Consider the following 112833-nt stretch of genomic DNA (forward strand, 5'->3'; position numbering starts at 1 on the left):
GCCGAAGAGGCCCTCTCATGACCGCCCTGCCCGACCTGTTGCCCTTCTGGCTGCCTCTGCCCGATGCGCCGGACTTTCCGGCGACGGGCTTCGCGCCGCTTGCCGATGCCATCGGACGGCTGATGGGCACCCGCAACGACGTGCTGCTGCTGCAGGGCGAGGCGATGGTGGCACTTGAGGCGGTGGCAAGTTCGATCGGGGCGCCGGGCCTCAAGGTCCTGAATATCGCCACCTCGCCTTACGGGCAGTGGTTCGGCGACTGGCTGCGGCGCGCAGGCGCCGAGGTGACCGAAATCGGCGGCATGACGCCGGGACGTCCGGTCGCCGCCGGGGCCGTGGCCGAGGCGCTGGACGCGGCCCGCTTCGATCTGGTTGCGCTCGTCCATGCCGAAAGCGCGACCGGTATCCTCAACCCGCTGGCCGAAATCGCGGCCCTGACCAGGGACTATGGCGCGCTGCTGGCGGTCGATGCCGTGGCCTCGCTCGGCGGCCACCCGCTCGCGCTCGACGATCTGGAGGTCGATATCGCCGTGATGGGGCCGCAGAAGGCACTGGGCGGACCGGCCGGGACCTCGGCCATCGCCGTCTCGCCCGCCGCCTGGGAGCGGATCGCCCCGCCCGGTGCGGCGCCCTCGATCCTGTCGCTCGGCGATCTGCGCACGCAATGGCTCGCGACCGGCCGGGGCGCGCTGCCGGGCACGCCCTCGGCGCTGGAATTCCATGCCCTCGCCCAGACGCTGGCCCGGGTCGAGGCCGAGGGGCTGGAGGCGATCCGCGCCCGCCATGCCCGGGTCGCCGCCGCCGCCCGCGCCGGAGCGCGCGCACTGACCGGCACCGAATGGGTGCCGCCCGAGCAGGCCTCGGCGCTGGTCACCGCTCTGGCCCTGCCCGACGGGCTGTCCGCTGCCGGGGTTCTGGCCCATGTCGCGGATGCGGCGCTGAGCGCGGGCACCGGCCCGGCGGGCGCGCGGGTGATCCGGCTGAACCATACCGGCCCGCGCGCCCGGCTGGACAACGTGCTGGGCGATCTTGCCAGGCTTGGCGCGGCACTCGCCGCCGCGGGCTGGCCCGCGCCCACCGGCCAGGCACTCGCCGCGGCCGAAACAGCGTTCGGCGAGGCCGCGAGAGCCTGAGCCATGCGCCCGCCCCGGACCCTCCTTCTCGATCTCGACGACACGCTGCTGACCGCCTACCGCCAGCCCGAGCGGACCTGGGCCGCGATCATCGCCGAGCATGCCGATGCGCTGGGCGAGCATTCGACCCGCTGGGTCACCGCCGAGGTGCTGGACCGGGTGCTGAGCTTCCTGTCGGACGAGGAGGGCCGCAAGCTCTGGCGGCTCGAGGGCGACGCGACCCGGCGGCGGGTGGTGCGCTCTGCCTTCCACCGGCTGAACCTCGCCCGGCCGCGCGGCTCGGACCCGCTGCACGGGATCGATGCCGACCGCATCGCCGACCGGTTCGAGACCTATCTCGAAGAGGCGATCACGCTGAAACCGGGGGCGCGCGAGATGCTGGCCGCGCTTCTTGCGCGGGGGCTGCGGCTGGGACTTCTGACCAATGGTTCGGGGGCCCGGCAGCGCGCCAAGATCGCGCGCTTCGGGCTTGCGCCCTTCTTCGGGGCGATCCAGATCGAGGAGGAGGCAGGCTTCGGCAAACCCGATCCACGCGCCTATCTGCGCCTGCTGGCCCGGCTCGACACCGCGCCGGGCGATGCCTGGATGCTGGGCGACGATCCGGTCTGGGACGTCACCGCCCCCGCCGCGCTGGGCCTGACCGCGATCTTCTATGACGAGACCGGCCGGGCGCCCTGGCCCCCGGGCGCCGCCGCCCGGATCGCGCGGCTCGACGCCCTTCCGGGTCTGCTCGGGCAGGGTCCGGCAAGGGCCGGTAAGCCCCGCCGGATCAGGCCTTAGCGGGATGCTGCGGGGCGTCTGCCCCGACGCAACCCGGCGTCGCGCGCCATTCGGGGCCGAACAGCACCGGTCCGGCGAAGAAGCAGATCGAGGGCAGTTCGGCCGGCGCGGGGCCGAACGCCACCCGCGGCACGAAGGGCGGCAGGTCCCAGACCGCGCCCGCATCGCGCAACGCCTGCCAGCGCGCCTCGAGCTCGGGCGCCCCGAAGACCAGATCGACCCCGCCCGCCGCGCCACGCTCGAAGCGCGGCCTTTGCGGGGTGATCGCGATCCGGTGGGGATCGGGCGCGAAGACCTTCAGGCCCCAGTCGACCGGCGCGAGACTGTGGGCCAGCGTCACGTGGGGATCGTCGGGCATTGTCCCGAGCCCGAGCTGGCGCAGGACCGGACGCAGAATCTCGCGATTGAGGATCGAGCGGCGCAGGTGCAGGGGGTGGACGCCGCTATGCGTCTCGCGCTGGGCAGCAAAGGGACAGCGGCCGGCGGTATGGTCCATGGGGCGCTCCTTTTCCGACTCGCATCATGCGCCTCGGACAGGGGGATCATGGATGCGATAAATCGCCCCGTTTCAAGCGAAAGATCCGGTCCCGGGCGGGCGCCGGCGCATCCGCCGTGCAAAGGCCGCGGCCTCGGCCAGACGCTCGGGATCGAGCCCGGTCGAGAGCCCGAGGGCCGCGAGCCGCGCCGCCACCCGCTCGGTCGCGACATTGCCGGGCGCCCCCGGGGCGAAGGGACAGCCGCCAAGCCCGCCCGCAGCGGCATCGAAGACCCGCAGCCCGGCCTCGAGCGCGACCTCGATATTGGCGATGGCCCGGCCGCCGGTATCATGGAAATGCCCCGCGAAACAGTCGGGCGGGGCGAGCGCCAGAACCGCGCGCAGCAGAGCCCCCACCGTTTCGGGCGTCGCACTGCCGAGGGTATCGCCAAGGCTGATCTCGTAGCAGCCAAGCGCCAGCAGACGCTCTGCCAGCGCCGCGACCGCCCCGGGCGGGGTCGGGCCGTCATAGGGGCAGTCGGTCACGCAGGAGATATACCCCCGCATCGGCAGCCCGTCGGCCCGCGCGGCGTCGGCCACAGGGGCAAAACGGCAAAGGCTCTCATCGACCGAGGCGTTGATATTGGCGCGGCTGAACCCCTCGGAGGCCGAGGCGAAGATCGCGATCTCGTCGGCCCCGGCGGCACGGGCCCGCTCATAGCCGCGGATATTGGGGGTGAGCGCGGCATAGCGCAGGCCCGGCGCCCGGCGGATGCCCGCCAGAACCTCGGCGCCATCGGCCATCTGCGGCACCCGTTCGGGCCGCACGAAGCTTGCCGCCTCGATCCGGCGAAACCCCGCTTGGCTCAGCAGGTCGATCAGCGCGATCTTCTCGGCGACCGCGATCGCGCGGGGCTCGTTCTGCAGCCCGTCGCGCGGGCCGACCTCGAAGATCTCGACCCGCTCAGCCATCGCCCTCCTCCGGCATCAGCCGGACCAGCGCCGCCCCGGCCTCGACCTGGGCGCCGGGTGCGACCAGCACCTCGGCCACCAGCCCCGCGCGGGGCGCCGCAAGCATGTGTTCCATCTTCATCGCCTCGAGCACGGCCAGCGGCTGGCCGGCGGCGACGTGGTCGCCTTCGGCCACGGACAGAGTCTTGAGAAGCCCCGGCATCGGCGCCTCGATCACATCGGTCCCCGCCCCCGCCGCCGCCGCGCGATCGAGCGGATCGACCGGGATGAAGGAGAAGGTCCCGCCGGCTCCGGCAAAGACATGGATTTGGCCGCCCGCCTGCCGCACCGCCCCGGCCGAGGCGCCGTCGATCCGCCAGCCATCGGGGCTGCGACGGGCCTCGAGCAGGGTCTCGCCGATCTCGACCGTCGCGAACTGTGCCCCCTCGAACAGCAGCGTGCCGGTGACGTCCTCGCCGTCGCGGCCGAGGGTCACGGCCCGCCGGAGCGGCGCCCAGAGGGTGAAGCCCGCAAGCGGGTCCCGGGAAGGCTCTGCCGCGGCAAGAAGGGCTGCGGCGACGATCCGGGGACCGGGCCCGGGCCCGGCGGCAAGGCTGTCGAGATCGCGCTCGATGAGCCCGGTATCGACCTCGCCCCGGCCAAAGCCCGGATGCCGGGCAAGGCGCCCGAGAAAGGCCAGGTTGGTCGTCGTCCCCGCGATCTGCATGTCATCGAGCGCTCGGGCCAGCCGGTTCAGCGCGACCGCGCGGGTCGGGCCATGGGCAATGATCTTGGCGATCATCGGGTCATACCACGGGCTGACCGTGTCGCCCCTTCGCACGCCGGTATCGGCCCGGATGCCTTGCGGGAATTCCAGATGCGCCAGCGTGCCGGTGGCGGGCAGGAAACCGGCTGCCACGTCCTCGGCATAAAGCCGGGCCTCGAAGGCATGGCCCCTGAGCGGGATCCGGTCCTGCGTCAGCGGCAGGCCCTCGCCGGCCGCGATCCGGAACTGCCATTCCACCAGATCGAGCCCGGTCACGGCCTCGGTCACCGGATGTTCGACCTGCAACCGCGTGTTCATCTCCATGAACCAGAACCGGTCGGGGCGGAGCCCGTCCGAGGCATCGACGATGAACTCGACCGTGCCCGCACCGCGATAGCCGATGGCGCGGGCCGCGCGCACTGCGGCCGCGCCCATGGCCGCGCGCATCTCGGGCGTCATGCCGGGCGCCGGGGCCTCCTCGATGACCTTCTGGTGGCGGCGCTGGAGCGAGCAGTCGCGTTCGTAGAGGTGAACCGCCTCCCGGCCATCGCCGAAGACCTGGACCTCGATATGGCGGGGGCGCTCGATCAGCTTCTCGATCAGGACGGCCCGGTTGCCGAAGGCGGTCTGCGCCTCGGATCGGGCCGACGCGAGCGCGGCGGCGAAATCGGCCGGATGCGTGACCTTGCGCATGCCCTTGCCGCCGCCGCCCGCCACGGCCTTGATCAGCACCGGCCAGCCGATGGCCTCGGCCGCGCCTTCGAGATGGGCATCGTCCTGATCGGCACCGTGATAGCCCGGCACGACGGGCACGCCCGCCTGCTCCATCAAGGCCTTGGCCGCGTCCTTCAGGCCCATTGCCCGGATCGCCCTGGCCGAGGGGCCGATGAAGGTGAGCCCGGCAGCCTCTACCGCCTCGACGAAATCGGGGTTTTCCGAGAGGAACCCGTAGCCCGGATGGATCGCCTCGGCCCCGGTTTTCAGCGCGGCCTCGATGATCCGGTCGGCGCGGAGGTAGCTGTCGGCAGGCGCGGGCGCGCCGATCGCGACGGCCTCGTCGGCCATGGCCACATGGGCGGCACCGGCATCCGCCGTCGAGTGGACAGCGACGGTCGTCATGCCGAGGCGGCGGGCGGTGGCGGCGATCCGGCAGGCGATCTCGCCGCGATTGGCGATCAGGATCTTGCGGAACATGGCGTGCCTTTCGTGGCTGTCGTCGCGGCGGGGGGCCAGCCCCCCGCACCCCCCGGGGTATTTCGGCCAGGAAGAAGGAGCATGGCGCTACATCCTGAAGAGGCCGAAGCGGGTGTCGGGGATCGGCGCATTGAGGGCGGCCGAAAGCGAGAGGGCAAGGACCTGCCGGGATTTGCGCGGATCGATGATGCCGTCATCCCAAAGCCGGGCCGAGGCATAGAGCGGGTGGCTCTGCGTCTCGAACATCTCGACCGTGGGGCGCCTGAAAGCGGCTTCGTCCTCTGCCGACCAGCTGCCGCCCGCCCGTTCGATGGCATCGCGTTTCACGGTCGCGAGAACGCCCGCGGCCTGTTCGCCGCCCATGACCGAGATGCGGGAATTGGGCCAGGTCCAGAGAAAGCGGGGCGAATAGGCCCGACCCGCCATGCCGTAATTGCCCGCTCCAAAGCTGCCGCCGACCAGCATGGTGATCTTGGGGACCGCAGCCGTCGCGACCGCCGTCACCATCTTGGCGCCATGCCGCGCGATGCCCTCGTTCTCGTATTTGCGTCCGACCATGAAGCCGGTGACATTCTGCAGGAAGACAAGAGGCGTGCCGCGCTGGGCGCAGAGTTCGATGAAATGCGTCCCCTTCTGCGCGGCCTCGGAGAAGATCACGCCGTTATTGGCCACGATCCCGACGGGGCAGCCCATGACATGGGCGAAGCCGGTGACGAGGGTTTCGCCGAAGCGGGGCTTGAACTCGTCGAAGCGCGAGCCGTCGGTGAGCCGCGCGATCACCTCGCGGATATCATAGGGCGTGCGCGGATCGGCGGGGACGACGCCGAGGATCTCTTCGGGATCGCAGGCCGGGTCTTCGGGCGTTTCCCAGCGGACGGTATGCGGCCTCTCGCGGTTCAGATGCCGGACGGCCCGGCGGGCCAGCGCCAGCGCATGGGCGTCGTCTTCGGCCAGATAGTCGGCCACGCCCGACAGCCTTGTATGAACATCGCCGCCGCCCAGATCCTCCGCCGAGACAATCTCGCCGGTGGCCGCCTTCACCAACGGCGGACCGGCGAGAAAGATCGTACCCTGATCGCGGACGATGATGGTGACATCGGACATCGCGGGCACATAGGCGCCGCCCGCCGTGCAGGAGCCCATGACGACGGCGATCTGCGGGATGCCCGCGGCCGACATCCGGGCCTGGTTGTAGAAGATGCGGCCGAAATGGTCGCGGTCGGGAAAGACCTCGTCCTGGTTGGGCAGGTTGGCCCCGCCGGAATCGACGAGATAGAGGCAGGGCAGATGGCACTCGGCCGCGATCTCCTGGGCACGGAGGTGCTTTTTCACCGTCATCGGGTAATAGGTGCCGCCCTTCACCGTGGCGTCATTGGCCAGAACCATGACCTCCTGGCCCTCGACCCGGCCGATCCCGGCGATGACCCCGGCGCAGGGCGCCGCGCCCTCATAAAGCCCATTGGCGGCGGTCGCCCCGATTTCAAGGAACGGGCTGCCCGGATCGAGCAGATTGGCGACCCGCTCGCGCGGAAGCATCTTGCCACGGGCGACATGGCGGGCGCGCGCCGCCTCGCCCCCGCCCGCAGCGGCGCTCGCCGCGGCCTCGGCCACCTCGCGCAGCGCCGCCAAATGGGCCGCGCGATTGGCCCGGAACCCATCGGATGCCGGCAAAGCGGCGGATCTCAGACGCATCGCGTGTCCTCCGCGCACCATTGTATGCCACGCCATACTGCGACTTGATACAAGTCAAAGAAATCCATGCCATTCCGCCCCAAGGACCGAGAGTGATTCAAATTCTAAGGAACGATGCAATGAAGACCTCCCTGCTTGCCATTGCCCTGACCGCAACCGCTCTGGCCGGATCCGCCGCCGATGCGCAGTCGAAAGGCGACTGGACCTTCGGGCTCGGGCTTGGCTATGTGTCTCCGAAGTCGGACAATGGCACCCTCGCGGGCGCCGAGTCGCATGTCGGCGACAATGCCCGCCCGACCCTGACCTTCGAGTATTTCTTCGCCGATAACTGGGGCATCGAGGTGCTGGGCGCCCTGCCCTTCAAGCACAACATCAATATCGACGGTGTCGGCAAGGCCGATACGCTGCAACTGCCGCCGGTGGTGTCGCTGCAATATCACTTCGTCAACAGCAGCTCGGTCACGCCCTTCCTCGGCGCCGGTCTGAACTACACCACCTTCTGGGACACGGACAGCGCGCTTGGCAAAGTCGATATCGAGGATTCCTGGGGCCTCGCGCTGCATGCCGGTCTCGACTACGCCATCGACGAGCGCCACTCGATCCGGACCGATGTGCGCTGGATCGACATCGACAGCGACGTCAAGCTGAATGGCGGCAAGATCGGCACCGCCCATATCGACCCCTGGGTCTTCGGCGTTTCCTATATCTGGAAGTTCTGATCCTGCCAGAACATCCCCGCCCATGCCCGGTTCAGGCCGGGCACGGGCCCCGAAGGCCCGGCCCCGGACCGGGACGCCGCGCGAGGCAGGCCCCGCGACACCCGAAGACCGGTTTACTTGTTTTCCATGTAGCTGACCGCGCTTTCCATGAACAGCGCACGGGCGGCGATCTGCTTCATCGTGCAGCCTGCGGCCGCGGTCGTGCGGTAGGGCGTGCCCCGGCGCATCATCGCCTCGACCCAGCAACGGGTTTTCTGCCAACTGTTCCATTGCTCCTGTTCGTCCCTGAGGTCCTGCACCATGGTCGCATGCAGGGGTTCGCCCTCGGCCCTGGCAAAGTCCGCATCGGCAGCCTCGGCCAGCCCGAGCAGATGCTCATAGGCGCTGTCCATCCGCGCCTTCCAGTATTCGCCCTCGGCCTGCTGGCAGGCGGCGATATCGCTCACGGAGGGCGACTTCATCTTCTGGAAACAGGCGCGGGCGGAGTCGCCCACACAGGCGATGTCGGCGCCATGCATCTTCTGCTTTTTCATGCAGGCCAGCGTGGCATCGGGCGTGAAATCGTATTGCTGGGCCAGCGCGGGAGTGGCCGCGGCCAGCACGGCGGCGAGGATCAGGGGCAGTCGCATCTGGATCACCTTCTAAAGTTGAGTCTGTGACTCTCATTTAGACCATCGCCTTCATCAATTCACGTCCCACCAGCATCCGCCGGATCTCGGACGTGCCCGCGCCGATCTCCATCAGCTTGGCATCGCGAAACAGGCGCGCGACCGCGCTGTCGGCCAAAAATCCAGCACCCCCCATGGCTTGCACCGCCTGATGCGCCTGTTTCATTGCCTCTTCCGAGGCATAGAGCACGCAGGCCGCCGCATCCTGCCGCGTCACCTGGCCGCGATCACAAGACCGTGCAACGGCATAGACATAGGCCCGGGCCGAATTCATCGCCGTGTACATGTCGGCGATCTTGCCCTGCATCAGCTGAAAGCTTCCGACCGGCTGGCCGAACTGCTTGCGGTCGCGCATGTAGGGCATGATCTCGTCGAGACAGGCAGCCATGATGCCGGTGCCGATGCCCGCCAGCACCACGCGCTCGTAATCGAGGCCCGACATCAGCACCCGCACGCCCTTGCCCTCCTCGCCCAGCACATTCTCGAAGGGGACCTCGACATCCTCGAAGATCAGCTCGGCCGTGTTCGATCCGCGCATGCCGAGCTTGTCGAAATGGGGCGAGGTCGAGAACCCCGCCATGGTCTTCTCGACGATGAAGGCAGTGATGCCGCTAGGGCCGGCCTCGGGGTCGGTCTTGGCATAGACGACCAGCGTGTCGGCATCCGGGCCGTTGGTGATCCAGTATTTCGTGCCGTTGAGACGGTAATGGCCGTTCCGCCTCTCGGCGCGGAGCTGCATCGAGACCACGTCCGAGCCCGCCCCCGCCTCGGACATCGCCAGCGCACCGACCTGAGCGCCCGAGATCAGCCCGGGCAGGTACCTGCGCTTCTGGTCTTCGGTGCCGTTCAGCTTGATCTGGTTCACGCAGAGGTTCGAATGCGCGCCATAGCTCAGCGAGACGCTGGCCGAGGCGCGGGCGATTTCCTCGATCGCTATGACATGGGCCAGATAGCTCATGCCGGCGCCGCCATACTCCTCGGGCACGGTGATGCCCAGCAGGCCCAGCTCGCCCATTTCGCGCCAGAGCGCGGCCGGAAAGACATTGTCGCGGTCGATTTCGGCAGCCATCGGCCGGATCCGCTCCTGCGCCCAGCGATGCACCATGTCGCGCAGCGCGCGGGTGTCGTCGTCGAGATCGAATTCCATCGTCGCGGTGAACATCGCCCGGGCTCCTCCCTCCCCAGCTTATTGAACGCTTGTTCATTAAATAGCACTGGCCGGGGTGCGGCGTCAATCGCTGTGGCAATGCGCGACGGGATGCCTACCTTTGGCAGGACATCAGAAGATGAGGATCGCCCCATGCCCCGCCCCGCCCTGCTTGCCGCGCTTGTCGCCGTTCTGCCCCTCACCGCCCAGGCCGACGAGGTCGGGCGGGTCGGGGTCGACTGGACCGGCAATGACATCGTGATCGAGGCGATCCAGGATCCCGAGGTTGCCGGGGTGACCTGCCATGTCGCCTATTTCTCGCGCTCGGTGCTGGACCGGCTGAGCCAGGGCAACTGGTTCGAGGACCCGTCGAATGCCTCGATCGCCTGCCGCCAGACCGGCCCGATCGAGATCGGCGATATCGACCGCAACCCGGATGGCGAGGAGGTATTCCGCCAGAGCCGGTCGCTGGTGCTGAAATCGATAAGGATCAAGCGGATCTTCGACGAGACAAACCAGACGCTGATCTATCTGGCCCATGCGCGTGAGCTGAGCGAGGGCTCGGCCAAGATGTCGATCTCGACCGTGCCGCTGTTCAATTCCGTCCCGCGCTGACGCCGCGCGTCCCGCTCTGGCCGAAAGGTGCCGCCCCGCCCGCAAGGGGGCGTGGCCGGACGCTGCCCGCGCTACCGGTAGAGCGAGGCCATCAGCCGTTCCGGCGCCGCGATCGGCCCCTCGCCCGTCAGCAGCCCCGCATAGGACGGGTTGGCCAGCAGGCTCGCCAGAGAGACCGGACGGCCGTTGACGAAGGCGGTCTGGCTGACCAGCCGCACGCCATGGCTGTAATCGGAATAATAGGCACCATGGACCGTGCTGAGCGGCTGGATGGGGTGACCGTCGGGCTTGTGCCAGCCATAGATCGCGACCCGGCCGGGATGGCTGCGCAGCCGGTTGGTCAGCACCAGATCCTTCTTCTGGCCCGCGGTCAGCTGACCCTCGCGGCCGCCGGTCTGGCTTTCGACGGTGCGGTTGTGCTGCAGGAAATAACGGGTCGAGCTCATCTGCGCCCCGGGATCCATCGGCCGCGGCGCCAGCCGCATCCGCGCCTGACCATAGATCGCGTCGACCATCCGCGTGGTCGGCAGCAGAAAGCCGAACCGGTCGGCGATCCGCGCCGCCGCAGGCAGGCCCATCGGCACCCGCACGAAATCGGCATCGCTGCCCAGCGCCAGATAATCAGGCGTGACGCAGATGGTCACATCGGCACGGCTGCCATCGGCCAGCCGGCCCGAGACCCGGACCGGGGTCAGTTCGCGCAGGAAATGCGGGATATTGCCCGCAAGCGCCTGCTGCACGATCTGCGCATCGCGATCTCCGCCATGCAGGCTGTCCATCCGCGCGCCGATCGCGCTTCCGGAAAGAGCGCCCCGCGGCCGGCCCGGAATGCCGCGGGCCAGCCGCACCGAGCAGCCATTGGCGCCGCGCGCGATATCGGTATGGGCGAAGGGTTCGGCCCTGGGCGTAGCCAGGTCGCGGCTGTCCGGCACCAGCGCACCGCGGGCCAGCCGGGCCAGGGCCGCGGGACGGGTCTGCGGCCGCAGCGAGGCCTCGAGGCCTTGCGCGTCGACGGCGGCCTCGGCCTCGACCTCGGCGCCTGCAGGCGGAACGGGGCTGGCCGCCAAAGCCAGCTCGATCCCGGCAGCGGGCACGAGACTTGCACCGGAAAGATCCTCGGCCAGCTCGAGCGGACGGGACTGAGGACGGACCTGAGCACGGGCCAAGGCGACCGCTGTCGCCGGACCGGACATGGGCGCAGGCAGGCCATCGGGGTGCGGCTGCGGCCGGTCGGAGGCCTGGGCGATGACGGTCTCGGGCGCGGCGCTTTCTGCGGTGGCTGGGCGTGGACGCGGGCGGCGCAAATCGCTGCCCGCCAGCGGACGCTGCTGCGGCCGGAGCCCGGCAAGGTCATCGCCGCCGGCCGCGGCCCCCGAGCGGGCGGGCGGCACGATCCGGGGCGCGCCCGCGAAGACCTGTCCCCCTGCCGCCAGCAAGGCGCGGGCCGCCTGCCGGCCCTGCTCGGCGCGGGCCTCGGTCACGACACCGATCCCGTCAGCGGGAAGCGGCGCGGCGGCCGGACGCGCGATGGCCGCCGGACGCGGCGCCGGATCGCCCGGAATGGCGGCCTCGTCCCCGGTCCCGGCCAGCAGAACGGCGCCATCGACCGGCGTCGCATCGCGATCGAGCGCAAAGGCGGCAACCGGCGCGCGGCTTGTCCCATCCGGCGCCGGCTGTACCGCCAGCACCGTGACCAGCCCCGTGACGGCGGCGATGGCGACAGCCAGGGCGGGGACGACCAGGACCGGCGCGCGGCGCGCGAGCTCCGGAACTGACAATGGCAGCTTCGAGGCGCGACGGTGCGTCGACGTCTCGGCCTTGCCCTTCTGGGTGTGATCGGGGGTCATGGCGATTCCCTAGCCGCAGTCTGATTGACCGACAAGCTGGCCGATTGACCTTGAAACAGGGTAAACGGGTTTTACGGCGAGAAACCGCCCAGAATGCAAGGACCCTTCGCAACAAACCGGCAGAAACACGCCTGTTTTGCCGAACCGGACCCGCGGCTGTCCCATCTGGCCCCGCGCCCTCCCCCGCCGCGGCGTTTACCTTGCCACAACAGAACCCTGCCTTTGTCGGGATGACGCCCTCGAATGGCCTTTGCCCTGCGGGCTCAGAATTCGAAATCCGGCAGACTGTCGAGCGCGGATTTCAGGGCCTCGCCCCAGCCGGTCGAGATCCGCTCGAAATAGGCGTCCTGCGGATCGATCCGGATGCGACGGCCAAGCTGCAGGCTGTCGGTCTCGTAGATCTGCAGATCGAAGGGCATGCCCACCGAGAGATTGGCCTTGAGCGTGGAATCGAAGCTGACCAGCATCAGCTTGACCATCTTCTCGAAGCTCATGCCCGGATCATAGGCCCGCACCAGGATGGGTCGGCCATATTTGGTTTCGCCGATCTGGAAGAAGGGCGTGTCGCCGCCGGCCTCGATGAAATTGCCCTCGGGATAGATCAAGAACAGCCGCGGCGCACCGCCCTTGATCTGGCCGCCGAGGATCAGCGTCGCATTGAAAGAGGCATCGGCCCGCTGGCCGACATCGGCATGGGCGGCGATCACGTCCTTCAGCGTGGCGGCCACCAGCCGCGCCGCCTGGAACATCGAGGGCACCTCGAACAGCGAGGGATCGCGCTCGACATGGGCCTTGGTGCGCTCGTCGAGGATCGAGACCACGGATTGGGTGGTGGCCAGGTTGCCCGCGGTCATCAGCACCAGCGCCCGGTCGCCGGGCTTTTCCCAGGTGAACATCTTGCGGAAGGTCGAGATGTTGTCGACGCCGGCATTGGTGCGGGTATCCGACATCATCACCAGCCCGCGCTCGAGCATCACCCCCACACAATAGGTCATTTCCGTCCCAGTCCCCGCATCCGCGCGCCAGCGCTATTGCTGGGCCACCTCGATCTCGACCGACAGCGCCTCGCCGCTGCCGCCCAGACGCGAGCCGGTCACCGGCGCGGCCTCGGCATAATCGAGGCCGGTCGCGACCCGGACATAGCGCCCGTCCGGCGACATCTCGTTCGACACATCGAACCCGACCCAGCCCAGGCCCTCGACATGCGCCTCGGCCCAGGCGTGACTCGCCTCGTGCTGGACGTCGTCGGTCATCAGATAGCCCGAGACATAGCGGGCTGGAAAGCCCATCTCGCGGGCGCAGGCGACAAAGACATGGGCATGATCCTGACACACCCCCCGGCCCGCCGAGACCGCCTCCTCGGCGGACCAGTCGGGACGCGAGGCCCCGATCTCGTAGCGGACCGCGCCATGAACCACCCGCAGGAGCGCATGCAGCCGGTCGAGATCGTTCTCGCCCCTCACCTCGCGCATCAGCGCCCGGCAGCCCGGCCCGGCCCGGGTCCGGGCGGTGGGATGGCGGAACAGCCAGAGCGGCGAGGGACCGCGATGCGGACCGATCACGCCCGAGGTGTCCAGCACCTCGACCTCGCCCTCGCTGCGCACCACGAGCTCGGTCACGTCCTTCTCGAAGCTGATCAGCTCGACCGTGTTGCGGTGATGGTCCTCGAAGCTCAGCTCCTTGCGACCGCCCTCGACCGTGGTCTTCCAGGCGATCACCCGCTGTTCAGGCCCATTCTTGGGGATCTTGCGCAATTGCTGGAGCCCGTAGATCACCGGGTCGTCGAAGGCGTAGCGCGTGGAATGGCGTATCTTCAGTCGCATCGGATCACTCGTAGAATCTGTAATCTATCTCGATCTGCCGACCGAGCTCGCTGAGCGCGCCCAGCACGTCCTGCAGGAATTCATGCAGGCCGTAATCGAAGATCGCATCGATATCATGTGCGCTGAAGCGCTGCTTGAGCACCTCGGCCAGTTCATGAGAGCGGTGGCGCGCGCCGTAGTCGAGGGCGAGATATTCGAGATTGTCGCGGATCTTGGTGACCGAGAATTCGAGGCTGCGCGGCATCTTGCGGTCGAGCACGAGGAACTGGGCGATGTCGCGCGGGCTGGCCTGACTGCCATGCACCATCCGGAACCCGCCCCGCGCAGAAACCGCGCGCAGGATCGTCTCCCATTGCACATTGTCGATCGACGAGCCCACCGAATAGGTCGAGGGCAGCAGCACGTAATACTTGACGTCGAGAATGCGGGCGATGTTGTCGGCGCGTTCGAGGAATGTGCCGATCCGGACGAAATTGAAGATGTCGTTTCGCAGCAGCGTGCCCTGCGTGGTGCCGCGCACCAGCGCGGTGCGATCCTTGATCAGGTCGATCACCGCAGGCAGGTCGCGCTCGTTCACCCGGCGCGACAGCGCCTCCCGCACCGCCATGTAACAGCCGTTCATCGCCTCCCAGACATCATGGGTCAGCGCGGTGCGGACCACGCGGGCATTCTGCCGCGCCGAGGAAATGGCCGAGAGTACCGAGGAAGGGTTCTCCTTGGCGCGCAGCATCCAGTCGATGGCACCTTCCTTGGTGACCGCCTCGTGATGGCGCTTGTAGGCCTTGGCCACGCCCCCGGTCTGCATCACCGAGCCCCATTCGTCATCGGGGCTGTCGAGCCGGGTCAGCGCGATGCGCTGGCCGGTCTCGACCAGGCGCGAGGTGTTTTCGGCCCGCTCGATATAGCGGTACATCCAGAAGAGCCCGTTTGCGGTCTTGCCCAGCATCGCGTCAGTCCTCGAGCACCCAGGTGTCCTTGGTGCCTCCGCCCTGCGACGAGTTCACCACAAGCGATCCCTTCTTCAGCGCCACCCGGGTCAGCCCGCCGGGGGTGATCTTGATGCCCGCGGGGCTGACCAGCACGAAGGGACGCAGATCGACATGCCGCGGCGCCAGCCCGTTCCGGGTGAAGATGGGAACGGTCGAGAGCGACAGCGTCGGCTGGGCGATGTAATTGCCGGGCCTGGCCTTCAGCTTGTCGCGAAAGGCCGCGATCTCCTTTCGGGTCGAGGTCGGGCCGATCAGCATGCCGTAGCCGCCAGAGCCATGCACCTCCTTGACGACCAGATCCTGCAGGTTGTCGAGCACATAGGCCAGCGCCTCGGGTTCGGAACAGCGCCAGGTCGGCACGTTCTCGAGGATCGCCTTCTCGCCGGTATAGAATTCGACGATGTCGGGCATGTAACTGTAGATCGCCTTGTCATCGGCGATGCCGGTGCCGGGCGCATTGGCGATGGTGATCCGCCCCGCCCGGTAGACATCCATGATGCCCGGGACCCCCAGCGCGCTGTCGGGATTGAAGTTCAGCGGGTCGAGATAGTCGTCGTCGACCCGGCGATAGAGCACGTCTATCGGCCGGTAGCCCTCGGTCGTGCGCATCGCGACCTTGCCTCCGACGATGCGAAGATCCTGCCCCTCGACCAGTTCCACCCCCATCTGGTCGGCCAGGAAGGCATGCTCGAAATAGGCCGAGTTGTAGATCCCTGGCGTCAGCACCGCGATGGTGGGCTTCTCGTCCACATCCGGGGGCGCACAGGCCGCCAGCGAACGGCGCAGATCGAGCGGATAGGTCTGCACCGGCTGCACCCGGTTGCGCGAGAACAGCTCGGGGAACATCTGCAGCATGGTCTCGCGGTTTTCCAGCATGTAGCTGACACCCGAGGGCGTGCGGGCATTGTCCTCCAGCACATAGAACTGGTTGTCGCCCGTACGCACCAGATCGATGCCGACGATATGGGTATAGACGCCCCCCGGCGGCTTGACCCCGATCATCTGCGGCAGGAAGGCCTCGTTGCGCGAGATCATCTCTTCGGGGATGCGGCCCGCCTTCACGATCTCCTGGCGGTGATAGATGTCATAGAGAAAGGCGTTGATCGCCTTCACCCGCTGTTCGATCCCGCGCGAAAGCTTCTGCCATTCGCGCCCCGAGATGATCCGCGGGATGATGTCGAAGGGGATCAGCCGCTCCTCGGCCTCGGCCCGTCCATAGACATTGAAAGTGATGCCGGTCAGGCGAAACACCTCTTCGGCCTCGCGCTGCTTGGCGCGCAACCGGGCGATGTCCTCACCCTCGAACCACTCGTGAAAACGCTCATAGGGCGACCGCAGAACCTGTGCGCGGCCCCACATCTCGTCGAAGGTCTGGCTCTCGTTCATGGCTTAACGCTATGTCCACCCTGTGGCACCGGCAATGATTTCCCCTCACCGAACGCGCAACAAAAATGCGGATGCCTAAAATATATACAACAACTTTAGCGAGTGTTTCCAAGCCAAGGACATAGCGGAAAAACTGCAGTTGTAAAATACGGAACAGGGCCACCCGAGGCGGCCCTGTCTGTCAGGTCGCGGCAGGCTCAGTCCCGCCCGAGATGTCCGAGCCCATGCCCCGAAAGGCCGCCCGAGACCTCTTCGGTCGCCTCCGAAGCCAGTTCTCCGGGCAGCACCAGGTTCAGGACGATGGCGATCAGCGCTGCGGGCAAGAGCCCGCTGGTCATCAGGATCTGCAAGGTATCGGGCAGGTATTGCACCGCTTTCGGTTCAAGCTGCAGGCCGAGCCCGACCGACAGCGCGATCGCGAAGATCACCATGTTGCGCCGGTTCCAGTTGACATCCGACAGCATCGAGATGCCCGCGGCGACCACCATGCCGAACATGACGATCACGCCGCCGCCCAGGACCTCGATCGGGACCGTCGCGATCAGCGCGCCGACCTTGGGCACCACGCCGCAGAGGATCAGGAACAGCGCCCCGATGGTCACCACATGCCGGCTCATCACCCCGGTCATCGCGATCAGGCCCACATTCTGGCTGAAGGAGGTGTTGGGCAGCGCCCCGAAGGCACCGGCGATCGCCGTGCCCACACCATCGGCATAGGTCGCCCCCGCAATCTCGCGGTCGGCGGCCTCGCGCCCGGCGCCGCCCTTGGTGATGCCCGAGACATCGCCCACGGTCTCGACCGCCGAGACCACGGCCATCAGGCAGAACCCGATGATGGCGGCGAGGCTGAAATCGACCCCGTATTTGAACGGCAGCGGCACCTCCAGCACGGCCGCGCGCTGCCAGCCGGCGCCGATACTGTCAAAGGTCACCATGCCCGTCGCGAGCGCGAAGAGATAGCCTGCCAGAATGCCCACCGCGACCGCCGAGACCGACAACAGCCCGCGCGCGAAGAATTTCAGCCCCAGCGTGACGAAGACCACGACCAGCGCCGCCGACCAGTTCAGCAGGCTGCCATATTCGGGGCTGTCGATCGCCGCGACGCCGCCCGCGGCATACTGGATGCCGACCTTGACCAGGGCGAGCCCGATCATGGTCACCACGAGCCCGGTGACAAGCGGCGGCAACGCGAAGCGGATCTTGCCGATTACCGTGCCCAGCATGGCGTGGAACAGCCCGCCGACGAAGACGCCGGTGAACAGCATCGGCAACGCCTCGACGCCTCTGCCCGCGACCAGCGGGATCATGATCGGGATGAAGGCAAAGCTCGTGCCCTGCACGATCGGCAGCCGCGCGCCCACCGGGCCCAGACCGATGGTCTGGAACAGCGTGGCGATCCCCGCAAACAGCATCGACATCTGGATCATGTAGGTCATGTCGGGGAAGCCCTCGGCCCCCGCCTCGGACCCGAAGCCGAAGCCCGCAGCCCCCGCGACGATGATCGCCGGCGTCACGTTCGAAACGAACATCGCCAGCACATGCTGGATCCCCAGCGGTACCGCCTTGTGAAGCGCAGGCGTATAGTTCGGGTCGCGCAGCTGTTCCGGCGTCCCGATGGAGCTGTCTGCAGCCATCGTCGAAATCTCCCCGTCGTCGTTACTTGCCTAGCCCGGCCGCGCGCGCCTTATCGTCAGCGTCGTCTTCAGACGGACCTCTTCCAGATTGGCCCCCGCGCCGATGCGGTCGATAACGGCGAAGAGCCCCGAGCCCGAAATCGGACACAACACGCCGTGCCAGACATTCCGGCCGATATTCACCCCCTGCCCCGGACCGGCAATGAAGGCCGAGGGCCGGCCCGGCCGCCCCCCTTCATCCGGCGCCACAATGACCAGAAATTCGGCATTCTGCATGGGAATGAAGCATTGCGAGCCCAGCGGGTGCCGCTCCATCAGCGTGCACTCACAGGGCAGCGCCCGGATCTCGGCCTGAAACAGGCTGATCCCGGGCTGCCCGTCGACGATGTCGAGCCTGGCAAGATCGGAATAGCGGCGACAGAAGCCCTCGTTGATGAGCTTGAAATCGCCGCCGGTTTCGATGACCTCGCCGAAGGGCGCGAAACCGGCCGCGGTCAGCGGCTGGGCCTCGATCATCACAGCGCCCCGAGCGCAAGCGCCGGATGGCGGTTCACGTCCTTGTAGAGCAGATAGCGGAACCGTCCCGGCCCGCCGGCATAGCAGGCCTGCGGGCAATAGGCGCGCAACCACATGAAATCGCCCGCCTCGACCTCGACCCAGTCGCGGTTGAGCTTGTAGACCGCCTTGCCCTCGAGCACGTAAAGCCCGTGCTCCATGATATGCGTCTCCTCGAAGGGGATCACGCCGCCCGGCTCGAAGGTGACGATATTGACATGCATGTCATGGCGCAGATCGTCCGGATCGACGAAGCGCGTGGTGGCCCAGCGCCCCTGGGTGTCGGGCATGGCATTGGGTGCGACCGCGGCCTCGTTGGTGACAAAGGCCTCGGGCGGCGCGATGCCCTCGACCGCCTGATAGCGCTTGCGCAGCCAGTGGAACCGCGCGGGCACCGTGCCCGAATTCGCGACCGTCCACCCGGAGCCCGGCGGCAGATAGGCATAGCCCCCCGCCGTCATGTGATGCGCGTGCCCGCCGAGCCTGAGATCGAGCCCGCCCTCGGTGACGAAGATCACCCCTTCGGCGCCCGGATCGGGCTCGGGCCGGTCCGACCCGCCGCCGGGGCCCACCTCCATCACATATTGCGCGAAGGTCTCGGCAAAGCCCGTCATAGGCCGCGCGATGATCCAGGCCCGCGTGCCCGTCCAATGCGGCAGATTGCTGGTGACGATGTCGCTCATCACGCCTTTGGGAATGACCGCATAGGCCTCGGTGAAGACGGCGCGGCCGGTATGCAGGACCTCCTGCCCCGGAAGCCCGCCGGTCGGGGCGTAATACTGGCTCATGGCAGGATCTCCTTCAGGCGCAGCAGCGCGATCCGTTCGACCTGACGACAGGCCTCGGCGAATTCGGCTTCGGGGGTATTTTCAAGCCGGCGCTCGAAGGCCGCGAGGATGCCCGCCTTGTCGTGATCCTTCACCGCGATGATGAAGGGAAAGCCGAAGCGCTCGGTATAGCGGCGGTTCAGATCCTCGAAACGCGCGCGGTCCGCGTCGCTCAGCGCGTCGAGCCCGGCCGAGGCCTGCTCGGCGGTCGAGGCCTCGCTCAGCCGTTTCGCGGCCGCGAGCCTGCCCGCCAGATCCGGATGCGCCTTCAGCACCTCCAGCCGCTTCCCGGGCCCGGCCGCGCGGAACACCCGCGCCAGGGCGTTATGCAGCCCCGGCGCGCTGTCATGCGCAGGGCCAAGCTCGAGCCCGAAGGCGCCCTCGGCGATCCAGGGCGACTGTTCGAAGATGCCCCCGAACCGCGCGACGAAGCTGTCGCGGTCCATCGCCGTGGGCCGTTCCCGGACGACCGGCGGATTGACCTCCGCCCAATGCTCGGCGATGTCGATCCGCCGCGCGACCCAGACCCCGTCGAAGCCCCGGATGTAGTCGAGAAACCGCTTCAGCGCCGCCGCCCGTCCGGGCCGTCCCACCAGGCGGCAATGCAGCCCGACGGTCATCATCTTAGGCGCGCCGGCAATCCCCTCGGCATAAAGCGTATCGAAACTGTCGCGGAGATAGGCATAGAACTCGTCGCCCGAGCCATAGCCCGCCGCCACCGAAAAGCGCATGTCATTGGCATCGAGCGTATAGGGGATCACCAGCTGATGCCGGTCGCCCACGGCCATCCAGTAGGGCAGATCGTCGTCATAGGTGTCCGAGACATAGGCAAAACCGCCATCCTCGGCCGCAAGCCGCACGGTCTGCGCCGAACAGCGCCCCGTGTACCAGCCGCGCGGCGCCTCGCCCGTGACCTCGGCATGCAGCCGCCTGGCCTCGGCCATATGGGCGCGCTCTTCCTCTTCCGAGAAGTCCTTGTATTCGACCCATTTGAACCCGTGGCTGGCGATCTCCCAGCCGGCCTCCTGCATCGCGGCCACCTGTTCGGGCCCGCGCGCCAGCGCCGTCGCCACGCCATAGACCGTGACCGGCATGTCGCGCTCGGTGAACATGCGGTGAAGCCGCCAGAACCCGGCCCGGGCGCCATATTCGTACATCGACTCGATGTTCCAGTGGCGCTGGCCCGGCCAGGGCACCGCGCCCACGACCTCGGACAGGAAGGCTTCGGAGGCCGCATCGCCATGCAGGATGCAGTTCTCGCCGCCCTCCTCGTAGTTGATGACGAATTGCACGGCGATCTTGGCGCCGTTCGGCCATTGCGGGTGGGGCGGCGTCGCGCCATAGCCCCGAAGATCACGCGGATAGCGGGTCAAAAGAGGTCCTCCTTCGGATTACTTTCGCATAAACCATGAATAACGCGCCGTCTTTCAAGTATTTCCTGAAAGTCTTTCGGGGTCTTCCTTGCGGGCCGGGTTCTGCGCCATAAGGAAGCCAGCCCCTTTCAGCGCGAGGACAAGATGCCCGGCTATCTGACCACCCATGTTCTGGACACCGCGACCGGGCGGCCCGCCGCCGGGCTGAAGATCGCGCTTTACCGCGTCTCTGGCAATTCCCACCGCAAGATCGCCGAGACCGAGACCAATGCCGACGGCCGTACCGATACGCCGATCCTGCCGCCCGGAACCTTCAGGACCGGAACCTACGAGCTGGTCTTCTTCGCGGGCGACTATCTGGAACGAGCGGGCCTTGCGACCGGCGAGGTGAAATTCCTCGACCAGATCCCGATCCGCTTCGGCATGGAGGATGCAGAGGCGCATTACCACGTGCCGCTGCTGCTCTCGCCCTATGGCTATTCGACCTATCGCGGCAGCTGATAGATCTGCGCCCGCCGGCGCAGCGCGGCCTTGATCCGCTCGGCCATGAACTCGATGAAGAGCCGGCTTTTCGGGTCCTGGTTCTTCTTGTGGGGAAACAGGCAGGCCAGCCGGGCATCGGGGGGCGGGGTGTCTTCGCAGACCGGGATCAGCGCGCCAGAGGCCAGATGCTCGGCCACATCGAAGACGGGCTTGAGCACCACGCCACGCCCGTCCAGCGCCCAGGCGGTCAGAACATCGCCATCGTCGCAGGCATAGGGACCCTTGACGTTGAAGCTCTGCGGCCCCTCGGGGGTCTGCAGCGTCCAGCGGAACTCGCGTGAGCCGGGAAACCGCAACAGAAGGCAATCATGTCCCTGCCCGATCAGGTCGGCCCCGCAGCAGGGCATTCCCCGCCGCGCGACATAGCCGGGGGACGCGCAAAGCACCCGCGCGCAATCGCCGAGCGCCCGCACCTTCAGCCCCGAATCCGGCAGATCGCCCAGCAGGAACCCCGCATCGAGCCCCTCGCCCGCCAGATCGACCCGCCGGTCCGACAGGCGCAGCCGCACATGGATGTCGGGGTAGCGGTCCTGGAACAGCACCACATTGGGCGCGATCAGCCGCCGCCCCACCCCCAGCGGCGCCGAGACATAAAGCGAGCCGCGCGGGTGATGGGTGATCTCCTGCACCGCGGCCTCGGCCTCTTCCAGCGCCTCGAGCACCTTGACGGCCTTGGGATAATAGATCCGCCCCTGCTCGGTCGGCTGGATCGAGCGGGTGGTGCGGGTGAACAGCCGGATGCCCAGATGCCGTTCCAGATCGGCGATCCGCGACGAGGCCACCGCGGCCGATACCTGCAGATCGCGCGCGGCGGCCGACATGTTGCCCAGTTCGTAGACACGCACGAACATTCGGATCGTATTGATGCTGGCCACGGGAGATTATTCGGGATTTCTTGAAGCTGATCGGGATAATCCGGAATTATCAGAAAGCCCGCCCGGCGTATAGCCTGCACCCATCTCAAGGAGTTTGCCCATGTTCGACCTCTCGCTGGTCTGGGACTGGCTGGAATTCGCGGTGCGCTGGCTGCATGTCATCGCCGGGATCGCCTGGATCGGATCGTCCTTCTACTTCATCGCCCTCGATCTGGGGCTGACCCGATCGGGTCCGTTGCCCGCAGGCGTGCTGGGTGAGGAATGGCAGGTTCATGGCGGCGGCTTCTACCATATCCGGAAATACATGGTCGCCCCCGACCACATGCCCGAGCACCTGACCTGGTTCAAATGGGAAGCCTACTGGACGTTCCTGTCGGGGCTGGCCCTGCTGGCGCTGGTCTACTGGATGGGGGCGGATCTGTTCCTGATCGATTACGACAAGATCCAGTGGGCGCCCTGGCAGGCCATCGCGATCTCGGCCGGATCGCTGACCACCGGCTGGATCTGCTACGACCTGCTGTGCCGCAGTCCGCTGGGGCGCCGCCCGACCGCGCTGATGCTGATCCTCTTCGCGATCATCGTCGCGATGGCCTGGGGCTACACGCAGGTCTTCACCGGCCGCGCAGCACTTCTGCATCTGGGCGCCTTCACCGGCACGATCATGGTGGCCAATGTGTTTCTGGTGATCATGCCGAACCAGCGGATTGTCGTGGCCGATCTGAAGGCAGGACATACGCCCGACCCGAAATACGGGGCCATCGCCAAGCTGCGCTCGACCCATAACAACTACCTGACCCTGCCGGTCATCTTCCTGATGCTCTCGAACCACTATCCGCTGGCCTTCGCGAGCCCCTATAACTGGCTGATCGCAAGCCTCGTCTTCCTGATGGGCGTGACGATCCGGCATTTCTTCAACAGCATGCATGCCCGCAAGGGCCGCCCCTGGTGGACCTGGGGCGCGACCGCGGCGCTGTTTGCCGCCATCGTGGCACTGTCGCTCTGGCCGAGCCCGGACATTGCCGCGCCCGAGACCGAGGCCGCCCTGCCCCCGCATCTGAACCGCGTGATCGCCTCGGCGGGCTTCGACGAGGTGCAGGAGATCGTCGAGAGCCGCTGCGCGATGTGCCACACCGCCCGGCCGCTCTGGCCCGGGCTCGGTCAGGCGCCGAAGGGGGTCCGGCTCGACAGCGCGACGACCCTCGCGCGCCATGCCCGGCAAATCTACCGCCAGGCCGGACTGAGCCATGCCATGCCGCCCGGCAACGTCATGATGATGCCTCCCGAGGAACGGGCGCGCATCGTCGACTGGTATCGCGCGCTGCGCTCCGGCGCATCCTGAGCCCCCGCTCGGGCCAAGGGCGGCGGCCCGGAAACAGACCGCAGAGCCGTTTTCCGAAAGACGCCCGAGGCCGGCCGCCGCCGGGGCGTCTGCGCGTCCACGTTTTCGCTCCCGCCTTTTTCGCCCTCGTCGCCTTCGCCCCCGTCGCCTTCGCCACCGTCGCCTTCACTCTTGCCTCCTCCGCCCCGGCCCCGGCTTACATCGGCATGGAACACCCGCCTCGATGCCACGACTGCGCCCCACCCGCCGCTGTAAGCCGTGGCCCGGTCTGTCAGACACCCGCCACGGCCTCGCCTGCCGTTCTCGCCCTGTCATGCCCGGTCGGGCCACGCCGACGAGAGGCGCCACCGCGTTCAAACTGACGGCGGCGCGGCGCCTGGCCCGAAGCGCCGCCTGCTCCCCGGCAGGCTGCATGCGGGTCCGTCACGTCCTCCCGGAGCCCCCTCAGCAGATGTCCCAAGATGGCCAACGCCCGTCCTCCCGGTCATTGTCGCAGCCGAAGCCGATTTTTGGGCTCGCCTCGCTTCGGGGCCTTTGCTAAACATGCGCCTGCCCCCGGCTCTCTCCCTTCCGAGAGGACCTGACCGGGCAAGCGATGCGGGTGTGGCGGAACTGGTAGACGCACCAGATTTAGGTTCTGGCGCCTTTGGCGTGGGGGTTCGAGTCCCTTCACCCGCACCATTTTGATTTTAAAGGAAAAATTGCTGAACTGGAAACGCTGACCCAGATCGGGCGGCCGAGTTTGGCACTTTGTTAGTACTTTTTGTTAGTACTTTCCTGTTTCGTTTCCGCTCTGTTCGCGTGCCGTCTGCGCCCTTCTGGAAGCTGCTTTCTGGTTCGCCTGGGCGGTATATTTCTGAACCATCGAGAGCGTCTTGTGGCCGGTCACGGCCTGGATGTCGCGCATATCGACGCCCGCGTCGGCCAGCTGTGGCGCAGCAGTGTACCGCCAAGCGTCCGGGCCGTTTACGGCGCTGCCGCAGCACATCGGGATGAGGATATCGAGCCCGTCGTCGGTGCGGATCCAGTGGCAGCGGGTGGTGGTGAAAGCGTCAGCCATGGGCGAAATTCTCTCCGCCGAAATCGCTGCCGTCATCTGGCATTGTGGACCACGCGAGAAATGGCGTGGCCCACAATCTCGAATTTTCTTTTAAAATCCGATCTTTACTTTTGCATTGGTAGGCCCGGAGGGACTCGAACCCCCAACCAAGGCGTTATGAGCGCCCTGCTCTGACCATTGAGCTACAGGCCCGACCTGCGTCTTCACTAGCATTCCCGAGACAGGGGTCAAGTCGGAACCCGGCAGCGGCCTGGCCGGGCCGTATCGTCAGATCGAGAAACCCTAATCCGGCGCACGCGACCTCTGTGAGGGTCAAGGATGTTACAAGCGCCCCTGTCGCGACTTGAGGACGGCCGCGAGGGCCCGCCATTGCAGCCCGCTGCGCGCCATACGGACCAATCCCTGGCAGGCGGCGCGAAAACGATCCGGACCGCTTCCTCTGGACCAGAAAATCGATGCACGGCGGAAAGATCCGTCATCATCCTGATGATCTGCAAAGAAAAATCGTGATATCCCAGAACAATCCGGCAGGGCCGGAATCTTGCGGCGGCCGGCTGGGGGACTGCCTTGACGGTGCACGTGGCCGGAGTGAAGCGCCGAAAAAACTGCCCTTTCCGATCCCGCATCCGGCCCGGAGGCAACCTCCCTCGATCGCGGATGCCGGCCTGGCTCAGCCCCGGGAAATGGCCCGAAATCCGTCGGGGAAACGGCCCCCGAGACGGGAGACCTGCGTCTTGGCCGCCAACCTGCCGGCGGCCGGTCCGCTTCACCGACCTGCGGGCAACGTGCTGGCCGTACCGCCAGTCCGGGATGCGCGTGCCCGCCCTAAACCCGGGAACCGATGCCCTTCCGGCGGCCGCGTCCGGGCCCCGACCTTTACGCACTGATTGCCGCCTCCTGCGATCATCGGCGCCCGGACGGCCTCTGCCGCATCGTCCGGGCCAAGTTTCCTCGCGAGGGGAACGGGCTCAGGACCGGCCTGCGTGACAGGTCGGGCCGGTTGCGATTTTCTCCGCTTCGGGCGCATCCGGGGACCCATCGCCCAGTGCCCCCGGGGACAGCGCCCCTGCCCCATTGGCGACGGCCTCGCCCCCACTCCCGGCCAATTCGGCCAGACCTCCCGGGACGCCGCCGGGCAGAACCATCCCGAGGGGAGGACGCGAGAGGGCCGGGCCGAGGGCTGGGCCGGTCGCGTCGCGCTCATGGCCGCACGCCTCGGCGAATGGCGGATAAGCGGCGCCCAGGAACGGCCGGACCGCCAGCGCGCGCCGCAACTGTCGCCGCAGCGGCGCGGCCAGCGCATCGCGTGCGCCGGTGTCGATCCGCCCCAGACTCTCGGCGACCCGGAGCGCCGCGAGCCGCCCCTGCAATCCGGCCGCCCGGGCGCCGACGATGCCGGCGCCATCGCCCGCGACGAAGACCCCCGCGAGCCCGGCTTCGGTCGCCGCCGCCTCGCCCCAGATATCGCAGACCGGGGTGAAACAATGCTCACGCGGCATCCAGCGATGGGCAAGCCCCAGCGCACAGGAGACCTGCAGGTTCGGCTCTACCCCGTGATGCAGAAAAACCGCATCGCAAGGCAGCCGGTGCTGCGCGCCGCGACGCTGGAACCGCACCGCCTCGGCCCGCTCTTCGCCCTCGATGACGACATCATGCGCCGCGGTGATGCGCGGCACCCCCGCCCGGCGCAGCATCCGCAGCATGCGCCAGCCTTCGGAAAGATGGGGCCAGCCGCCGAAGACACCGCCCAGATGACACATCGCCCGGGCCAGATCGCCCCGTGTCTGGGTGTCGATCAGCGCCGTCGGCGTCACCCCGGCGTGCAGCATCTGCACCGCAAACAGATAGAGCAGCGGCCCGGTGCCCAGCAGCACCGCACGCCGCGGCAGCAACCCGGCCTCTTTCAGCAGGATCTGCCCGGCCCCGACGGTCAATACCCCCGACAGGGTCCAGCCCGGCACCGGCATCGGACGCTCGTGCCCGCCTGTCGCCAGCAGCACCCGACGGGCCCGCAGCGTCCGCGCCACCGCGTCCTGCCGGTAGGTCAGCCGAAAGCCCGGCTCGACGGACAAGACCTCGGCGCCGCCGACAAGCTTGATCCCGGGCTGATCGAGCCCGGCAATCAGACTGCGCCCCTCGAGCGCGGCAGCATCCAGCGCGGCCTCCCACTCCTGCTCTTCATGGTATATATCGCGATAGACCAGCCCGCCCGGCCTCGTCTGCGCATCGAACAGCGCGACCCGCAGCCCGGCCTGCGCCGCCTCACCCGCAGCGGCCATCCCGGCCGGCCCCGCCCCGACCACCGCCAGATCCACCTCATGCATCTGCGGACACTCCCGGCCGGAACGGGCGTGGGGCCCGGGCGCGCAGGCCTCTGCCACGGTCGAACCCGGGCGCGGCCGGGCAATCGTTCGGGCCTGACAGAGACGGCCAGGCCGCGGTCAGGCCGGCGGGCCCGTGATCCGTCCCGCGCCGACGGCGCGATGCCGCCGACCCGGCCCAGCGCCGGACCCGTCTTGCATGGGCTGCCCGCGCAACCGCCCTGTCGCGTCCACGCGTCGGATCGAAATCGCAACGGCCAAAGGCACCGCCGCCCTCGATGGCGTCCCTTCTTTCCATTTTTCCCCCTTCACGTCCGTTTCCGGCCGATCGACGCCGGATTTTCCAGCGCCGCAGATAAATGAATTGAACGTCACCCCTGGCGCCCCCAGCGCGCAACGGGTCGTTCCTTAAAATCAAGCGAAAATACGACTTAGCCCGGTTAAAATCGAAGAAAATTACAATTTGTGCAAGAAGTTCCGGACCGGGCTGCCGGAAACGGCATCTCAGTCGCGCGCGCCGATCCGCCCGCCCGGATCGGGATAGCGGTAGATCCGGCCCTCGAAGTTGCGCAGCAGCAGATCGTCGCCCTCGCGCCCCTCGATATGGTCGGGCACCAGCGCCACCTTGCCGCCGCCCCCCGGCGCGTCGATGATGTACTGTGGCACCGCATAGCCGGTCAGATGGCCGCGCAGCCCGTCGATGAGGTCCAGCCCGGTCTCGATCGGCGTGCGGAACTGGCCCGACCCGGTGATCGGGTCGCATTGCAGCAGGTAATAGGGCCGGACCCGCCGCTTCAGAAGCCCGCGGCAAAGCGTGCGCATGGTCTCGACCGTGTCGTTGATGCCCCTGAGCAGCACGGTCTGCGCCCCGAGCGGAATGCCCGCATCGGCAAGCCGCGTCAGCGCCTCGGTCGCCTCGGGTGCCAGCTCGGCCGGGTGGGTGCAATGCAGCGACATCCACAGCGGGTGGTGCTTCCGCAGCATCCGCGTCAGCGCCCCGGTGATCCGCATCGGCAGCACCAAGGGCACCTTGGTCCCGATCCGGATGAACTCGACATGCGGAATGGCGCGCAGGCGGCCGAGAAGATAATCGAGCTTGTCATCGGACAGGGTCAGCGGATCGCCGCCTGAGACCAGGACGTCGCGGATCCGGGGATGGGCCGCGATATAGGCGAAGGCGCGCTCCCAGTTGCGGGCCGAGATCCCCTCCTCGCCGCCGGGCTGGCCGACCATCCGCGAGCGCGTGCAATAGCGGCAATAGGTCGAGCAGGTGCCGGTGGCCAGAAACAGCACCCGGTCCGGATAGCGGTGCACCAGCCCCGGCACCTTGCTGTCGGGGGTCTCGCCCAGCGGGTCGTCGGATTCGCCCGGCAGGCGCAGATATTCCTGCCCGACCGGAATATGGGTCCGGCGCAAGGGCTCGGCCGGATCGTCGTGCCCCATCAGCGAGGCGTAATAGGGGGTGATGCCGACCGGCAGCCCGCTCTGGCGCCGGGCGACCGCCGCGCGCTCGTCCTCTGACAGACGGAACACCTGCGCGAGCCCGTCAAGCGAGCGGATCCGCGCGCGCAGCTGCCAGCGCCAGTCGGACCAGTCCGCGGCACTGGCCTCGGGAAAGAACCGGCGCCGGAACGCCCGCGCCTCGGGGCTGGAAGGAAAGGCCGGGCGCCGTCTTGCCGCCCCGGCCGGCCGGGCAGAAGGCAAGGCAGTCGGTTGCGCCGTGCCGTTGCGCGAGGGGGTCGCATCGGGGGCGTGGGTCTCATCCATCGGGCTATCCGTTTTGCTGTCGTTCCGGCCATCGCGCGGGCCTTGCCGCTGGGGCCGCCCTGCCGGAGCGGCACCATGCCGCGCTTCGGGCCCGAGTGCAATCGCAGGCCGGGCCCTTTCCAGAGGCCTTTCCGGGTGCCTGACCAGTGGCCTTTCCGGAACCCGGCCTGGCGATGGGCCGGCAGGACCGGACATGCGCGATGCCACCCTGTGGCCGGGCCCCTCGCCCGGCTCTGCACGCGCACGGGCGGCGTCCCGAAACCGCGTCGCGACCATGCTGACGGAGCGCCTTCGGCCCCGTCGCGGGAAGGCTTCCTGCCCCCCCCCGGATCGCCGGACAAGCGCCGCGACCGGCAGGCCCCGCCCGCTCTGACGTTCCGTTTACGATTGACGCGGCGCCGGGGCAGCGGCAATTGTTGCGGGAAACGGAACCGTATTTCCGTGTTTTGGAACGCTGTGATGACCATTCTCGAGAATGCAGCCCATGTGCTGCGCTGTTTCGGTAACGACTGTACGGATCTGACGGTGTCCGAAGTGTCCGAGCGTCTGGGGCTGCCGAAAGCCTCGGCCTCGCGGCTGCTGAAGACCATGCGCGAAACCGGCATGCTGGAAGAGATCGGCGGCACCCGCCGCCACCGGCCCGGGCGGATGATGCTGAACATCGCCGCCGCCTACCGCTATTCCTCAAGCGTCTTCGGCCGCGCCCGCGCGGTGGTCCACGAGGCCAGCCAGCAATTCGGCCATACCGGCTATGTCTCGATCCGCGATGGCCGCAACGTGATGGCGGTGGCCGATTTCGAGGGCACCAACGCGCTGCGCGTCGGCTCTGCGACCGGCCGCAGCCTGCCTGCCGAACGCTCTGCCACCGGTCGCAGCCTGCTGGCGCGGCTCTCCGACGAGGAACTCGCGCGGCTTTACGGCGACCGGCTCGCCGCCGACCGGCTGTCGCGCGATCTCGACCCTGTCCGCAAGCAGGGCTATGCCTTCGTGTCGCAGCAGACGATGCCCGGGGTCGACGGGCTCGCGGTGGCGGTGGGCGACCCGGTCACCGGAGAGGCGGTCAGCCTCTGTCTGGTCTATCCGCACAACCTCGTCTCGGACAGCGAACGCGACGACATGATCGGCACGCTGGTCGAGGGGGCCGGCGGCATTGCCGAGGCGCTGGGGGATTCGCTGATCTGCCACGCCGAAAGGGACCGGGCCCCGGCATGAGCGCGCCGGTGGCAAAATGGCGTCTCGGCTTCGATATCGGCGGCACCTTCACCGATTTCGTCCTGCATGACGGCACCACCGGCGCCCTGACCCTGCACAAGCGCCTGACGACGCCGCAGGACCCCTCCGAGGCCGCGCTGGCCGGTCTTGACGAGATCCTCGCGATGCAGGGGATCGGCCCCGGCGATCTGTCGGAAATCGTCCATGGCACGACCCTCGTCACCAATGCGGTGATCGAGCGGACCGGCGCCCGGACCGGCCTGATCGCGACCGAGGGGTTCCGCGACATCCTCGAGATGGGGACCGAGCAGCGCTACGACATCTACGACCTCTTCCTGCCCTTCCCCGAGCCGCTGGTCCCGCGCGACCTGAGGCTCGAGGTGCCCGAGCGCATCGACGCCACCGGCCGGGTCCTGCTGACCCTTGACGAGGCCGCGCTGAAGCGGGCGGGCGCCGAACTGGTCGGCGCGGGCTGCGAGGCGGTGGCCATCGCCTTCCTGCATTCCTATGCCAACCCCGCGCATGAGCGCCGCGCCGCCGGGATCCTGCGTAGCGCTTTCCCCGGTCTCGCGGTCTCGGTCTCCTCGGATGTCGTGGCGGGGATCGGCGAATACCGCCGCACCGCGACCGCCGCGGCCAATGCCTATGTGCAGCCCCTGATGCACCGCTATCTGGGCCGGATCGAAAGCGCCCTTGCCGCCCGGGGATTCGCCGGGGCACTGCGGCTGATGCATTCGGCCGGCGGGCTCATTCCGCTCGAGACCGCGCGCGACTTTCCGATCCGGCTGCTGGAAAGCGGCCCGGCGGGCGGCGCGCTGGCGACCGGGCTTTTCGGCCGCGCGGCCGGGCTGAGCGACATGATCTCCTTCGACATGGGCGGCACCACGGCCAAGGCCGCACTGATCGAGGACGGGCAGGCCGCCATCGCGCCCGAGATCGAGGCCGCGCGGGTGCGCCGCTTTACCCGCGGTTCGGGCCTGCCGATCCGGACCCCGGTGATCGAGATGATCGAGATCGGCGCGGGCGGCGGCTCGATCGCGGCAATCGACGAGGTCGGGCTGCTGAAGGTCGGGCCGCGCTCGGCCGGGTCCGATCCGGGGCCGGCCTGCTACGGGCTCGGCGGCACCGAGCCCACTGTCACCGACGCCTCGCTGGTGCTGGGCTATTACGATCCGGGCTTCTTCCTGGGCGGCCGAATGGCGCTCAGGCCCGAGGCCGCGCGACAGGCGGTGGCCCGTATCGCCGCGCCGCTCGGGCTGTCCGTCGATGAGGCCGCACTCGGCATCCACAAGGTGGTGGTCGAGAACATGGCCGCGGCCGCCCGCGTGCATATCGTCGAGCGCGGCCGCGATCCGCGCGACTTCGCCATGGTCGGATTCGGCGGCGCCGGTCCCGCGCATGCGGCCGATGTGGCCCGCGCGCTCGGGATCGCCCGGGTGGTGGTGCCGCCCGCCTCGGGCGCGGCCTCGGCGCTGGGATTTCTCGCAGCCCCCCTGTCCTTCGAGGCGGCGCGCACGCTTCGCGTCGCCGTCGGCGAGCGGATCGATGCGGCGGCAATCAACCGGACGCTCGACGCGATCGAGGCCGAGGGCCGCGCCCATCTGGCCCGGGCCGGGATCGGCGAAACGGAGACCTCTGTCGAGCACAGCGCCGAGATGCGGCTGCGCGGCCAGATGCACGAGATTTCGGTGCCGCTGCCCGACGGCAGGCTCTGCCCCGAAGACGGCCCGCGCCTTCGGGCGGCCTTCGAGGCGGCTTATGCCGCGCGCTATGCCCCGCCCTTCGAGGGGGCCGAGATCGAGGTGATCGCGCTGCGGGCCCGGGTCTCGGGGCCCGCTCCCGCGCTGACGCCTGGCATTGATGGCGAGGGCGCCGCGCCCGGGAGGACCAGCCACTCGCCCCGCCTCAAGGGCACCCGCAGCTGCCTGTTCGAGCAGGGCCGGTTCGAGACCGCGATCTACGACCGCTACGCGCTTGTCCCCGGAGACCGCATCGCGGGCCCGGCCATCGTCGAGGAGCGCGAGGCGACCACCCTGATCGGCCCCGGGGACACCGCCCGCGTCGATGCCGGGGGGGCGCTTCATATCGAGGTCGCACGCCCGGCCGCGGCGGCCGCGCTGGTGACGGCCTCGATGGACCGCGCCGAAGCGGTGGCGCGGATCGAGGCCGATCCGGTCGGGCTCGAGATCATGTGGGCGCGGCTTGAGAATGTCGTCGAGGAAATGTGGCTGACGGTCTGCCGCACCGCCTTTTCGCTGATCATCGCCGAGGCACAGGATTTCGCCTGCGAGCTGCTCGACCCCGAGGGCGAGACGCTGGCCCATTCGCCCCGCGCGATGCCGGTCTTCAACCTGACGCTGCCGCGCGCGGTCAAGGCGCTTCTGGCGCGCTATCCGGCCGACACGCTCAAACCCGGCGATGTGCTGATCACCAACGATCCCTGGCTCTGCGCCGGGCATCTCTTCGACATCGCCCTGGTCACGCCCGCCTTCCGCAACGGCAGGCTGGTCGGGCTGATGGGCACGGTCGGCCATGTCTCGGATATCGGCGGCACCCGGGATTCGCTTCGGGCCCGCGAGATCTACGAGGAAGGGCTGCAGATCCCGCCGATGAAGCTGTTCGATGGCGGCCGCCCGAACGAGACCCTGATCGAGCTGATCCGGCAGAACGTGCGCAACCCCGATCAAGTGCTGGGCGACATCTTCTCCTTCGTCGCCGCCAATGCGCTGGGCGCCGAGCGGCTGGATGCCTTCATGGCCGATTACGGCATGCATGACCTCCGGGCGCTGGCCGAGGTAGTGCAGGGCCTGTCGGAACGCGCCATGCGCGCGGCGATCCGGGCCCTGCCCGATGGCGACTATCGCAGCAGCATCATCTGCGCGCCGCAGGGCGAGGCGCTGGAATTTCCGGTGCGGATCGCGGTCGAGGGCGACGCCATGCTGGTCGATTTCGAGGGCGCGCCGCCGCAACTGCCGCAAGGCGGGCTGAATTCGACGCTGAACTACACCGCCGCCCATGCCACCTATCCGCTGAAATGCATGCTGACGCCGGGCGTGCGCGGCAATGCCGGATGCTACCGGCCGTTCCGGGTGACCGCGCCCGAGGGCTCGGTGCTGAACCCCGCCTTTCCGGCCTCGGTCAACATGCGCACCCGCACCGGCTGGTATCTCGCGCCCAACATCTTCCGGGCGATGGCCGATGCCGCCGCAAGCGGCGTGCAGGCCCATACCGGGCTGCCGAGCTCGGTCCATATCTATGGCAGGGATGCCCGCGGCGATCTCTATTCCGATCTTCTGCTTCTGGGCGGCGGCCAGGGCGCCTCGGCCCATGGCGACGGGCACTCGGCGCTGCTCTGGCCGACCTCGGCGGCCAATACCTCGGTCGAGATGATCGAGAGCCGCACGCCGATCCTGGTGCTCTGCAAGCGCTTCGCCCCCGATACCGGCGGCCCCGGCCGGCATCGCGGCGGGCTGGGCCAGATCCTGCGTTTCCGCAAGCGCGAGGCGGATGGCACGCCGATGCAGGTCCTGCTTCACCCCGAGGGCACCGCGACGCCGGTCCCGGGCCTGTTCGGCGGGCGCCCCGGCGGCAAGGCCTCGGGCCGGGTGCTCGACCCGGACGGAAAGCTGCTGCAGGATGTCGGCCACGGCGCGCTGCTGAGTCTGAGCGGAACCGACGAAATCGTCGAACTGACACTGGCGGGCGGCGCCGGCTACGGCCCGGCCGAGACGCGTGGACCGGCCGCGCTGGCCCGCGATCTGGCACTCGGTCTGGTCTCTCCCGAGGCTGCCGCGACGGAATACCGCACGGCGGATGCCGTACCGGACGAGGCGACAGCGGGCTGAAAGTTCCATATTCGGAAACTGTCAAGTCTGACCCATTGCCAACGAGACCCGGAACGGGCACATCCAACTCGGAGACTTCGAATGCCCCACTCGCCTGAAGCGCCGACCCGGCGCCAGGTCCTTGCGCTGGCCGGATCCGGCCTGGCCGCCGGGACGCTTGCCGCCGCCCTGCCCGCCCCCGTCCTGGCCAGGGACCCAAGGCTGATGATCATTGCCTCGGGCAGTGATTTCCCCAATCTCGACCCGCATACCACCTCGGGCTCGGCCCCGGCCTTCTTCATGCGCAATGTCTATGACCCGCTGCTGCGGACCGCGGGCACGCCCCCCGAACCGGTGCCCGGGCTGGCGCAAAGCTGGGAGACCTCCGAAGACGGCATGGTCTTCACCTTCCGGCTCGATCCGGCGGCGCGGTTCCATTCCGGGCAACCCGTCACCGCCGAGGACGTGGTCTATTCCTTCGCCCGCGCGCTGCGTCTCGCCAAGGGCAATTCCTGGATGCTGCGCAACATCGTCACGCCCGAGGGGCTGGAGGCGCTCGATCCGGCCACGGTCAGGATCTCGCTTGCAGCACCCTTCGCCGCGTTCCTCTCGGTGCTGCCCTGGTTCGCGGTGGTCGAGAAGGCCGTGGTCGAGGCCCATCTGGGCGAGGATGACGGCCAGAGCTGGCTGATGTCGAATACCGCCGCCTCGGGACCGTTCCAGCTTCAGCAAAGCCGCCCCGGCGCGCTGTACCGCTTCCTGCGCGCGCCGGCCGCCTGGCAGCCCGGCGGGGGCAATCTCGACGGCATCATCTGGCGCGTCTCGCGCGAGGCGGCCAGCGAGAGGCTGATGCTGCAGCGGGGCGAGGCCCATGCCGCGCTCGATCTGAGCTCCGAGGACATGGACGCGCTCGAGGGCGCGCCCGGCGTGGTCCGGGTGATCGAACCCGAATACCGCACCTTCTCGATCAAGATGAACACGCGGCACGGGCCGCTGGCCGATATCAACATGCGCCGCGCGATCTCTTATGCCGTGAACTACCGGGCGCTGCTCGATACGGCCGGATATGCCGAGCTGATGGTCGGGCCTCTGCCCAATGGCATTCTCGGCCACGATCCCGGGCTGGAGGTGCCGCGACACGATCCCGAGGCAGCCCGCGCGCATCTGGCCAGGACCGCCACGCCCGAGGGCGGGATCACGCTGAAGATGGTCTATGTCTCGCATCTCGAGCAGGAGCGGCGCTATGCGATGGTGCTGCTCGACAGCCTCAAGGCGCTTGGCATCGGGCTCGAGATCCAGCCGCTGTCCTGGCCCGACATGGTCGCCGCCTGCACCCGCCCCGAGACCTTCCCCGACTTCTTCCCGGTCTATCAGACCGCGAATTACGGCGATCCCGACAATATCGCCTATGCCGCCTATCATTCCGCCTCGAACGGCAACTGGCAGAACGCGGTCTATTCCAGTCCCGAGGTCGACCGGCTGATCGAGGCGGGCCGGGCCGAGATCGATCCCGACAGACGCCGGCAGATCTACGGCGATTTCCAGCGCGCGGTGGTGGCGGATGCGCCCGACATTTTCGGGGTGCTCGAAAAGCGCAAGCTCGGGCTGCGCGCATCGGTTCAGAACTACGTGTTCACCCCGGTCGCCTCGAACGCCATCGAATGCTGGCCGTTGTCGCTGAGCTGAGGCCGGGCATCCGTCCCGCCGCGCCACAGCCGGCGCGGCAGGCGCGGCGCGGTCGGGGAGCCGGCCCATGCTGAGCTTTCTCCTCCGTCGCCTCCTGATGCTCGTGCCCGTCCTGATCGGGCTCACGCTGATCATGTTCGCCATCGCCAGGCTCTTGCCGGGCGATCCGGTCGGACTGGCCGCCGGCCCCAATGCGACACTGGCCGAGCGCGCCGCGCTGGCGCGGGAGTTCGGGCTCGACCGGCCGGTCTGGGAGCAGTATCTCAGCTATGTCTCGGGGCTCGCCCGGGGCGATCTGGGGCGCTCGCTGATGACCCGGCGCCCGGTCGCCGAGGATATCGCCACCTATTTGCCCGCGACGCTGGAACTGGTGCTGTCCGCGATGATGATCGCGCTGGCCATCGGCCTGCCGCTGGGGCTTCTGACCGCGCTCTGGCGCAATCGCTGGCCCGACTATCTCAGCCAGGTGCTGGCGATCGGGGCGATCTCGATGCCGCGCTTCTTCCTCGGCCTGCTTCTGCAACTGGTCTTCGCGATGTGGCTGATGTGGCTGCCGCTGGGCGGACAGCTTCCGGTCGTGACCTTTCCGCCGCCCCGGGTGACGGGATTCGTCACCCTCGATGCGGCACTGGCGGGCGAGTGGCGGACCCTCGCAGCGGCCTGCCGCCATCTCGCCCTGCCCGCCCTCGCGCTCTCGCTCTCGCCGCTGGCCGCGATCATGCGCACCATGCGCGCCGCGGCGATCGAGGTGATGGCCGAGGATTACGTCACCACCGCCCGCGCCCTCGGCCTGCCGCGCCGCAAGATCCTGATCAAGACCGTCGGCCGCAACGCGATCTCGTCGACGCTGACGGTGACCGGGCTCTACATCGGCTGGCTTCTGGGCGGGACGGTGCTGGTCGAGACCGTGTTCGACTGGCCCGGGCTCGGGCTTTACGCCACGCGCGCGATCCTCAGCCAGGACATGATGCCGGTGATCGGGGTGGCGCTCGTCAGCGGGCTGATCTTCATCTTCGTCAATCTCGTCATCGACCTGGCCTACGGGCTGGTCGACCCGAAGGTCCGCTACGGATGAGCGCCCTGACCTCCCCCCCCCTGCGCCCACGCCGCGAGGGGCTGCACCGCGCCTTCTGCAGGTTCCGCCAGAGCCGGCTGTCGATGGTCGGCGCGGGGCTGGTCGCGCTGGTGCTGGCGACGGCCGCCCTCGGCCCGTTTCTCGCGCCCTATCCCGATCATGTCGCGGGCGGCATCGACACCGCCGCGCGCTTCCTGCCGCCCTCGGCCGCGCATCCCTTCGGCACCAACGAGCTCGGGCAGGACGTGCTGTCGCTGACCCTCGCGGGCGCCAGCATCTCGGTGCTGGCGGGCTTTGCCGTGGTGCTGATCGGCAGCGCCATCGGCACGCTTGTCGGCGCCATCGCGGGCTTTGCGGGCGGCTGGATCGACGAGATCCTGATGCGGCTGACCGATCTGGTGCTGACGGTTCCGAACCTGATCCTCGCCATGGCCATCGCCGCGGCGCTGGGGCCGGGCTTCCAGAACATGGTGCTGGCGATCTCGCTGGGCTGGTGGCCCGGCTATGCCCGGCTGCTGCGCGGCGAAGTGCTGTCGGCACGCGAGGCGGTCTATGTCACCGCCGCCCGGGCAATGGGCGCCTCTCAGGCGCGGGTGCTGTTTTGCCATGTGCTGCCCAACTGCCTCTCGCCGGTGATCGTCAAGATGTCGCTCGACATGGGCTTCGCGATCCTCGCCGTGGCCGGGCTCGGCTTCATCGGCATCGGGGTGCGGCCGCCGGTGCCGGAATGGGGCACAATGCTGGCGACCGCGCGCAACTACATGCCGGATGTCTGGTGGACGGCAATGGCGCCGGGGCTTGCGATCTTCGTGTCGGTGTTCGGCTTCAACCTGCTGGGCGACGGGCTGCGCGACCTGCTCGACCCGAAGGGGCGCCGCTGATGGCGCCGCCGCTGCTCGAGATCCGCGATTTGCATCTGAGGATGATGACCGGCGACGGCCCGGCACATGTGCTGAACGGGGTCGGGCTGAGCGTCGCGCGGGGCGAGATCTGGGGGCTGGTGGGCGAGTCGGGCTGCGGCAAGTCGCTGACCGGGCTGTCGGTCTCGCGGCTGGTGCCGCAGCCGCCCGCGCACTACCCGTCGGGCGAGATCCGCCTTGACGGAGAGAACCTGATGACGCTCTCCGAGCGCCGGATGCGGGCGCTGCGCGGCCGCCGCATCGGCATGATCTTCCAGGACCCGGGCACCAATCTCAACCCGACCATGCGGATCGGCGACCAGCTCGTCGACGCGGCACTGGCCGCCGGGCGCCACGCCCCCGACCTGCTTGGCCCCGGTCCCGCCCGGCCCGCGGCCCGGGCGCTGGCGGCCGAGATGCTCGAGCGCGTCGGCATCGCCTCGGCCCGGCAGCGGCTGAACGCCTGGCCGCATGAATTCTCGGGCGGGATGCGCCAGCGCGTACTGATCGCGATGGCGCTGATCGGGCGGCCCGACCTGCTGATCGCCGACGAGCCCACGACCGCGCTCGACGTCTCGGTCCAGGCCCAGATCCTGACGCTTCTGCGCGGCATGGTGGCCGATCGCGGGCTGGGCGTGATCCTGATCACCCATAACATGGGCGTGGTGGCGCAGACCTGCAGCCATGTCGCGGTGATGTATGCGGGCAATGTGGTCGAGACCGGGCCGGTGGCAGAGCTGCTGGACCGGCCCGCCCATCCCTATACCCGCGCGCTGATGGCCGCGATCCCGACCCGGAACACGCCGCGCGGAGCGCTGCGGGGGTTGCCCGGCACCGTGCCCGACCTGTTCGACCCGCCGCCCGGCTGCCGCTTTGCCCCGCGCTGCCCGCGCGCACAAGCCGCCTGCCGCACCGCACCGCCCCCGACATACGCGCTCGGAGCCGGCCATTCGGTCTCCTGCCTGCACCCCGTCGCAGGGGCCGCCGATGGCTGAGCCGCTTCTCGAGATCCGCGGCCTCACCCGCCGCTACCGCCCGCGCCGGAACCTGCTGTCGCGCAGCCCCGAGGTGATCGCGCTGGAGGATGTGAGCCTGAGCATCGGGCGCGGCGAAAGCCTCGGGCTGGTGGGCGAAAGCGGCTCGGGCAAGAGCACGCTGACACGCGTGATCCTGCGGCTCGAGGCGCCGGATGCCGGGCAGATCCTCTATCGCGGAGAGGACGTGGCCAGGTTCGGGCCGCGCGCGCTCCGTGCCTTCCGCGCCCGGGTCCAGATCGTGTTCCAGGACCCGCAGGCCGCGCTGAACCCGCGCATGACCATCGAGCAGATCGTGACCGAACCGATGCGGGTGCATCGAGAGATCGTCGGTCTCGACCGGCGCGGACGGCGCGAGCGTGCCGCCGAGCTGATGGCGATGGTGGGGCTGCGGGAAGAGCATCTGCGCCGGTTTCCGCATGAATTCTCGGGCGGACAGCGGCAGCGGGTCTGCATCGCCCGGGCGCTGGCCGCGCGCCCAGAGCTGCTGCTGCTCGACGAGCCGACCTCGGCGCTCGACGTCTCGGTGCAGGCGCAGGTGCTGAACCTGCTGATCGACCTGCAGGACCGGCTGGGGCTGACCTATCTCTTCATCAGCCACGATCTGGGCGTGGTGCGCTATCTCTGCGACCGGGTCGCGCTGATCCGGCAGGGGCGGCTGATCGAGACCGGACCCGCCGCGCAGATCTTCAACGCGCCGCAAAGCGCCTATGCCCGCATGCTGATCGCCGCCGCCCCGGAGCTGCGGCAGCCGGGCTGAAGCGTGCGGGCCCAGCGCGCGCGCACGGCCGATGAGGTCTCAGCCGATCTCGAGCACCGCGTCGATCTCGACCAACGCATTGGCCGGCAGCGACGAGACGCAGACCGCCGTGCGGGCATGTTTCCCGGCCTCGCCCCAGATATCGACGAAAAGCTGCGAGGCGCCGTCGACGATCATCGGCCCGCCCTCGAAGCCCGGCGGGGCCGAGACGAAACCGCCGACCCGCACGACCTCGCGCACCCGGGTCAGCGAACCCAGCAGGCTGCGGGCCGAGAACAGGAGGTTCAGCGCGCATATCCGCGCTGCCTCCTGCGCCTCGGCCAGATCGAAATCGTCCCTGGCCGGACCGAAATACCGCGGCTCCCCCTCCCATTCGCAGATCTGCCCGGACAGGAACAGCAGATTGCCGCTGATCTTGCCGGGCAGGAACAGGGCCCGCGAGGGCGCGCTGTCGGGCAGCCTTTGCCCGATGTCGTAAAGACGGCTCTCGACCGGACAGACGGTCACTGCTGCGGCTCCGGCACGAGCCTGCGCGCCAGCGCGATCAACGACAGATCCGAGCCCCGCGGCCCGATCAGCGACACACCGTAGGGCGCGCCCTCGACTACGCCCGCGGGCAGGACCACCTGCGGCAGCCCGGCCAGCCCGGCAACGCAGAGAAGCCGCATCGCGTCGTGGCGGAAGCCGTCGAAGACCTCGACCGGCGCGTCGAGCGCAAAGGGGGGCGCATGAACCGCCGGCGCCAGCAGGACGGCATCGACCAGCATTTCCTCGAGATGGGCGGTGAAGGCATGGCGGGTGGCGCGGGCCCTGTCGATCTCGGCGTCATCAAGCGCCTCGGCCGCCGCCGCGCGCCCGTCGATGCCGCGCACTAGCGGCATGCCCGAGCCGCGGATGAAGGGCAGCACCGCGTCGCGCGCATCTGCGCCGTTGGTCACCAGATAGGCGGCATAGGCCGCCGCCGCGCCCTCGGGATAGACCTCGACCTCACGCGAGGGCATGGTGCCGAAGGCCGCCTCCAGCACCGCGCGCGGCGCCTCGTCGAGCTGGGCCACCATGTCGGCGGGCCAGAGCAGATCGGGCATCTCGGACAGCGGCACCGGGTCGGGCTCCATCAAGGCCCCGGCCGCCTGCAGGAGCGTCGCACCGTCGCGGGCGAGAAGCCCGGCGGTGTCATAGCTTGGTGCCAGCGCCATCGCGCCCCCCAGCGGCACTCGGCCATGGGTGGGCCGAAGCCCCCAGATCCCGCAAAAGCTTGCGGGTGAGCGGATCGAACCGCCGGTATCGGTCCCGAGCGCGATATCGGCCAGTCCGGCAGCCACCGCGACCGCCGAGCCCGAGGAGGACCCGCCCGGAATGCGGTCGGGCGCCTTCGGGTTCACCGGGGTGCCAAAATGGGCATTGATCCCGTAAAGCGCCCAGGCCAGCTCGTCGGTATGGGTCTTGCCGACGAAGCGCGCGCCCGCATCGAGCAGCCGCTGCACCGCGGGGGCCGAGGTTTCGGCGTCCGTCGCCGCGGCCAGTTTCAGCGGGCAGCCGCAGCCGGTGCGGTAGCCCCGGACGTCGAACAGGTCCTTGACCGCAAGCGTCAGCCCGGCAAGCGGACCCTCGGTGGCATTTTCCACCTCAATGGCGGGATAGGGCATGAAGGCATGATAGGCATCTTTCTCGATCAGCATCCGGTCACTCGGTAGGAACGGCCTCGTCGGCGCGCAGACAGGCCACGCGGCGCCGTGGCGCAGGGGTCATAACAGGCGGCAGCCCGGCCCGGCAGTCGGGTCCGGCCAGCGCACAGCGCGGCGCGAAGGAACAGGAGGCGGGCCGGGTCTCCAGAGCGGGCGGCGCGCCCGGGATCGCGGCCAGCCGCTCTCCCCGTGCCACATCGTGCAGGTTGGCCGCCAAGAGCCCGCGCGTGTAGGGGTGGCGCGGATCCCGGATGATTTCACGGGTGGTGCCCTCTTCGACGATCCGGCCGGCATACATCACCGCGATCCGTTCCGAGACTTCCACCGCCACACCGATATCGTGGGTGACGAAGACCACCCCCATTCCGAATTCCTTCTGCAGTTCGCGCAGCAGAAGCAGAATCTGGATCTGGACGGTGGCGTCAAGAGCCGTTGTCGGTTCGTCGGCCAGCAAAAGCCGGGGCCGGCAGGCCAGCGCCAGCGCGATCATCACCCGCTGACGCATGCCGCCTGACAACTCATGCGGGAAATTCTGCAGCCGCCGCTCGGGCGATGGGATCCTGACGCGCCGGAGCATATCAAGCGCGACCTCCATCGCCTCGGCGCGCCGGACCCGCTTGTGCCGCATCACCGTCTCGGCGATCTGGGCGCCGACGGTGTAGACCGGGTCGAGCGCCAGCGCCGGCTCCTGGAACACCATCGACACCTCGCCGCCGCGATAGCGCCTCAGCGCCCGCCCCGACAGCCGCAGCACATCGGTGCCGCCGACCCGGATATCGCCCTCGATCTCGGTCCGTTTCGGCGGCAGGAGCCCCAGGAGCGCCTTCAGCGTGACGCTCTTGCCCGAACCGCTTTCGCCCAGAAGCGCCAGCGTCTCGCCCTGCCCCAGCGACAGCGAGAGATCGTTGATGGCATGGACCGTGCGCGCGCCCCTGAAGCGGACGGAGAGGTTGCGGATGTCGAGAAGCGTGTCGGTCATGCGATCTTCCCCGCCTTGGGATGACCCGAGGCCGGGTCGTGAAGGTGGCAGGCGGCCAGATGGCCGCCGTCGTCGAGCGGGCGCAGCGCGGGGGCCTTGCGTCCGCAAAGCGTTGCGGCAAAGGGACAGCGGGTGTGGAAGCGGCAGCCCCCGGGCGGGTCGATCGGGTTCGGCGGATCGCCCGTGAGGGGCGGCTCCAGGGTCCGGTTGTCCGGGTCCATCGAGGGCATCGCCGAGAACAGCGAGCGGGTATAGGGATGGGCCTGCCGCGCCCAGATCGCCGCGACCGGGGCGACCTCGACCACCTCGCCCAGATACATCACCAGCACCCGGTCCGAGATGTAGCGCACCACGTTCAGATCATGGCTGATGAAGATATAGGTCAGCCCGAATTCGGCGCGCAGATCGGCCAGCAGGTTCAGGACCTGCGCCTCGACCGACTTGTCGAGCGCCGAGACCGCCTCGTCCAGCACCACCAGCCGGGGCGACATCGCCAGCGCCCGGGCGATGTTCACGCGCTGGCGCTGGCCGCCCGACAGCTCATGCGGATAGCGCTGGGCAAAGCGCGCAGGATCGAGCCCCACCCGGCTCAGCAGGCCATGGGCCCGCCCCATCGGGTCCGAAAGGCCCTGCACCCTGGCGCCGAAGGCCACCGACTCCTCGATGGTCAGCCGCGGGTTCAGCGAGGCATAGCTGTCCTGGAACACCATCTGGATGCCGCGACGCAACTCGCGCAAGCTAAGCGTGTCGCCCAGCGCGTCGCCGTCGAAGATGATATCGCCCCGGTCGCGCTCGATCAGCCCCACCGCCAGTCGCGCCGTGGTCGATTTGCCGCAGCCGGATTCTCCGACGATGCCCAGCGTCTCGCCCTTGCGGACCTCGAAGGAGACCCCGTCGACGGCCTGCACCATGGCCTGGGTGCGGCCGAGGATGCCGCCCCGGACGGGGAAGTATTTCCGCAGCCCCCGCACCGTCAAAAGGGGCTGGGCCGGGCCGCCGCGGTCGGGAAGAAGGTCGTAAAGCTCAGTCGCGGACATTCATCGCACTCCTCACGCCGTCGCTCAGCAGGTTGAGGCACAGCGAGGTGACGAAGATCATCACCCCCGGCAGCGCCGAGAGCCACGGATCGACATAGATCGCCGAGCGCAGCGTGTTCAGCATCAGGCCCCATTCCGGCTCGGGCGGGCGGACGCCGATCCCGAGGAAGGAAAGCCCCGCCGCGAGGATCATGCAGACGCTGGTCAGCGAGGTGGCATAGACGAAGATCGGCGACAGCACGTTGCCGATCACATGGACCCGGATCACCGTCAGCGCGCTGGCGCCGGTGGCGCGGGCAGCGTCGATGTAATCGAGACTGCGCACGCCCGAGGTCACCGCCTCGGCGACGCGGGTGATGGGCGGCACGAAGACGATGGTCAGTGAGACCAGCGAATTGACGATGCCCGCCCCCAGCGCACCCGAGATGGCGATGGCCAGAAGCACCGAGGGGAAGGCGAAGAAGACATCGACCACCCGCATGATGAGGGTGTTGAGCCTGCCGCCGACATAGCCCGCGACGATGCCCAGGGCCGTGCCGATGAAGAAGGCGAAGACCACCGGCATCAGCCCGATGAACAGCGTCAGCCGCCCGCCATGGATCAGACGGGCCAGCATGTCGCGGCCCTGCTCGTCGGTGCCGAGGAGATGGCCGGGCGTGCCGATGGGTTTCAGCCGCGCGATCATCGAGCCCTTGTAGGGATCGGCAAGCCCGAGATACGGCGCGAAGATCGCGGCGAGGATCAGCATGACGACCACGGCGAGGCAGAGCATCGAGACCGGGTCGCGCGCCAGCCGCCCGGCCACGCCCGCCCAGTAGCCCTTGCGCGCCTCGGGGGTCTGAACCGGCTCGAGGGTTTCGGTCAGCGCCATCAGCTCAGCTCCTCTTGATCCGCGGGTCGATGGCGGCCTGGGCCACGTCGACGATGAGGTTCATGGCGACGAAAAACAGCGCCAGCACCAGGATCGTGCCCTGCAGAAGCGGCAGGTCGCGCTGGAAGATCGCGTTCGACAGCAGAAAGCCCGAGCCCGGCCAGTTGAACACGGTCTCGATCAGGATCGAGCCGCCAAGCAGATAGCCCAGTTGCAGCCCCATCACCGACAGCGCGGTCGCGGCGGCATTGCGGCCGACATGGATCAGCACGTCGAGCCGGCTCATGCCCTTGGCGTAAAGCGCCTGCACGAAATCCATGCCGAGAATGTCGCCCGAGAGCGCCCGCACGGTGCGGGCGACGATGCCGATGGGAACCACCGCCAGCGTCACCGCGGGCAGGACCAGATGGCGCATATGCTCCCAGTTCCAGGACCAGTCGCGCGAGCCCCCGGGGCCCGCGCCCATCGAGGGCAGCCAGCCCAGATTGACCGAGAAGATGATGACAAGCACGATGCCGAGCCAGTAATTCGGCACCGAAACGCCCGCGATCGAGACCGCCGTCACCGCCTTGTCGAGCGCGGTGTCGCGGAAATAGCCGGCCAGAAAGCCGAGGAAGATGCCGATGGGAAAGGCGATGACGGCGGCGCTGAGCGCGAGCAGCAGCGAATTCTGCACAGCGCCGAAGACCTCGGCCGCGACCGGGCGCCCGGTCGCGATCGAGCGGCCCATATCGCCCTGCGCGAGGTTGCCGACCCAGATCGCGTATTGCACCGGCAGGGGCTTGTCCAACCCGTAGGCCGCGCGCATCGCCGCCTGTTCCTCGGCCGTGGCATCGACCGGCATGATCGCGGTCAGCGGGTCGCCGGGCGCGATCTGGACCAGCAGGAAGCAGATCACCGAGACGCCGAAGGCCACCGGCAGCACGAGGATCAGGCGCCTGAGAAGATAGCTGAACATGGGGGTCACTTTTTCCTTGGGGAAACGCCCCGCCGCCGACGGGCGGCGGGGCATCGAGGCCCGGGCGGGCCGCTACTCCATCGTGATCGACGAGAAGTTCTGGTACCAGTTCTGCGCCTGCACGAAGCCCTTGACCCGCGGGCTCAGGGCGCGCGGCGCCACGTCATGGGTCACCATCAGGAACAGCGCGTCATCGACGAATTTCTCATGCGTCCTGCGCATCACCTCATCCTGTTCGGCCGGATCGAAGGTGGTGCGGATCTGGTTGAACAGCTCTTCCATCCCGGGATCGCAGTAATGGCCCCAATTGGTGCCGTTCGGCGCGATCAGATCGCAGGCGAGATGCCGGATCAGCCCGGTGAACGGGTCCTGGATGAAATAGGTGAAGTTGATCGACTGGCTGCCCTCGACCGCCGGATCGGCCGCGCCCGCGCGCCAGAGATTGATCATCTGGTTCCACTCGACCACCATGAACTCGACATCGATGCCGACCTCGGCCAGGTTCTGCTGGATGTATTCGTTCATCGGCAGCGGCAGCATCTGGCCCGAGCCCGAGGGCGAGATCAGCGCCTTGACCTTCAGCCGCTTGTCGGGGCCGTAGCCCGCCTCGGCCAGCAGCTTCTTCGCCTCTTCGGGATCGTAGCGCACATCGAAGCTCGGATTGCCGAACCATTGCGAGCCGGGCGGCAGGAAGCCCTTGGCGGGCACCATCAGACCGCCCAGAAGCGCGCCCATCCCCTCGCGGTCGATGGCCAGGTTCGCGGCCTTGCGCACGCGGATGTCGTTCCAGGGCGAGCCCTCCAGCCGCGACAGATGCCAGGTCCAGTTATGCGGATAGGTGTTCGACGAGATCACGAAGCCGTTCGCCCGCATCGCCGGGATGGTGTCGGGCGCGGGCGCCTCGATCCAGTCGACCTGTCCCGACAGAAGAGCGGCCGCGCGGGCATTGGGCTCGGGCAGCGGGATCAGCACCAGCTTGTCGAGCTTCGGCACACGGGTCTCGTCCCAGTATTCGGCGAAGGGCACCATCTCGGCGCGTTCGCGCGGCACGAATTCCTCGAGCTTCCAGGGACCGGTGCCCGAGGGCTCCATCGCGACCTTTTCCCAGTCCTTGTCATGGGCCTCCCAGTTGGCCTTCGAGGACATCAGGATCCAGGCCAGTTGATAGGGCAGCGTGGCATCGGGGGTATTGGTGGTGATCTCGAGCGTCAGCGGGTCGATGGCGCGATAGCTCGCGACGGCCGGGATCCGCGACTTGCCCTGCGCCGCCTGGCGCGGGTCGTATTGCTCGGAGCTGTCATCGAGCAGCTTGTCGAGGTTCCAGACCACGCTTTCGGCGGTGAACTCCGAGCCGTCATGGAAGGTGACGCCCTCGCGGATCCTGAAGATCCATTTCGTCTTGTCCTCGGCATCGACCGCCCATTCGGTGGCAAGCCCTGGGATCAGCGTCGAGGGCTTGTCGGCCGAGCTCAGGTCCCATTCGACAAGCGAGTCATAGACCGTGTAGCCCATGAAACGCATGCCCTCGCCGCCCTGATCGGCCTGGCCGGTGGTCAGCGGGATGTCGGCCGCGGTCATGCCGATCCGCAGCGTGCCCTGGGCCAGCGCCCCCTGCGCCGAGACCAGCCCCGCCGACAGCATGAGCATGGCGAAAGTCTTCTTTATTCCAAGCAAGTTGAACCTCCTTGTTCCGTCCCGCGGGCATCCTGTCGCCGCGTCCCGCGGTCACTTTGCCCCAGCGCTGCCGGATCAGGAGGGTCAGGCGCGGTCCGGCAGGATGCCGCAGCGCCCAAAAAACGGCGAATGCCTGAAATTTAATCTTCTTCGGAGGGCATGATGAAATGGCATGCCAGAATGGGGAAGGAGACCTGCCTCGAATCGCAGACCCGGCCACGGCCGGACCAAGGCGCGCTCAGGCCTCTTCGCCGCGATCCGCCTTGCGACGCACGGTCTGGCGGCGCTCGTTATAACGGCGTTCGTGGCGGCCGCCGATCAGCCGGGCCGCATCGGCCAGCGTCAGGAGCGGCGGCAGCGTCGTGGGCGCGGCCAGATAGCGCGGCCGCCAGTAGGGATCGAACTTGGCCTTGAAGGCGCGCAGCCCCTCGAAATTGTAGAAGCTGCGACCATGGCGGTAGATCAGCGCGCCGAAGCGGTCCCAGAGCCTGCGGCTGCGTTCGGGGCTCAGCCCCGAGAGCGGGGCCATTCCCAGCGAGAAGGCGGCATGGCCCTCTTCCTTCAGCCGCAGCATCAGCGCGGTGAACAGGAACTCCATGGTGCCGGAGGGGGCATCCTCGACATGGCGCATCAGATCGATGGCGGCCTGGGCCCGGCTGTCGGTGACCAGCACATTGGCGAATGCCACCACCCGGCCGTCCTGGCGCACCGTCGCCACCGGCCAGCGGTTCAGCCAGCCGGGATCGAAGCGGCCGACCGAAAACCCCTTCTCGCGCGCCCGCTTGGCCGAAAGCCAGGCCTCGGACACGACCCCGAGCTCGGCCAGGAAAGCGGGCGCATGGGGCGGCTCGGCCCAGTCCAGCGACAAGCCGTCCCGCAGCGCCCGGGCATGCGCCGCCCGAAGCTTCTTTCGCGCCGATCCCTCAAGCGAAAACGCGGTCAGATCGACTACCGCCTCCTCGCCCATCTTGTGCAGCGACAGTCCCAGATCGAGCATGATCGGCACATCGGCGGCCCGGACCTCGTAGAAGGCGGGCCGCGCACCCGCGCGCCGGGCCGCGTCGACAAAGGCGAAGGCCACGTCCTCGGCGGCATCGGCAGGCCCGACCGGGCCGCCATAGGCGATCCAGGACCGCCCCGACACCGCGAACATCACGAAGGCGCGGCCGTCATCCGACACCAGAATCGACTTGTCGCCGGTCAGCGCGAAGCCCGCATCGGGGTTGTCGCCGCCCGCCGCGATGCGCCCCGCCCGCTCCAGATCCTCCCCGGCCGGCGGCACCGCCGTGACCCGGGGCGTGCGCAACAGGATCAGAAGCGCCCCCAGCCCCAGAACGAGGCTGCCCAGCAACCCCGCCCGCAACGCCCGCGGCGCGCGCTCGTTCACCGCGAACTGCCACCAGAGCTCATGCGCATAGGGCGTGTCCTTATGCGCGAAGAACAGCACGAAGCCGAAGCCCGCGATCAGCGCCACGGTCAGCGCGCCCCAGGCCGGGGTCAGCGTGGCATGGCTCAGCATGGTGTGGCGGTGAAAGGCATGGCGGAAGGGCAGCAGCAGCAGCGCGCCGGTCGCCAGCAGCACCGCGCGGTCGAGATCGACCCCCTGTACCAGCGCCACCGCCGCCCCCGCCTCCATCACCGCGACGGCCAGCCAGAACGCCGCCAGCGCGCGGCGCATCACCCCGAAGGAGATCAGCACCAGCGCCGAGCCGATCACGCTGGAAGCCAGCGCCGAGCCCTCGATGAACGGGAGCGGGAACAGCTCTTCGGCGGCGCGCGCGGCTTCGGTGGCGGGCGGCAGGATCGAGGCGACGCTCATCCAGAGCCCGGCCCCGAGGATCATGGTACCCAGCACCATCGGCGCGATCCGTTCGACAGCGCGGAAGGCCGGATCGACGGCGGCCAGCGCGCGGCCCCACTGGCCCCGCGGCAGGCGCCCTCCGGCCGAGCGGAACAGCTCGTAGCCCGCCAGCGCGAGCAGCGCGAGGAAGAAGGGCACGAGGAAATAGATCAGCCGGTAAAGCAGGAGCGACGCCGCCACCGCGGATACCGGCGTCGAGGCGGGCATCGCCGCGATCACCACCGCCTCGAAGACCCCGATGCCGCCCGGCACATGGCTGAGCACCCCGGCCATGGTCGCCGCCGCGAACAGCGCGAGGAAGGTGGCAAAGCCGAGATCGTTCGCGGGCAGAAGCAGATAGAGCGTGGCGGCGGCGAAGCCGATATCGCCGAGACAGAAGACCAGCTGCGCCGCCAGATCGCGCGGCACGGGCGCGCGCAGGGTGAAGCGGCCGAGCCGGAGCTGGCGCTGCCGGACCGAGGCCCAGAGCAGCGGCAGCGCGATCACCGCCATCCCGCCCAGCGCCAGCGTCCGGACCGTGCCATGGGCGAAGGGCAGGATCGCCACCAGCGCTCCGGGATGCACGGCCAGCGCGCCGAGCCCGACCAGCGTTGCCGCGACCCCGAACGAGACCGCCGCGAAGGTCGATACCGCGGCCACGTCATAGCCGTCGAGCCCCAGCGCCGAATAGATCCGCCAGCGCACCGCCCCGCCCGAGACCGCCGACAGCCCGATGGTATTGCCGAAGGCATAGGCCATGAACCCGCCCGCCAGCACCACCGGGAAGTTCAGCGGCTTGCCGATGAAGCGCAGTGCCGACCAGTCATAGCCCACGAGCGAGACATAGCTTGCCGCCGTCGCCGCCAGGGCAAGACCGACCGTCGACCAGGGCGTGGCGCGCACCTGCGCCACCACATCGGTGAAATCGACCGGGGCCAGCAGCCGGTACAGCGCGAAAAGCCCCAGAACGAACAGCCCGGCGGCCAGTACATAGGGGAAGACCGCCCGCAGGCGCACCCACCGCCCGGCAGAGGCGGTCTCGGGCTTGGCATCCTCGGTCAAGGCTTCACTCGTTTCCCGTTCCGGTTGAATCCAGTTCTACCATCATCCGGGACGCGGTGACACCGCCAATTCCGGGCCGGCTCCCGACGGAGGGCACTGCGCACAGCGCACGGGCCTGGACTGGACCTGACTGGCCTGCGTCCCGCCCACGCGCGGCAGCAACCTCCCGGCCTCCAGCTACTGCGCGCGCCGGCGAATGACCAGAGATCAGTTGCGCCCCGCGCCCCGCCACGAGAAAAAACGGTGCGACGCGGGACGGGCACTGACCCGCTACCAGCTGGCGGTCGCCTCCATCGCCACCGGGCCGCCCGCCTGCGCGCTCCAGAGCCGCAGGCTGTCGCCCTCGGAACTGGCATGCAGCTCCATGTCGGCGGTGTCGAACACGGTCGAGACACTGCGGAAGGCAAAGCGCGACGGGCAGGCCCCCTTCAGCTCGGTCGCGAATTGCACAAGCAGCGTCGCCTGCAACGGCCCGTGCACGACAAGCCCCGGATAGCCCTCGACCTCGCAGGCATAGGACCGGTCGTAATGGATGCGGTGGCCGTTGAAGGTCAGCGCCGAATAGCGGAACAGCAGCACCGGCCCCGGGGTCAGACGCCTGACCGAGCTGCCTTCGGCCGCCGGGTCCGCCGTCGAGGGCCTGAACGGGGCGGCGGCGCGATAGACCAGATCCTGCCGCTCGGTCAGCGCGAGCCGGCCGCGGGCGAGGATCCTGTGCTCGACCGTCACGAACAGCAGGGGCCCCGAGCGGCCCTGTTTCAGCGCGACATCGGTGATGGTCGAGCGCCGGGTGACACTGTCGCCGATCCGGAGCGGCGTGTGGAAGCGGAACGCGCCGCCCGCCCACATCCGCCGGGGCAGCGGCACCGGCGGCAGGAAGCCGCCCCGCGCCGGATGGCCGTCCTCGCCCAGCCCCGCGCCCGCCACCGTGGGCTGGGCAAGACAGAGATGGATCAGCGGCGGCGCCTCGGCCCCCTGTTTCAGCGGCCAGCGCTGGTCGAAGGTGGCGGCGAAGCGGCGCACCAGATCGGCGCTCAGCCGCTCGGTCGCGCTGTCCTCGCGGCCGATCCAGCCGCGCAGATGCTCGATATCGAGATCCATTCAGTCCTCCCGGGGCCTGAGCGCGGGCACAGGGCCGTAATGGCGCGTCTCGCCCTCGACGCGGGCGGCGGGCGCGGGCATCGCGACCGGGCCGTTGGGGCTGTCGACCTCGATCCGGCGCAGATGCGGATGGGCCGAGAGCCCGGCCATGTCATTGACCGAGGCAAAGGCGATATCGGCGGCGACCAGCGCGGCCTCGGCCTCGGCGGCGCTGTGCCGGGCGAAGGCGGCAGCGACGATCCGGTCGGTCTCGGCGCGGTTCCGGACCCGCGCCACATTGGTCGCGAAGCGCGGATCCGTGCCAAGCCCGGGCGCGCCCAGAACCCCCTCGGCCAGCTGGCGCCATTCGCGGTCGCTCTGGACCGAGATCAGGATCGGGCGCCCGTCCTTCGGCTGGAACGCCCCATAGGGCGCAATAGAGGGATGCGCGAGCCCCACCCGCCCCGGCGGACGCCCGGCCTCGTGGTTCAGAAGCGGCACGGTCAGCCATTCGGCCATCACGTCGAACATCGAAATCGAGATCCGCGCCCCCTGCCCGGTCGCGCCGCGCCGGATCAGCGCCTCGAGGATCGCGGCATGCGCCGTGGCCCCGGTCGCGATGTCGACGACCGAGACGCCGACCCGCGCCGGTTCCCCGGGCCCGCCGGTGATCGAGGACAGTCCCGATTCCGCCTGGATCAGCAGATCATAGGCCTTGCGGTCGGCCAGCGGCCCCTCGGTGCCATAGCCCGAGATCGCGCAGGAGATCAGCCGCGGATAATCCCGCGCCAGCACCGCGTCGGAAAACCCGAGCCGGGCCAGCGCGCCGGGCTTGAGGTTCTGAACCAGCACATCGGCCCCGGCCAGCAGATCCGCCAGCGCCGCGCGCCCGACCTCGGAGGCCAGATCGAGCGTCCGGCTCTCCTTGCCGCGATTGAGCCAGACGAAATAGCTGGATTGCCCGGCCGCGGCATCGTCATAACCGCGCGCGAAATCGCCGCCGGGCCGCTCGATCTTGACGACATGGGCGCCCGCATCGGCCAGCCGGGCGGTGGCGAAGGGGGCGGCCACGGCCTGCTCGACCGCGACCACCTCGATGCCGTCGAGCGGGCGCATCAGAACGACCTCGGCAGGCCCAGCACGTGTTCGGCCACGTAGCTGAGGATGAGATTGGTCGAGATCGGCGCCACCTGGTAAAGCCGGGTCTCGCGGAACTTGCGTTCGACATCGTATTCGCAGGCAAAGCCGAAGCCGCCATGGAATTGCAGGCATGCATTGGCGGCCTCCCACGACGCCTTTGCCGCGAGATACTTGGCCATGTTGGCCTGGGCACCGCAGGGCTGACCGGCATCGTACATCCGGCAGGCCTCGAAGCGCATCAGGCTGGCGGCCTCGACCTCGATGAAGGCCTCGGCAATCGGGAACTGCACGCCCTGGTTCTGCCCGATCGGGCGGCCGAAGACCTGGCGTTCGCGGACATAGGCGCTGACCTTGTCGGTGAACCAGTAGCCGTCGCCGATGCACTCGGCCGCGATCAGCGTGCGTTCGGCATTGAGCCCGGTCAGGATGTATCTGAACCCCTGCCCCTCCTCGCCGATCAGGTTCTCGGCCGGGATCTCGAGATTGTCGAAGAACAGCTCGTTGGTCTCGTGATTGACCATGTTGGGGATCGGCTGCACCGTCATGCCCGAGCCCATTGCCTCGGGGATATCGACGAGGAAGATCGACAGGCCCTCGGATTTCTTCGCGACCTCGGCCAGCGGCGTCGTGCGGGCCAGAAGGATCATCAGGTCGGAATGCTGGACCCGGCTGATCCAGACCTTCTGGCCATTGATGACATAGCGGTCGCCCTTCCTGACCGCCGTGGTCTTGATCCGGGTGGTGTCGGTGCCGGTGGTGGGCTCGGTCACCCCCATCGACTGCAGCCGCAGCTCGCCCGCCGCGATCTTCGGCAGGTAGCGGCGGCGCTGCTCTTCCGAGCCGTGCCGGACCAGCGTCGTCATGTTGTACATCTGGCCGTGACAGGCGCCCGAATTGCCGCCCGAGCGGTTGATCTCTTCCATGATCACCGAGGCCTCGGTCAGCCCGAGCCCCGAGCCGCCATACTCTTCCGGGATCAGCGCCGCCATCCAGCCCGCCTCGGTCAGCGCCTGCACGAAGGCCTCGGGATAGCCGCGCTCCTCGTCGATGCGGCGGTGGTATTCGGGCGGGAAGGTCGCGCAAAGCGCGCGGATGGCGTCGCGGATGTCCTGATGGGGGTCGGTCTGCATGGGGTCCTGCCTTGGGCGTTTCAGTCAGAAGAGCCAGAGCCAAACCATCATGCAAATATATTCTTTGCCTGACCGTCATATGTTTTCTATATGACCTGAAGGCTGGAGCTTTCGGGCATGGGCATGGATCTGCGGCAGCTGCGCTATTTCCTCGAAATCGTCGAACGCGGCTCGATCACCGGGGCCGCGGGCACGCTGAACGTCGCCCAGCCGGCGCTTTCGCTGCATGTGCGCAACCTCGAGGGTCAGCTCGGCACGCGGCTGCTGCTGCGCCGGCCGACCGGGGTCGTGCCGACCGAGGCGGGCGAGATCCTGGCGCGACGGGCACGCTCGATCCTGGCCGAGGTGGCGCGGACCGAGGCCGAGATCCGAAGCCTCGAGACCGACCCGTCGGGCCGGGTCGCGATCGGGCTGACAGGCACCATCGGCGGACTGCTGGCGGTGCCGCTGATCGAGGCGCTGCGCGAGCGCTATCCCCAGATCACGCTGCAGATCGCCGAGGCTATGAGCGGCTTCGTCGCCGGGTGGCTGTCGGAGGGCCGGGTCGATCTGGCGGTGCTCTACGAGGCGCCCGCCGATCCCGGGCTGGCCTGCGACCCGCTGCTGGAAGAGGAACTGGTCGTGCTCTGGCCGCCAGACCGGCGCGCCCCGCCCGAGATCGCGCTGGCCGCGCTCGAGGGCGTGCCTCTGGTCCTGCCGAGCCGGGCGCATGGGCTGCGCCGGATGATCGACGCCGAGCTGTCCGGCGTGGGCATCGCGGCCGAGCTGGCCGTCGAGATCGACTCCTACGCCAATATCAAGAACCTCGTCGCGGCGGGGTTCGGGGCATCGGTCCTGCCCTGGCACGCGGTCGCACCCGAGGCCGGGACCGGCGCGCTGACCGTCAGCCGGATAGAGGCACCGGGCCTCTGGCGCGGCGCCTGGCTGATCCGGCCGGACGCGCGGCCGGTGACCCGCGCCCAGGAGGCCGTGGCCGAGACCCTGCGCGCCGTGGTGGGCGAGCTTCTGGCGGACGGGGTCTGGGCCGCGGCACGCGCCCCCTCATCGGGATGTCCGGCGCCCGGCGCAGAGCGTTGAAGGCGGTCCCCCGACCCGGGGGCGCAGAGCGCGTGCCACGTCGCAAGCCTCAGGGGTTGCCCGTGCTGTCCTGCCATCGCTCTTCCTGGCGCACCTGCTTTGGCCATGGGCTGTCGGCAGATCGGGGCGACAAGCATCGGGCCGGACGCCGCCGCCGCTGCATCGCGCGGAAATTCCCCGGGACCGGCGAAGGCAGGCGGGACGAGGGAACATCCTTCGGAGCCTGGCCCACCCGCCCGGGCTCTGCGCCGGGTCTTGCCCCTCAAGGCGCCTCACGTTCCGCGGCATGCCCCTTATGGAGGCCCCGCCATCCGTCCCGCCCCGATTTTTGCCTGATCCGTGCCCCGATGACGGCCGGGCCCCGGGACAGTCGAGAAAAGCCCCGACGGCTTGCCCGACCCTCAGCGTCGCCTTGCGTCGCCGGCAGCTTGCCCCGCCGGCCGGAACCCGGCGAAGCAGGGCCGGTCTCCCGGCCCTGATTGCGACATCCCGCCCCGAGCCCCGGCCCCGGCTGCTCCGGCCCTAACCCGCCGCCGGGCCGCGCCGGAACAGCCGGACCGACATCGGTTGTGTCAGGGTGAAGGCTGCGCCCTCGCGCCCCGCGCGGGCGCGGAAGGCCGCGCGCAGGGCCGCGGTCAGATCCGGAGGCAGTGCACCGCGCTCGGGCGCAAAGGACGAGATCCGGCCCAGAAAGGCGTCGAAATCCTCATAGGTCTCGCGCCGGACATAGTCGAAGGCCCGGGTCTCGGTCAGCACCCCCGCCGCCGCCGCCCCATCCAGCGCCGCCTGAGCCGCGTTGCGGATCCCGGTCTCGTCATCGACTGTCGCGATCACCTGGCTCAGATCGCCCTCGACCCGGGGCTCGATCACGACCAGCATCGCCTCGGGTGCGATCACCCGCGCCGCCTCGGCCAGCGCATCTCCCATCGCCTCGACCGGGATGTGATGTAGCGCATTGACGATGACCGCGATGTCGAAGGCCGCGTCCGGATAGGGCATCGCCTCGGCCTGGGCCATGTCGATGCCGGGCACGCCGGCCGCCTGGGGAAAGGGTTCGAGCCCGCGCCAGTCGGCCCCGGCGGCACGGAAGGGCGCGGCCAGCCCGCCCCGGCCGCAGCCGATATCGAGCACGCGCCGCCCTTTCAGCGGCGACAGGATCTCCAGAAGCACGTCAAGCGTGGTGCGGATCGGGTCGGTCATGCGGGCGGCCTCCGGATACTGCGTTATGACCGTTCCCTAGGCGCCTTCGCCCGCCAAGGCAATTCCGCGCAAGCGCCAGGACGAGGCAGCGCCTGCCCGAGACACTTCATGTTTCGGGCCAACATCAAAGCGCAATTGACTGATCAGAAAGGGCTCATACACCAAGTTCACGCCGTAGGAAGCCGGGATCGGCGCGCAACCCTGCGGCATCGGCCTCGGCCCTGACCGCGCCGTTCTCGAGGATCACCACCCGGTCGGCGACCGATTGCACCGCCTCGAGCCTCTGTTCCACCAGCAGGATCGCCACGCCCGCCGCGCGCAGCGCAACCACCCTGTCGCGCAGCAGCGCGATCATCGAGGGCTGCAGCCCCTCGGTCGGCTCGTCGAGCAAGAGCACCCGGGGCTCGAGGCAAAGCGCGCGGGCGGTGGCCAGCATCTGCTGCTCGCCGCCCGACAGGGTTCCGGCGCGCTGGCCCATCCGGTCGGCCAGCCGCGGGAACATCTCCAGCACATGGTCCAGAACCTCCGGCGGGCTCCGGCGGCACATCAGCCCGATCTCGAGATTCTGCGCCACCGTCAGTTCCGAGAACAGCCGCCGCCCCTGCGGGATATAGCCGATCCCCCGGCGCGGCACCTCATGGGCGGGCAGCCGGCCGATATCCTCGCCCTCCAGCAGCACCCGGCCCGCCGAGAGCGGCAGAAGCCCCATGATCGCCTTCATCGCCGTGGTCTTGCCCGCGCCGTTCCGGCCCAGAAGACAGGTGATCTCGCCCGGCCTGACGGTCAGGCTGAGCCCGCGCAGCACCCGGACCGGCCCGTAGCCCGCCGCGACATCCCTCAGCTCAAGCATCGATCGCGGTTCCCAGATAGGCGGCCTGCACCCTGGCATCGGCCCGGATCGCGGCGGGCGGCCCCTCGGCCAGCACCCGACCGGCATCGAGCACGGTGATGCGGTCGGCCAGCTCCATCACGACGCCCATGTTATGCTCGATCAGCAGGATCGCGGTCTCGCCCGCGAGATCCCGGACCAGCGCCTTGAAGGCCGCGATCTCGGTCTCGGCAAGACCCTGGGTCGGCTCGTCGAGGATCAGCAGTCGCGGCGCCTGCGCCAGCCCCATGGCAAGTTCCAGCAGGCGCTGATGGCCATAGCTCAGATCGCCCGCCGCGCTGTCGTCGCGGCCGGTCAGCCCGACCCGGTCGAGCGTCCGGGCGATCTCGCGCGCGACGGCAGCGCGGTCGCGCCCGAACCTGCGGCGGGCGGCCAGCGCGACATTCTCGGCGACCGGGAGCCGGGCGAAGACCGAGGTGATCTGGAAGGTATAGGCCAGCCCCAGCCGCACCCGGGCATGGGCGGGCAGCCGGGTGATGTCCTGCCCGTCGAAGAGGATACGCCCCGACGACGGCGCGACCCGGCCGATCAGCATCGACACCAAGGTGGTCTTGCCCGCGCCATTGGGCCCGATCAGCGCCCGGACCTCGCCAAGGCCGAGATCGAGATCGACCTCATGGACGGCGCGCAACCCGCCGAAGCTGCGCGACAGCGCCCGGGTCGACAGCAGCGCGCTCATGGCAGGCCCCGCCACCAGCGGCGCCGGATCTCGCCCGCCAGCCCCTGCGGCGCGAACAGCGTCAGAGCCACCAGCGCGACGCCCGCGACCAGCATGTAGGCCGGCGTGAGCCCCGAGGACAGATCGATCAGGTAGAACATGAAGAGCGTGCCGAGAAACGGCCCGATCACGGTGCCCGCGCCGCCCAGAAGCACCCAGAGGAGCGGAAAGATCGAATATTGCACCTCGGCGAAGCTGGCCCCGGCATAGCCGAAGAGAAGCCCGTAGGCCGCGCCCGCGGCGCCCGAAACCGTGCCCGACAGCACCACCGCCCCCAGCTTGTGGCGGAAGGTGTCATAGCCCAGAAGTGCGGCCCGGTCCTCGTTCTCGCGGATCGCGACCAGCACCCGCCCCATCGGCTGGCGCATCAGCCAGAGCGTGCCGAAGAGCACCGCCGAGAACAGCGCCAGCGCCGCCAGATAGCGGGCCTGGGGGGTGGTCAGGTCGAGCCCCAGCAGCACCCGCCCGGCCTGCGGGATCACCACGCCCTCGTCGCCCCGGGTCCAGCGCCCGGCCAGCAGGATCGTCAGCCAGCCCGCCTGCGAGAACATCAGCGTCACGATCATGAAGGCCACACCCGTCGTGCGCAGCGCCAGAAGTCCGACGCCCAGCGCCAGCAACGCCGCCGCGCCGAGACCGCTCAGAAAGGCAGGCCCCGCCCCGAGCCCCAGATAGGTCATCGGCATCGCGAGCCCGTACATGCCCGCGGCGAAGAACATCGCATGGCCGAGGCTCAGAAGCCCGGTATAGCCGAAGAGGATGTTGTACCCCATCGCATAGGTCGCCAGCACCATCACCCGGGCGATGTTGCCATGGCTGTAGGCGGGCAGAACGAAGTTCAGCGCGAAGAGAAGCGCGACCAACCCCAGATGCAGCCCGATGATGCGCCCGCCCCTCATCGCGCGGCCTTGCCCATCAGGCCCTCGGGCCGGAACACCAGCACCAGCGCGACCAGCAGCGTGGCGAGGATCTTGGCCAGCGTCGGCGAGAAGAAGACCGAGACGATGCCGTCGGACAGACCGATCAGCAGCGCCGCGATCACGGTGCCGCCGAGGCTGCCGAGCCCGCCGATGATGACCACGATGAAGGATAGCAGAAGCGCCTCGCCCCCCATCAGGTAATGCGCCTGCTGGATCGGCACGATCAGCACGCCGGCAAGCGCGGCCAGCGCCGCCCCCAAACCGAAGACCCCGGCATAGACCCGGCCGACCGGAATGCCGAAGGCCTGCGCGGTCTCGCCGTCAAGCTGGGTCGCACGCATCACCAGCCCGATCCGGGTCCGGCTCATCAGCAGCCAGAGCCCGGCCAGCACGGCGGCAGCGGCGGCCATCACGAACAGCTTGTAGGAGGTGATCGACAACCCCCAGGGCCAGATCAGGCCGGGCCCGTCCGGGCCGAATTCGACCCAGGGCAGCGCCAGCCGGGTATTGAAGGGCGGCGCGACCGGCCGGGCCTCGGGACCGTAGGTCATGAGCGCGGCCTGCTGCAGGATGTAGAGCAGCCCGATGGTGGCGACAATGGTCCGCTCGGGGTCGTAGCCCACCCTCTTGAGCACCGTCAGATCGGCCGCGACCGCCAGCGCCCCGGCGATGAGCGGCGCCAGCACAAGCGCCGCGACAAAGCCCCAGGCCCCGCCGCCCAGAGCCGAGGACACCGCCCAGGCCAGCACCGCGCCCAGCATGAAGAACTGGCCATGGGCGACATTGACGACGCGCATCACCCCGAAGACGAGGCTGAGCCCCGAGGCCATCAGCGCCAGCACGGCGGCGGTGACCGCCCCTTCCAGAACGGCAAGCATCAGATGTGGACCGAATTCCATACGGGCTCCGGGGAGAAGGCAGGGAAGGACCGGGCGCGGCGGACGCGCCCGGAGGCGGGACTAGAGGGATTGGGTGGTGTAGTCGACCTCGTCGGGATAGAAGCCCGCCTCGATCGGGGTCTCCTCCAGCACGTTCAGCCGCCCGTTCTCGACCTTCGAGATATATTGCGGCCCGAAGACCTGGTGGGTCTTGCCGTTGAACAGCTTGGCGCCCTGCGGATGCGCGTTCGACAGCGGCATCTCGGTCATCGCCTCGACCGCCTCGACCAGTGCTGCGCGGTCGTCGGGGCCGCGATAGCCGCAGGCCTCCATCCCGGCCTTGATGACGTAAAGCGTCTCCCAGCAGCCGAACATATGGGCATAGGCCGAGACATCGCGGGGATCGGCGGCCAGCGCCCCATTCTCGTCAAGGCCGATGGCCTCGCGGTAATGGCGGTCATACTCGGTCTGGCCGGGCTGCACGTAGCGCGGCATGCCCTCCCAGAAATAGGTGCCCTCGAGGAATTCGAGCCCCGGGCTTTGCAGATCGACCGCCTCGAGACTGTCGATGAAGCCGAAGATCTCGGGCCGCGACGGGCCGAAGAACTCGCCCATCTCCTTGACGAAGGTCAGGACCGACGGGCCGACCATGACATGGTAGATCACCTCGGTCTCGCGCGGGATCTTCGGGAAATACTTGGTGAAGGAGGTCTCGCTGGGCGGGATCGCCAGCTTCGCCACCACTTCGCCGCCCTGGGCCTCGATCGCCTGGGTGAAGAAATCGCGATGGTCATGGCCGAAGGCGTAATCGGGGAAGATCATCGTGACCTTGCGCCCGAGTTTCTCGCGCACGAAGGGCGCCATCGCCAGCACCTGGCTTTTGACATCGGTGATGCCGGGCTGCAGCGTCCAGCGATTGAGTGCCCCCGACGCAAGGTGATGGCCCTCGGAGACCACGAAATAAGGCAGCTTCAGCTCGCCCGCGCGGGGCGCCGAACTCATCACCACATGGCTGAAAAGCGTGCCATAGCCGACATCGCAGCGATGCTGGGTGGCGAATTTCTCGACCACCTCGGCGCCGCGCTTGGGATCGGTGCCATCATCCTCGGTGACCAGCTCGACCGGGCGCCCGTTGATGCCGCCCGCCTCGTTGATCAGCCGCAGCGCGGCCTCGGTGGTGCGGTTGTACCAGCGCCCATAGGCGGCACCGATACCGGTCGCATGCATCTGAAAGCCGATCCGGATCGGCGCGGCGCTCTGGGCCTCGGCATAGCGCGCCCAGAGCGGCAGGCTGGCGCCCCCCGCAGCGGCGGCGAGGGTCTTCAGAGCGCTCCGGCGCGCCGGGCTTTGCGGCGGCTCGTCGGTCTTGGCACCGGATGAGATCTCGGTATGGGTCACGGTCTTGGACAGGATCTTGGACGCGGGCATCGCAGGTTCCATCTGGACAAACAGTCAAAGGGTCACTTTGGTGACGCAGCGGGAGTTTGTCCACGTCTTTGCGACAATTCGCCCGTCTCCGCCACCGCTCCTCCCTGAATTCGCGCAAGGCGAAGGCCCGGCCTCGCGACGCCCCGGCCCCGAGCGTATGGGCGCGCGCAAAAAGAGTGCCTCCGGGATGCGGATGGGTCATTGCGTCCCGCGCGGGGCCACGCTAAAAGGCGCCCCGAAGCACCCGTAGCTCAGCTGGATAGAGCGCTGCCCTCCGAAGGCAGAGGCCAGAGGTTCGAATCCTCTCGGGTGCGCCAGAAAAATCAGATAGTTACGCCTCACTTCTCCTCTTGTGAATTCGCCTTCGGTGCGGTTTCGGTGCGGATTGAAGCTCAAGTGCGGCGATCCATGGCCTCGACCGCGCTCTGCATATGGTCCGGTGCATGGTGCCCATAGACCCGCTGGATCGTCTCGGGGCTGGTCGAGAAATACCCGGCAGCGTCCCAGATCGACGCACCGCGTTGAAGCGCCCAGGTGATCGCCGTGTGTTTCAGGACATGCGGCGTGATGTATTTCCGGCCGCCCTTGCCGTCGGGCATGGTGAGATCGATCTCGATCCCCTGCCCGGCCGCCAGCTCCTCGGCCAGCCGAACCGCCCGCGCCCAGCCCTTCCGGATGTCGCCGACCCTGTATCCGTCGCAGTCCTGGACCACGAATCGCCGCCCGTTCGCGGCCTGGCGCCGGAGATGCGCGAGATAGCGCGGCGGCAGCCGGGCGGGACGCTGCCGCTTCTTCGTCTCGGCCTTGCCCATCGGCTTGCGGTAGAGAATACCTCGCACGGTGTCGACATGGCCGCCGGAAACGCTGGGCGTGTCGAAATGCATGCCGAGGATCGTGTCCTTCCGGCTGCCCGTATAGAGGCCGTGCAGGATGAAATCGGCAAGATGGCGTCCGTCTCTGCGGAGATTGCGCGCGGCGCGGATCAGCCAGGCGGCCTCCTGGCGGGTCAGGAACCTCTCGACCGGATCAGGACGGACAGGAAGAACCACCTTCGGCGCGGTAATGAGATAGCCCTCGCCGTGGCAATAGTTGATGGCGGCCTGCAGGACGTTCAGCTCGCGGCGGATCGTGCCCGGGCTTATCGGGCAAGTACTGCCGTCCTTGAAACGCCTCACCCGGCTTTTGGCATAGCGCCGACATGTTCCGCCAGAGACGGCCGACACGGCCAGGTCGCGCCAGAATTCATCCAGTGCTTCAATCGCGTAGCCGATGCGCTCTGGCGCGGAAATATGGGCCGCGTGCTCTTCTGCGTAGATCGCAAGGCACATGGACACGCTCAACTCATCTGCGGCAACCGGGCCAGTCGGCCGGTTTTTTCGCTCGATATATGCCGCGAGCTGCGCTTCAGCATCTGCGCGGCAGCGCGCGCCGGTCGAGATTCGGATGCCCCCCGTGTCTCGGATTTCCCAGACGGATTGACCGTCGCTCCTTTCCCGCCAGTAAAGGCGAGCACCTGCGGCTCGACGCGGCATAGTTCGATCAATTCCTCCAGATCGTCGGGATGCAGTCTGACCGCCCGCCCCATGCGGATGGTCTTTCCATGGGTGTCGGCCGCCCGCCGCAGGCTCTCTTTCGGAACCCCGAGTGCGCGCGCCGCTTCCGGGATCGACAGCAGGCGCTCAACCATCGGTCGCGCCTCCGGCCGTCAGCTTCCCCGTTCCCCCGCAGGCCGTACAGTCGGTCTCCGTGTAGCCGTTGTCCCAGTACGGGTGCCAATAGTCGCGAATGAACCCGCTGCCCCGGCAGGTGGGACAGTTCTGCGGGGCTGCCGGGGCGGCGTCGGCGCCTTCCAGTTTGACGACACGGGTGCGGAGCTCCTCGAGCGCGGCGGTCACCCTGCCGCTCAAGACCGGCACCTATCTCGCGCGCCCTTATGATGCGATGGGCATTCCCGGCCCGGTCAGCAGCGTGGCCCTGCGCGCGGCCTCGATCATCCCGACCACGACCGTGGCCACCGTCACCGAGGCCCCGTCCTGGCCGGGCCGGGCCGAGGGCTGCAGCGTGGTCGGCAACGCCCTGAGCCTCGATCCGGGCGAGACCCGCGCGAGCTATGTCTGCGCCGGGCGGATCGATCTGGGCAGGGTCCAGGCGGTGCGCCTCGTCAGTGCCGTCGACGTGCTGATCGGAGAGGGCGAGGATCTGTTCTGGGGACCGGAGGCGGCGGCGATGTGGCGCCCGCCCGACGCGCTCGCCTGGCAGGGCACCACGGATGCCTATGGCGATGTAGACCTGCAGGTCTCGGCCACCGATGACGACCCGGAGGGCGATCCTGTCTGGGGCCCCTGGCAGAGCTTCGATGCCGCCGACTTCCCGGCCCGCGCCTTCCGCTTCCGCGCGATCCTGACCGTCGAGAGCCCCGATTACACCCTCACCGTCACGGGCCTGACCGTGACCGCAACCCAGGCCGCATGAGGTTCCCATGAGCCAGAGCACCTATCTCCTCGATGCCAGCCACACCAAGGCGCAGGCCTTCGCCATGCTTCAGGGCGCGCTGCTGGCCCTGCAGGGCAACAATGCCGGCGCCACCGCCCCGGTCGAGACCGCGCCCGGCATGCTGTGGCTCGACACCGCCGCCAAAGCCCTGAAGATGCGCAATATCTCCAACAGCGGCTGGATCACGCTGGGCGCTCTCGGGTCCGGCGCCTTCATCCCCTCGGGCGTCAACACGCTGACCGAGGCGCAGGCGAAGGATGCGCTCTCCGACATCTACGGCGCGGTGACCGGCGAGATCCTGCGCGCCGCGATCCTGGCCCACGCCCCCGACGCGGTGATCCCGGGCTGGCACCCATATGACATGATCCGGCCCGGCGACGGCGCGACCGGCACGATCTGGAGCCATGACAAGGCGGGCAGCATCCAGAACGTGGAGACGCCCGAGTTCGAGGACGGTTACGAATACGCGCTGATCTTCGAGGCCGTCGCCACCAACAAGACCACCTCCACCCTGCAGATCTCGGTCCGCCCCGAGATCACCGGCACCTGGTCGCCCTTCACGTCCTTCCCCGGGGCGGGCTTCGTCTGGGGCGACGTCTGTTCCGGCATGCTGCGGCTGCCGGCGACATCTGGGTGCGCTCCTACAACAGGGACCATTATGGCTGGAGCCCCTATATCTGCATCAACAGAAGCCTGACGGACGCCCAGGCCCGGGACGACGGCAGCCCTGAGCCCGGACTGGTCAGCGGCGCGGTGCTCGGCGCCTGGCGGGATGCGGTCTGCCTCGGCCACGGGCAGCGCTGGACCGATGTGAAGGCCGTCCGCGCGGCAGGCGTCACCTACCAGAACAGCTCGGAGCGCCCGATCCTGGTCAGCATCGGGGTCGGCGGCGGCGCGGCCGCGGGCTTCATCTATGTCTCGGCCGACAACCGGAGCTTCGTGCGCATCAGCGCCATCGCCGCCAGCGGCGCCCCCAGCTGCGCCAGCTTCATCGTGCCGCCGAGGCATTACTACCAGATCTCCAACTGGAGCGGCACGATCTGGTCGGAGCTGGTCTGATGGAACAGGGCTTCTACCACCCCGAGCGCGGCTACTGGCAGACCATCGGCACCCCCTCGGCCGCGATCCTGGCCACCTATCCCGAGGGCACCATCGACGTGCCGCTCCGGCCCGGCCCCGATCACGCGCTGGTCGATGGCGCCTGGGTGCCGGTCGAGCCGGACCCGGCCGGGCAGCTGGCCGCCTGGCGCGACAGCGCCACGCTGACCCGGCTCGGGCTGGCCTCGGCCCTCATCGCGGCCGGGATCCTGACCCAGGGCGAGGCCGAGGATCTCGCGGCCGGGCGGATGCCCGGGACCCTGGCCGCCCTGGCCGACCCCCTGCCCGAAACCGAGCGCTCCGCGGTGCGGCTTCGCCTCGTGGGCCTTGCCGGGTTCGCCCGCGCGGACCCGATGTGGGACGCGCTCCTGGGGCCGGAGCGGGCCGATGCGGTGTTCGGCCGGCAGGACGGGGAGTGAGGCCGTGATCGAGACCACCGAAAGCGCGCTGCGCACGGCGCTGGCCATCCTCGGGGCGATCCTGCTGGTCTGGATCCGCACCGACGGGCTGGCGGTGATCGCCCGCATGGGCATCACCCTGGCCTCGGCCGCCATCGGCTATGCCGCCGGGCCCGAGATCGCGCTCTGGATGGGCACGCCCGAGCGGCTCACCATCGTCGGCGTCACCGTGCTCGGCCCGCTGGCGCTGGAAACCGCCGCCGCCACGCTGCTCTGGCTCAAGCGCGATCCCCGCCACCTGGCCGAGGTCTTCCGCCTGTGGCGGGGCGGCAAATGAGCCGCGCCCTCTACTGCGCCATCACCGCGGCGATCTGGATCGCGCTGATCGCCTGGCCCTGAGGACCGGGCTTTCCCCTCAACCACAGGAGTTTCCCCATGCACCTCGTGCCCCACTGGCGCGCGCTGATCCGGCGCGCCTGGTCGATCCGTCTCATCCTGCTCGCGGGCCTGCTGTCAGGGCTCGAGGCCGGGCTCTCGCTCGCCTCGCCCGATCTGCTGGGGATCCCGCGCGGGTTCTTCGCCGGGCTCTCGGCATTGGTGACCGCGGCCGCCTTCGCCGCCCGGCTGATCGCCCAGAGGATGGAGTGAGCCCATGCGCAGGATCCTGAAACGCGGCGCCGCCGCCACCGCCCTCGCGCTCAGCTTCATCGGCGGCAATGAGGGCCTGAAGACAGAGGCCTATCTCGACATCGTCGGCGTGCCGACCGTCTGCTTCGGCGAGACGCGCGGTGTGGCGCTCGGCGACAGCTACACGCCCGCCGAGTGCCGCGCCATGTTCGCCGGGAGGCTCGCAGAGTTCGAGGCCGGGCTCGACCGGCTGATCGCGGCTCCCGTCGAGGCCCGTATCCCCGACCGCACCTATGTCGCGATCCTCGACTGGGCCTATAACGTGGGCCTCGGCGCGGCCGGGCGCTCGACGCTCATTCGCAAGCTCAACGCGGGCGATCTGCGCGACGCCTGCGACGAGCTCCCGCGCTGGCGCTTTGCGGGCGGCAAGGGCGTGCGGGGCCTCGCGATCCGCCGCAACAAGGCCCGCCAGCTCTGCCATGAGGGGCTCGACGGCGTGCCGGCCGATGCGCCGTTCCGCTGGTCGGGCGCATGAGGGCGCTCCTCGCGATCCTGCTGCTGGCAGGCTGCGGCGGGCTGCCGGGGCCGTTCGGCCCCAACATCGCCGCGAATGTCCAGGCCGGAGCCGAGAACGTCCAGGGCCAGAAGGTCGAGAACGCGCCTTCCATCCTCCGCCCCCGCGCCCGCGAGATCCGCCAGGAGCAATCCGAGAACCGCCTCCGCGCCGACCGCGTCGACACCGTCATCGTCAATGTCATCCCGCCCTGGATCGTCCTCCTCACCCTGATCGGATGGATCGCGCCCTCGCCCGGCGAGATCGGGCGAAGGGTCAGAGAGGGGATCAGAGGGAGTTAATCTGTTGAGCGCTGACGCACGGCCACGCGACGCTTTTGCACACGACAACCGGAAGTCATTCGGAATGATTAGCAAGCTCTCGCTTCACTCCCAGGCGCGCGGAGAACGGGAACTTTCTATCAGAGTGCGGCCCCTCCTCCGATTCATCCCCGCGTGTGCGGGGAACAGCGGAGGCTGCGGATCCGCACGTGGGCTCTGCGCGGTTCATCCCCGCGTGTGCGGGGAACAGGACATTCGTTTCCATGCGGGCATGTCAGTATCCGGTTCATCCCCGCGTGTGCGGGGAACAGGCCGTTCGCCCCCTTGTAGGTCCACGCTTTCCCGGTTCATCCCCGCGTGTGCGGGGAACAGGTCAGTTCGTCGGCGCCATTGTCGCCCTCCGCCGGTTCATCCCCGCGTGTGCGGGGAACAGATGGGTGCGGTGTTCGTTGGTATCGCGCTGGCCGGTTCATCCCCGCGTGTGCGGGGAACAGGCATCGACAGCCTTTTTCACGGCGTCAGACCGCGGTTCATCCCCGCGTGTGCGGGGAACAGCTTTCACCTCGGCGTCCGGGCCTATTCCCGACCGGTTCATCCCCGCGTGTGCGGGGAACAGTCGAGCTTGTCGCGGGTCACCACGTCGTCGAACGGTTCATCCCCGCGTGTGCGGGGAACAGGCAGATGTACAGGAACGGCCCGGGCTCCTTGACCGGTTCATCCCCGCGTGTGCGGGGAACAGGCCCGATTGACGCGGTCAAACCTGCCGATGGCCGGTTCATCCCCGCGTGTGCGGGGAACAGCCCAAAAGTGCCATCGCGCATACTGACACTGACGGTTCATCCCCGCGTGTGCGGGGAACAGATCATGGCGCGACCCACAGAGTCCTATGGGCTCGGTTCATCCCCGCGTGTGCGGGGAACAGGTTTTTGCGTGATACGTCCAGATGTCCTCCGTCGGTTCATCCCCGCGTGTGCGGGGAACAGGTATTCCGGAGGAAAGTCTCCGGCAGCCTGTTCGGTTCATCCCCGCGTGTGCGGGGAACAGTCGATCCGGTGGCGCGACTTCCTGCCCGACTGCGGTTCATCCCCGCGTGTGCGGGGAACAGGCCCTTGGCGCTCCTCGCGGAACAAAATTCATCGGTTCATCCCCGCGTGTGCGGGGAACAGACGGCTCACGCCGTCTATCCAAAATCTACGGGCGGTTCATCCCCGCGTGTGCGGGGAACAGTCTTACTGCAAACCGTTGATCTAAAAAAATTTTCACGATGTCAAAGAGCCTACCATCCTCTTCCGCCTATCGGCTTGGTGGCTCGGGGAAGAAACTGACCAATTTCAATCCGTCGAAATCCACCGGCATCCTGCGGTTCTGACCTGCCGTCACAAAGTCGTAGCCCTGATCGGTCGGTGCCTTCCAAACCATGACGGCATCCCCCTTATCAAGCCCGGCCAGAACCTGTTCCCAGATCATCTCGCGCGTCCGGGCCGAATAGTCGCCGACATAAACCCCTGCGCGCACCTCGACCAACCAGGCAGACAGCCTGCCCCGAAGGCGCGGTGGGGCGTTGGAGACGACAACAACCAACATAGACTATCGGTGGCCGGCATCGCCCGTCGGCGGCGCATCGGGAAAAGCGGGAGAAACGGCCTCGGGCGGCGGCTCGGGACGAGGAAGGTTTCCGGCCGAGAGAACCTCCTCGATGGCAGGAATGATCCTCTTTAGCAGGCCGGTACGACGAAAGGCGTCACGACAGGCGAGGCGGACGGCCCGGTCCGGCGCCATGTCGAGCCTGCCCTTCCCCGCCTGCCCCGCGATCCGGAAAGCTTCTGGCACAACGGTTTCCAGTTTGTAGAGATCGGCGATGTCATAGACAAAAGAGAGAGGCTTGCCGGTATGCAGGAACCCGATGGCAGGAGCGTAACCTGCGGCCAGCACCGCCGCCTCGGTCAGCCCGTGCAGGCAGGCTGTCGCCGCAGACAGACAACGGTTCGGCACATCGCCTGCTTCCCAATCCTTCGGGTCATAGGATCGGCGCTTCCAGTCGACACCGTATTGTCTGGCCAGGAGAGTATAGGATTCACGGACCCGCACGCCCTCTATGCCCCGCAACTGATCGATCGATCGCCGCGACGGTGCATCTTCTCCGAAACGCAGTGCGAACATCTTTCGGACCACCCGCAGCCTTGCGCCATCGTCGAGCGCGATGGATGCCTGCCACAGCAGCCGGTCCGAGCGCGCCCCTCCCGGTTGCCCGGCGGAATAGAGCCGCACGCCCCCTTCCCCGATCCAGGTGATAAGGGTGCCGACGCGGGCCGCTAGCGCCACCGCGGCGTGAGAGATCCGCGCCCCCTGCTCGAGCATGATCCCCGCCAGCCCGCCAACAGGGATCTGTGTCCGCGTGCCGTCGGCGTTGACGGCAACAAAAGCGCCGTCTGCCACGTCGAGCTGGGCGCGTTCAACGAACACTAGCGAGGATCTGTCCTTGAGAGCAATGGGCCGCGGCGGCGCGAGGCCCGGGAGGTTTCCCTCGCTCACGACGCGCGCCGGATCAGCATCAGGCCGCAGCCGAAGGCCTTGGCGCGCCCGAACCCACGGGCAAGCTGCCCGAGGAAGGCTGCTGGATCGCCGATTTCAATCCGGCCCGAAAGATCGACAATCCCGAATTGCGGCTGCCCCTTCCGTGGACCGCGATAGCCCGGCAGCACCTCGGCCGCGTAGTCGTCAGCTTCCGCTCTGACCACCCTAAACCCGGCGGTCTCGCCCTGCCGTTCAAGCCAAGCTTTGCCTTCACGGCCGGCCACCACCATGCGCTCAGATGCGCGGGCACCTTTCGGCAGTCCGTAAAGCGCATCCATCACCACGTCGACACGCTTTCCGCCCCGTTTCATCCGCGTGGCATTGGCGCGCAAGGTAAAGTCGAGCAGCGCTCCGGCAGCCAGGGCGGGCGCAAAGTCCTTCACTTGATGCGGCTCAAACAGATCCATCGGCTGAGGCGGGCGTTCCGAGAGCGTGAGAAAGCCGCCGTCGTGATCGTCCCGCCAGAGAAAATCCCGGCGGCGGTCGGGGCCGTCGGCGAAGGCGGCCCAAAGAAGCTTGTGATGGGCCGATCTGCGCGGGCCGCTAACGGGGGGCGACAACAACCCCGAAAGGGCTTGGGCCGAGGGGCTGCGCGACAGGCGGATGCGGCTGAGATAGAGGGTCATCCAGCGCCTCCGGGAACGATTTCGACGTTACGAACCGTGACGCGGCGGGGCGTGAAATGCCGACGTCGCCGGTCGCCGGGAATGTCGTGGACGATCTCGCCCTCTTCCGAGCCGCAAACAAGAAGCCTGGCGGCGACGGGTGCGCCACGACGATCCAGCCTGCGCCATGGCGGCAGATCCAGATGGGTCAGCGCCTCCTCTGCCGACACGGCATCGACGACCTTTGCCCCGGGGGGCGCCGCGAGGGGGCAGGACTTTCGGCCGAGATAGAGAGTGTAACGGGGGCGCCTCAGGGCGGCAGCAATCGCATCGAGTTCCTCCCCCCAGACAGCGATCCCATAAAGTGGCCCGGCACGATAGTCCCGTAGGGTAATGGTCGTATTGGTACGCCCCCGCGCCGCAGCAAGCGCCTCGGGGCGGGAATTGGGATGCTTCACCGCAGCCGAGGGCACGGTTTCCACGGTGTGGTAGTCACGCAGGGGCGCGCCCGTATCGAACACGGCAACGGCCAGACCGAGCTCGTCCAACTTCGAGAAGTCGCCGCCGCGCTCGACCCCCATCGCGGCGCCCAGAAGCCCTAGGATCGCGGACCGGCCAGGCCAGATCAGGGAACCGCGCCGCTCATGCCCGGCCAACTCGCCCATAGCGCCCAGCGACGCTGTGATACTGAAGACCAGATAGGGCTGCATCAGGCGTCTCGCACGGCATCACCCGCAAACAGGACGATCTCGTCCAGCGTTCCGCCCACCCCAACATGCATTATGCAATCGGCGTCCCATGCCTGCCCATAAGCCGCATCGATGTCGTCCCGGGTCCGGACCAGCGACGCCACCGAGTTGTCAAGGATCGGTTGCTCCCTGATCGGCGAGAAGAAGGCCCCGGAGAGATCCCGTGGCGCCTGCGTCCCCTTTTCGGCCAAAACGTAATGAGCCCGCGGATGATGGGCAAAACTGTTCTGCTTGCCCCGCGGCGAGGTCTGAGCGAGCGCACGCGCCAAGGCTTCGGCGCCCTTCGCAGCAAGGTCACGATCACCGTCCAAATTCTCGACCAGAAGATCTGCATTCACGCAAACATACTGGTAATAGACGCCCGACCCGAACGCCGTTTCTCCAAGATGCCCGGCCCCGGTATCCTCGGCTTTGTTCAGGTCATCCACGGCCGAGAACCAGTCTTCCTCGGCCTGGGCCGTATGGGTCGTGATGGCATGGGCGACCTGGACTGCGGCGTCGCGGTTGAAATCGGCATCGGCAGCCAGCATCCGCCCGAACATCGCGATATCGACGGCTCCATCGGCGTGGCGCAGGACCAGTTTTTTCAGATCCTTCTCCTTGGGCATATCTTCACCGGCAACGATCTTGCCCACTAGGTCCTCGGCCAGACGCCATTCTTCCGGCGAGACGAACGCAAGGGTCGACGCCACGCGGTTTCCATCAGCCTTGTTCGGCGCTTCCAGCTTACCGAATATCTCTGCCACCTGGGCAGCTGCTTCGGATGCCACATCACCCGGAACACCTTGCGTGTCCAAGTGCTCGACAAGCTTTTCAAAGAGCCGTTTGGTTCGGATGCCCATGTTCCCCTGCAGATCGAGCTCGAAGAACGCGCTCTCGCGCAAGGCACGCTTGACGGATTGTGAAGACATCCGCAGTCGCGGACTGCCCCCCACCATGGCCTGCTTGGGACGTCCCTGATCGTCACGGTTCGGGTTCGAAGGGCCATAGGTCGTCAGCAGATGAAACTGCAGAAACGTGCTCATTTAACGCTCTCCTTGAGGTCGTCCCTGGGGGCGTCGGCCCCAAAGTAATGGAAACACCAGCGCGGCCGGGCCTCATCCCAATAGAGAAGATCCTGCGCCAGAGCAGCAACGTTGCAGCGACGGTCCGCCATGCCGACAGCACGCCGCAAGAGCGCGATCAACTCATCGCCTTCCGCCCTCATGAGGCGCTGAAACCTGAGTGGCGACATTGTCGGATCGCTCCCGCCCAGCCGTCGGGCAAGTGTCGCGGCATCCTCTTCGCGCACCTCTGCCAGCAGGCATACCAGCCGCACAAGACTGTCCGCCCTTCCAGGCCCCATATGCAATGCCCTAGCCAGTTCCATGACGGCGGGCTCGCACAGCGCAGCCATCGGCGCGGCCCGGCGGAGCCGCGCAGCCAGCGCCCGTGCGGCGGCGCTCTCGCGGGCGCCAAGATTCGCGCGCCACCACCCACGGGCGATTGCCCCTGGGGATTTCGGATCGTCGCTCATACCGATTTCCTCGTATTACCCCTCACCGGAGGCTCCAAGCCGAGATTCTGGAAGAGAGCCTTCCCCTGCTTTCCGTAGCCTGCAAAGCAGCCCGACAAGGTTTTCCGCGCCTCGACAATCTCCCGGATCCGGTCGCTTTCCCTTCGATCAAGTCCCGGCATGGCGAGCGCATCGAACTGGCTCAGGGCTTGCCTGCGCAGGTCGTTCAGCCAGTCGGCGCAAGGGCTTCCACCGGCTTTCACTGCCTGGAGGTGATCGAGAAACATACCCTCGGTCGCCGCAAAGAATGCCTCTCGTGCAGCCTCCCGGGCGTCGCCTTCTGCCAACACGGCTGCAAGCGCGCCGCGCAGGGCCACAGCTGCCGCATCGGCGGCAAGGATCAATCCAACCAGCATGTCTTCGGCCGCAATGGGAAGGTCGAGAAAGGGCTGAACCGACAGGACAAAGTCACGCGGCTTCATGTTGTCCATCGCCCAGCCCGCAACGATCACCGAGGCCTCTCCTCCGCGCTGCCCCCAGTCGCGAAGCGACAGCGACAACTCACTGTTCTCGCTCCCGGCCTCGCGCGCGATGACCCCAAGCCAGTTGCGATAGCCGAACCGACCGGGACGCGGGTGCTTGGGCAACCATTCCGCACCGGCCTTAAGCCGGTAATATGGGCTCAAGGGATGCTTCCACAACGCGTAGTGCGCCCCCCACGGCTTTTGGATGACGCCCTCGATCCCCGCGCCGGAGCCGACAAGCCGCAGCCGCCGCGGCATGCCAAAAAAGGCCTCAGCCGAAAAGACCTGCCCCTCTGGCGGATGGCTCTTCTGGCCCTTCTCAGACAGGCGGGTGGGTTTCATCCAGGGCAGGATATCGGGATCGGAAGACCTGCCGCAGGGCACATTCGCCCAGACCAGCGACCAGAGCCCATCTCCCGGGTCGACCATAGTCACCAACGGGCCGCCGCCCCGCATCGACGTCCGGTTGCCGGCGCCCCCCGAAGGCGCATGCGCCTGAAAAGTGTAAAGCGCCATGGCTGCCAGCGGCAGATCGAGCATGCCATAGCGGTCGCGATGCACCATGAGATCGGCATTGTTCTTCGCCGTATTCGCCCCGGCGCTGTCGATGAAAAGCATATCGACCGGGTTCGGCGTCCCGTCCAAAGGGGCCAGATCCTGCAAGAACCTCGGCCCGTCGCCCAACAGATCGAAGGCCACCGCAAAGGGTGCCAGCTTTTCCTTCAAACGATCCGGATCAGGCGCAAGGCGCCGTTGCCAGTCACCGTTGTTCGCGGGCGGATCGGCTAGAAAAACCAAGCCAATCAGAAGCTCATAGCACGCCAAATTCAAATCGGGACGCGGCCAGTCCGGGCGGAGGATTCCGGGCTCGGCTATTTGCCAGGGAGCAACAACCTGTCTTGAGCCGTCCTCGCAGAGAACCGGAATCCAGGGGACTTCGATCAGATTGAGCACTCTTTAAATTAGCTCCGTTTGCAGAGAAGTCTGAAACAGACAAGCATTCGGCGCGTCACCTGTAAATGGGGCTAAATGCCCACCTTGGTGGCTATTTCCCAAAGATCAGCCCAAGTCTTTCATCGTATCGCAGGCCCGCGCAGATATGTCCGCCTTCCGCAACGGGGCACAAGCGCTGCTCGGCACGCTTCCAGTCCGGCCAATCCCGTGTGATCGCCATGATCTCCGGAGCGGACTGATCCGGAAGAGGCAGTGCGTCGAGGCGAGAGCGGCGCGCCGAGACCTCGGACAGCGCCCAAGCTTCGAACATGTCGACCGACCATGGAACAAGCCTGCCATCCTCCCAGCGGGCCAAGACCAGAACGCGTTGCTCCTCTCCGAGGCGCGTCGGATAAATGGCATCGTCATTGGCCTGCCCGCCCATGCGATAGCCCGCCTCCAGTTCGACGATATTCTGCGCCGCATGTCCGCGAGCTGCAGCCCCCTTCCCATCCGCTGCGGATTCGGCGTCGCTCAAAACATCGGGGGCAGGAATGGGCTCCTTCCCATGCACCGCCTCGATGAGCGTTCGCAGACCGGAAGGCGCCTCTATCCGCCCCGCGTCAAACAAGACCTTAGCCGTGCGCCACTGATCGGCGACAGGATAAACATAGGCACCCCGGTCGAGAACGGATTGCAACCAGCGGTCGCTGGTGACTTCCCCGGGATCTGGGGACAGGACATGCAAGATCGCGGCTGGAACCGGGCGCTCAGCCCGAGGCCGGAGATCCATATGTCGCCACAGCCGTCCAGCCCGCTGAACCAATGCGGCCATCGGGGCCAGATCGGATACCATCACGTCGAAATCGAGATCGAGCGAGGCCTCGAGAACCTGCGTTCCGACAAGAACGAACCCAGAGCGGTCGACGCCCGCCTTGCCAGCCCGTGCCAGTATCTCAGCCTCGATCCGCTTGCGGTCAGAAAGCGCAAAGCGCGCATGTATCAAGCGGGCTTCGATGCCTCTCGATCGCAGCAACTCGACGGCCGAAATGGCATCGTCCACCGCATTGCGCACCCAGACACAGGCGCTTCCCCGACCGGCACGTTCGGCCAAAATCGCGACAGCATCATCTTGATTGGCCAGCCGCACGACTTGTACCGCTCCCTTAGGACCCGTCGCTTGTGGCAGGTCGGTCCTAGCGACACCTCCCGCGACCGTCAGCGCCGGATAGGCAGGACTGTCCGAGAGGCCTCCATAGATCGACAGAAGCCGCGCCCTTTGCGCCATTGGAAGCGTGGCCGTCAGCAAGATCGCAGATCCGCCGACCGCGCGATGCATACGCAAAAGAGCCTCCAGCTCGGCACCGATATACGGCTCGCCCAACTCATGCACCTCATCCACGATGAGGATCTTCGAAGACAGCCCGAAATGGCGCAGGGCCTGGAACTTTACGGGCAAAACCGAAAGGAGCGCCTGGTCGATGGTCCCCACCCCCACATCGGCCAGCAATGCCCGTCGTCGGCTTTCGGCAAGCCAGTCCGAGCAAGTGGCGTCATCTTCGCTACGGGCAGTCGAATTCACAATGTCACGGAAAGCAACGGACAACCCTGCCCGACCATGAGCCAGCGTGAGCGACGCGTCCTTGCCAAACATTTTCCCGACGACATCTGCCGCACGCCGAAACATCGCATCCGCCGTTGCCATGGTCGGCAGGGCGACAAACATTCCCCGCCCCTTGCCCGCCAGCAGCATTCTCTGCGCCAGCAGAAGTGCCGCTTCGGTCTTCCCGGCGCCGGTCTCACCCTCGATCACAGCCAGCATCGGGCCCTCGATCATCGGAACCTCGGCACAGGCGGTCTGCATCGGACGCAACGCGAAGTCGAACAACCGCACGTCCCTCGTCAGCGCGCCGGACAGACCAGCCCCGCGCACCGCGTCGACTGCGACTCTGCGCGTTCCGTCTAGGTATTCCTTGAGACTGGTAATCTCCGCCTGGGGCTGGAACCATCTTGCATTCGACCCGACCCAGTCGGCAGCGGTGCAAATTCCGGGCAACCACCAAGACAATGTGACGGCGTGATCTTCCGTCACTTCATCAAGTGAAGAGTCCGGCCAGAGCTCGCAAAGCCGCGAAAGGGTCGTGGCGGCATCGACTTCTGCGCTACCGATTGCAGCAAGAGCAAGCCGGTAGTCGCGGGAACGCCGACCTGGATAGCCAAGACCGCCCAGATCGAGCTTGGACGGGCGACCATGATGCCCCGAAACAGATGCATATAGTAATTGACGAACCCACGGGGTGCCGCCCAAATGCCCGGCCATAATAGGATCGAATTCGTAAAGCAGCACCTCGGTCAATTGCCAGTGGCGGAACCTTTGAGGCGCCCGTTCCTCGAGCATGCACCGAAAACTGTCGCTGATCTTGCCAAGATCATGCAGTGCCGAGAGCAGAACCAAAGCATCGCGAAGTCTACTGTTCAATCCGAAAGGTTCGATCAGACGTTCAAAAACCGCAGCCACGTCAAGCATATGATAAGCTGCGGGATGTGGCCTCGAACCGCTTATCGAAGCGCTCTTTCCCGGCCAATCAAGGATGCCCATGATCATCCTCGCAAAATATACTGCGCATCATTCGTGACGCGTATTAGTGCATATTTGCCCATCGTTCCACCCAATCACAGTGCCGAGCCTCTTTTCATACGTCTACTTTGGAAAGCTCCGGTGCGGTTTCGGTGCGGTTTGCGTCAAATGACACGGCGCGAAATGGATACAAATAAAGAACATTTGAGGAATTTAACACGAATATTCGCGCTCTCCCTGCCCTCCGAAGGCAGAGGCCAGAGGTTCGAATCCTCTCGGGTGCGCCAGAAAAATCAGATAGTTACAGAAGTTTCGCGGCGCTGTCCGTTTCGAGAAGTCCCGCTCCAGTCCCAGACAGGGGTTTTCGGGCCTCATTTCCTGCGATCCATCGCCTCGACGGCACTCCTCTGGTGGTCGGGGCTGTGATGCCAGTAGACGCGCTCGATGGTTTCCAGAGATGTCGAAAAATATGAGGCAACGTCAGGAAGAAACGCGCCGCGCTGCACCGCCCAGGTGATCGCCGTGTGCTTCAGGACATGCGGCGTGATATATTTCCGGCCGCCCTTGCCGTCGGGCATGGTGAGATCGATCTCGATCCCCTGCCCGGCCGCCAGCTCCTCGGCCAGCCGAACCGCCCGCGCCCACCCCTTACGGATGTCGCCGACCCTGTATCCGTCGCAGTCCTGGACCACGAATCGTCGCCCGTTCGCGGCCTGGCGCCGGAGATGCGCGAGATAGCGCGGCGGCAACCGGGCGGGACGCTGCCGCTTCTTCGTCTCGGCCTACCGGGCCCTCGCCGAGGCCCGATCCGAAGCCTACACACCTTACCTCGCCAAGTCGCTTAACAACTTGGCGAGATCCCGATCCGATTTAGGGCAGCGCGAGGAGGCAATGAAAGCGGCCCAAGAGGCGGTCGCGCTGCATCGCCAACTTGCCAAGGTCCGAGCGGAGGCCTTTATACCGGACCTCGCCATGTCGTTGAACAACTTGGCCGGCATCCTGCCAGGTCTCGAGAAGTACGAGGCAGCGCAGGAAACCGCTCGGGAGGCCGTCGCGCTCTACCGCACGCTCGCAAAAGCCCGACCGGAGGCTTTCACACTTTACCTCGCCGAGTCGCTGAAAACCCTAGCCTACGTCTTGTGGAATTCGGAGCAACTCGATGCGGCGCTGGAGGCGGCCAACGAGGCGGAAATCCTGCGTAGCGGTGTGAAAGCTTGATAATCGCAAAACGCGAAGCCATCACGGGGCTCGTATGAGTTCCCCCGGCCCGGTCGACGTTTAACCGGATCTTGGGGGCCCGCGATCCGGTCAACCTGCTGCCCGTCAGCGCGTAGGCGGACCGCTCGAAAGGCACGCGCAGGCCGCTCGACTGGTTGCCGCCGGATCTGGGGCCCGCCGCCAGTACGTCCTGCGGTTCCGGCGGATCGCCGCGAGCTACGGGCTACAGCATACCGCTGCGGAAGAGCGGGAGCTGGTCGCGCTGAACGGGCGGCTGTGTGGGGCGTGATCGGCGGGGAGCCGACATTCGCTGCGCCTTTGACGAACGGCCGCGATGCGCGGGCATAGCGGACACTTGGTGTACTATCGTCTACTGACGCTTCGGCCCCTTGTCGCCATTGTGTCTCCCGTAACCGACATGCGGCAAGACCTTCGCGTCTGCGACATCTTGGGACGCATGCTACGACAGAACGCGATCGTGGTCTTGGCTGTCTCCAAAGGCATGCCTTTACCTATGTACGACTTGCAATGTCTAAGCATCGGCCGCAAGCGAAGGGGCGTTGAGTTCGCCCAAACGGTTGCCAAGACATCGTCAGGCTCCAGTCGGCCGCTGCAGGAGCACGTTCAAGGAAACCTCTTACGGCCGAGCAAACTGCCCAGATGAGATCAGAAACTCGGGCAGAAAGCGGCTAATTGCCGCAGAGGCAAAAAAAAGGACACGTTGCTTAATATGTCAACTTAATACAGCGCCGTGCGATCAACCTTAGACAGTTCTTCAATCAGCCCTTAACCTCTGCTATCCGTCAGACTGAGTTGGCCAATGTCTGGGTGAACATATAAGAATTCATCAACAAATCATATGGATTTCATGATTGAGCCCCCCATTTCGAGATTGCATCGATGACTGACGATTTCTGGTCTCTGGTCGGTAATGGACGGCAGAATGCCCCTGCGTCGACCTCTATGCTGCATCATGAGATCATCTGCAAGGTCACCCCTCTCGATCAACAACTAGGCCGTTGGCCAAAAATTTCGGTACCCGAAGCTCTGCAAGAAACCCTGTTTTCCGATTCCACCTTGGACAGTAAGTCCCCCTCCCAGATGCTTGTCTATGCACTACTCGATAGTGCCGCATCGCCCGAACTAGCGGCACGTATCGAGGATTTGGGGGAACCGCATTGCTGTCTGTTTCAGGGGGCGGCGGCAGTTGAGTTGCGCGACGTGGCTCCGTGGCTGGTGCAGTTGAATCCGAAAGGGACGCTTACGCGTCAGTTATTCTCGGATTCAGGTATGCCGATGGATCTCTGGTCGTGCCGTCCAGGAATTTTCCTACGCAGCCAACTGTCTCTTCCGGATCTGCGCGGGCACTTACGCAGGCTGACTCGGGTACAGTCCCCGGAAACGAAGCGCTGGAGCTATTTTCGTTTCTGGGAACCAGACATGATCAGCGCGTTTCTGCTCAACACCGACACTCATAATCTGCTGGCGTTCTTTCAAGGAGGTTTCGAACTTCATCTTCCGGACACGCAGGGAAGGTGGCACCGTTTTAGACTAGCGTCACAGCCTGAAACGATGCCAGCCGCGCGCCTGCGGCTGACCGAGCGTGATCGAAACACACTACGCGCCGCAGTATCAGCGCGCCATCTCGCCGAGCTGTTTGACTGGGTGCGCAGCAATTTCGAAACGCCGCTGACCGAGCAACAGAGGGAAGGCTTCCTGGAGCGGACGGCGAGCGCAGCGCGATCAGAATTTGCGACAGGCAACAAGCGGATACTTGCACATTGCCTGGCAGCGAGCTGGATGTTGGGCGAGACAGCCTGGACAAGCTCCAAGATCACAAGAGACGATATCGAGCTAACGGCCCGCGGTGCACTTCAGCTTTATGAACGTAGCTATGCGCTGTCATTGAAAGGTCATGTCGCATGATGTGTTTCGGCACCCGAAATCGCGTTGTTTGGCAACGCCCCGAAAACGGCTCTTCGCCGCCTGCACCGCCGCAAGGCGCACGAAACATCGACGAGATATCGGCGCCGTGCCCCAACCCAACTGAGAACATCATCGTGATCGGATCCGAGGTGAGCTACGACTCGTTTTGGTGGAAGATGATGTTCATCACTCCGGGGCTTAGCAATGCTCAGGGGAGCCGCAGGCCACCCAAGTGGCGTGATGCTGACAGGACAACCGTGTTCTACGTTCCCAACGGGTATGTGCATGCAGAGCTTTTACCGCTTGAGCATTTGCGAGATGTTCTGGGAATTAATCTCGTTCCCCTTACGAGCCTGCGCGTATTGCGCAAGCACCTGCAAAATCGGACTATCGATGGGAAACGTCATGATGTGATGAACCTTTCGTTCTATTGCCATGGGTTGGTCGGTTGCTTTGACTTGAACTATTCGGGCGCAACACGCATCCGGCTTGGCCAAAGTGACCTCCCTTCGATCGACCGGTCGATATTTTGTTCAGGCGGCCGGATCTATTCCTATGCCTGCCGCACTGGAGTATCTGTAGATAAAGATGCATTTTCGAGCTTGAGCGAAGCCCGCCCAAAAGAAAGCCTTGCACAGGCCTTGGCGGATCATTTCGGCGTTCAGGTACACGCATTCTATACGCGCACTTTGTTTAGAGACTGCATTCGTGATCCGTCGCAAGCTGCTGATATTGCTGAAGACCTTAAAGGCAAACGCGAAACACAGGACGGCGCCGTGATCGATATTCTGGACACGCATGAAGGTCTGCCACATCCGGGACAGGGACTATCGACGCGGCTGATGGGAGTGATTTCCATTCCGTCATGGATCCGAGAGTCAGGCCAGGTCGAAGAAGGAACTTCGGAATATTCGCTCTGGCGAAAACAGGGCGCGCGTTTTCTGCCCGTCGGAACGGACGATCCGACGGGTTTACCGACAGTCATGGCTATTTTTGAGCCCGCATGATGCATCAGAAAAAATGGTTGATCCGGGCTGCATCTGCTGCAGCATTGGCCGCTGGGGTGTGGCTTTCATTGGGAGGGGCTGGAGTGGAACGGAACCAGAACTGTCAGGTCATGTCAGTAGACGAATGGTCAGCGTTCATGAAGGATCGCGAAGGGATCGTCCAACCTGAGGCCCGCAATCCGGTTTCTGTCACTTTACACTTGGACCCAGGCTTTGAGGTGCAGCAAGGCAGCGTGCTGGAAATCGGCCTGGGCACCGCGCCGATGCCCGAGACCATCACACCGGAATTCAACTATTCGGTCGAATATCTCGGACCGTTTCGCAATGAGCTGCACATCGCTGTCTCGCGCAAGACCGCCGCACAACCTCAGGTGCAAATCCTGCCGACTTTCATTCTCATCACGCCGGCACGGCGGGCAGTCTGCAGCTGGTATGGCGACCGCAGCATAACGATTGAAGCCTCCGACAAGCCCATCGAGATCGGCGTTGAGCTTCTTGACCACCGCATCACCGATGGCAACGGGCTTCCTACTGCATATCGCCTTTCTCGCCTGTAACACTTGGCGAGAGCTGTTGGCGGCTCGCAACCGACATATGCTATGATAGATGGTGGGTAGGGCGACATCGCACTGTCTCAGGCTAGCGCTGGGGATAGAATATTCGTGCGCTTCGTGGCTGAGCCATACCTGCCCAATGCTGCGCCAAGCGCTAACAAATCAGCTTTGATGCTGACTTGTCCACTTAACCTTCTTGGCTAACGAATGACATGACGGTTTCGATGGGCCGGCGGCCCATGTTGCGATAGCCGAGATGGGGACGCTCGGTGTTGTAGTGGACGAGCCAGGCGTCGAGATCGGCCTGGAGCGCCTCGACAGTCTCGTAGAAGGTCTCGCGCATCTTCACGCGGAAGAACTCCTCCAGCACGGTGCCGTTGAACCGCTCGACGAAGCCGTTGGTCTTCGGCGTGCGGACCTTGGTGCGGCGGTGCTCGATGGCGTTGAGGTCGAGATAGAGCTCGTAGGGGTGCTTTTCGGTGCCGCAGAATTCGCGACCGCTCGCCATTGGGCTCGAACCAATGGCGCCTTCAATGGCTCGCTCGGTCAGCACCGCCTTCACCGGCAGGTCCAGGGCGCGGTAGAAGGGCAGCACGTCGTTGTGCAGGACCGCGACCGCCGCCTCGGGCTGCTTGGAAACGTGCAGGAAGCCGAAGGCGTAGCTGCCGAAGGTATCGACGACCGCGTGCAGATAGACCTTGCCGATCCCCTTCAACGAGCCGACGAAGAAGGTGTCGGCCGAGAGCAGCTCGCCGGGAGTGCCTGATTCCACGTGTCTTTCCCGGAAGCACGGGTTCTGCTTCTCGAGGAAGGCGGCTTGTTCGGCAGTGATCTCGATGGTCTGGCCCGCATGGGCTTCCTCGAGCGCCAGCCAGCGGTCGTAGCGCGTGCCCAGGCCGTCGCCAGCGGGCTCGAACCGGTGGCGCCACGCTGGCGACCGTTCAGGATCTTCTGGATGGTGATTGAGGAGACCCGCACACCCTCGAGCGCCAGCATCGCCTCGAAGCGGTTGCAGCCATAGGCCGGATGTTCGAGCGCCAGCGCCTTGATCCGCTCGACCGTCTCCGGCGGGGTCGTTTGCGGGTGGGTCTTGTGGATCGGCGGCAGGTCCTTCAGCCCCTCGAAGCCCGTTCTCGGGCTTACGCGGCGCCACCGGCGCCACGGTCCCTCAAACCCAAAACCGACGTTTCCACTCGTAGAAGCTGGTGCGGTCCATGCCGCGCTGGCGACAGGCCTCGGCCACGTTGCCGAGTTCTTTCGCCAGTTCCAGAACGCTCAGGCGGGTTTGCGCGATCTTGGTCTTCGCGTCACGAGCCTTGGGTTTCGTCGCTTTCGGTGTTCCATCCATGGCGGGGTCCTCCGTTCCCAAAATAGCATGGAAAGAAGGTTAAGTGGACAGCTGACTACGGTCATCCATCGCGCCCAGTACCAACGACCGCTCTTGGCAGGCAACTGCCTTGGTCTTTGGGCTATCCTATGTCGGGGTACCGACCAGCCCTCGAACGCGGCGACCAAGTAGATTTTGGCGGATAGCTCTATCACGCCCCCTCGGCTGGGCGGGAAGTAGTCACCACGATTGTCCAGGTAGTCGTCTAGTTCGAGAAGCATTGAGCCGCGTCCCTAGATCCCATATTCGCGTTTTAGTGTCAGGAGATCGCTTCTGAACTGATCGTGCATTTGCTTGGTGTAAATACGAGTAATGCGGCCATCGTTCTGTCGCTGGATGATCTTGCGGAGATCATTGGCCCGTGCCTTCCAGGTCAGTCCATCGGTGATGAAGAGAAGGCTGGCGTCATGCCGCTTCGCGGCAATGATGGCATCAAGATCGCCGATGATGTCGCTCATCTTGGAACCAGTCGCCCCATAGCCTTTCGACTCGATCAGAATAAACGGAAGGGCCTTGTTCGGAATGGCGAAATCGCACTTCGCGGGACCGGCTGCACCCTGAAATGTGCAGCGAGGCTCATAGGCCGCTCCGAAGACTTCCTTGATGATTTCTTCGGCGAAATCTTCGAGCCCCCTACCCCGCTGCTGGCCCTGGATCGCGCTGCCACGGCCTGACCGCAGGCGCTCCTTCAGGATGTCGCTCCAGACCGGTACCGTGTTCACGGTAGTGGTCATGGCATCGATCAAACCCAAGTCAGCAAGGACATCGAGATAGGCGTCCTGATCGCTTTGGTATCTCTTGATACCAGTACCTCCAGGTCCCAGCCGATCAGCCAGCTCAACTTCCAACTTGTCCTTAGAAAACCCGAGAAAAAGGCCGACACAGAACTTGGATACTTGAAAGGACGGACCGTCCTTGGCGTCGATTAGAGAAGCGATGTCGTCACGGTTGAACTCAGCTTTCATCGGAACGCCCTGGATCCGTTCCATGATCGCCTCGGCCATATCGTCCATCCAGTCCGCTTCAAGCGGCGAAAGACTGTCGATGATCTGATCGAAACTCTGGTGAACAACCCGCATTACTGCCCCACGATCAAATATTCTTCGACGGAGGCTCGCTTTACCTTGCTATGGGTACCAAAGTGGTACGTGTGGTTGCGGCGGAAGACCCTCACATCCCGTTTTGTTTTCTTCATGATGTCGGTCAGTTGATCGAGGTCGGGATACCCGTTCGAGCTATAGGACAGCACGATCTTCTGTTTGCTGAACCGCTGGAAAAGGCCCTCGAATGCCTCGACGGCCTGCTTACGATAGCTGAACGGCGTGAAGCGTTTGGGGATTTTTCGGACTTTGGTGGAATAGTCGATATCGAGCCCTTGCCAGTAGCAAGAGAGCCCTTCCAGAAAGTGGTAGCGCTTGATGTAGCAGTTATCGTCCGCACGCGGGACATAGGGCGGATCCAGATAGACGAGATCGACGCCCCTTGTTTCAACCTTGAATACATCGCTTCGGGTAGCATGGTTGCGCCGACCATTCGAGAAAACAGCCTCGTTGAAGGCTTCGACTTGTTCGAAGAAATGCTCTTCGATGGACAAGCGCAAATCCCGGCGTCCGTCATCGTACTTGGACAGGTCGCCTGAGATCGTGAACACGCCGCGCGGCTGACGTTTCACGCAGGAGCGCATAAGCGCTGCCATCGCCAGAGCCTGTTGATGCGAATTATCGAGTTGCCGGAGATTCCCCGAAATCCTGTCTAGGAAACGCAGGTCTTCTGGAGTGTAGAACACACCAGAGAAGGTCTTTTCTATGAAATCATGCGTATTAGTCGGAGCAGCCAGCAAACACTTCATGGCGGGACCGTCGAGCTGGGCACTGTTGTTCTTGATGAGCGCCTTGCCGATGGTCGCAGACATGTTGAGGAAGTCGCTGGCGATCACGCGTCGGTCCATCGCCTTTATGAGATATCCGACTGCATTGCTGCCACTAAACGGATCCAGGGCCGTTTCGAAGTCGAGCGTTTCCAGAGTTTCGTGAATCCAGGGGAGAAGACGACGCTTGGAACCCATGTAGCGCAGTTCAGGAAAGCGCTCGACTTGCTTAAGCGCCAAGGGCCGCGCCCGGCTATCGGGTACGGTCTTCTTTTCTGGCCTGATGATGCGAAGTGTCTGCTGCCCCATGATCATTCCTTGTTGTTATTTTATTATTCTATACAGGACCTTACGATCCGCCAAGCCAAATTGTGATAACGCCTTGTATGTGAACTTGCGCTGTGTGCCAACGTCTGCTTTGATCGATGCAAACGTTGGCTGTTGCGTCCGCCGCGAAGGTCGGCTCCCCGCCCTACCCACGACCACCAGTCGACCCGGAGGGGCAGCGCAGCCGCTTTGGACGGGTTCGGTCCTTCAGCGCGCCCTGTGTGAACGGCGGTTATCGGCATCGAGCGTACTGCACTCCCAGCCGTGGGGCTAGGGCGTCTTGCCGTGCAGCTACGTTCTCGGAAAATGACCGCTCTCTGTTCGATCCATCTCCGGGCAGACCGTGATCAGCGACCTTGAAGCCGTCTCGACCAGATGAAGTTTCCCGCCACTCGCCGCCAGCCGGGTATGCGACAAGGGCATCCGCCCAACTCGCCACCGAAACCGGCAAAGGAGATAACCCTCGGGACGCACGTTGAGGAAGGGATTGAGCTTTCCCGTCGCCGGTCGCCCACGTGCCCTAGAGACATATGAGCAGTCCTGATCAAGTCCCGTTTACACCGGTCGAGACTGCGGAAAATGGCATTATTTCAAGAACGTATAGGGAATATTACGTGTACATACAGCCCCGGCAGGCCCTCCGAAGGCAGAGGCCAGAGGTTCGAATCCTCTCGGGTGCGCCAGAAAAATCAGATAGTTACGCCTCACTTCTCCTCTTGTGAATTCGCCTTCGGTGCGGTTTCGGCGCGGATTGAAGCTCAAGTGCGGCGATCCATGGCCTCGACCGCGCTCTGCATATGGTCCGGTGCATGGTGCCCATAGACCCGCTGGATCGTCTCGGGGCTGGTCGAGAAATACCCGGCAGCGTCCCAGATCGACGCACCGCGTTGAAGCGCCCAGGTGATCGCCGTGTGTTTCAGGACATGCGGCGTGATGTATTTCCGGCCGCCCTTGCCGTCGGGCATGGTGAGATCGATCTCGATCCCCTGCCCGGCCGCCAGCTCCTCGGCCAGCCGAACCGCCCGCGCCCAGCCCTTCCGGATGTCGCCGACCCTGTATCCGTCGCAGTCCTGGACCACGAATCGCCGCCCGTTCGCGGCCTGGCGCCGGAGATGCGCGAGATAGCGCGGCGGCAGCCGGGCGGGACGCTGCCGCTTCTTCGTCTCGGCCTTGCCCATCGGCTTGCGGTAGAGAATACCTCGCACGGTGTCGACATGGCCGCCGGAAACGCTGGGCGTGTCGAAATGCATGCCGAGGATCGTGTCCTTCCGGCTGCCCGTATAGAGGCCGTGCAGGATGAAATCGGCAAGATGGCGTCCGTCTCTGCGGAGATTGCGCGCGGCGCGGATCAGCCAGGCGGCCTCCTGGCGGGTCAGGAACCTCTCGACCGGATCAGGACGGACAGGAAGAACCACCTTCGGCGCGGTAATGAGATAGCCCTCGCCGTGGCAATAGTTGATGGCGGCCTGCAGGACGTTCAGCTCGCGGCGGATCGTGCCTGGACTGACGGGAGCGGTGCGTCCATCGCGGAACCTGCGCTGGCGGGTTGGCGCGGCCGCGCGCTCGACGCTGATCCGGAAGCTCAATGCGGGCGATCTGCGCGGCGCCTGCGACGAGCTTCCGCGCTGGCGCTTCGCGGGCGGCAAGGGTGTGCGGGGGCTTCTGATCCGCCGCAACAAGGCCCGGCAGCTCTGCCATGAGGGGCTCGACGGCGTTCCGGCCGAGGTGCCGTTCCGCTGGGGCGGCGCATGAGGGCGCTCCTCGCGGCGCTGCTGCTGGCCGGATGCGGCGGGCTGCCCGCGCCGCTCGGCCCCAACCTCGCCGCGAATGTCCAGGCCGGGGCCGAAAACGTGCAGGGGCAGAAGGTCGAGAACGCGCCTTCCATCGTGCGGCCCCGCGCCCGCGAGATCCGCCAGGAGCAGTCCCAAAACCGCCTCCGCGCCGACCGCGTCGAGACCGTCATCGTTAATGTCATCCCGCCCTGGATCGTCCTGGTCGCGCTGATCGGATGGATCGCGCCCTCGCCGGGCGAGATCGGGCGAAGGGTCAGAGAGGCGGTCGGGGGGCGGCGGGCCTGAGAGGTTCCTCTGCAAACCGGTCAGACCGAGAGAAGCAAAGCTACGATATAGCTACGAAGCGTCCAGCTTAATCGACGAAGCAACTGAGAGCCTCTTTCGCGGCCTCAAGATAGTCGCGCCTTGCCTTCTCTGAGCTACTCCCCATCGGTTGGACAGTATCTGGCGTAATTTAAGCTACTCTTTGCACCTGCTGATCGGGTTTGTTGATATCATTTCTCTGCCAATAAACCAGCGCCGGTGGCTTGCCGCCGAGGGCTGAGTGAGGACGCTGGTGGTTGTAGAAGGTCATCCATTTCCGGATAGCCCCTTTCGTCTCTGATCCGGTCTCCCAGGCATGCAGGTAGACGCATTCGTATTTCAGGGTTCGCCACAGCCGCTCGATGAAGATGTTGTCGAGGAATCGGCCTTTCCCATCCATCGAGATGCGCACACCGGATCGGCGGAGCCGGTCGGTCCAGGCGAAGAACGTGAACTGGCTGCCCTGATCCGTGTTCATGATCTCGGGCGGGCCGAACTTGTGGATGGCCTCGCTCAGTGCTTCGACGCAGAAGTCGGCCTCCAGGGTGTTCGAGATCCGCCAGGATAGAACCTTGCGCGTGTGCCAGTCCATGATCGCTATGAGGTATAGGAACCCGCGGCGCATGGGCAGGTAGGTGATGTCCGAGCACCAGACCTGGTTCGGACGATCCACGTGCAGCCCTTTCAGAAGGTAAGGATAGGTCTTGTGTCCTTTCGTCGGCCTGCTCGTGTTGGGCTTCTGGTAAATCGGCATCAGCCCCATGAGGCGCATTAGCCGGCGTATTCGCTTCTCGTTCACGAGATGCCCGTCATTGCGCAGGTGCCAGGTCATCTGGCGGACACCGAAGAACGGCGTCTCCAGGAACTGCTCGTCGATCTGCCGCATCAGGCCGAGGTTCTGTGCGGTCTCTCCCTTCGGCTCGTAGTAATAGGACGAGCGCGCAATCGACAGCAGCCTGCACTGCTGACCGATGGACAGCTGAGGATGGTCAGGCTCGATCATACCGCGCCTCACTTCCCGCCCCAGGGCTTCAGCTTTCGTTCCAAAAAAGAGTTGGCCACCGCCAGCTCCCCGATCTTGGCGTGGAGCTCCTTCACCTGCTCCTCGTCGATCTCGGGTCTCTTGCGGCCGCCGCGCTCGAACACGCCGGACGCGCCTTCGAGCAGGGCGCGCTTCCATTGATGGATCATCGTCGGATGCACTCCGAACCGGCTCGCCAGCTCGGCCGCCGTCTCTTCACCCTTCAGGGCTTCCAGCGCGACCTTCGCCTTGAACTCAGGCGCGTGCTGCTTGCGTTTCGACATCTCTGATCTCCTTCTCGTCGAAGATCAGCAGACTGCAAATCGTAGCTTACGTCACTGTCCGAATTTCGGGGGGTAGCTCACAACAAACCCGATCAGCAGGTGCAAAGAGTAGCTTAAATTACGCCAGATACTGTCCAACCGATGGGGAGTAGCTCAACAGTGCCGGGCCCGCGGCTCATGGCACGGGACCTCGACCGCCAGGTCGCCGACGTCAGGCCCGCATCGCCGCTCTGAACCGCGACACCGTGCCCGGCAGATCCGTCACCGAGCCTGCGGGAAAATCCTGTCCCGGGAAAGGGGCCCCCCGGCCCTCAGCCGATCCGCGCAACAGGGCCCGATCTGCTCGCGGAAGATCGAGGGCACCGGGCGCCACCCTGTCTTGCGCTGCGGGCCGGAGAACCAGATTCGCCGCGCGCCCGAACATGACCCAGCCAGACCGGATCGGCGACCGGCGCGTCCTGCAAGCCGGCTTCTTTCGACACGATCGACGGCCAGCCCCCTCGCAATGGCAGTCTGCCCCCTTCCGTGCTAGCGTCGAGCGGCGCCCGGCCAGAGCTGTCCTTCGAGCCGGAGAACCGGGGCACGAGATCATGCAGGGCTCTGGAAGCCAGGACGGACGGACGCGCCATGTTCAGAATTTCCGACGCGCTGACGCAGCGCTATCCAACGGCCGAGACCTTCCGGTTCGGGGACAGCGCCGCCTCGTCCGAGACCCTGCTCTCGCTGGTGCGCTCGGGGAAGAAAACGGCGACCTGCGGTGCCTTGCGCGATTACGAGAACGGTGAGCCCATGCCGGCGATCGGGCGGCGGGACATCGCGCTGAGCTGGGACGGGACGCCTGCCCTCGTCATCGAAACGGTCGAGCTGGTTCAATGCCGCTTCGACGAGGTGACCGAAGCGATGGCGCTGGCCGAAGGCGAGGATGACAGCCTTGAAGGCTGGCGCAAAGGACATGGCAGCTATTTCGAGCGCAATGGCGGATTCTCCCCCGATCTGCAGATCCTCTGGGAGCGGTTCATCCTGATCGAAGATCTCTGCGGGGAAAACGACGCGCCTGACCGGGCCCGCAGCCCGGCGGCCCCCGGAGCGTAAGGCGTCGTCCGATCAGCCCCCGCAGCACCTTGGCGCTGCGGGATCTGGAGGCCCGCAGCCGATCCGGCGCGGGCGTTGCCCCCGAAGGCCGGGTCGAAGCCACGGACCGGCGGGCGCTGCGGTTCGGCGGCACCGCGCAAATCCGAGCGCTCCGGCGCCCCCCCCCTGACATGACCGGGCTCCGGATGTGCTCAGCCCGTTCGAAACCGCTCCGGAGCACTCAGGATATACCCGCCTGTGCGCCCGCCCGGCCCCATAGACAGAGGACCGGTCGCGGGCGTGACCTCCGGGTCGCGCAAGAGAGCGCCGGCCGCGCTCCCGATCTGCGGCACCCCGATCAGATGGGCGGCCTTTTCCGTCTTTTCCGCGCGACAGCCTCCGCGACAGCCTCCGCGACAGGCGCCCTTGGCCGGACCTTCGTCAGCCCCATCCCGGCAAGATGCCGGAAAACCGGGCGTCCCGGGGTGGCGGCCTGCCCGACAGAGCTCCGCTGTCTCGGGATCGGACCGGAGCGACGGCCTCGAAGCGCCGCAATCGTGCAGAGCCTGCCCGCGCCGGCGCCGGGGAACGGACATGGCCCGGATAGAGGGCGATGACAGGACGGGCGCGCCGGAAGGAAACCGGTGAGGCAACAGCCCCGCAAAGGCAGGCTGGCCGGGAGGCTCTGCCCCCAACCGGCAGGGCGGCGGGCCGCGCAGATCATGACCGCGCCGACAGGTCTGCCGGGCGCGCTGCGGATCGCGGCTCAGAACCGGTCCAGCACCCTGAGGTGATCATGGGTATGGGCCCGCTCGCCATGCAAATGAAACTCGACCTCGGTCCGGACCGGGATCAGCGCGGTCCGGCCATGCCGCACCCCGCGCTGCAGAAAGAGGCTGTTGGCATAGGCCTGGACCGAGCCCACCGTCCCCCGCATCACCGCCACCTCGACCGCGGCGTGATGATCGAGCGGCACCGACAGGGCCGCGATCGCCGCGTCATGATGCTGCTGGCGGCTCTCGGGCACCAGCCGGCCCAGATCGCGCTGCGCCGGGTCGAGCGCATAGGTCACGACCCCCACGCATTCGGCGTCTTCGGGCGCGTCCTTGGCCAGCCCGCGCCGGATCAGATCGCGCAGCGCCTCCGAGCGGTTCGACGCGCCCGAGCGCTCCATTACGGCGTCGAGCGCCTGCAACAGCTCGTCCTCGATGGTGATCGTGATGCGCTGCATCGCTTCCTCCCTGATGGCGGCCCGACTTTGCCGCCCCCGCGCACCGCGGGCAAGGGCGGGACCCGCGCCGAAAGCTCTGCCCTGCCCCGCCGCCTGCGCGGGCCCGCCCCGCCGATCTGGGCGCTTCGCCGGGCAGGCCGCTAGATCGAGAGCGGCACGGGGGCACGGCTTCCCGGCGAGACGCCCGCCGGATCGCGCTCAGAGACTGTCGCCGAAATCTGCCCTGAACTTCGCCACCAGCCGTTCCTGCCAGTCCGAGACCGGCGCCAGACGGCCGTAGAAGAAGCGCAGGATATCGGGTTCCTCGACGAAGGTCAGCCCGCCCACCAGCCTGCGGTTCTGCCAGAGCCAGTCGATCCGGTCGATGGCGTATTTGACCTGCGACAGGGTGAAGACCCGGCGCGGCATGGCGAGTCGCACCAGCTCCATATTGGCCAGCGGCTCGGTGCCGTCGGGGGCGCGCTGCTCGGACATGGTGCCGCGCTCCATCCCGCGCACGCCCGACGCGATATAAAGCGCCGAAGCCAGCGCGCCCGCCGAATAGTGCGGCTGCGGCACGTGATCGAGAAAGCGCATCGCGTCGATATGGCAGCCAAGCCCGCCCGCCGGCGTGATCACCGGAATGCCGCGGCGGTCGAGCTCACCGACCATGTAGGCGATGAATTGCGGCCCCTGCGAGATCATGTCCTCGTCCATGGTCTCGTCGAGCCCGACGGTCAGCGCCTCGATCTCGCGCACCGACATGCCGCCATAGGTCAGGAAGCCCTCGTAAAGCGGCACGAGCCCCCGCATCCGGTTGTAAAGCGCCTCGTCCCGGACGCAGATCGCGCCGCCGCGCGCACAGCCAAGCTTGCGGGCCGAGAAATAGAGCACATCGCAGAGATCGGCGATCTGGCGGGTGATCTCGCGGATCGACAGATCGCGGCAGGCGGCCTCGCGGGTCTTGAGGAAGTAGAGGTTGTCGGCCATCAGGCTCGCGTCATAGACCAGCGTCAGCCCGTGCCGGTCGCAGGCCGCGCGCACCTCGCGAAGGTTGGCAAGCGAGACCGGCTGGCCGCCGATCAGGTTGGTGCCCGCCTCGACGCGGACAAAGGCGATGCGCTCTGCGCCATGTTCGGCCACCAGCCGTTCCAGTGCCGCGACATCCATGTCGCCCTTGAACGGCTCGTCCGAGGTGACCTCGAGGCCGCGGGCATGGATGATCTCCTCGACGCGGCCGCCATTCAGCACGATATGCGCCTTGGTGGTGGTGAAGTGATAGTTCATCGGTACGATCGAGCCCGGCGTCACCATCACCTGCGCCAGGATGTTCTCGCAGGCCCGGCCCTGATGGGCCGGCAGGATGAAATCCATCCCGAAGATCTCGCGCAGCCGGGTCTCGAGCCGGGTATAGGTCGCCGATCCCGCATAGCTGTCATCGGCCAGCATCATCGCCGCGACCTGGCGGTCGCTCATGGCATTGACGCCGCTATCGGTCAGCATGTCCATGAACACGTCCCTGTTCTGAAGCAGGAACGTGTTGTTGCCCGCCGCGGTGATCGCCGCGAGACGCGCCTCGATATCGGGCAGGGTCAGCTTCTGGACGACGCGGACCTTGTGCATCTCGAGCGGGACGGTCTCGCCGCTGAAGAAACGGACATTGGGCATGGGGCTTTCCTCCTCGGGCCGGTCTCGCGGCCGCGCTGTTGCGGCGCGGAGCTTCGCGCGGAGGGGCGGGACTGGCACTGCGTCAAACCGGCACGCAGGCGAAAGGAAAAGGCCCCTCCGCGACGGGCAGGTCGCGGAGGGGCCGGATCACGAGGCGGATCGCCGCCCGAACCGAAGGCTCTGGCTCAGGCGAAGAGATCGTGACAGAGCTCGAGCGCCTCGATCAGCCGGTCGACCTCTTGGGTGGTGTTGTACATCGCGAAGGAGGCACGGCAGGTCGCGCTCAGCCCCAGATGCTCCATCAGCGGGCCCGCACAATGATGCCCCGCCCGGACCGCGACGCCCTTCTTGTCGAGCACGGTCGAGATGTCATGGGGATGCGCCGGGCCTTCCAGCGTGAAGGAGAAGATCGCGCCGCGATGGTCGGCCTTGCCCTGCACCTGCAGCCAGTTGAGCCCCGCGAGCCGGTCCATGGCATAGGCGGTGATTGCCTTCTCATGGGCCGCGATATTGTCCATGCCGACGCCCATCATGTAGTCGAGCGCGACCCCCAGGCCGATCTGCTGGACGATCCCGGGCGTGCCGGCCTCGAATTTCATCGGCGCATCGGCATAGGTGATGCCGTCCCTGCGGACCTCGCGGATCATGTCGCCGCCGCCCATGAAGGGACGCATCTCGGCCAGCCGCTCCTTGCGGATATGGATCGCGCCCGAGGCCGAGGGACCATAGAGCTTGTGCCCGGTGATGGCGTAGAAATCGGCCCCCAGCGCATCGACATTCACCGGCTGGTGCACCGCCCCCTGCGAGCCGTCGACCAGCACCGGCACGCCCTTGTCATGCGCGCCCTTCACGATGGACGCGACATCGACCACGGTGCCCAGCACGTTCGACATATGGGTGACGGCGACCAGCCTGGTCTTCGGTCCGATGGCGTCGATCACCGCCTGCGGGTCGAGATTGCCATCCGCATCGACATCGACCCATTTCAGCACCGCGCCCTGGCGTTCGCGCAGGAAATGCCAGGGCACCACATTGGCGTGATGCTCCATCACCGACAGCACGATCTCGTCGCCGGGCTGGAACCGCGGCGCGGCCCAGGCATAGGATATGAGGTTGATGCCCTCGGTCGCGCCGCTGGTGAAGACGATCTCGTCCGGATCGGCGGCACCGAGAAAGCGCGCGATGGTGCCGCGCACGGCCTCGTATTTCTCGGTCGCGATGGTCGAGAGCGTGTGCAGCCCGCGATGGACGTTGGCATATTCCATCGCATAGGCCTGCGTGACCGCGTCGATCACGGCTTGCGGTTTCTGCGCCGAGGCGCCGCTGTCGAGATAGACCAGCGGCTTGCCGTTCACCTGGCGCGACAGGATGGGAAAATCGGCACGGATCGCGTTCACGTCAAACATCGGGCATGGCTCCGGTAAGGGTAATGCCGAGGATCGACAGGATCAGACTCATTCCGAACACGATCCCGATCATCGAGAACAGGATCATGGCGAAGGTTTTCAGGACCGAGGGAAATCCGTGAAGAACGGCAACGAAATGGCTGAGAAGCCAGAAGAAAAGGCCGACGCCGAAAAGACCGGCAAGGCCTGCGGCAGGCGGCAGGACGACCAGCAGGACCAGTTGCACGACCTGCAGGCAGACCATGATGAATTGCAGCCAGACGGTCAGCGCCAGCGCGCCGTCCAGAGTGCCGGTGCCGCCGAAAACCCGGCCTATCCCGGCGATGGCATGGACCGTGACGACCAGAAGCACCCCCTGCACCGTCGCCGCCGCCAGCGGGTAATGCATGAAAGCCGGCATCATCGGATCGACCGGCACCGGGCTGATCAGATCGCCGAGTTCCGTCAGCAGGACGCTGAGGATCACCACCAGCCCCAGCGCCTCCCACAGCACGGCGCGCGGCGGGGCCAGTGACAACACCCGCCCGGCGCTGCCGCGCGGGTCGGTGACGGTGTCGCGGGCCAGCGACAGCAGAGAAGGTCTGAAATGGGTCATGATCGGGCTATCCTGCGTCTCGTCGGCCACGGGCCTACGCCTCGGCCTCGACCAGAGACAAGAGCCAAATCGCCAGAAAGGCAACCGCAAGAACGGTCGAGACCAGCGTCAGCGCCCCGCCGGCGCCGATGAAGCCGGCCACCAGCCCCTGCAAAAGCCAGAGCGGCGAGACGCAGAGAAGCGTCCAGAACAGCGCCAGCCGGGCGGTGAACCAGCTGCCCTTTCCGCCGAACAGACGTGCGACGAGATGGCTCAGCGCCGACAGCCCGTAGAAGAACAAGGGCGCCAGCGCCATCCAGCCGAACAGCGCGGCCCCGAGCAGCGCCTCGAGCGGGATCTCGGGCGAGAGATAGGCCTCGCGGGCAAGGCGCGGCCATTGCCCGACGAAGATGACGAAACAGGCGATCATCAGATAGACCAGCGCGCGATCCTCGCGCGGGCCCATCTGCAACTGCCGTCGCAACGCGGAGCGCGGTCCGCGCCACGTCGCGACCATTTCGGTGGTGACAGCCATCCTAGCCCCGGTGCCGTTGAAGCCAGGCGGCGAGACTGGCGGCCACCTCGTCGCGCACCGCCTCGGAGTCGATCTCCTCGATCGCCTCGGCCAGGAAGGACAGCACCATCATATCCTGCGCCTCGGCCTTGGGCACCCCGCGCGAGCGCAGGTAGAACAGCGCATCCTCGTCGATCGCGCCCGAGGTCGAGCCATGCGAGCAGGCCACGTCATCGGCATAGATCTCGAGCTCGGGCTTGGCGAGGAAACTGGCCTCGTCATCAAGCAGCAGCGATTGCGAGATCTGGTAGCCATCGGTCTTCTGCGCGCCCTCCTTCACCAGGATCTTGCCCTGGAAAACGCCGGTCGCGCCCTTCTTCAGGACCTTCTTGAAGACCTGGCGGCTTTCGCAATTCACCGCGTCATGGGTGATGAAGACGGTGTCGTCATGGTGGAAATTGCCGTGTCCCATGCTGGCGCCCGCGACATGGGCCACACCTTCATCGCCCGCCAGCTCGATCACCACCTCGTTGCGGGTGAGCGCGCCGTTCATGGTCAGGGTGAAGGACTTGAAGACGCTCTCCGCCCCCAGCCGCGCGAAGATATGGGTCGCGGCGCGGCGGTCATGGTCGCGGCCCTGGCTGCGCACATGGTGGAAAGCGCCGCCATCGGCCACCTCGACCTCCATCACCTTGTTGAACCGCGCCGCCGCCGGGCCGGTTTCCAGCACGGTCAGATCGGCGCCCGGCTCGACCCGGATCACGTGATGCAGGATCGCATCCGAGGTCTCGTCGCAATGGCGATAGATCAGGTTCACCGGCGTCTCGACCCGGCCGGTCGCACGGATCAGCACGCCATCGGTGGCAAAGGCGGTGTTCAGCGCCGCCAGCGGGCGCGGCACCGGGCTCTGGCCGCGGGCCTCGAGCGTGCCGTAGAGATCGGCCGCCCAGGAGATATCCTGCCCCTCGGCCTCGGCCAGGCGGGTGATCTCGAGCCCGGCCTGGGCCGGATCGTCCGAAGCCTCGGCATCGAACACGCCGTCGACGAAGACGATGCGGATGCGGTCCAGATCCTCGAAGGTCGCGTTATCGGCTGGCGGCCGCACGCCTGCGGCCACCGGCGCGGCCGAGATCAGCTCGTCGGGACGGGTGAAGCGCCAGTATTCGTCGCGGCGACCGGGCAGCCCCATCTCCTGCACCCGGGCCAGCGCCGCCTCGCGCAGCGGCCGGGTCCAGCCAGCCTGGACCGGCATCGCCAGCGCCGCCAGCCGCGCCTCGGTCGCGGTCAGTTTCGCCTGCGGCAGCCCCATCACGCGACCTCCGCCAGGATGTCGGCATAGCCGTTATGCTCGACCTCGAGCGCCAGATCGGCGCCGCCCGACTTGACGATCCGGCCATTGGCCATGATGTGCACGACATCGGGCACGATATGGTCGAGCAGGCGCTGATAGTGGGTGATCACCAGGAAGCCCCGATCGGGCGCGCGCAGCGCGTTCACGCCGTCCGAGACCAGCTTCATCGCATCGACATCGAGCCCCGAATCGGTCTCGTCGAGGATGCACATCTTCGGTTCCAGCATCGCCATCTGCAGGATCTCGTTGCGCTTCTTCTCGCCGCCTGAAAAGCCCATGTTGACCGGGCGCTTCAGCATCTCGGCGTCGATCTTCAGATCCTTGGCCCTGGCGCGGACCTCCTTGAGGAAGGTGGCGGCGTCCATCTCCTCCTGGCCGCGGGCCTTGCGCTGGGCGTTCACCGCGGTGCGCAGGAAGGTCATGTTGCCGACCCCGGGGATCTCGACCGGGTACTGGAAGGCCAGGAACAGACCGGCAGCGGCGCGTTCCTCGGCTTCCATCCCCAGCAGATCGAGACCGCTCAGCGTGGCCGAGCCCTCGGTGACCTCGTAACCGCCCTTGCCCGACAGCACATAGGACAGCGTCGACTTGCCCGAGCCGTTCGGCCCCATGATCGCATGCACCTCGCCCGCACCGACGGTCAGGTTCACGCCCTTCAGGATCTCCTTGCCCTCTTCTTCAAGAGAGGCCCGCAGATTCTTGATTTCCAGCATGTCGATATCCCTTAGCTCAGTGTGACGGCCGTGCCCGAGGCCGACACCATCAGCATGTTGTTGATGACTTCATAATCCAGATCGACGCCGATCACGGCATTGCCGCCCGCAGCCCGCGCCCTCTGCTGCAATTCCGCAAGCGCGGTCTCGCGCGCCTCGCCCAGCGAGGCCTCGTAGGCGCCCGAGCGGCCGCCGATGATATCGGTGATGCCCGCGAAGAGGTCGCGGAACACATTGGCGCCCAGGATCGCCTCGCCGACGACGACGCCGTGATAGGACAGGATGCTGTGCCCCTCGACCGTGGGCGTGGTGGTGACGATCATGTCCGGCCCTCCCTGTCGCGACGGTCCTGGCCGCTCCGGTCCTGCGTAAAGACGCGCATCCAGGCGATCATGCACAGCCCCCAGAGCAGGAACAGCACGAGCCCGAGCAACCCTTCGGCAAGCGCCGCCTGCGCCTTCGACAGCGGCACCAGCGTCGCGAGCCACTCGATGGTCTCCTCGTCCTGCAGCGAGGCGTAGAAGATCAGGCCCTGGGCGATGATGAGAAGCCGCATCCGCGTGGTCAGGACCAGCCGCCCGCCATGGCCCGGGATCGAGGGCAGCGACAGCCGCCGACGCCCCCCCGGGCTGCGCGCGAGACCGGCCGGGCTGCGTCCGGCCCCCCGCCCTGCCCCTGCCGTCTTCTTCTTCGGCATGCTCACCCGACCGACCCCTCAAGGCTGATCGCCACCAGCTGCTGCGCCTCCATCGCGAATTCCATCGGCAGCGCCTGCAGCACTTCCTTGCAGAACCCGTTGATCACCAGCGCGACGGCCTCTTCCTCGTCCATCCCCCGCGAGCGGCAGTAGAACAGCTGGTCGTCATCCACCTTCGAGGTGGTCGCCTCGTGCTCGACCCGCGAGGAACTGTTGCGAACCTCGATATAGGGCACGGTATGCGCGCCGCACTTGTCGCCGATGAGCAGACTGTCGCACTGGGTATAGTTGCGGCTGTTCTTCGCCTTCGGATGCATGCTGACGAGGCCGCGATAGGTGTTCTGGGCCTGGCCGGCCGAGATCCCCTTCGAGACGATCCGCGAGCGCGTGTTCTTGCCCAGATGCACCATCTTGGTGCCGGTATCGGCCTGCTGCCAGTTATTGGTGATGGCGATCGAGTAGAATTCGCCCTGGCTGTCATCGCCCCTGAGGATGCAGGAGGGGTATTTCCAGGTCACGGCCGAGCCGGTCTCGACCTGGGTCCACATCACCTTGGACCGGGGCCCCCGGCAATCAGCGCGCTTGGTGACGAAGTTGTAGATCCCGCCCTTGCCATTCTCGTCGCCGGGGAACCAGTTCTGCACGGTCGAGTATTTCACCTCGGCATCGTCGAGGATCACGATCTCGACCACGGCCGCATGCAGCTGCGCGGTATCGCGCTGGGGCGCGGTGCAGCCTTCCAGATAGGAGACATAGGCCTCCTTGTCGGCGATGATCAGCGTGCGTTCGAACTGGCCGGTATTCTCGGCATTGATCCGGAAATAGGTCGACAGCTCCATCGGGCAGCGCACGCCCGGCGGCACATAGACGAAGGAGCCGTCCGAGAAGACCGCCGAATTCAGCGTGGCATAGAAGTTGTCGGATTGCGGCACGACCGAGCCGAGATATTTCTTCACCAGCTCGGGATGCTTGCGGATCGCCTCCGAGATCGAGCAGAAGATCACCCCCGCCGCTTCCAGTTCCTTCTGGAAGGTGGTGCCGACCGACACCGAATCGAACACCGCATCCACCGCGACCTTGCGGCCCTCGGCGGGCGCGGCCTCGGCACCCTCGACGCCCGCGAGGATCATCTGTTCCTTCAGCGGGATGCCCAGCTTCTGATAGGTTTCCAGCAGCTTGGGATCGACATCGTCGAGCGATTTCGGCTTTTCCGCCATGCTCTTGGGGCGGGCATAGTAATACTGTTTCTGGAAGTCGATCTCGGGATAGTCGACCATCGCCCAGTCGGGCTCTTCCATCTTCTGCCAGCGGCGGAAGGCCTCGAGCCGCCACTCGGTCATCCATTCGGGTTCTTCGTTCTTGGCCGAGATCAGGCGGACGATCTCCTCGGACAGCCCCATCGGGGCGTAATCCATCTCGATCTCGGTATCCCAGCCATACTTGTACTTGCCGGCCATCGACTGGACGGCCTCGACCGTTTCCCGGTCGACGCCTTCCTTGACGTTTTTCATGTCGGCCTTGTCCAAAGCAGCCATCCTGGTCTTCCGCCTCTCTGTCTTGGACCGCTCCTCCGAGCGGCCCGTCGGGTTCCCCTGAGCCCGGCAGCGTCAGCCGGCGCGGGCCCTGAATTTCGTCTCTGCCGCAAGCCAGCTTTCGGCAAAGCGTCTCACATCCTCTTCCGTCGTGCCCGGCCCCATCGAGACCCGGATCGCCGACGACGCCACCTCGTCGCCCAGCCCCATCGCCGTCAGCACGCGGCTGGGACGAAGCTTGCCCGAGGAACAGGCCGACCCCGCCGAAACCGCGAACCCGGCCAGATCCATCTGCATCACCTGAGTCTCGCCCTTCCAGCCGGGCGTGGCGAGACAGAGGGTGTTGGGCAATCTCGGAACGTCTTTCCCGACAAAAATAGTCTTATTTGCGCATTCCGCAATCACATTTTCTAGAATACTTCTAAGATAGGCGATTTCCGCCCATTTTCCAGCCGCCAGATCCGCGGCGGCGGCCTCGGCGGCCGCGCCGAAGCCTGCGATGCCGATCACGTTCTCGGTACCGGCGCGGCGGCCAAGTTCCTGACCTCCCCCGCGAATCTGCGCCTCTATGTCGCAACCCCGGCGCATGACGAGTGCCCCGATCCCCTTCGGTCCGCCGATTTTATGGGCAGAGATCAAACCCATCTCGCAGCCCAGCCAGTTGAAGGCGACCGGCAGCTTGCCGAATCCCTGGGTCATGTCGCAGACGGCGAGCCCCTCGGGAATCTCCTGAATCACCCCGGTCTCGGAATTGGCCAGCTGCAGCGCGCTTTCGCGGGGCAGGCGCGGCGTGACCCGGCCGTTGCCATCGGGTTTCAGACAGGGATCGAGCCAGGCCGCGACCGCGTCATGCTCGATCTCCGAGCCCTGCAGCCAGCGCCCCCCACAGGCCAGCGCGGCAGCTTCGCTCGCGCCCGAGGTGAACACGATCTCGGCGCCCTCCGCACCAAGCGCCGAAGCGATCCGGGCGCGCGCCTTTTCAACGATCGCGCGCGCCGCCCTGCCCTCGGCATGAACCGAGGACGGATTGCCCACCGCATCCATCGCCGCGATCATCGCGGCCCGCGCCTCCGGGCGCAGCGGTGCGGTGGCGTTCCAGTCGAGATATACCCGCCCGGGCATGGTCTTTCCCCTTTTCTGGCCGCGCCGCCGGACGGTCAGAGGCCGTGGAAACGGGCGGATCTGCGCCTATGGAAGGCGCTCACTCTTCATCGACGACGTGGAACAGCGCCGGAACCGCAGGACAGGGCGCGAGATCGTTCTTGATCACGTCCGACAGCCGGGTCTGGTGCAGGAATACGTAGACATGGGCGCTGAGCCCTTCCCACAGCCGGTTGGTCAGCGACTGCGCGCGGGTGCCCGAGGTGCCGCCCGAAACGCCCGCCCCAGTATGCATGGCGCTGACGGTCTCGTCGACCGCGCCCAGCACGTCCGCGACCCGGATCTCCGAGGCCGGACGGGCAAGCTTGTAGCCTCCGCCGGGGCCGCGCACCGATTCCACAAGCCCCGCCCGGCGCAGCTTGACGAAAAGCTGTTCGAGATAGGGCAGCGAGATATGCTGCCGCTTCGAGATCTCCGACAGCGACACCAGGCACTCGGCCGGTTGCAGCGACAGATCGGCAAGGGCAACCATGGCATAACGGCCCTTGGTGCTGAGTTTCATAGACGCTCCCCCGGCAAAGAGTTGACGCAGCCCCGGCGGAAGATTACCTCCGGATGCACCCCGACCCGCTTCCGCCGGGTTCATCCTGTCCTATGTAGCCTGTCCGATTTCGTCAAGAAATCGAAGCTACCGCGAATGAGAAGACACGCATGCCCGAGGTCATCTTTCCCGGACCCGAAGGTCGTCTGGAAGGCCGCTACCATCCCCAAAAAGACCGTGACGCCCCGATTGCCATCGTGCTGCATCCCCATCCGCAATTCGGGGGCACGATGAATAACAGGGTCGTCTACAACCTGCATTACGCCTTCTACAACATGGGCTTCACCGTGCTCCGGTTCAATTTCCGGGGCGTCGGCCGCAGCCAGGGCGAGTACGATCAGGGCGTGGGCGAACTGTCCGACGCAGCCTCCGCGCTAGATTACCTGCAATCGATGAACCAGAATGCCAAACATTGCTGGGTCGCGGGCTTCTCGTTCGGGGCCTGGATCGGCATGCAGCTTCTGATGCGGCGGCCCGAGATCACCGGCTTCGTGTCGGTCAGCCCGCCCGCCAACATGTATGATTTCTCGTTCCTGGCGCCCTGCCCCTCTTCGGGGCTGATCATCAATGGCAGTGCCGACCGCGTGGCGCCGCCGGCCGATACCCGCACCCTGGTCGACAAGCTGCACGAGCAGAAGGGCATCACCGTCACCCACGAGGAGATCGAGGGCGCGGATCACTTCTTCCAGGATCCGCATATGGACCCGATGATCGAGAATGTCACAACCTATGTCAGTCGTCGCCTGACCGAGGTGACGCGCTGAGGGAGATGCCGATGTCGGCACTCGAGGACCTCGCAGACCAGCTTGCCCGCGACGCGCTCGACGCGGCGGTCAGGCTGGGCGACGACCGGCTGATCGAAGAGATCTCGAAGGCCGTCGGCGCCTCCTCGCCGGTCGCGCAGGAGGCCTTCGTGAGCGCGGTCAGGATCCGGCAGGCGCTGGCCCGCGGCCGCGCCGTGATGGACAGCCGGATGAGCCAGGCCACCGGCCGGAAGGCCGGGCCCGAAAAAGGCGGCGCCTGACCGCCGCGACAGCCCGCCCCCCCCCAATCTGCATGCCGCGCCCGCGGGACGCCGGTCCGCGCCCGTCCTTTGCACGGGCGCCGGACGCGGCGCGCGGATGTGACGCGGGCCGATTTCTTGCCCGCAGTTTCCGTATACAACTGCATACTATCTTCCCCCGTCACACGCTTTACGCTATCACCCGAACCGAAAGCGCGAATCCAGCACCATAAAAGAGGCGCCCATGACGAAGATCAAAGTCGACAACCCGGTCGTCGAGCTCGACGGCGACGAGATGACCCGGATCATCTGGGACTTCATCAAGAAGAAGCTGATCCTGCCCTATCTCGACCTCGACCTGCTCTATTACGATCTCGGCATCGAAGAGCGCGACCGGACCGACGACCAGATCACCGTCGATGCGGCCGAGAAGATCAGGGAAGTGGGCGTCGGCGTGAAATGCGCCACCATCACCCCCGACGAGGCGCGGGTCGAGGAATTCGGCCTCAAGCAGATGTGGAAATCGCCCAACGGCACGATCCGCAACATCCTGGGCGGCGTCGTCTTCCGCGCGCCGATCATCTGCCGGAACGTGCCGCGGCTTGTGCCGGGCTGGACCCGGCCCATCGTGATCGGCCGTCACGCCTTCGGCGACCAGTACCGCGCGACCGATTTCCGCTTCCCCGGCAAAGGTCAGCTGACGATGAAATTCGTCGGCGAGGATGGCGAGGTGATCGAGAAGGTGGTCTATGACGCCCCCGCCGCCGGCGTGGCCATGGGCATGTACAATCTCGACGACTCGATCCGAGACTTCGCCCGGGCCTCGATGAATTACGGCCTGAGCCTCGGCTGGCCGGTCTACCTGTCCACCAAGAACACCATCCTCAAGGCCTATGACGGCCGCTTCAAGGACCTGTTCCAGGAAGTCTACGAGCAGGAATTCGAGGACAAGTTCAAGAAGGCGGGCCTCACCTACGAACACCGCCTGATCGACGACATGGTCGCCTGCTGCATGAAGTGGAATGGCGGCTTCGTCTGGGCCTGCAAGAACTATGACGGCGACGTTCAGTCCGATACCGTGGCTCAGGGCTTCGGCTCGCTCGGGCTGATGACCTCGCAGCTGATGACGCCCGACGGCAAGATCGTCGAGGCCGAGGCGGCGCATGGCACCGTCACCCGCCATTACCGCCAGCACCAGAAGGGCGAGCAGACCTCGACCAACTCGGTCGCCTCGATCTACGCCTGGACCGGCGGGCTCAAGCACCGCGCCAAGCTCGACGGCAACGCGCCGCTCGCGCATTTCGCCGAGACGCTCGAGAAGACCGTGGTCGAGACCGTGGAATCGGGCTTCATGACCAAGGACCTCGCTCTGCTGGTCGGCCCGAACCAGAAATGGCTGACCACGATGGGCTTCCTCGAAAAGGTCGACGAGAACCTGAACAAGGCGCTGGCGGGCTGATCTGCCCATCAGCACGCCAGACAGGAAGGGCCGGCCGCAGGGTCGGCCCTTTTTCCTTGCGCGTTCCTTGCGTGGGACGCTGGACAAGATCCGCGCCGCACGCCATTCCCTGTCCCATGCCCACAGACATGCCGCCCCTGCCCGCCCCGCGCCACACGCTTCCGGATGACATCCAGGGGCTCGTTTTCGGCACGCTCCTGGTCGCGCTCTCGGTCAGCCTGCTGAAATCGGCGGGGCTGGTCACCGGGCAGATCGCGGGACTGTCGCTGGTCGGCGCCTATGCGACGGGCCTTGGCTTCGGACCGGTCTTCTTCGTGCTGAACCTGCCCTTCTACTGGCTCGGCTACCGCCGCATGGGCAGGGCCTTCGTTCTGAAGACCTTTGCCGCGGTGGCGCTGCTCTCGGTCTTTTCCGAGCTTCTGCCCCATGTCCTGGCGATCGGCCCGGTGCATCCGCTGGCGGCCTCGCTGCTGGCGGGGGTGACTGCGGGCGCGGGACTTCTGGCATTGTTCCGACATGGCGCAAGCCTCGGCGGTGTCGGCATCATGGCGCTCTGGCTGCAGGACAGCCGCGGCATCCGCGCGGGCTGGGTCCAGCTTGGCTTCGACACGGTGGTCTTCGCGCTGGCCTTCGCGGTGATCCCGCCCTTGACCGTTCTGTGGTCGATGGCGGGTGCGGCCGTGCTGAACCTGATCATCGCCACCAACCACCGGCGCGACCGCTATATCGCGCGCTAGGACCGGAGCGGGCCATGCCCAAGCATTATGTCTATCTTCTGCTCGCCGTCATCACCGAGACCATGGCCACCAGTTCACTGCAGGCCAGCCAGCAATTCACCCGGCTCTGGCCCTCGATCCTGGTCGTGCTGGGCTACATGTTTTCCTTCTATTTCATGGCGCTGACGCTGAAGGTGATGCCGGTCGGCATCGTCTATGCGATCTGGTCCGGGCTCGGCATCGTGCTGATCTCGGGGATCGGATGGGTGGTGTTCGGCCAGCGTGTCGACCTGCCCGGCGCGCTGGGGCTCGGGATGATCATCGCCGGCATTCTCGTCATTCACCTCTTCTCGAAAACCGCCGCGCATTAGCATTCGCGCTGGATTTTCGGACCGAAAGCCTCTATCGCGCAGGGCAACCCCCTTAATGAGGAAGATCATGGACCTTCGCAACATCGCGATCATCGCGCATGTGGACCACGGCAAGACGACACTGGTTGACCAGCTTCTGAAGCAATCCGGCGCCTTCCGAGAGAACCAGTCCGTGGCCGAGCGCGCCATGGATTCGAACGATCTCGAACGCGAGCGCGGGATCACCATCCTGGCGAAATGCACCTCGGTCGAATGGGGCGGTCACCGGGTCAATATCGTCGACACCCCGGGCCACGCCGATTTCGGCGGCGAGGTCGAGCGTATCCTCAGCATGGTCGACGGCGTCGTGCTGCTGGTCGATGCCGCCGAAGGGCCGATGCCCCAGACCAAGTTCGTCACCGCCAAGGCGCTGGCGCTGGGGCTGCGCCCCATCGTCGTGCTGAACAAGGTCGACAAGCCCGAGGCCGAGCCCGACCGCGCGCTGAACGAGGTCTTCGATCTCTTTGCCAGCCTCGGCGCCAATGACGAACAGCTCGACTTTCCGCATATGTATGCCTCTGGCCGCTCGGGCTGGGCCGACATGGAGCTCGACGGGCCGCGCAAGGATCTGCATGCGCTGTTCGAGCTGGTGCTCGAACATGTCCCGGCGCCGAAGCAGCTGGCCCGGGCCGACGCGCCCTTCAGCATGCTGGCGACAACGCTCTCGGCCGATCCCTTCATCGGCCGCATCCTGACCGGTCGGGTCGAAAGCGGGTCGGTCAGGCCCGGCGATACCGTGAAGGCGCTCTCGCGCACCGGCGAGATGCTGGAAAGCTTCCGGGTGTCGAAGGTCCTGGCCTTCCGCGGGCTGTCGCAGCAGCCGATCGAGACGGGCGAGGCGGGCGATATCGTCACGCTTGCGGGCATGTCGAAGGCGACCGTCGCCGACACGCTCTGTGCGCCGCAGGTGACCGAGGCGCTGCCCGCCCAGCCCATCGACCCGCCGACCATCAGCGTCAGCTTCGGCATCAATGACAGCCCGCTGGCCGGCCGCGAGGGCAAGAAGGTGCAGTCGCGGATGATCCGCGAGCGCCTGATGCGCGAGGCGGAACTGAATGTCGCGATCCAGGTGACCGACACGCCCGGCGGCGAGGCCTTCGAGGTTGCGGGCCGGGGCGAGCTGCAGATGGGCGTCCTGATCGAGAACATGCGCCGCGAGGGCTTCGAGCTGTCGATCTCGCGTCCGCAGGTGCTGATGCGCGAGGAGAACGGCCAGAGGCTCGAGCCGATCGAGGAAGTCACCGTCGACGTCGATGACGAGTTCTCGGGCGTGGTGATCGAGAAGCTGACCGGTGTGCGGCGCGGCGATCTGATCGAGATGCGCCCGGGCGGCACCGGCAAGACCCGGATCATCGCCCATGTACCCTCGCGCGGGCTGATCGGCTATCAGGGCGAGTTCCTGACCGATACCCGCGGCACCGGCGTCCTGAACCGCGTGTTCCATGACTGGGCGCCGCACAAGGGGCCCATCCCGGGCCGGCGCGCGGGCGTTCTGATCTCGATCGAGGATGGCGTCTCGGTGGCTTATGCGCTGTTCAACCTCGAAGACCGCGGCAAGCTGTTCATCGGCGCGCAGGAACAGGTCTATCAGGGCATGATCATCGGCGAGCATTCGCGCGACAACGACCTCGAGGTGAACCCGCTCAAGGGCAAGAAGCTGACCAATATCCGCGCCTCGGGCACGGATGAGGCGGTGCGGCTGACAACGCCCGTCCGGATGAGCCTCGAGGAAGCCATCGCATATATCGACGACGATGAGCTGGTCGAGGTGACGCCGAATTCGATCCGGCTGCGCAAGCGGTATCTCGACCCGCATGAGCGCAAGCGCCAGGCCCGCGCGGCGGGCTGAGCGGGAGACATCCATCGGACGCCCTGCGGGCGAACGTTCCAGAGGCGGCCCCAGTCGGGGCCGCTTTCTTTTGGGTATTTGCGCCAGGAAGAAATGCAAAAGGCCGCGCCCGGGATCGGAGCGCGGCCTTTTCTTTCGCTGTCGGCGGACGAGCGCTACTCGTCGATCTCGACGACCATCAGCTCGCGTTCCGAAGCACCGCGCGCATGGTCGAGCGCGGCCTGGTATTCGGGGCTGTTGTAGCAGGCGACCGCGGCCTCGACCGACGGGAAGCGGGCGACCACATTGCGCGGACGCTCGCGGCCCTCGAGCTGGACGAAACGGCCGCCGCGGGCGATGAACTGGCCGCCATGGCTGGCGATCGCGGGACCGGCCAGCTCGGCATATCTGCCATAGGCCTCGGCATCGGTCACGGTGACATGGGCGATCCAGAGCGCGGGCATCGGCTCAGGCCCCCAGCACGGCTTCGGCCGCCTTGATCGCGGCTTCGGCATTGGCAGCGTCCTTCGCCCCGCCCTGCGCCATGTCGGGACGGCCGCCGCCGCCCTTGCCGCCAAGCTCGGCCACCGCCGCCCGGACCAGATCGACCGCCGAGACCTTGTCGGTCAGATCCGGCGTGACCCCCGCCGCGACCGCGGCCTTGCCGTCGGCCTCCGCGATCAGAAGGATCGCACCCGAGCCGAGCCGGGCCTTGTGATCGTCGATGATCGGCGGCAGGTCCTTGCCGGAAATGCCGTGCAACACCTGGGCGAGGAAAGGCACGCCCGCAATATCGCGGGCCTCGGGGGCTGCGCCTGCAGGGCCTGCCAGCGCCAGCTCGCGGCGAAGCTGGGCAACCTCGTGTTCCAGCGCGCGGCGCTCGTCGACCAGGCTGCGGATGCGCGCGACGACATCGGCGGCCGGAGCCTTGACCGCTTCGGCCACCTCGGCGAGGCGGCGTTCCTGCGCGATCAGATGGTCGAGCGCGGCCTGCCCGGTCAGGGCCTCGATGCGGCGGATGCCGGCCGAGGAGGCGCTGTCGCCAAGGACGACGCAAAGCCCGATATCGCCGGTGCGCGTCACATGGGTGCCGCCGCAAAGCTCGATCGACCAGGTCTGGCCGTCATGCCCCTTGCCGCTGGCGGCGCGGCCCATCGAGACCACCCGCACCTCGTCGCCGTATTTCTCGCCAAAGAGCGCCTGGGCACCGATGGCGCGGGCATCGTCGGGCGTCATGATCCGGGTCTCGACCGCCGAGTTCTGACGGATGAAGCCGTTGACCTGACTTTCGACCGCCGCGAGTTCGGCGGGCGCCATCGCCTTGGCATGGCTGAAATCGAAGCGCAGCCGGTCGGGCGCATTCAGCGAGCCCTTCTGGGCGACATGATCGCCCAGCGTCTGGCGCAGCGCCTCGTGCAGCAGGTGGGTGGCCGAGTGATTGGCCCGGATCGCCGAACGGCGGGCGTGATCGACCCTGAGTTCGACCGCGTCGCCCACGGCCAGCGCGGCCTTGGCAGGCGTGACCTTATGGGCAAAGAGCCCGCCCGGCATCTTCTGGGTATCGAGGATCTCGCCCCGGCCCTCGGGCTTGAGATAGGTGCCGGTATCGCCGACCTGACCGCCCGATTCCCCATAGAACGGGGTCTGGTTGACGATCATCCAGCCGGTGGTGCCGGCGGCCAGTTCCTTGACCTCGACGCCCTCGGCCACCAGCGCCATCACCTGGCCCTCGGCGGTCTCGGTATCGTAGCCGAGGAATTCGGTCGCGGCGACGCGCTCGGCGATCTCGAACCAGATGGTCGATTCCTTCGTCTCGCCCGATCCGGCCCAGCTGGCACGTGCCTTGGCGCGCTGTTCGGCCATCGCCGCATCGAAGCCTGCCACATCGACCTGGCGGCCCTTCTCGCGCAGCGCATCCTGGGTCAGGTCCAGCGGGAAGCCGTAGGTGTCGTACAGCTTGAACGCCGCCGCGCCGGGCAGATCGCCGCCCTCGGGCAGGCGGGCCAGCTCTTCGTCGAGCAGCCGCAGGCCTCGATCGAGGGTCTGGATGAAGCGGGTTTCCTCGAGCTTCAGCGTCTCTTCGATCAAGGCCTGGGCGCGGTGCAGTTCCGGATAGGCCGCGCCCATCTGGGTCACGAGCGCCGGCACCAGGCGATACATGACCGGATCCTGGCTGCCCAGAAGGTGGGCATGGCGCATGGCGCGGCGCATGATCCGGCGCAGCACATAGCCGCGGCCGTCATTAGAGGGCATCACCCCGTCGGCGATCAGGAAGGAGGTCGAGCGCAGGTGGTCGGCGATCACCCGGTGATGGACATTTCCGGGGCCGTCGGGCTCGGTCGAGGTGGCATGCGCCGAGGCCTCGATCAGATCGCGCATCAGGTCGGTATCGTAATTGTCGTGCTTGCCCTGCAGCAGCGCGCCGATCCGTTCGAGCCCCATGCCGGTATCGATCGACTGCGCCGACAGCTCGCGCCGGGTGCCGTCCTCGAACTGCTCGTATTGCATGAAGACGAGGTTCCAGATCTCGATGAACCGGTCGCCATCCTCGTCGGCCGATCCGGGCGGGCCGCCCCAGATGTGATCACCATGATCGTAGAAGATCTCGGTGCAGGGACCGCAGGGGCCGGTATCGCCCATCTGCCAGAAATTGTCGCTGGTCGGGATGCGGATGATCCTGTCGTCCGAAAGTCCCGCAACCTTCTTCCAGATCGCGGCCGCCTCGTCATCGGTGTGATAGACCGTGACCAGCAGCCGGTCCTTCGGAATGCCGAAATCGCGGGTCAGGAGTTCCCAGGCAAAGGGGATGGCATCGGACTTGAAATAGTCGCCGAAGCTGAAATTCCCCAGCATTTCGAAGAAGGTATGGTGGCGCGCGGTATAGCCGACATTGTCGAGGTCGTTATGCTTGCCGCCCGCGCGCACACATTTCTGCGCGGTGGTGGCGCGGGTATAATCCCGTTTCTCGACCCCGGTGAAGAGGTTCTTGAACTGCACCATGCCCGAATTGGCGAACATGAGCGTGGGATCGTTACGGGGAACGAGCGGCGAGCTGTCGACCACCTCGTGGCCGTTCCGTTCGAAATAGCTCAGGAAGGTCGAGCGGATTTCGTTCAGCGTGGGCATCGGTCTCAGACCTTTCGGGGGAGTTTTCCGGTTTGCCGTCCGATGTATCGCCGCGGAAGGGGCCTGTCCATGGGTCAGAGAGCAAAGCCCTGCCCGGACAGCGGAACACCCGCCACAAGGGGCGGGTGTTCGAAACGTCCGAAGGAGGGGATCGTCACTCCTCGATCATCTCGTCATTCTCGTCGCCGCTCATGTGGAAGTCGAGCCCGTGTGCGGCGCGGATCTTGTCCTCGATCTGCATCGCGACCTCGGTATTCTCGCGCAGGAAATTCTTGGCATTCTCGCGCCCCTGCCCGATCCGCTCGTCGCCATAGGAATACCAGGAGCCCGACTTGTCGACCACGCCCGCCTTGACGCCGAGATCGAGCAATTCGCCGGTCTTCGAGATGCCTTCGCCATACATGATGTCGAATTCTACCTGCTTGAAGGGCGGCGCGACCTTGTTCTTGACGACCTTGACCTTGGTGGAATTGCCCACCACCTCGTCGCGGTCCTTGATCGAGCCGGTCCGGCGGATGTCGAGCCGGACCGAGGAATAGAATTTCAGCGCATTGCCGCCCGTCGTGGTCTCGGGGCTTCCGAACATCACGCCGATCTTCATCCGGATCTGGTTGATGAAGATCACCATGCATTTCGAGCGGCTGATCGAGCCGGTCAGCTTGCGCATGGCCTGGCTCATCAGCCGGGCATGGACGCCGAGATTGGAATCGCCCATGTCGCCTTCGAGTTCCGCCTTGGGCGTCAGCGCGGCGACGGAATCGACCACCACCATGCTGACCGCGCCCGAACGCACCAGCGTGTCGACGATCTCGAGCGCCTGTTCGCCGGTATCGGGCTGGCTGATCAGAAGCTCGTCGAGATTGACGCCCAGCTTCTTGGCATAGATCGGATCGAGCGCATGCTCGGCATCGACAAAGGCGCAGACGCCGCCCTTTTTCTGCTCTTCGGCCACGCAATGCAGCGTCAGCGTGGTCTTGCCGGAGCTTTCGGGCCCATAGATCTCGATGATCCGGCCCTTGGGCAGACCGCCGATCCCCAGCGCGATGTCGAGCCCGAGCGAGCCGGTCGAGGTCGACTCGATCTCCTGCACCGGGTTGTCGGCCCCCAGCCGCATGATCGAGCCCTTGCCGAACTGCCGTTCGATCTGTGCCAGCGCCGAGTCGAGCGCCTTCTGCTTGTCCGAAGCTTTCTTGTCTGCCATGTCCAGGAGGTTCGCCGTCGCCATGTTTGGTCCCTTATTCCACACCCGGAAGCGGGCGGCAATCGCTGCTGTTGTTCGCCGATTGTTCTCACCCATATGAGACCAAAAAGCGAACATTTCAAGTTAAATTGTTCCCGTTCTCAGGATTGATCGAAACGGTTAAGGAAGTGTTCACGACCGCGAAAATCGTCCCGGACGATGGCCGAAAGGCTTATGCGTCACTCGAAAATCCCGGCACAAGACGCTGACTTGAAAGATCTATTCCCATCCCCACCCAGGCTTCTTCCGCCCGGCCGATCGGCGGACAGGCGGGCAAAGGCGCGTCCGGCTAGGACACCTCCTCCGGCAACCTGCCGCCATCGCGCGAGATCTCGGCATCGCCCGCTTTGGCGGCGTCGCGCAGCTGGCGCTGGACCGTGGCGGTCAGATCGGCCAGAGAGAACGGCTTGGGCAAATAGACCGAATTGGGAATCCGCGCCTTGATTTCGCCAAAACTGTCCTCGGCATAGCCCGAGACGAAAATCACCCTCGTCCCGGGACGGGCCTTCAGCGCCTTGCTGACCCAGCCCGGACCGTCGAGCCCCGGCATCACCACATCGGTCACGAAGACATCGACCTTGAGATCGGGATCGGCCAGCGTCTCGAGCGCCTGTTCGCCGCTTTCGGCCTCGAGCACGGTATGGCCGCGCATCCGCATCGCGCGGGCCGCGAAGGAGCGGACCGGCGCCTCGTCCTCGACCAGCAGCACCACCGCAGAGCCCGGCATGTCCTCGACCGCCCCACCGCCTTCCGTCAGGGGCGCCGCCGGGCCGACCTTGCCGCTATGGGCGGGCAAGTAGACCGAAAAGCAGCTGCCGTGCCCGACCGTGCTGTCGACGAAGACGAAACCGCCGGTCTGCTTGACGATGCCGTAGACGGTCGAGAGGCCGAGCCCGGTCCCTTCGCCGAGGCGCTTGGTGGTGTAGAAGGGCTCGAAGATCTTGGCCAGACGGTCGGGCGGGATGCCCTGACCCTCGTCGCGCACGCGGATCATCGCATAGGGGCCGGGCGGAACCACGGCACGGTCGCGCTGCAATTCGGTGGCAAGCTTCACCGCCTCGGTCTCCAGCCGGATCTCGCCGCCCTCGGGCATCGCGTCGCGGGCATTGACGACGAGGTTCATCACAACCTGTTCCAGCTGGCGCTTGTCGGCGCGGATCGGCGGCAGCGCCTCGGCATGGCGCATCCTCAGGCGCACCTTCTCGCCCACCAGCCGGTCGAGCAGATGAGCCAGCTCGCCCATCGTGTCGCGCAGATCCAGCACCTCGGGGCTCAGCGTCTGCTTGCGCGAGAAGGCCAGAAGCTGGCCCACCAGGCTCGCCGCGCGATTGGCGTTCTGGTGGATCTGCACCAGATCGCCGTAATCGGGATCGCCCGCATCATGGCGCAGCATCAGCAGGTCGCAATGGCCCGAAATCGCGGTCAGCAGGTTGTTGAAGTCATGCGCCACCCCACCCGCAAGCTGGCCGATCGCCTGCATCTTCTGGCTTTGCGTGAACTGCGCCTCAAGCGTCTTCATCTCGGTCACGTCATGCAGCACCGCGACCAGCGCGCCCTCTGCCATCCGCGCCAGCGCCACCTGCACGAAGAGCTCGCGATCGTCGCGTGCGACCCGCAGCACCTCGGCCGTGTTCGGAGCCCGGCCCTGCGCGGCATCGGCCAGCCAGTCGCTGACCGGACGGCCAAGCCCCTCGAGCCGGTCGCAGAGGTTCAGAGCCTCGTCCGGCGTGCCCCCCAAGAGCCGCACCGCCCGGGCATTGGACAGCCGCACCGTGCCATCGGCATCGAGCTGCAGAAGCGCCACCGGCAAGGCATCGAGAAAGCCCTCGGGCGCCTCGGCGACTCGGGCCTCCGAGCGGCGCGGCAGGATATAGAATTCACGCCCGCCATCGGCCATGCGCAGTTGCAGCAGGCGGCGCCGGCTCGGGCCTTCCGGGGTCTCGACCACCACCTCGTCGGTCTCTTCCGAGGCCCCTGCCAGAAGCGCCGCGACCGCCTCGTGGCTCTGGCCCACCAGCGCGCGGGCGGCGGCATTGATCGCCGAAAGCCGCCCCGCCGGATCGAGCCGCACCATCGGCAGCGCGATCTCGACCCCATCGGTCGCACTGGCATCGAAGCGCCACAGGAACAGGCCCGAGCCCGCCCGCTCGACCCCGACCTGCAACGGCCCCGAGGCCAGCGAGCGCCGGGCCGAGGCGGGCAGCCCCCTGGCGGCGGCCGCGATCAGATCGCCGACCGCACGCCGGGGATCGGCAAACAGGGCCTGCAGCGCATCGGACACCGGTTGGCCGCGCACCGCCGCGACCCGGCGCTGTGCCTCGGGACTGGCGATCAGAACCCGCCCCTCGGCATCGGTGACCAGCGTGGCGCCGGGCGCGCTGGCGCAAAGCCGCCTCAGCCTGTCGGAGGGAATATCCGAGACCGGGCGCCCCAGGATCCGCAACAGCGCGGCCAGGCAGCACAGGGTGAGGCCCGTCGTCAGCAGCGGCGCGAAAAACAAGGGCCAGGGCGAGGTCCAAGCCGCGCCCGATAGCAGGATGCCAAGGGCCAGCGCCGCCCAGGCCCGATCGGCATAGGCCGCGGCCGAGCGACGGACAGATAGCAGAACAGGCATGAGACGCGACAAGAGAACCTCCCGGCAGGACGATTTCGCCCACTCTTTCTCCACAGGTATTAACCCGTGGTTAACAGAGCCGCCCAACCGCGGAGGATGGCAGATCTTCGCCGCCGCTCAGCCCGGGCGCTGCATGACTGCGGCATAGAACCCGTCGCCGCCGTCAAGCGGCGTCAGCCGGCGTTCGGAGACAAGCCTCCAGCCCTGAAAGGCGGCAAGAAAGCGGCCGATCTGGGAAGCATTCTCGGCGGCAAGCAGCGAACAGGTCGCATAGCCCAGATAGCCCCCCGGGGCCACCAACCCGGCCGCGCGATCAAGAATCCCGGCCTGAAGCGCGGTCAGCCGGTCCAGATCGGCAGGCGTGGTCCGCCATTTGGCCTCCGGGCTCCGGCGCCAGGCGCCGCTGCCCGAACAGGGCACATCGCAAAGCACCAGATCGAAGGGCGCCGCCCCTTTCAGCGCGGCCGCGTCGAGACAGTGCACCGCAACCCCGGCCCGCTCGGCCCGGGCGGGCAGATCGCGCATCCGCTGCGGCGCCGCATCATGGGCGAAATGCCGGGCGCCCCCGCGCGCAGCCATGGCCAGCGTCTTGCCGCCGCCGCCCGCGCAATAATCGAGCACCCTTGCGCCTTCGCCGAGCGGCATCATGTCGGCCACCGCCTGCGAGGCGGCATCCTGCAATTCGACCAGCCCGTCTGCGAAAGCCCGCGACAGATGCACCCGGCGTGCGCCCGCCACCACTTCCAGCACGGTGGGCGAAAGCGGATGGGGCCGGGTCTCGATCCCCTCCCCGGCCAGCCGCGCCATGGCCGCCGCGGCATCGCTCCGGCGCGCATTGACCCGCAGAAAGACCGGGGCGCGCTGCCGGAGCCGCTCCATCACCGCCCGGAAATCGGGGCCGAGGCTCTCTCGCAGCAGCCCTTCCAGTGCCTCGGGGCAATCGCAGGCGACCGGCTCGGGCAGATCGGCAAGCGCAGGCCCGGGCGCAAGTTCCTCGGTGCCGAGCGGCGCCGGGGCATGGCCCGCACCGGTGAAGACGGTCCCGGGATCGGTGCCCGCGGCGCGCAGCATCCCCAGCATCAGCCCGCGTCCGGTCGCGGCGCTGCCCAGCGCCGCGAAGGACCGCAGGCAGCGGATCGCATCGAAGACATGATCGCGAATCGCGGCGCGGTCCTTCGATCCGGCAAAGCGGTTCTGCCGCGCCCAGGTGGTCAGGAGCTTCTCGGCCGGCGCGCCGCCGCGCCAGGCATCGAGCAGCTCGGCCGCCGCCGCGATCCGCGCCGCGGGCGTCATCGCAGCCCCCGCCGACCCCGGACTGGCATGCGCCTGCCGCCCGCGGCCTCCGCCTCGCGCCTTGTCATCCCTGGCTCCTTCGCGCCGTTTTCGCCCCGTTCTTGTCTGGCTGCACCCTTTCCGGGCCTGCCGCCTGTCCGCCTTCTGGCAGCCGCCTTCGGCGCTGGCAAGCCACCGCCGCCGCCAGAGGACTTTCCATCCGCGCAAGGACGTGGTTTTCTGGCGGCCGTGACAGGGGCGTCCGGAGCGATCCGGGCTGAGAAGCACCCTTAGAACCTGAACCAGATCATGCTGGCGGAGGAAGTCGCGTGCCGCGTCCCGACGGGACCGATGCGCCCGTCCGCCACCCAAGGAGGACCGCGATGCCCGCCCCCGCAGACCACTCAGGCCACCCGATTCGAACGCCGGCAGAACATCTGGCCGCGATGCAGGCACGCGTGCCCCTGGTGCAGTGCATCACCAATTTCGTCGCCATGAACGTCGCCGCGAACGTGCTGCTGGCGGCAGGCGCCTCGCCGGCGATGCTGCATGCGGCCGAGGAGACCGGCGAGTTCACCCCGCTGGCGCAGGCGCTCT

104 protein-coding genes, 3 tRNA genes, 2 pseudogenes, 1 CRISPR repeat array and 1 riboswitch (2 of these 111 running past the window's edge) are annotated in these 112833 nt (G+C 66.8%); of the genes and pseudogenes, 39 read left to right on the forward strand and 70 right to left on the reverse strand.

Annotated features, from left to right (window positions below):
* The 3 genes in view from ACK8CO_RS01480 to ACK8CO_RS01490 are tightly spaced (at most 3 nt apart) and all read left to right on the forward strand, a layout consistent with a single transcriptional unit that may run on beyond the window.
* On the forward strand, nt 1–21 hold the end of the coding sequence (locus tag ACK8CO_RS01480) for an ABC transporter ATP-binding protein (RefSeq protein ID WP_414897910.1). The gene continues 762 nt to the left of window position 1, outside the view; only the last 21 of its 783 coding nucleotides appear in the window; the start codon falls outside the window, past its left edge; it ends in the stop codon at nt 19–21.
* Nucleotides 18–1133 carry an aminotransferase class V-fold PLP-dependent enzyme gene (locus tag ACK8CO_RS01485; RefSeq protein WP_414897911.1) on the forward strand — a complete coding sequence of 372 codons (1116 nt, stop codon included), beginning with the start codon at nt 18–20 and terminating at the stop codon, nt 1131–1133. Before ACK8CO_RS01480 ends, ACK8CO_RS01485 begins: the two co-directional genes overlap by 4 nt.
* A gap of 3 nt (nt 1134–1136) precedes the next feature.
* Nucleotides 1137–1913, forward strand: coding sequence for an HAD family hydrolase (locus ACK8CO_RS01490; protein WP_080616133.1), 777 nt, complete (start codon nt 1137–1139; stop codon nt 1911–1913).
* Here the strand turns inward: ACK8CO_RS01490 and ACK8CO_RS01495 are convergent.
* The 4 genes from ACK8CO_RS01495 to ACK8CO_RS01510 form a co-directional block, all read right to left on the reverse strand.
* Entirely contained in the window at nt 1903–2409 is a 507-nt protein-coding gene (locus tag ACK8CO_RS01495) for a hypothetical protein (protein ID WP_414897912.1), read from the reverse strand. The genes ACK8CO_RS01490 and ACK8CO_RS01495 overlap by 11 nt on opposite strands.
* Before the next feature lie 72 nt (nt 2410–2481).
* Nucleotides 2482–3360 carry a hydroxymethylglutaryl-CoA lyase gene (locus tag ACK8CO_RS01500; RefSeq protein WP_414897913.1) on the reverse strand — a complete coding sequence of 293 codons (879 nt, stop codon included), beginning with the start codon at nt 3358–3360 and terminating at the stop codon, nt 2482–2484.
* The gene (locus ACK8CO_RS01505; RefSeq protein ID WP_414897914.1) at nt 3353–5299 is read right to left on the reverse strand and encodes an acetyl/propionyl/methylcrotonyl-CoA carboxylase subunit alpha; all 1947 of its coding nucleotides are present in this window, start codon (nt 5297–5299) and stop codon (nt 3353–3355) included. Before ACK8CO_RS01505 ends, ACK8CO_RS01500 begins: the two co-directional genes overlap by 8 nt.
* Before the next feature lie 87 nt (nt 5300–5386).
* Entirely contained in the window at nt 5387–6991 is a 1605-nt protein-coding gene (locus tag ACK8CO_RS01510; protein WP_414897915.1) for a carboxyl transferase domain-containing protein, read from the reverse strand.
* Nucleotides 6992–7110: 119 nt separating this feature from the next.
* Between ACK8CO_RS01510 and ACK8CO_RS01515 the strand changes: the two genes are divergently transcribed.
* Nucleotides 7111–7710 (forward strand): OmpW/AlkL family protein, encoded by a 600-nt coding sequence (locus ACK8CO_RS01515; RefSeq protein ID WP_080616128.1) that lies wholly within the window; start codon nt 7111–7113, stop codon nt 7708–7710.
* A gap of 113 nt (nt 7711–7823) precedes the next feature.
* On the opposite strand, the gene ACK8CO_RS01520 is transcribed toward ACK8CO_RS01515, so the two are convergent.
* Nucleotides 7824–8339: a lysozyme inhibitor LprI family protein gene (locus ACK8CO_RS01520; protein WP_414897916.1), complete on the reverse strand. Its 516-nt coding sequence runs from the start codon at nt 8337–8339 to the stop codon at nt 7824–7826.
* 37 nt (nt 8340–8376) lie between these two features.
* Nucleotides 8377–9540: an isovaleryl-CoA dehydrogenase gene (locus ACK8CO_RS01525; protein WP_414897917.1), complete on the reverse strand. Its 1164-nt coding sequence runs from the start codon at nt 9538–9540 to the stop codon at nt 8377–8379.
* A 138-nt stretch (nt 9541–9678) separates the two neighbouring features.
* Here ACK8CO_RS01525 and ACK8CO_RS01530 point away from each other — a divergent pair, with 138 nt between their 5' ends.
* Entirely contained in the window at nt 9679–10140 is a 462-nt protein-coding gene (locus ACK8CO_RS01530) for a CreA family protein (RefSeq protein WP_414897918.1), read from the forward strand.
* A 71-nt stretch (nt 10141–10211) separates the two neighbouring features.
* Here the strand turns inward: ACK8CO_RS01530 and ACK8CO_RS01535 are convergent, their stop codons facing one another.
* The 9 genes from ACK8CO_RS01535 to puuE form a co-directional block, all read right to left on the reverse strand.
* Nucleotides 10212–11987 (reverse strand): hypothetical protein, encoded by a 1776-nt coding sequence (locus ACK8CO_RS01535; protein ID WP_414897919.1) that lies wholly within the window; start codon nt 11985–11987, stop codon nt 10212–10214.
* A 263-nt stretch (nt 11988–12250) separates the two neighbouring features.
* Nucleotides 12251–12982 (reverse strand): peptidase, encoded by a 732-nt coding sequence (locus ACK8CO_RS01540; RefSeq protein WP_414897920.1) that lies wholly within the window; start codon nt 12980–12982, stop codon nt 12251–12253.
* Between the two features lie 33 nt (nt 12983–13015).
* Nucleotides 13016–13810, reverse strand: coding sequence for a transglutaminase family protein (locus ACK8CO_RS01545; RefSeq protein ID WP_414897921.1), 795 nt, complete (start codon nt 13808–13810; stop codon nt 13016–13018).
* Nucleotides 13811–13814: 4 nt separating this feature from the next.
* Complete coding sequence (locus tag ACK8CO_RS01550; protein WP_414897922.1) at nt 13815–14756, reverse strand: alpha-E domain-containing protein; 942 nt, start codon at nt 14754–14756, stop codon at nt 13815–13817.
* A 4-nt stretch (nt 14757–14760) separates the two neighbouring features.
* Entirely contained in the window at nt 14761–16185 is a 1425-nt protein-coding gene (locus ACK8CO_RS01555) for a circularly permuted type 2 ATP-grasp protein (protein WP_080616120.1), read from the reverse strand.
* Between the two features lie 197 nt (nt 16186–16382).
* On the reverse strand, nt 16383–17819 hold the full coding sequence (locus tag ACK8CO_RS01560) for a uracil-xanthine permease family protein (RefSeq protein WP_414897923.1): 1437 nt from the start codon (nt 17817–17819) through the stop codon (nt 16383–16385).
* Between the two features lie 30 nt (nt 17820–17849).
* The gene (locus ACK8CO_RS01565) at nt 17850–18335 is read right to left on the reverse strand and encodes an ureidoglycolate lyase (protein ID WP_080616118.1); all 486 of its coding nucleotides are present in this window, start codon (nt 18333–18335) and stop codon (nt 17850–17852) included.
* Nucleotides 18335–19162, reverse strand: coding sequence for a bifunctional allantoicase/(S)-ureidoglycine aminohydrolase (locus ACK8CO_RS01570; protein ID WP_080616117.1), 828 nt, complete (start codon nt 19160–19162; stop codon nt 18335–18337). The genes ACK8CO_RS01565 and ACK8CO_RS01570 overlap by 1 nt, the downstream gene beginning before the upstream one ends.
* Complete coding sequence (gene puuE / locus ACK8CO_RS01575) at nt 19159–20574, reverse strand: allantoinase PuuE (RefSeq protein ID WP_414897924.1); 1416 nt, start codon at nt 20572–20574, stop codon at nt 19159–19161. The genes ACK8CO_RS01570 and puuE overlap by 4 nt, the downstream gene beginning before the upstream one ends.
* Before the next feature lie 144 nt (nt 20575–20718).
* Here puuE and uraH point away from each other — a divergent pair, with 144 nt between their 5' ends.
* Nucleotides 20719–21075 carry a hydroxyisourate hydrolase gene (gene uraH, locus ACK8CO_RS01580; protein ID WP_080616115.1) on the forward strand — a complete coding sequence of 119 codons (357 nt, stop codon included), beginning with the start codon at nt 20719–20721 and terminating at the stop codon, nt 21073–21075.
* Here the strand turns inward: uraH and ACK8CO_RS01585 are convergent.
* Nucleotides 21060–21968, reverse strand: coding sequence for a LysR family transcriptional regulator (locus ACK8CO_RS01585; protein ID WP_414897925.1), 909 nt, complete (start codon nt 21966–21968; stop codon nt 21060–21062). The two genes, uraH and ACK8CO_RS01585, sit on opposite strands and share 16 nt — an antisense overlap.
* Nucleotides 21969–22092: 124 nt before the next feature.
* Here ACK8CO_RS01585 and ACK8CO_RS01590 point away from each other — a divergent pair, with 124 nt between their 5' ends.
* Both ACK8CO_RS01590 and ACK8CO_RS01595 read left to right on the forward strand, forming a co-directional pair.
* Nucleotides 22093–23331 carry a urate hydroxylase PuuD gene (locus ACK8CO_RS01590; protein WP_414897926.1) on the forward strand — a complete coding sequence of 413 codons (1239 nt, stop codon included), beginning with the start codon at nt 22093–22095 and terminating at the stop codon, nt 23329–23331.
* Nucleotides 23332–23928: 597 nt separating this feature from the next.
* A tRNA-Leu gene (locus ACK8CO_RS01595) sits at nt 23929–24012 on the forward strand.
* 85 nt (nt 24013–24097) lie between these two features.
* Here ACK8CO_RS01595 and ACK8CO_RS01600 read toward each other — a convergent pair.
* The 4 genes from ACK8CO_RS01600 to ACK8CO_RS01615 all read right to left on the reverse strand — a co-directional run bounded on the left by ACK8CO_RS01600 (nt 24098) and on the right by ACK8CO_RS01615 (nt 28479).
* The gene (locus ACK8CO_RS01600) at nt 24098–24391 is read right to left on the reverse strand and encodes a tyrosine-type recombinase/integrase (RefSeq protein WP_231119266.1); all 294 of its coding nucleotides are present in this window, start codon (nt 24389–24391) and stop codon (nt 24098–24100) included.
* A gap of 116 nt (nt 24392–24507) precedes the next feature.
* Nucleotides 24508–24583, reverse strand: a tRNA-Ile gene (locus ACK8CO_RS01605).
* Nucleotides 24584–25359: 776 nt separating this feature from the next.
* Nucleotides 25360–26715, reverse strand: a complete 1356-nt coding sequence (locus ACK8CO_RS01610) for an FAD/NAD(P)-binding oxidoreductase (protein WP_414897927.1) — start codon at nt 26713–26715, stop codon at nt 25360–25362.
* 501 nt (nt 26716–27216) lie between these two features.
* Nucleotides 27217–28479 (reverse strand): KamA family radical SAM protein, encoded by a 1263-nt coding sequence (locus ACK8CO_RS01615; RefSeq protein WP_414897928.1) that lies wholly within the window; start codon nt 28477–28479, stop codon nt 27217–27219.
* 459 nt (nt 28480–28938) lie between these two features.
* Between ACK8CO_RS01615 and ACK8CO_RS01620 the strand changes: the two genes are divergently transcribed.
* The 7 genes from ACK8CO_RS01620 (at nt 28939) to ACK8CO_RS01650 (ending at nt 38969) form a co-directional block, all read left to right on the forward strand.
* On the forward strand, nt 28939–29691 hold the full coding sequence (locus tag ACK8CO_RS01620; RefSeq protein WP_080616109.1) for an IclR family transcriptional regulator: 753 nt from the start codon (nt 28939–28941) through the stop codon (nt 29689–29691).
* Nucleotides 29692–29699: 8 nt separating this feature from the next.
* A complete protein-coding gene (locus ACK8CO_RS01625; RefSeq protein ID WP_414897929.1) occupies nt 29700–33536 on the forward strand; it encodes a hydantoinase B/oxoprolinase family protein in 3837 nt (1278 codons plus the stop codon).
* An 81-nt stretch (nt 33537–33617) separates the two neighbouring features.
* On the forward strand, nt 33618–35201 hold the full coding sequence (locus ACK8CO_RS01630; RefSeq protein ID WP_414897930.1) for an ABC transporter substrate-binding protein: 1584 nt from the start codon (nt 33618–33620) through the stop codon (nt 35199–35201).
* Between the two features lie 67 nt (nt 35202–35268).
* Nucleotides 35269–36276, forward strand: a complete 1008-nt coding sequence (locus tag ACK8CO_RS01635; RefSeq protein WP_414897931.1) for an ABC transporter permease — start codon at nt 35269–35271, stop codon at nt 36274–36276.
* On the forward strand, nt 36273–37157 hold the full coding sequence (locus tag ACK8CO_RS01640; protein ID WP_414897932.1) for an ABC transporter permease: 885 nt from the start codon (nt 36273–36275) through the stop codon (nt 37155–37157). The genes ACK8CO_RS01635 and ACK8CO_RS01640 overlap by 4 nt, the downstream gene beginning before the upstream one ends.
* Entirely contained in the window at nt 37157–38170 is a 1014-nt protein-coding gene (locus ACK8CO_RS01645; RefSeq protein ID WP_414897933.1) for an ABC transporter ATP-binding protein, read from the forward strand. Before ACK8CO_RS01640 ends, ACK8CO_RS01645 begins: the two co-directional genes overlap by 1 nt.
* On the forward strand, nt 38163–38969 hold the full coding sequence (locus ACK8CO_RS01650) for an ATP-binding cassette domain-containing protein (RefSeq protein ID WP_414897934.1): 807 nt from the start codon (nt 38163–38165) through the stop codon (nt 38967–38969). Before ACK8CO_RS01645 ends, ACK8CO_RS01650 begins: the two co-directional genes overlap by 8 nt.
* Nucleotides 38970–39008: 39 nt before the next feature.
* Here the strand turns inward: ACK8CO_RS01650 and ACK8CO_RS01655 are convergent, their stop codons facing one another.
* The 11 genes from ACK8CO_RS01655 to ACK8CO_RS01705 all read right to left on the reverse strand — a co-directional run bounded on the left by ACK8CO_RS01655 (nt 39009) and on the right by ACK8CO_RS01705 (nt 52425).
* Complete coding sequence (locus ACK8CO_RS01655; RefSeq protein ID WP_414897935.1) at nt 39009–39476, reverse strand: RidA family protein; 468 nt, start codon at nt 39474–39476, stop codon at nt 39009–39011.
* A complete protein-coding gene (locus tag ACK8CO_RS01660; RefSeq protein ID WP_414897936.1) occupies nt 39473–40648 on the reverse strand; it encodes an amidase in 1176 nt (391 codons plus the stop codon). Before ACK8CO_RS01660 ends, ACK8CO_RS01655 begins: the two co-directional genes overlap by 4 nt.
* Before the next feature lie 4 nt (nt 40649–40652).
* On the reverse strand, nt 40653–41633 hold the full coding sequence (locus ACK8CO_RS01665) for an ABC transporter ATP-binding protein (RefSeq protein ID WP_414897937.1): 981 nt from the start codon (nt 41631–41633) through the stop codon (nt 40653–40655).
* A complete protein-coding gene (locus ACK8CO_RS01670; RefSeq protein ID WP_414897938.1) occupies nt 41630–42670 on the reverse strand; it encodes an ABC transporter ATP-binding protein in 1041 nt (346 codons plus the stop codon). The genes ACK8CO_RS01665 and ACK8CO_RS01670 overlap by 4 nt, the downstream gene beginning before the upstream one ends.
* A complete protein-coding gene (locus ACK8CO_RS01675; protein ID WP_080616098.1) occupies nt 42657–43541 on the reverse strand; it encodes an ABC transporter permease in 885 nt (294 codons plus the stop codon). Before ACK8CO_RS01675 ends, ACK8CO_RS01670 begins: the two co-directional genes overlap by 14 nt.
* A 4-nt stretch (nt 43542–43545) precedes the next feature.
* Nucleotides 43546–44499 (reverse strand): ABC transporter permease, encoded by a 954-nt coding sequence (locus ACK8CO_RS01680; RefSeq protein WP_414897939.1) that lies wholly within the window; start codon nt 44497–44499, stop codon nt 43546–43548.
* A gap of 72 nt (nt 44500–44571) precedes the next feature.
* A complete protein-coding gene (locus tag ACK8CO_RS01685) occupies nt 44572–46173 on the reverse strand; it encodes an ABC transporter substrate-binding protein (protein ID WP_414897940.1) in 1602 nt (533 codons plus the stop codon).
* Nucleotides 46174–46411: 238 nt separating this feature from the next.
* Nucleotides 46412–49075, reverse strand: a complete 2664-nt coding sequence (gene mprF / locus ACK8CO_RS01690) for a bifunctional lysylphosphatidylglycerol flippase/synthetase MprF (RefSeq protein WP_414897941.1) — start codon at nt 49073–49075, stop codon at nt 46412–46414.
* Between the two features lie 270 nt (nt 49076–49345).
* Nucleotides 49346–50176, reverse strand: a complete 831-nt coding sequence (locus tag ACK8CO_RS01695; RefSeq protein WP_414897942.1) for a MaoC family dehydratase N-terminal domain-containing protein — start codon at nt 50174–50176, stop codon at nt 49346–49348.
* Entirely contained in the window at nt 50177–51271 is a 1095-nt protein-coding gene (locus ACK8CO_RS01700; RefSeq protein ID WP_414897943.1) for a CaiB/BaiF CoA transferase family protein, read from the reverse strand.
* A complete protein-coding gene (locus tag ACK8CO_RS01705; RefSeq protein ID WP_414897944.1) occupies nt 51271–52425 on the reverse strand; it encodes an acyl-CoA dehydrogenase family protein in 1155 nt (384 codons plus the stop codon). The genes ACK8CO_RS01700 and ACK8CO_RS01705 overlap by 1 nt, the downstream gene beginning before the upstream one ends.
* A 117-nt stretch (nt 52426–52542) precedes the next feature.
* Here ACK8CO_RS01705 and ACK8CO_RS01710 point away from each other — a divergent pair, with 117 nt between their 5' ends.
* A complete protein-coding gene (locus ACK8CO_RS01710; RefSeq protein WP_414897945.1) occupies nt 52543–53502 on the forward strand; it encodes a LysR family transcriptional regulator in 960 nt (319 codons plus the stop codon).
* Nucleotides 53503–54024: 522 nt separating this feature from the next.
* Here ACK8CO_RS01710 and ACK8CO_RS01715 read toward each other — a convergent pair.
* From ACK8CO_RS01715 to ACK8CO_RS01740, 6 genes are all read right to left on the reverse strand, one after another.
* Nucleotides 54025–54702 (reverse strand): class I SAM-dependent methyltransferase, encoded by a 678-nt coding sequence (locus tag ACK8CO_RS01715; protein ID WP_414897946.1) that lies wholly within the window; start codon nt 54700–54702, stop codon nt 54025–54027.
* Nucleotides 54703–54856: 154 nt separating this feature from the next.
* A complete protein-coding gene (locus ACK8CO_RS01720) occupies nt 54857–55552 on the reverse strand; it encodes an ABC transporter ATP-binding protein (protein ID WP_414897947.1) in 696 nt (231 codons plus the stop codon).
* Nucleotides 55545–56270 carry an ABC transporter ATP-binding protein gene (locus ACK8CO_RS01725; protein ID WP_414897948.1) on the reverse strand — a complete coding sequence of 242 codons (726 nt, stop codon included), beginning with the start codon at nt 56268–56270 and terminating at the stop codon, nt 55545–55547. Before ACK8CO_RS01725 ends, ACK8CO_RS01720 begins: the two co-directional genes overlap by 8 nt.
* Nucleotides 56267–57208, reverse strand: a complete 942-nt coding sequence (locus tag ACK8CO_RS01730) for a branched-chain amino acid ABC transporter permease (RefSeq protein WP_414897949.1) — start codon at nt 57206–57208, stop codon at nt 56267–56269. Before ACK8CO_RS01730 ends, ACK8CO_RS01725 begins: the two co-directional genes overlap by 4 nt.
* The gene (locus tag ACK8CO_RS01735) at nt 57205–58128 is read right to left on the reverse strand and encodes a branched-chain amino acid ABC transporter permease (RefSeq protein ID WP_414897950.1); all 924 of its coding nucleotides are present in this window, start codon (nt 58126–58128) and stop codon (nt 57205–57207) included. Before ACK8CO_RS01735 ends, ACK8CO_RS01730 begins: the two co-directional genes overlap by 4 nt.
* A 60-nt stretch (nt 58129–58188) precedes the next feature.
* Complete coding sequence (locus ACK8CO_RS01740; RefSeq protein WP_414897951.1) at nt 58189–59535, reverse strand: ABC transporter substrate-binding protein; 1347 nt, start codon at nt 59533–59535, stop codon at nt 58189–58191.
* Nucleotides 59536–59775: 240 nt separating this feature from the next.
* On the opposite strand from ACK8CO_RS01740, the gene ACK8CO_RS01745 reads away from it, so the two are divergent.
* Nucleotides 59776–59852: transfer RNA gene (locus ACK8CO_RS01745), tRNA-Arg, on the forward strand.
* Between the two features lie 75 nt (nt 59853–59927).
* Here the strand turns inward: ACK8CO_RS01745 and ACK8CO_RS01750 are convergent.
* Both ACK8CO_RS01750 and ACK8CO_RS01755 read right to left on the reverse strand, forming a co-directional pair.
* Nucleotides 59928–60863 carry a tyrosine-type recombinase/integrase gene (locus tag ACK8CO_RS01750; protein WP_414897952.1) on the reverse strand — a complete coding sequence of 312 codons (936 nt, stop codon included), beginning with the start codon at nt 60861–60863 and terminating at the stop codon, nt 59928–59930.
* Nucleotides 60864–60871: 8 nt separating this feature from the next.
* Nucleotides 60872–61222 (reverse strand): helix-turn-helix domain-containing protein, encoded by a 351-nt coding sequence (locus ACK8CO_RS01755; protein WP_202266311.1) that lies wholly within the window; start codon nt 61220–61222, stop codon nt 60872–60874.
* Nucleotides 61223–61401: 179 nt separating this feature from the next.
* Between ACK8CO_RS01755 and ACK8CO_RS01760 the strand changes: the two genes are divergently transcribed.
* The 8 genes from ACK8CO_RS01760 to ACK8CO_RS01795 all read left to right on the forward strand — a co-directional run bounded on the left by ACK8CO_RS01760 (nt 61402) and on the right by ACK8CO_RS01795 (nt 65006).
* Nucleotides 61402–62007, forward strand: a complete 606-nt coding sequence (locus tag ACK8CO_RS01760) for a hypothetical protein (protein WP_414897953.1) — start codon at nt 61402–61404, stop codon at nt 62005–62007.
* Nucleotides 62008–62014: 7 nt separating this feature from the next.
* Nucleotides 62015–62725 carry a hypothetical protein gene (locus ACK8CO_RS01765; RefSeq protein WP_414897954.1) on the forward strand — a complete coding sequence of 237 codons (711 nt, stop codon included), beginning with the start codon at nt 62015–62017 and terminating at the stop codon, nt 62723–62725.
* Complete coding sequence (locus ACK8CO_RS01770; protein WP_414897955.1) at nt 62662–63087, forward strand: hypothetical protein; 426 nt, start codon at nt 62662–62664, stop codon at nt 63085–63087. Before ACK8CO_RS01765 ends, ACK8CO_RS01770 begins: the two co-directional genes overlap by 64 nt.
* Entirely contained in the window at nt 63087–63545 is a 459-nt protein-coding gene (locus tag ACK8CO_RS01775; protein WP_414897956.1) for a hypothetical protein, read from the forward strand. Before ACK8CO_RS01770 ends, ACK8CO_RS01775 begins: the two co-directional genes overlap by 1 nt.
* A 4-nt stretch (nt 63546–63549) precedes the next feature.
* Nucleotides 63550–63861, forward strand: a complete 312-nt coding sequence (locus ACK8CO_RS01780) for a hypothetical protein (protein WP_414897957.1) — start codon at nt 63550–63552, stop codon at nt 63859–63861.
* Between the two features lie 98 nt (nt 63862–63959).
* Nucleotides 63960–64172, forward strand: a complete 213-nt coding sequence (locus tag ACK8CO_RS01785; RefSeq protein WP_414897958.1) for a hypothetical protein — start codon at nt 63960–63962, stop codon at nt 64170–64172.
* 4 nt (nt 64173–64176) lie between these two features.
* Nucleotides 64177–64686 (forward strand): lysozyme, encoded by a 510-nt coding sequence (locus ACK8CO_RS01790; RefSeq protein ID WP_414897959.1) that lies wholly within the window; start codon nt 64177–64179, stop codon nt 64684–64686.
* On the forward strand, nt 64683–65006 hold the full coding sequence (locus ACK8CO_RS01795) for a bacteriophage spanin2 family protein (protein ID WP_414897960.1): 324 nt from the start codon (nt 64683–64685) through the stop codon (nt 65004–65006). Before ACK8CO_RS01790 ends, ACK8CO_RS01795 begins: the two co-directional genes overlap by 4 nt.
* Before the next feature lie 139 nt (nt 65007–65145).
* Nucleotides 65146–66212: direct repeats of the CRISPR family, unit length 29 nt; unit sequence CGGTTCATCCCCGCGTGTGCGGGGAACAG.
* A gap of 66 nt (nt 66213–66278) precedes the next feature.
* Here ACK8CO_RS01795 and cas2e read toward each other — a convergent pair.
* The 9 genes from cas2e to ACK8CO_RS01840 all read right to left on the reverse strand — a co-directional run bounded on the left by cas2e (nt 66279) and on the right by ACK8CO_RS01840 (nt 75135).
* Nucleotides 66279–66569 (reverse strand): type I-E CRISPR-associated endoribonuclease Cas2e, encoded by a 291-nt coding sequence (gene cas2e / locus ACK8CO_RS01800; RefSeq protein ID WP_042461665.1) that lies wholly within the window; start codon nt 66567–66569, stop codon nt 66279–66281.
* A 3-nt stretch (nt 66570–66572) separates the two neighbouring features.
* On the reverse strand, nt 66573–67517 hold the full coding sequence (gene cas1e, locus ACK8CO_RS01805) for a type I-E CRISPR-associated endonuclease Cas1e (protein ID WP_414897961.1): 945 nt from the start codon (nt 67515–67517) through the stop codon (nt 66573–66575).
* Complete coding sequence (gene cas6e / locus ACK8CO_RS01810) at nt 67514–68185, reverse strand: type I-E CRISPR-associated protein Cas6/Cse3/CasE (protein WP_414897962.1); 672 nt, start codon at nt 68183–68185, stop codon at nt 67514–67516. The genes cas1e and cas6e overlap by 4 nt, the downstream gene beginning before the upstream one ends.
* The gene (cas5e, locus tag ACK8CO_RS01815; RefSeq protein ID WP_414897963.1) at nt 68182–68874 is read right to left on the reverse strand and encodes a type I-E CRISPR-associated protein Cas5/CasD; all 693 of its coding nucleotides are present in this window, start codon (nt 68872–68874) and stop codon (nt 68182–68184) included. Before cas5e ends, cas6e begins: the two co-directional genes overlap by 4 nt.
* Nucleotides 68874–69938 carry a type I-E CRISPR-associated protein Cas7/Cse4/CasC gene (gene cas7e / locus ACK8CO_RS01820; protein ID WP_414897964.1) on the reverse strand — a complete coding sequence of 355 codons (1065 nt, stop codon included), beginning with the start codon at nt 69936–69938 and terminating at the stop codon, nt 68874–68876. The genes cas5e and cas7e overlap by 1 nt, the downstream gene beginning before the upstream one ends.
* Nucleotides 69935–70429, reverse strand: coding sequence for a type I-E CRISPR-associated protein Cse2/CasB (casB, locus tag ACK8CO_RS01825; protein ID WP_414897965.1), 495 nt, complete (start codon nt 70427–70429; stop codon nt 69935–69937). The genes cas7e and casB overlap by 4 nt, the downstream gene beginning before the upstream one ends.
* Nucleotides 70426–71886 carry a type I-E CRISPR-associated protein Cse1/CasA gene (casA, locus tag ACK8CO_RS01830; protein WP_414897966.1) on the reverse strand — a complete coding sequence of 487 codons (1461 nt, stop codon included), beginning with the start codon at nt 71884–71886 and terminating at the stop codon, nt 70426–70428. The genes casB and casA overlap by 4 nt, the downstream gene beginning before the upstream one ends.
* 91 nt (nt 71887–71977) lie before the next feature.
* Nucleotides 71978–74464 carry a CRISPR-associated helicase Cas3' gene (cas3, locus tag ACK8CO_RS01835; protein ID WP_414897967.1) on the reverse strand — a complete coding sequence of 829 codons (2487 nt, stop codon included), beginning with the start codon at nt 74462–74464 and terminating at the stop codon, nt 71978–71980.
* A gap of 350 nt (nt 74465–74814) precedes the next feature.
* Nucleotides 74815–75135 carry a hypothetical protein gene (locus ACK8CO_RS01840; RefSeq protein WP_075782022.1) on the reverse strand — a complete coding sequence of 107 codons (321 nt, stop codon included), beginning with the start codon at nt 75133–75135 and terminating at the stop codon, nt 74815–74817.
* Between the two features lie 151 nt (nt 75136–75286).
* On the opposite strand from ACK8CO_RS01840, the pseudogene ACK8CO_RS01845 reads away from it, so the two are divergent.
* From ACK8CO_RS01845 to ACK8CO_RS01860, 4 genes and pseudogenes are all read left to right on the forward strand, one after another.
* Nucleotides 75287–75661: pseudogene (locus ACK8CO_RS01845) on the forward strand (tetratricopeptide repeat protein); the annotation flags it as partial.
* A 900-nt stretch (nt 75662–76561) separates the two neighbouring features.
* Nucleotides 76562–77587, forward strand: coding sequence for a DUF4123 domain-containing protein (locus ACK8CO_RS01850; RefSeq protein ID WP_414897968.1), 1026 nt, complete (start codon nt 76562–76564; stop codon nt 77585–77587).
* Nucleotides 77584–78594: a hypothetical protein gene (locus ACK8CO_RS01855; protein ID WP_414897969.1), complete on the forward strand. Its 1011-nt coding sequence runs from the start codon at nt 77584–77586 to the stop codon at nt 78592–78594. Before ACK8CO_RS01850 ends, ACK8CO_RS01855 begins: the two co-directional genes overlap by 4 nt.
* Nucleotides 78591–79151, forward strand: a complete 561-nt coding sequence (locus ACK8CO_RS01860) for a hypothetical protein (protein WP_414897970.1) — start codon at nt 78591–78593, stop codon at nt 79149–79151. Before ACK8CO_RS01855 ends, ACK8CO_RS01860 begins: the two co-directional genes overlap by 4 nt.
* Nucleotides 79152–79335: 184 nt before the next feature.
* Here the strand turns inward: ACK8CO_RS01860 and ACK8CO_RS01865 are convergent.
* From ACK8CO_RS01865 to ACK8CO_RS01880, 4 genes and pseudogenes are all read right to left on the reverse strand, one after another.
* A pseudogene (locus ACK8CO_RS01865) lies at nt 79336–80496 on the reverse strand (integrase core domain-containing protein).
* A 272-nt stretch (nt 80497–80768) separates the two neighbouring features.
* Nucleotides 80769–81614: a DpnII family type II restriction endonuclease gene (locus tag ACK8CO_RS01870; RefSeq protein WP_414897971.1), complete on the reverse strand. Its 846-nt coding sequence runs from the start codon at nt 81612–81614 to the stop codon at nt 80769–80771.
* Complete coding sequence (locus ACK8CO_RS01875; RefSeq protein WP_414897972.1) at nt 81614–82711, reverse strand: DNA adenine methylase; 1098 nt, start codon at nt 82709–82711, stop codon at nt 81614–81616. Before ACK8CO_RS01875 ends, ACK8CO_RS01870 begins: the two co-directional genes overlap by 1 nt.
* A 776-nt stretch (nt 82712–83487) precedes the next feature.
* Nucleotides 83488–84144 carry a hypothetical protein gene (locus ACK8CO_RS01880; protein ID WP_414897973.1) on the reverse strand — a complete coding sequence of 219 codons (657 nt, stop codon included), beginning with the start codon at nt 84142–84144 and terminating at the stop codon, nt 83488–83490.
* 100 nt (nt 84145–84244) lie between these two features.
* On the opposite strand from ACK8CO_RS01880, the gene ACK8CO_RS01885 reads away from it, so the two are divergent.
* On the forward strand, nt 84245–84481 hold the full coding sequence (locus ACK8CO_RS01885) for a glycoside hydrolase family protein (RefSeq protein WP_414897974.1): 237 nt from the start codon (nt 84245–84247) through the stop codon (nt 84479–84481).
* Nucleotides 84478–84807: a bacteriophage spanin2 family protein gene (locus ACK8CO_RS01890; RefSeq protein ID WP_414897975.1), complete on the forward strand. Its 330-nt coding sequence runs from the start codon at nt 84478–84480 to the stop codon at nt 84805–84807. The genes ACK8CO_RS01885 and ACK8CO_RS01890 overlap by 4 nt, the downstream gene beginning before the upstream one ends.
* Before the next feature lie 169 nt (nt 84808–84976).
* On the opposite strand, the gene ACK8CO_RS01895 is transcribed toward ACK8CO_RS01890, so the two are convergent.
* A protein-coding gene (locus ACK8CO_RS01895) for an IS3 family transposase (RefSeq protein WP_414897976.1) occupies nt 84977–86130 on the reverse strand; the annotation gives its coding sequence in 2 pieces (ribosomal slippage) (nt 84977–85878 and nt 85878–86130; 1155 coding nt in all).
* A 627-nt stretch (nt 86131–86757) separates the two neighbouring features.
* Between ACK8CO_RS01895 and ACK8CO_RS01900 the strand changes: the two genes are divergently transcribed.
* Nucleotides 86758–87222, forward strand: a complete 465-nt coding sequence (locus ACK8CO_RS01900) for an ASCH domain-containing protein (protein WP_414897977.1) — start codon at nt 86758–86760, stop codon at nt 87220–87222.
* A 745-nt stretch (nt 87223–87967) separates the two neighbouring features.
* On the opposite strand, the gene nikR is transcribed toward ACK8CO_RS01900, so the two are convergent.
* The 12 genes from nikR to ACK8CO_RS01960 form a co-directional block, all read right to left on the reverse strand.
* The gene (gene nikR, locus ACK8CO_RS01905) at nt 87968–88432 is read right to left on the reverse strand and encodes a nickel-responsive transcriptional regulator NikR (RefSeq protein ID WP_080616059.1); all 465 of its coding nucleotides are present in this window, start codon (nt 88430–88432) and stop codon (nt 87968–87970) included.
* 198 nt (nt 88433–88630) lie between these two features.
* Nucleotides 88631–90079, reverse strand: coding sequence for a tryptophanase (locus ACK8CO_RS01910; RefSeq protein WP_080616058.1), 1449 nt, complete (start codon nt 90077–90079; stop codon nt 88631–88633).
* Between the two features lie 185 nt (nt 90080–90264).
* A complete protein-coding gene (locus tag ACK8CO_RS01915; protein WP_414897978.1) occupies nt 90265–91485 on the reverse strand; it encodes a cysteine desulfurase in 1221 nt (406 codons plus the stop codon).
* Nucleotides 91478–92080, reverse strand: a complete 603-nt coding sequence (locus ACK8CO_RS01920) for a YIP1 family protein (RefSeq protein ID WP_080616056.1) — start codon at nt 92078–92080, stop codon at nt 91478–91480. Before ACK8CO_RS01920 ends, ACK8CO_RS01915 begins: the two co-directional genes overlap by 8 nt.
* Nucleotides 92081–92114: 34 nt before the next feature.
* Nucleotides 92115–92594: a YIP1 family protein gene (locus ACK8CO_RS01925; protein WP_414897979.1), complete on the reverse strand. Its 480-nt coding sequence runs from the start codon at nt 92592–92594 to the stop codon at nt 92115–92117.
* A 1-nt stretch (nt 92595) separates the two neighbouring features.
* The gene (gene sufD / locus ACK8CO_RS01930) at nt 92596–93882 is read right to left on the reverse strand and encodes a Fe-S cluster assembly protein SufD (RefSeq protein WP_414897980.1); all 1287 of its coding nucleotides are present in this window, start codon (nt 93880–93882) and stop codon (nt 92596–92598) included.
* Nucleotides 93882–94637: a Fe-S cluster assembly ATPase SufC gene (sufC, locus tag ACK8CO_RS01935; RefSeq protein WP_080616053.1), complete on the reverse strand. Its 756-nt coding sequence runs from the start codon at nt 94635–94637 to the stop codon at nt 93882–93884. Before sufC ends, sufD begins: the two co-directional genes overlap by 1 nt.
* Before the next feature lie 11 nt (nt 94638–94648).
* On the reverse strand, nt 94649–94960 hold the full coding sequence (locus tag ACK8CO_RS01940) for a heavy metal-binding domain-containing protein (protein ID WP_414897981.1): 312 nt from the start codon (nt 94958–94960) through the stop codon (nt 94649–94651).
* Nucleotides 94957–95340: a hypothetical protein gene (locus tag ACK8CO_RS01945; protein ID WP_414897982.1), complete on the reverse strand. Its 384-nt coding sequence runs from the start codon at nt 95338–95340 to the stop codon at nt 94957–94959. The genes ACK8CO_RS01940 and ACK8CO_RS01945 overlap by 4 nt, the downstream gene beginning before the upstream one ends.
* On the reverse strand, nt 95337–96869 hold the full coding sequence (gene sufB, locus ACK8CO_RS01950) for a Fe-S cluster assembly protein SufB (RefSeq protein ID WP_414897983.1): 1533 nt from the start codon (nt 96867–96869) through the stop codon (nt 95337–95339). The genes ACK8CO_RS01945 and sufB overlap by 4 nt, the downstream gene beginning before the upstream one ends.
* A 72-nt stretch (nt 96870–96941) precedes the next feature.
* A complete protein-coding gene (locus ACK8CO_RS01955; protein WP_414897984.1) occupies nt 96942–97988 on the reverse strand; it encodes a cysteine desulfurase family protein in 1047 nt (348 codons plus the stop codon).
* 79 nt (nt 97989–98067) lie between these two features.
* A complete protein-coding gene (locus tag ACK8CO_RS01960) occupies nt 98068–98529 on the reverse strand; it encodes an Rrf2 family transcriptional regulator (RefSeq protein ID WP_080616048.1) in 462 nt (153 codons plus the stop codon).
* Nucleotides 98530–98678: 149 nt separating this feature from the next.
* Between ACK8CO_RS01960 and ACK8CO_RS01965 the strand changes: the two genes are divergently transcribed.
* From ACK8CO_RS01965 to typA, 6 genes are all read left to right on the forward strand, one after another.
* Nucleotides 98679–99332, forward strand: coding sequence for an alpha/beta hydrolase (locus ACK8CO_RS01965; protein WP_080616047.1), 654 nt, complete (start codon nt 98679–98681; stop codon nt 99330–99332).
* 11 nt (nt 99333–99343) lie between these two features.
* Complete coding sequence (locus tag ACK8CO_RS01970) at nt 99344–99592, forward strand: hypothetical protein (RefSeq protein WP_080616046.1); 249 nt, start codon at nt 99344–99346, stop codon at nt 99590–99592.
* Between the two features lie 223 nt (nt 99593–99815).
* Entirely contained in the window at nt 99816–101030 is a 1215-nt protein-coding gene (locus ACK8CO_RS01975) for an NADP-dependent isocitrate dehydrogenase (RefSeq protein ID WP_080616045.1), read from the forward strand.
* A 128-nt stretch (nt 101031–101158) separates the two neighbouring features.
* Complete coding sequence (locus tag ACK8CO_RS01980) at nt 101159–101767, forward strand: YitT family protein (RefSeq protein WP_414897985.1); 609 nt, start codon at nt 101159–101161, stop codon at nt 101765–101767.
* A 14-nt stretch (nt 101768–101781) separates the two neighbouring features.
* On the forward strand, nt 101782–102117 hold the full coding sequence (locus tag ACK8CO_RS01985) for a DMT family transporter (RefSeq protein WP_414897986.1): 336 nt from the start codon (nt 101782–101784) through the stop codon (nt 102115–102117).
* A 67-nt stretch (nt 102118–102184) separates the two neighbouring features.
* On the forward strand, nt 102185–104005 hold the full coding sequence (gene typA / locus ACK8CO_RS01990; RefSeq protein WP_414897987.1) for a translational GTPase TypA: 1821 nt from the start codon (nt 102185–102187) through the stop codon (nt 104003–104005).
* Nucleotides 104006–104160: 155 nt separating this feature from the next.
* Here typA and ACK8CO_RS01995 read toward each other — a convergent pair whose 3' ends face one another.
* The 5 genes from ACK8CO_RS01995 to ACK8CO_RS02015 all read right to left on the reverse strand — a co-directional run bounded on the left by ACK8CO_RS01995 (nt 104161) and on the right by ACK8CO_RS02015 (nt 112257).
* Entirely contained in the window at nt 104161–104448 is a 288-nt protein-coding gene (locus ACK8CO_RS01995; RefSeq protein WP_080616041.1) for a DUF1330 domain-containing protein, read from the reverse strand.
* A gap of 4 nt (nt 104449–104452) precedes the next feature.
* Complete coding sequence (gene alaS / locus ACK8CO_RS02000; protein ID WP_414897988.1) at nt 104453–107110, reverse strand: alanine--tRNA ligase; 2658 nt, start codon at nt 107108–107110, stop codon at nt 104453–104455.
* 154 nt (nt 107111–107264) lie between these two features.
* Nucleotides 107265–108335, reverse strand: coding sequence for a recombinase RecA (gene recA, locus ACK8CO_RS02005; RefSeq protein WP_080616039.1), 1071 nt, complete (start codon nt 108333–108335; stop codon nt 107265–107267).
* Between the two features lie 304 nt (nt 108336–108639).
* Complete coding sequence (locus tag ACK8CO_RS02010; RefSeq protein WP_414898983.1) at nt 108640–110964, reverse strand: ATP-binding protein; 2325 nt, start codon at nt 110962–110964, stop codon at nt 108640–108642.
* Nucleotides 110965–111081: 117 nt separating this feature from the next.
* Nucleotides 111082–112257 (reverse strand): RsmB/NOP family class I SAM-dependent RNA methyltransferase, encoded by a 1176-nt coding sequence (locus ACK8CO_RS02015; RefSeq protein WP_414897989.1) that lies wholly within the window; start codon nt 112255–112257, stop codon nt 111082–111084.
* Nucleotides 112258–112480: 223 nt separating this feature from the next.
* Nucleotides 112481–112577, forward strand: a riboswitch (TPP riboswitch).
* A 42-nt stretch (nt 112578–112619) separates the two neighbouring features.
* On the opposite strand from ACK8CO_RS02015, the gene thiM reads away from it, so the two are divergent.
* On the forward strand, nt 112620–112833 hold the 5' end (the start) of the coding sequence (gene thiM, locus ACK8CO_RS02020) for a hydroxyethylthiazole kinase (RefSeq protein ID WP_414897990.1). The gene runs 611 nt beyond the window's last position; 214 of the gene's 825 nt are visible here — the first part of the coding sequence; it begins with the start codon at nt 112620–112622; the stop codon falls past the right edge of the window.

It is taken from the genome of Rhodovulum sp. HP10 (genome assembly GCF_047553435.1).
GTDB lineage: Bacteria > Pseudomonadota > Alphaproteobacteria > Rhodobacterales > Rhodobacteraceae > Rhodovulum.

Excerpts from the sequence above, each read along its gene's own strand:
- ACK8CO_RS01485 (WP_414897911.1), top strand. The coding sequence starts at position 18 with ATGACCGCCCTGCCCGACCTGTTGCCCTTCTGGCTGCCTCTGCCCGAT.
- ACK8CO_RS01490 (WP_080616133.1), top strand. The coding sequence starts at position 1,137 with ATGCGCCCGCCCCGGACCCTCCTTCTCGATCTCGACGACACGCTGCTG.
- ACK8CO_RS01495 (WP_414897912.1), bottom strand. The coding sequence starts at position 2,409 with ATGGACCATACCGCCGGCCGCTGTCCCTTTGCTGCCCAGCGCGAGACG.
- ACK8CO_RS01500 (WP_414897913.1), bottom strand. The coding sequence starts at position 3,360 with ATGGCTGAGCGGGTCGAGATCTTCGAGGTCGGCCCGCGCGACGGGCTG.
- ACK8CO_RS01505 (WP_414897914.1), bottom strand. The coding sequence starts at position 5,299 with ATGTTCCGCAAGATCCTGATCGCCAATCGCGGCGAGATCGCCTGCCGG.
- ACK8CO_RS01510 (WP_414897915.1), bottom strand. The coding sequence starts at position 6,991 with ATGCGTCTGAGATCCGCCGCTTTGCCGGCATCCGATGGGTTCCGGGCC.
- ACK8CO_RS01515 (WP_080616128.1), top strand. The coding sequence starts at position 7,111 with ATGAAGACCTCCCTGCTTGCCATTGCCCTGACCGCAACCGCTCTGGCC.
- ACK8CO_RS01520 (WP_414897916.1), bottom strand. The coding sequence starts at position 8,339 with ATGCGACTGCCCCTGATCCTCGCCGCCGTGCTGGCCGCGGCCACTCCC.
- ACK8CO_RS01525 (WP_414897917.1), bottom strand. The coding sequence starts at position 9,540 with ATGTTCACCGCGACGATGGAATTCGATCTCGACGACGACACCCGCGCG.
- ACK8CO_RS01530 (WP_414897918.1), top strand. The coding sequence starts at position 9,679 with ATGCCCCGCCCCGCCCTGCTTGCCGCGCTTGTCGCCGTTCTGCCCCTC.
- ACK8CO_RS01535 (WP_414897919.1), bottom strand. The coding sequence starts at position 11,987 with ATGACCCCCGATCACACCCAGAAGGGCAAGGCCGAGACGTCGACGCAC.
- ACK8CO_RS01540 (WP_414897920.1), bottom strand. The coding sequence starts at position 12,982 with ATGACCTATTGTGTGGGGGTGATGCTCGAGCGCGGGCTGGTGATGATG.
- ACK8CO_RS01545 (WP_414897921.1), bottom strand. The coding sequence starts at position 13,810 with ATGCGACTGAAGATACGCCATTCCACGCGCTACGCCTTCGACGACCCG.
- ACK8CO_RS01550 (WP_414897922.1), bottom strand. The coding sequence starts at position 14,756 with ATGCTGGGCAAGACCGCAAACGGGCTCTTCTGGATGTACCGCTATATC.
- ACK8CO_RS01555 (WP_080616120.1), bottom strand. The coding sequence starts at position 16,185 with ATGAACGAGAGCCAGACCTTCGACGAGATGTGGGGCCGCGCACAGGTT.
- ACK8CO_RS01560 (WP_414897923.1), bottom strand. The coding sequence starts at position 17,819 with ATGGCTGCAGACAGCTCCATCGGGACGCCGGAACAGCTGCGCGACCCG.
- ACK8CO_RS01565 (WP_080616118.1), bottom strand. The coding sequence starts at position 18,335 with ATGATCGAGGCCCAGCCGCTGACCGCGGCCGGTTTCGCGCCCTTCGGC.
- ACK8CO_RS01570 (WP_080616117.1), bottom strand. The coding sequence starts at position 19,162 with ATGAGCCAGTATTACGCCCCGACCGGCGGGCTTCCGGGGCAGGAGGTC.
- uraH (WP_080616115.1), top strand. The coding sequence starts at position 20,719 with ATGCCCGGCTATCTGACCACCCATGTTCTGGACACCGCGACCGGGCGG.
- ACK8CO_RS01585 (WP_414897925.1), bottom strand. The coding sequence starts at position 21,968 with ATGTTCGTGCGTGTCTACGAACTGGGCAACATGTCGGCCGCCGCGCGC.
- ACK8CO_RS01590 (WP_414897926.1), top strand. The coding sequence starts at position 22,093 with ATGTTCGACCTCTCGCTGGTCTGGGACTGGCTGGAATTCGCGGTGCGC.
- ACK8CO_RS01600 (WP_231119266.1), bottom strand. The coding sequence starts at position 24,391 with ATGGCTGACGCTTTCACCACCACCCGCTGCCACTGGATCCGCACCGAC.
- ACK8CO_RS01610 (WP_414897927.1), bottom strand. The coding sequence starts at position 26,715 with ATGCATGAGGTGGATCTGGCGGTGGTCGGGGCGGGGCCGGCCGGGATG.
- ACK8CO_RS01615 (WP_414897928.1), bottom strand. The coding sequence starts at position 28,479 with ATGGATGAGACCCACGCCCCCGATGCGACCCCCTCGCGCAACGGCACG.
- ACK8CO_RS01620 (WP_080616109.1), top strand. The coding sequence starts at position 28,939 with ATGACCATTCTCGAGAATGCAGCCCATGTGCTGCGCTGTTTCGGTAAC.
- ACK8CO_RS01630 (WP_414897930.1), top strand. The coding sequence starts at position 33,618 with ATGCCCCACTCGCCTGAAGCGCCGACCCGGCGCCAGGTCCTTGCGCTG.
- ACK8CO_RS01635 (WP_414897931.1), top strand. The coding sequence starts at position 35,269 with ATGCTGAGCTTTCTCCTCCGTCGCCTCCTGATGCTCGTGCCCGTCCTG.
- ACK8CO_RS01640 (WP_414897932.1), top strand. The coding sequence starts at position 36,273 with ATGAGCGCCCTGACCTCCCCCCCCCTGCGCCCACGCCGCGAGGGGCTG.
- ACK8CO_RS01645 (WP_414897933.1), top strand. The coding sequence starts at position 37,157 with ATGGCGCCGCCGCTGCTCGAGATCCGCGATTTGCATCTGAGGATGATG.
- ACK8CO_RS01650 (WP_414897934.1), top strand. The coding sequence starts at position 38,163 with ATGGCTGAGCCGCTTCTCGAGATCCGCGGCCTCACCCGCCGCTACCGC.
- ACK8CO_RS01660 (WP_414897936.1), bottom strand. The coding sequence starts at position 40,648 with ATGCTGATCGAGAAAGATGCCTATCATGCCTTCATGCCCTATCCCGCC.
- ACK8CO_RS01665 (WP_414897937.1), bottom strand. The coding sequence starts at position 41,633 with ATGACCGACACGCTTCTCGACATCCGCAACCTCTCCGTCCGCTTCAGG.
- ACK8CO_RS01670 (WP_414897938.1), bottom strand. The coding sequence starts at position 42,670 with ATGTCCGCGACTGAGCTTTACGACCTTCTTCCCGACCGCGGCGGCCCG.
- ACK8CO_RS01675 (WP_080616098.1), bottom strand. The coding sequence starts at position 43,541 with ATGGCGCTGACCGAAACCCTCGAGCCGGTTCAGACCCCCGAGGCGCGC.
- ACK8CO_RS01680 (WP_414897939.1), bottom strand. The coding sequence starts at position 44,499 with ATGTTCAGCTATCTTCTCAGGCGCCTGATCCTCGTGCTGCCGGTGGCC.
- ACK8CO_RS01695 (WP_414897942.1), bottom strand. The coding sequence starts at position 50,176 with ATGGATCTCGATATCGAGCATCTGCGCGGCTGGATCGGCCGCGAGGAC.
- ACK8CO_RS01700 (WP_414897943.1), bottom strand. The coding sequence starts at position 51,271 with ATGCGCCCGCTCGACGGCATCGAGGTGGTCGCGGTCGAGCAGGCCGTG.
- ACK8CO_RS01705 (WP_414897944.1), bottom strand. The coding sequence starts at position 52,425 with ATGCAGACCGACCCCCATCAGGACATCCGCGACGCCATCCGCGCGCTT.
- ACK8CO_RS01710 (WP_414897945.1), top strand. The coding sequence starts at position 52,543 with ATGGGCATGGATCTGCGGCAGCTGCGCTATTTCCTCGAAATCGTCGAA.
- ACK8CO_RS01715 (WP_414897946.1), bottom strand. The coding sequence starts at position 54,702 with ATGACCGACCCGATCCGCACCACGCTTGACGTGCTTCTGGAGATCCTG.
- ACK8CO_RS01720 (WP_414897947.1), bottom strand. The coding sequence starts at position 55,552 with ATGCTTGAGCTGAGGGATGTCGCGGCGGGCTACGGGCCGGTCCGGGTG.
- ACK8CO_RS01725 (WP_414897948.1), bottom strand. The coding sequence starts at position 56,270 with ATGAGCGCGCTGCTGTCGACCCGGGCGCTGTCGCGCAGCTTCGGCGGG.
- ACK8CO_RS01730 (WP_414897949.1), bottom strand. The coding sequence starts at position 57,208 with ATGAGGGGCGGGCGCATCATCGGGCTGCATCTGGGGTTGGTCGCGCTT.
- ACK8CO_RS01735 (WP_414897950.1), bottom strand. The coding sequence starts at position 58,128 with ATGGAATTCGGTCCACATCTGATGCTTGCCGTTCTGGAAGGGGCGGTC.
- ACK8CO_RS01740 (WP_414897951.1), bottom strand. The coding sequence starts at position 59,535 with ATGCCCGCGTCCAAGATCCTGTCCAAGACCGTGACCCATACCGAGATC.
- ACK8CO_RS01750 (WP_414897952.1), bottom strand. The coding sequence starts at position 60,863 with ATGTGCCTTGCGATCTACGCAGAAGAGCACGCGGCCCATATTTCCGCG.
- ACK8CO_RS01755 (WP_202266311.1), bottom strand. The coding sequence starts at position 61,222 with ATGGTTGAGCGCCTGCTGTCGATCCCGGAAGCGGCGCGCGCACTCGGG.
- ACK8CO_RS01765 (WP_414897954.1), top strand. The coding sequence starts at position 62,015 with ATGAGCCAGAGCACCTATCTCCTCGATGCCAGCCACACCAAGGCGCAG.
- ACK8CO_RS01775 (WP_414897956.1), top strand. The coding sequence starts at position 63,087 with ATGGAACAGGGCTTCTACCACCCCGAGCGCGGCTACTGGCAGACCATC.
- ACK8CO_RS01785 (WP_414897958.1), top strand. The coding sequence starts at position 63,960 with ATGCACCTCGTGCCCCACTGGCGCGCGCTGATCCGGCGCGCCTGGTCG.
- ACK8CO_RS01790 (WP_414897959.1), top strand. The coding sequence starts at position 64,177 with ATGCGCAGGATCCTGAAACGCGGCGCCGCCGCCACCGCCCTCGCGCTC.
- ACK8CO_RS01795 (WP_414897960.1), top strand. The coding sequence starts at position 64,683 with ATGAGGGCGCTCCTCGCGATCCTGCTGCTGGCAGGCTGCGGCGGGCTG.
- cas2e (WP_042461665.1), bottom strand. The coding sequence starts at position 66,569 with ATGTTGGTTGTTGTCGTCTCCAACGCCCCACCGCGCCTTCGGGGCAGG.
- cas6e (WP_414897962.1), bottom strand. The coding sequence starts at position 68,185 with ATGACCCTCTATCTCAGCCGCATCCGCCTGTCGCGCAGCCCCTCGGCC.
- cas5e (WP_414897963.1), bottom strand. The coding sequence starts at position 68,874 with ATGCAGCCCTATCTGGTCTTCAGTATCACAGCGTCGCTGGGCGCTATG.
- cas7e (WP_414897964.1), bottom strand. The coding sequence starts at position 69,938 with ATGAGCACGTTTCTGCAGTTTCATCTGCTGACGACCTATGGCCCTTCG.
- casB (WP_414897965.1), bottom strand. The coding sequence starts at position 70,429 with ATGAGCGACGATCCGAAATCCCCAGGGGCAATCGCCCGTGGGTGGTGG.
- cas3 (WP_414897967.1), bottom strand. The coding sequence starts at position 74,464 with ATGGGCATCCTTGATTGGCCGGGAAAGAGCGCTTCGATAAGCGGTTCG.
- ACK8CO_RS01850 (WP_414897968.1), top strand. The coding sequence starts at position 76,562 with ATGACTGACGATTTCTGGTCTCTGGTCGGTAATGGACGGCAGAATGCC.
- ACK8CO_RS01855 (WP_414897969.1), top strand. The coding sequence starts at position 77,584 with ATGATGTGTTTCGGCACCCGAAATCGCGTTGTTTGGCAACGCCCCGAA.
- ACK8CO_RS01860 (WP_414897970.1), top strand. The coding sequence starts at position 78,591 with ATGATGCATCAGAAAAAATGGTTGATCCGGGCTGCATCTGCTGCAGCA.
- ACK8CO_RS01870 (WP_414897971.1), bottom strand. The coding sequence starts at position 81,614 with ATGCGGGTTGTTCACCAGAGTTTCGATCAGATCATCGACAGTCTTTCG.
- ACK8CO_RS01875 (WP_414897972.1), bottom strand. The coding sequence starts at position 82,711 with ATGGGGCAGCAGACACTTCGCATCATCAGGCCAGAAAAGAAGACCGTA.
- ACK8CO_RS01890 (WP_414897975.1), top strand. The coding sequence starts at position 84,478 with ATGAGGGCGCTCCTCGCGGCGCTGCTGCTGGCCGGATGCGGCGGGCTG.
- ACK8CO_RS01900 (WP_414897977.1), top strand. The coding sequence starts at position 86,758 with ATGTTCAGAATTTCCGACGCGCTGACGCAGCGCTATCCAACGGCCGAG.
- nikR (WP_080616059.1), bottom strand. The coding sequence starts at position 88,432 with ATGCAGCGCATCACGATCACCATCGAGGACGAGCTGTTGCAGGCGCTC.
- ACK8CO_RS01910 (WP_080616058.1), bottom strand. The coding sequence starts at position 90,079 with ATGCCCAATGTCCGTTTCTTCAGCGGCGAGACCGTCCCGCTCGAGATG.
- ACK8CO_RS01915 (WP_414897978.1), bottom strand. The coding sequence starts at position 91,485 with ATGTTTGACGTGAACGCGATCCGTGCCGATTTTCCCATCCTGTCGCGC.
- ACK8CO_RS01920 (WP_080616056.1), bottom strand. The coding sequence starts at position 92,080 with ATGACCCATTTCAGACCTTCTCTGCTGTCGCTGGCCCGCGACACCGTC.
- ACK8CO_RS01925 (WP_414897979.1), bottom strand. The coding sequence starts at position 92,594 with ATGGCTGTCACCACCGAAATGGTCGCGACGTGGCGCGGACCGCGCTCC.
- sufD (WP_414897980.1), bottom strand. The coding sequence starts at position 93,882 with ATGGGGCTGCCGCAGGCGAAACTGACCGCGACCGAGGCGCGGCTGGCG.
- sufC (WP_080616053.1), bottom strand. The coding sequence starts at position 94,637 with ATGCTGGAAATCAAGAATCTGCGGGCCTCTCTTGAAGAAGAGGGCAAG.
- ACK8CO_RS01940 (WP_414897981.1), bottom strand. The coding sequence starts at position 94,960 with ATGATCGTCACCACCACGCCCACGGTCGAGGGGCACAGCATCCTGTCC.
- sufB (WP_414897983.1), bottom strand. The coding sequence starts at position 96,869 with ATGGCTGCTTTGGACAAGGCCGACATGAAAAACGTCAAGGAAGGCGTC.
- ACK8CO_RS01955 (WP_414897984.1), bottom strand. The coding sequence starts at position 97,988 with ATGCCCGGGCGGGTATATCTCGACTGGAACGCCACCGCACCGCTGCGC.
- ACK8CO_RS01960 (WP_080616048.1), bottom strand. The coding sequence starts at position 98,529 with ATGAAACTCAGCACCAAGGGCCGTTATGCCATGGTTGCCCTTGCCGAT.
- ACK8CO_RS01965 (WP_080616047.1), top strand. The coding sequence starts at position 98,679 with ATGCCCGAGGTCATCTTTCCCGGACCCGAAGGTCGTCTGGAAGGCCGC.
- ACK8CO_RS01970 (WP_080616046.1), top strand. The coding sequence starts at position 99,344 with ATGTCGGCACTCGAGGACCTCGCAGACCAGCTTGCCCGCGACGCGCTC.
- ACK8CO_RS01975 (WP_080616045.1), top strand. The coding sequence starts at position 99,816 with ATGACGAAGATCAAAGTCGACAACCCGGTCGTCGAGCTCGACGGCGAC.
- ACK8CO_RS01980 (WP_414897985.1), top strand. The coding sequence starts at position 101,159 with ATGCCGCCCCTGCCCGCCCCGCGCCACACGCTTCCGGATGACATCCAG.
- ACK8CO_RS01985 (WP_414897986.1), top strand. The coding sequence starts at position 101,782 with ATGCCCAAGCATTATGTCTATCTTCTGCTCGCCGTCATCACCGAGACC.
- typA (WP_414897987.1), top strand. The coding sequence starts at position 102,185 with ATGGACCTTCGCAACATCGCGATCATCGCGCATGTGGACCACGGCAAG.
- ACK8CO_RS01995 (WP_080616041.1), bottom strand. The coding sequence starts at position 104,448 with ATGCCCGCGCTCTGGATCGCCCATGTCACCGTGACCGATGCCGAGGCC.
- alaS (WP_414897988.1), bottom strand. The coding sequence starts at position 107,110 with ATGCCCACGCTGAACGAAATCCGCTCGACCTTCCTGAGCTATTTCGAA.
- recA (WP_080616039.1), bottom strand. The coding sequence starts at position 108,335 with ATGGCGACGGCGAACCTCCTGGACATGGCAGACAAGAAAGCTTCGGAC.
- ACK8CO_RS02010 (WP_414898983.1), bottom strand. The coding sequence starts at position 110,964 with ATGCCTGTTCTGCTATCTGTCCGTCGCTCGGCCGCGGCCTATGCCGAT.
- ACK8CO_RS02015 (WP_414897989.1), bottom strand. The coding sequence starts at position 112,257 with ATGACGCCCGCGGCGCGGATCGCGGCGGCGGCCGAGCTGCTCGATGCC.